Source organism: Henriciella aquimarina, assembly GCF_002088975.1.
GTDB lineage: Bacteria > Pseudomonadota > Alphaproteobacteria > Caulobacterales > Hyphomonadaceae > Henriciella > Henriciella aquimarina.
The window spans coordinates 1-107,282 of sequence record NZ_NCST01000085.1; the positions used below are offsets into that span (position 1 = coordinate 1).

At 64.3% G+C, this 107,282-nt stretch carries 116 protein-coding genes, 3 tRNA genes, 1 other RNA gene and 1 riboswitch; of the genes, 59 read left to right on the plus strand and 61 right to left on the minus strand.

The features are described from left to right. From B8784_RS13530 to rpsP, 3 genes are all read left to right on the plus strand, one after another. On the plus strand, window positions 1–564 hold a 564-nt coding region (locus tag B8784_RS13530), incomplete at its 5' end, for a hypothetical protein (RefSeq protein ID WP_233356145.1). Beyond that, entirely contained in the window at window positions 561–854 is a 294-nt protein-coding gene (locus B8784_RS13535) for a chorismate mutase (RefSeq protein ID WP_084398479.1), read from the plus strand. The genes B8784_RS13530 and B8784_RS13535, both read left to right, overlap by 4 nt. A 136-nt stretch (window positions 855–990) precedes the next feature. Next, the gene (gene rpsP, locus B8784_RS22115) at window positions 991–1,491 is read left to right on the plus strand and encodes a 30S ribosomal protein S16 (RefSeq protein ID WP_084398480.1); all 501 of its coding nucleotides are present in this window, start codon (window positions 991–993) and stop codon (window positions 1,489–1,491) included. A 621-nt stretch (window positions 1,492–2,112) separates the two neighbouring features. Here the strand turns inward: rpsP and lpdA are convergent. The 4 genes from lpdA to B8784_RS13560 all read right to left on the minus strand — a co-directional run bounded on the left by lpdA (window position 2,113) and on the right by B8784_RS13560 (window position 5,272). Next, the gene (lpdA, locus tag B8784_RS13545) at window positions 2,113–3,516 is read right to left on the minus strand and encodes a dihydrolipoyl dehydrogenase (protein WP_084398481.1); all 1,404 of its coding nucleotides are present in this window, start codon (window positions 3,514–3,516) and stop codon (window positions 2,113–2,115) included. Between the two features lie 84 nt (window positions 3,517–3,600). Then, entirely contained in the window at window positions 3,601–3,963 is a 363-nt protein-coding gene (locus B8784_RS13550; protein ID WP_084398482.1) for a hypothetical protein, read from the minus strand. 106 nt (window positions 3,964–4,069) lie between these two features. Beyond that, window positions 4,070–4,456 (minus strand): hypothetical protein, encoded by a 387-nt coding sequence (locus B8784_RS13555; RefSeq protein ID WP_084398483.1) that lies wholly within the window; start codon window positions 4,454–4,456, stop codon window positions 4,070–4,072. 180 nt (window positions 4,457–4,636) lie between these two features. Then, window positions 4,637–5,272 carry an Asp23/Gls24 family envelope stress response protein gene (locus B8784_RS13560; RefSeq protein WP_084398484.1) on the minus strand — a complete coding sequence of 212 codons (636 nt, stop codon included), beginning with the start codon at window positions 5,270–5,272 and terminating at the stop codon, window positions 4,637–4,639. 136 nt (window positions 5,273–5,408) lie between these two features. Between B8784_RS13560 and B8784_RS13565 the strand changes: the two genes are divergently transcribed. Beyond that, window positions 5,409–5,873, plus strand: a complete 465-nt coding sequence (locus B8784_RS13565; RefSeq protein ID WP_084398485.1) for a DUF3429 domain-containing protein — start codon at window positions 5,409–5,411, stop codon at window positions 5,871–5,873. 8 nt (window positions 5,874–5,881) lie between these two features. On the opposite strand, the gene B8784_RS13570 is transcribed toward B8784_RS13565, so the two are convergent. Beyond that, window positions 5,882–6,403, minus strand: a complete 522-nt coding sequence (locus B8784_RS13570) for a disulfide bond formation protein B (protein ID WP_084398486.1) — start codon at window positions 6,401–6,403, stop codon at window positions 5,882–5,884. Between the two features lie 90 nt (window positions 6,404–6,493). Beyond that, complete coding sequence (locus B8784_RS13575) at window positions 6,494–7,096, minus strand: exopolysaccharide biosynthesis protein (RefSeq protein WP_084398487.1); 603 nt, start codon at window positions 7,094–7,096, stop codon at window positions 6,494–6,496. 88 nt (window positions 7,097–7,184) lie between these two features. Between B8784_RS13575 and B8784_RS13580 the strand changes: the two genes are divergently transcribed. Continuing rightward, a tRNA-Leu gene (locus B8784_RS13580) sits at window positions 7,185–7,271 on the plus strand. A 146-nt stretch (window positions 7,272–7,417) separates the two neighbouring features. After that, complete coding sequence (locus B8784_RS13585) at window positions 7,418–8,125, plus strand: SDR family NAD(P)-dependent oxidoreductase (protein WP_084398488.1); 708 nt, start codon at window positions 7,418–7,420, stop codon at window positions 8,123–8,125. Here B8784_RS13585 and B8784_RS13590 read toward each other — a convergent pair. From B8784_RS13590 to B8784_RS13605, 4 genes are all read right to left on the minus strand, one after another. Then, the gene (locus B8784_RS13590; protein WP_084398489.1) at window positions 8,122–8,601 is read right to left on the minus strand and encodes a CC0125/CC1285 family lipoprotein; all 480 of its coding nucleotides are present in this window, start codon (window positions 8,599–8,601) and stop codon (window positions 8,122–8,124) included. The genes B8784_RS13585 and B8784_RS13590 overlap by 4 nt on opposite strands. A 290-nt stretch (window positions 8,602–8,891) precedes the next feature. Continuing rightward, a complete protein-coding gene (locus B8784_RS13595; RefSeq protein ID WP_084398490.1) occupies window positions 8,892–9,830 on the minus strand; it encodes a prephenate/arogenate dehydrogenase family protein in 939 nt (312 codons plus the stop codon). Then, window positions 9,831–10,913, minus strand: coding sequence for a histidinol-phosphate transaminase (gene hisC, locus B8784_RS13600; protein ID WP_084398607.1), 1,083 nt, complete (start codon window positions 10,911–10,913; stop codon window positions 9,831–9,833). It lies immediately after the preceding gene. Window positions 10,914–10,997: 84 nt separating this feature from the next. Continuing rightward, a complete protein-coding gene (locus tag B8784_RS13605; RefSeq protein WP_084398491.1) occupies window positions 10,998–11,819 on the minus strand; it encodes an alpha/beta fold hydrolase in 822 nt (273 codons plus the stop codon). A 132-nt stretch (window positions 11,820–11,951) separates the two neighbouring features. On the opposite strand from B8784_RS13605, the gene metX reads away from it, so the two are divergent. Continuing rightward, a complete protein-coding gene (gene metX / locus B8784_RS13610; RefSeq protein WP_084398492.1) occupies window positions 11,952–13,088 on the plus strand; it encodes a homoserine O-acetyltransferase MetX in 1,137 nt (378 codons plus the stop codon). Then, the gene (locus tag B8784_RS13615) at window positions 13,088–13,693 is read left to right on the plus strand and encodes a methionine biosynthesis protein MetW (protein WP_084398493.1); all 606 of its coding nucleotides are present in this window, start codon (window positions 13,088–13,090) and stop codon (window positions 13,691–13,693) included. Before metX ends, B8784_RS13615 begins: the two co-directional genes overlap by 1 nt. Window positions 13,694–13,757: 64 nt before the next feature. On the opposite strand, the gene B8784_RS13620 is transcribed toward B8784_RS13615, so the two are convergent. Beyond that, a complete protein-coding gene (locus tag B8784_RS13620; protein WP_084398494.1) occupies window positions 13,758–14,102 on the minus strand; it encodes a P-II family nitrogen regulator in 345 nt (114 codons plus the stop codon). Window positions 14,103–14,107: 5 nt separating this feature from the next. Next, complete coding sequence (locus B8784_RS13625; RefSeq protein WP_084398495.1) at window positions 14,108–14,941, minus strand: class I SAM-dependent methyltransferase; 834 nt, start codon at window positions 14,939–14,941, stop codon at window positions 14,108–14,110. 45 nt (window positions 14,942–14,986) lie between these two features. Between B8784_RS13625 and gloB the strand changes: the two genes are divergently transcribed. Together gloB and B8784_RS13635 are read left to right on the plus strand one after the other, a co-directional pair. Then, complete coding sequence (gene gloB / locus B8784_RS13630; protein WP_084398496.1) at window positions 14,987–15,748, plus strand: hydroxyacylglutathione hydrolase; 762 nt, start codon at window positions 14,987–14,989, stop codon at window positions 15,746–15,748. Between the two features lie 2 nt (window positions 15,749–15,750). Then, the gene (locus B8784_RS13635; protein ID WP_084398497.1) at window positions 15,751–16,191 is read left to right on the plus strand and encodes a cupin domain-containing protein; all 441 of its coding nucleotides are present in this window, start codon (window positions 15,751–15,753) and stop codon (window positions 16,189–16,191) included. Between the two features lie 5 nt (window positions 16,192–16,196). Here B8784_RS13635 and B8784_RS13640 read toward each other — a convergent pair whose 3' ends face one another. Both B8784_RS13640 and B8784_RS13645 read right to left on the minus strand, forming a co-directional pair. Then, entirely contained in the window at window positions 16,197–16,991 is a 795-nt protein-coding gene (locus tag B8784_RS13640) for an SDR family NAD(P)-dependent oxidoreductase (RefSeq protein WP_084398498.1), read from the minus strand. 103 nt (window positions 16,992–17,094) lie between these two features. Next, window positions 17,095–17,991 (minus strand): hydroxymethylglutaryl-CoA lyase, encoded by an 897-nt coding sequence (locus tag B8784_RS13645; RefSeq protein WP_084398499.1) that lies wholly within the window; start codon window positions 17,989–17,991, stop codon window positions 17,095–17,097. A 29-nt stretch (window positions 17,992–18,020) separates the two neighbouring features. Here B8784_RS13645 and B8784_RS13650 point away from each other — a divergent pair, with 29 nt between their 5' ends. The 3 genes from B8784_RS13650 to B8784_RS13660 are packed head-to-tail and all read left to right on the plus strand — an operon-like array spanning window position 18,021 to window position 20,618. Further along, window positions 18,021–19,214, plus strand: coding sequence for a CaiB/BaiF CoA transferase family protein (locus B8784_RS13650; RefSeq protein WP_084398500.1), 1,194 nt, complete (start codon window positions 18,021–18,023; stop codon window positions 19,212–19,214). After that, window positions 19,214–19,615 (plus strand): phosphoribosyl-AMP cyclohydrolase, encoded by a 402-nt coding sequence (hisI, locus tag B8784_RS13655; protein ID WP_084398501.1) that lies wholly within the window; start codon window positions 19,214–19,216, stop codon window positions 19,613–19,615. Before B8784_RS13650 ends, hisI begins: the two co-directional genes overlap by 1 nt. 31 nt (window positions 19,616–19,646) lie before the next feature. After that, window positions 19,647–20,618, plus strand: a complete 972-nt coding sequence (locus tag B8784_RS13660) for an N-acyl homoserine lactonase family protein (protein ID WP_084398502.1) — start codon at window positions 19,647–19,649, stop codon at window positions 20,616–20,618. A gap of 35 nt (window positions 20,619–20,653) precedes the next feature. Here B8784_RS13660 and B8784_RS13665 read toward each other — a convergent pair. After that, a tRNA-Arg gene (locus tag B8784_RS13665) sits at window positions 20,654–20,730 on the minus strand. A gap of 82 nt (window positions 20,731–20,812) precedes the next feature. Between B8784_RS13665 and B8784_RS13670 the strand changes: the two genes are divergently transcribed. Then, entirely contained in the window at window positions 20,813–21,562 is a 750-nt protein-coding gene (locus B8784_RS13670; RefSeq protein ID WP_158085684.1) for a thermonuclease family protein, read from the plus strand. Here B8784_RS13670 and phbB read toward each other — a convergent pair whose 3' ends face one another. Then, a complete protein-coding gene (gene phbB / locus B8784_RS13675) occupies window positions 21,563–22,288 on the minus strand; it encodes an acetoacetyl-CoA reductase (protein WP_084398504.1) in 726 nt (241 codons plus the stop codon). It abuts the gene before it with no gap. Between the two features lie 171 nt (window positions 22,289–22,459). Between phbB and phaR the strand changes: the two genes are divergently transcribed. Further along, complete coding sequence (gene phaR, locus B8784_RS13680) at window positions 22,460–23,095, plus strand: polyhydroxyalkanoate synthesis repressor PhaR (protein ID WP_084398505.1); 636 nt, start codon at window positions 22,460–22,462, stop codon at window positions 23,093–23,095. A 39-nt stretch (window positions 23,096–23,134) separates the two neighbouring features. Here the strand turns inward: phaR and B8784_RS13685 are convergent, their stop codons facing one another. Both B8784_RS13685 and acnA read right to left on the minus strand, forming a co-directional pair. Beyond that, the gene (locus B8784_RS13685; RefSeq protein ID WP_084398506.1) at window positions 23,135–23,785 is read right to left on the minus strand and encodes a DUF1223 domain-containing protein; all 651 of its coding nucleotides are present in this window, start codon (window positions 23,783–23,785) and stop codon (window positions 23,135–23,137) included. Window positions 23,786–23,887: 102 nt separating this feature from the next. Beyond that, window positions 23,888–26,662, minus strand: a complete 2,775-nt coding sequence (gene acnA / locus B8784_RS13690) for an aconitate hydratase AcnA (RefSeq protein WP_084398507.1) — start codon at window positions 26,660–26,662, stop codon at window positions 23,888–23,890. A 135-nt stretch (window positions 26,663–26,797) separates the two neighbouring features. Between acnA and ccmA the strand changes: the two genes are divergently transcribed. The 5 genes from ccmA to B8784_RS13710 are packed head-to-tail and all read left to right on the plus strand — an operon-like array spanning window position 26,798 to window position 29,463. Beyond that, the gene (ccmA, locus tag B8784_RS13695) at window positions 26,798–27,373 is read left to right on the plus strand and encodes a heme ABC exporter ATP-binding protein CcmA (protein WP_143435481.1); all 576 of its coding nucleotides are present in this window, start codon (window positions 26,798–26,800) and stop codon (window positions 27,371–27,373) included. Continuing rightward, window positions 27,370–28,032: a heme exporter protein CcmB gene (ccmB, locus tag B8784_RS13700; RefSeq protein ID WP_084398508.1), complete on the plus strand. Its 663-nt coding sequence runs from the start codon at window positions 27,370–27,372 to the stop codon at window positions 28,030–28,032. Before ccmA ends, ccmB begins: the two co-directional genes overlap by 4 nt. A 22-nt stretch (window positions 28,033–28,054) precedes the next feature. Then, a complete protein-coding gene (ccmC, locus tag B8784_RS13705) occupies window positions 28,055–28,786 on the plus strand; it encodes a heme ABC transporter permease CcmC (protein WP_084398509.1) in 732 nt (243 codons plus the stop codon). 6 nt (window positions 28,787–28,792) lie between these two features. Next, window positions 28,793–28,945, plus strand: a complete 153-nt coding sequence (locus tag B8784_RS21640; protein WP_158085685.1) for a hypothetical protein — start codon at window positions 28,793–28,795, stop codon at window positions 28,943–28,945. After that, window positions 28,942–29,463 carry a redoxin family protein gene (locus tag B8784_RS13710; RefSeq protein ID WP_084398510.1) on the plus strand — a complete coding sequence of 174 codons (522 nt, stop codon included), beginning with the start codon at window positions 28,942–28,944 and terminating at the stop codon, window positions 29,461–29,463. Before B8784_RS21640 ends, B8784_RS13710 begins: the two co-directional genes overlap by 4 nt. Window positions 29,464–29,469: 6 nt before the next feature. Here B8784_RS13710 and B8784_RS13715 read toward each other — a convergent pair whose 3' ends face one another. Next, complete coding sequence (locus tag B8784_RS13715) at window positions 29,470–30,081, minus strand: MarR family winged helix-turn-helix transcriptional regulator (RefSeq protein ID WP_084398609.1); 612 nt, start codon at window positions 30,079–30,081, stop codon at window positions 29,470–29,472. A gap of 114 nt (window positions 30,082–30,195) precedes the next feature. On the opposite strand from B8784_RS13715, the gene B8784_RS13720 reads away from it, so the two are divergent. After that, window positions 30,196–30,759, plus strand: coding sequence for an NUDIX hydrolase (locus B8784_RS13720; RefSeq protein WP_084398511.1), 564 nt, complete (start codon window positions 30,196–30,198; stop codon window positions 30,757–30,759). On the opposite strand, the gene B8784_RS13725 is transcribed toward B8784_RS13720, so the two are convergent. The 4 genes from B8784_RS13725 to ssrS all read right to left on the minus strand — a co-directional run bounded on the left by B8784_RS13725 (window position 30,722) and on the right by ssrS (window position 34,021). Next, window positions 30,722–31,444 (minus strand): inner membrane-spanning protein YciB, encoded by a 723-nt coding sequence (locus tag B8784_RS13725; protein WP_084398610.1) that lies wholly within the window; start codon window positions 31,442–31,444, stop codon window positions 30,722–30,724. The two genes, B8784_RS13720 and B8784_RS13725, sit on opposite strands and share 38 nt — an antisense overlap. A gap of 8 nt (window positions 31,445–31,452) precedes the next feature. Further along, the gene (locus tag B8784_RS13730; RefSeq protein ID WP_084398512.1) at window positions 31,453–32,907 is read right to left on the minus strand and encodes a lipopolysaccharide biosynthesis protein; all 1,455 of its coding nucleotides are present in this window, start codon (window positions 32,905–32,907) and stop codon (window positions 31,453–31,455) included. Between the two features lie 36 nt (window positions 32,908–32,943). Continuing rightward, window positions 32,944–33,804, minus strand: coding sequence for a DMT family transporter (locus tag B8784_RS13735; RefSeq protein WP_084398513.1), 861 nt, complete (start codon window positions 33,802–33,804; stop codon window positions 32,944–32,946). A 60-nt stretch (window positions 33,805–33,864) separates the two neighbouring features. Continuing rightward, a non-coding RNA gene (ssrS, locus tag B8784_RS22280) (6S RNA) lies at window positions 33,865–34,021 on the minus strand. Window positions 34,022–34,200: 179 nt separating this feature from the next. On the opposite strand from ssrS, the gene B8784_RS13740 reads away from it, so the two are divergent. Together B8784_RS13740 and B8784_RS13745 are read left to right on the plus strand one after the other, a co-directional pair. Next, complete coding sequence (locus B8784_RS13740; protein WP_084398514.1) at window positions 34,201–34,599, plus strand: DUF4168 domain-containing protein; 399 nt, start codon at window positions 34,201–34,203, stop codon at window positions 34,597–34,599. 187 nt (window positions 34,600–34,786) lie between these two features. Further along, on the plus strand, window positions 34,787–35,323 hold the full coding sequence (locus B8784_RS13745) for a hypothetical protein (RefSeq protein WP_143435482.1): 537 nt from the start codon (window positions 34,787–34,789) through the stop codon (window positions 35,321–35,323). Between the two features lie 65 nt (window positions 35,324–35,388). Here the strand turns inward: B8784_RS13745 and B8784_RS13750 are convergent, their stop codons facing one another. Further along, window positions 35,389–35,784 (minus strand): RcnB family protein, encoded by a 396-nt coding sequence (locus B8784_RS13750; protein ID WP_158085686.1) that lies wholly within the window; start codon window positions 35,782–35,784, stop codon window positions 35,389–35,391. Between the two features lie 188 nt (window positions 35,785–35,972). Between B8784_RS13750 and B8784_RS13755 the strand changes: the two genes are divergently transcribed. Then, window positions 35,973–36,215, plus strand: coding sequence for a YdcH family protein (locus B8784_RS13755; RefSeq protein ID WP_084398517.1), 243 nt, complete (start codon window positions 35,973–35,975; stop codon window positions 36,213–36,215). Window positions 36,216–36,228: 13 nt separating this feature from the next. Here the strand turns inward: B8784_RS13755 and B8784_RS13760 are convergent, their stop codons facing one another. Next, window positions 36,229–36,657, minus strand: a complete 429-nt coding sequence (locus tag B8784_RS13760) for a VOC family protein (RefSeq protein ID WP_084398518.1) — start codon at window positions 36,655–36,657, stop codon at window positions 36,229–36,231. Window positions 36,658–37,393: 736 nt separating this feature from the next. Here B8784_RS13760 and B8784_RS13765 point away from each other — a divergent pair. Continuing rightward, complete coding sequence (locus B8784_RS13765) at window positions 37,394–37,975, plus strand: hypothetical protein (RefSeq protein WP_143435484.1); 582 nt, start codon at window positions 37,394–37,396, stop codon at window positions 37,973–37,975. A 178-nt stretch (window positions 37,976–38,153) separates the two neighbouring features. Here B8784_RS13765 and B8784_RS13770 read toward each other — a convergent pair whose 3' ends face one another. The 6 genes from B8784_RS13770 to B8784_RS13795 form a co-directional block, all read right to left on the minus strand. Continuing rightward, window positions 38,154–38,375 (minus strand): SlyX family protein, encoded by a 222-nt coding sequence (locus tag B8784_RS13770; protein WP_084398520.1) that lies wholly within the window; start codon window positions 38,373–38,375, stop codon window positions 38,154–38,156. A gap of 77 nt (window positions 38,376–38,452) precedes the next feature. Next, the gene (locus tag B8784_RS13775; RefSeq protein ID WP_084398521.1) at window positions 38,453–38,962 is read right to left on the minus strand and encodes an REP-associated tyrosine transposase; all 510 of its coding nucleotides are present in this window, start codon (window positions 38,960–38,962) and stop codon (window positions 38,453–38,455) included. Between the two features lie 210 nt (window positions 38,963–39,172). Beyond that, complete coding sequence (locus tag B8784_RS13780) at window positions 39,173–39,892, minus strand: hypothetical protein (protein ID WP_143435486.1); 720 nt, start codon at window positions 39,890–39,892, stop codon at window positions 39,173–39,175. A 212-nt stretch (window positions 39,893–40,104) separates the two neighbouring features. After that, window positions 40,105–41,988: a phosphomethylpyrimidine synthase ThiC gene (thiC, locus tag B8784_RS13785; RefSeq protein ID WP_084398523.1), complete on the minus strand. Its 1,884-nt coding sequence runs from the start codon at window positions 41,986–41,988 to the stop codon at window positions 40,105–40,107. After that, window positions 41,985–42,716 carry a hypothetical protein gene (locus B8784_RS13790; RefSeq protein ID WP_199288585.1) on the minus strand — a complete coding sequence of 244 codons (732 nt, stop codon included), beginning with the start codon at window positions 42,714–42,716 and terminating at the stop codon, window positions 41,985–41,987. Before B8784_RS13790 ends, thiC begins: the two co-directional genes overlap by 4 nt. Then, a riboswitch (TPP riboswitch) is annotated at window positions 42,715–42,827 on the minus strand. (Overlaps the previous gene by 2 nt.) An 88-nt stretch (window positions 42,828–42,915) precedes the next feature. After that, the gene (locus B8784_RS13795; RefSeq protein WP_084398525.1) at window positions 42,916–43,431 is read right to left on the minus strand and encodes a pyridoxamine 5'-phosphate oxidase family protein; all 516 of its coding nucleotides are present in this window, start codon (window positions 43,429–43,431) and stop codon (window positions 42,916–42,918) included. Window positions 43,432–43,615: 184 nt separating this feature from the next. Here B8784_RS13795 and B8784_RS13805 point away from each other — a divergent pair, with 184 nt between their 5' ends. Next, a complete protein-coding gene (locus tag B8784_RS13805) occupies window positions 43,616–44,602 on the plus strand; it encodes an acyl-CoA thioester hydrolase/BAAT C-terminal domain-containing protein (protein ID WP_084398527.1) in 987 nt (328 codons plus the stop codon). A 34-nt stretch (window positions 44,603–44,636) separates the two neighbouring features. On the opposite strand, the gene B8784_RS13810 is transcribed toward B8784_RS13805, so the two are convergent. Continuing rightward, window positions 44,637–45,326 (minus strand): aspartate/glutamate racemase family protein, encoded by a 690-nt coding sequence (locus tag B8784_RS13810; protein WP_158085687.1) that lies wholly within the window; start codon window positions 45,324–45,326, stop codon window positions 44,637–44,639. Between the two features lie 116 nt (window positions 45,327–45,442). Here B8784_RS13810 and B8784_RS13815 point away from each other — a divergent pair, with 116 nt between their 5' ends. Continuing rightward, complete coding sequence (locus B8784_RS13815; protein ID WP_084398529.1) at window positions 45,443–46,204, plus strand: SDR family NAD(P)-dependent oxidoreductase; 762 nt, start codon at window positions 45,443–45,445, stop codon at window positions 46,202–46,204. A gap of 12 nt (window positions 46,205–46,216) precedes the next feature. On the opposite strand, the gene B8784_RS13820 is transcribed toward B8784_RS13815, so the two are convergent. The 3 genes from B8784_RS13820 to B8784_RS13830 form a co-directional block, all read right to left on the minus strand. Beyond that, window positions 46,217–46,975, minus strand: a complete 759-nt coding sequence (locus B8784_RS13820; RefSeq protein WP_084398530.1) for a dienelactone hydrolase family protein — start codon at window positions 46,973–46,975, stop codon at window positions 46,217–46,219. A gap of 73 nt (window positions 46,976–47,048) precedes the next feature. Continuing rightward, window positions 47,049–47,606, minus strand: a complete 558-nt coding sequence (locus B8784_RS13825; RefSeq protein ID WP_084398531.1) for a pseudouridine synthase — start codon at window positions 47,604–47,606, stop codon at window positions 47,049–47,051. A 115-nt stretch (window positions 47,607–47,721) separates the two neighbouring features. After that, window positions 47,722–48,186: a hypothetical protein gene (locus tag B8784_RS13830; protein ID WP_084398532.1), complete on the minus strand. Its 465-nt coding sequence runs from the start codon at window positions 48,184–48,186 to the stop codon at window positions 47,722–47,724. A 173-nt stretch (window positions 48,187–48,359) separates the two neighbouring features. On the opposite strand from B8784_RS13830, the gene B8784_RS13835 reads away from it, so the two are divergent. Beyond that, complete coding sequence (locus B8784_RS13835; RefSeq protein WP_084398533.1) at window positions 48,360–48,752, plus strand: MAPEG family protein; 393 nt, start codon at window positions 48,360–48,362, stop codon at window positions 48,750–48,752. A 21-nt stretch (window positions 48,753–48,773) separates the two neighbouring features. On the opposite strand, the gene B8784_RS13840 is transcribed toward B8784_RS13835, so the two are convergent. Then, on the minus strand, window positions 48,774–49,118 hold the full coding sequence (locus tag B8784_RS13840) for an ArsC/Spx/MgsR family protein (RefSeq protein ID WP_084398534.1): 345 nt from the start codon (window positions 49,116–49,118) through the stop codon (window positions 48,774–48,776). 163 nt (window positions 49,119–49,281) lie between these two features. Here B8784_RS13840 and B8784_RS13845 point away from each other — a divergent pair, with 163 nt between their 5' ends. Continuing rightward, window positions 49,282–49,494, plus strand: coding sequence for a hypothetical protein (locus tag B8784_RS13845; RefSeq protein ID WP_143435490.1), 213 nt, complete (start codon window positions 49,282–49,284; stop codon window positions 49,492–49,494). A 19-nt stretch (window positions 49,495–49,513) separates the two neighbouring features. Here B8784_RS13845 and B8784_RS13850 read toward each other — a convergent pair whose 3' ends face one another. The 4 genes from B8784_RS13850 to B8784_RS13865 all read right to left on the minus strand — a co-directional run bounded on the left by B8784_RS13850 (window position 49,514) and on the right by B8784_RS13865 (window position 53,588). After that, the gene (locus tag B8784_RS13850; protein WP_084398536.1) at window positions 49,514–49,756 is read right to left on the minus strand and encodes a DUF2164 domain-containing protein; all 243 of its coding nucleotides are present in this window, start codon (window positions 49,754–49,756) and stop codon (window positions 49,514–49,516) included. Continuing rightward, on the minus strand, window positions 49,753–50,523 hold the full coding sequence (locus tag B8784_RS13855; protein WP_233356148.1) for a phosphodiester glycosidase family protein: 771 nt from the start codon (window positions 50,521–50,523) through the stop codon (window positions 49,753–49,755). Before B8784_RS13855 ends, B8784_RS13850 begins: the two co-directional genes overlap by 4 nt. A gap of 122 nt (window positions 50,524–50,645) precedes the next feature. Next, entirely contained in the window at window positions 50,646–52,526 is a 1,881-nt protein-coding gene (locus B8784_RS13860; protein WP_084398538.1) for an ABC-F family ATP-binding cassette domain-containing protein, read from the minus strand. A 180-nt stretch (window positions 52,527–52,706) separates the two neighbouring features. Beyond that, window positions 52,707–53,588 carry an acyl-CoA thioesterase gene (locus tag B8784_RS13865; protein WP_084398539.1) on the minus strand — a complete coding sequence of 294 codons (882 nt, stop codon included), beginning with the start codon at window positions 53,586–53,588 and terminating at the stop codon, window positions 52,707–52,709. A 124-nt stretch (window positions 53,589–53,712) separates the two neighbouring features. Between B8784_RS13865 and B8784_RS13870 the strand changes: the two genes are divergently transcribed. Next, the gene (locus B8784_RS13870) at window positions 53,713–55,506 is read left to right on the plus strand and encodes a long-chain-acyl-CoA synthetase (RefSeq protein WP_084398540.1); all 1,794 of its coding nucleotides are present in this window, start codon (window positions 53,713–53,715) and stop codon (window positions 55,504–55,506) included. Window positions 55,507–55,663: 157 nt separating this feature from the next. Here the strand turns inward: B8784_RS13870 and B8784_RS13875 are convergent, their stop codons facing one another. Continuing rightward, a complete protein-coding gene (locus tag B8784_RS13875; protein ID WP_084398541.1) occupies window positions 55,664–58,189 on the minus strand; it encodes a ligase-associated DNA damage response DEXH box helicase in 2,526 nt (841 codons plus the stop codon). Window positions 58,190–58,243: 54 nt separating this feature from the next. Further along, the gene (locus B8784_RS13880) at window positions 58,244–59,719 is read right to left on the minus strand and encodes a serine hydrolase domain-containing protein (protein ID WP_084398611.1); all 1,476 of its coding nucleotides are present in this window, start codon (window positions 59,717–59,719) and stop codon (window positions 58,244–58,246) included. Between the two features lie 193 nt (window positions 59,720–59,912). On the opposite strand from B8784_RS13880, the gene B8784_RS13885 reads away from it, so the two are divergent. Beyond that, the gene (locus B8784_RS13885; RefSeq protein ID WP_143435492.1) at window positions 59,913–60,176 is read left to right on the plus strand and encodes a hypothetical protein; all 264 of its coding nucleotides are present in this window, start codon (window positions 59,913–59,915) and stop codon (window positions 60,174–60,176) included. A gap of 56 nt (window positions 60,177–60,232) precedes the next feature. On the opposite strand, the gene B8784_RS13890 is transcribed toward B8784_RS13885, so the two are convergent. Further along, window positions 60,233–61,303, minus strand: coding sequence for a sugar-transfer associated ATP-grasp domain-containing protein (locus B8784_RS13890; RefSeq protein WP_084398543.1), 1,071 nt, complete (start codon window positions 61,301–61,303; stop codon window positions 60,233–60,235). Between the two features lie 89 nt (window positions 61,304–61,392). Between B8784_RS13890 and B8784_RS13895 the strand changes: the two genes are divergently transcribed. The 3 genes from B8784_RS13895 to B8784_RS13905 are packed head-to-tail and all read left to right on the plus strand — an operon-like array spanning window position 61,393 to window position 64,865. Beyond that, a complete protein-coding gene (locus B8784_RS13895) occupies window positions 61,393–62,424 on the plus strand; it encodes a ligase-associated DNA damage response exonuclease (RefSeq protein ID WP_084398544.1) in 1,032 nt (343 codons plus the stop codon). Beyond that, on the plus strand, window positions 62,424–64,064 hold the full coding sequence (locus B8784_RS13900; protein ID WP_084398545.1) for a cisplatin damage response ATP-dependent DNA ligase: 1,641 nt from the start codon (window positions 62,424–62,426) through the stop codon (window positions 64,062–64,064). The genes B8784_RS13895 and B8784_RS13900 overlap by 1 nt, the downstream gene beginning before the upstream one ends. 48 nt (window positions 64,065–64,112) lie before the next feature. Next, complete coding sequence (locus B8784_RS13905; RefSeq protein WP_084398546.1) at window positions 64,113–64,865, plus strand: hypothetical protein; 753 nt, start codon at window positions 64,113–64,115, stop codon at window positions 64,863–64,865. A 3-nt stretch (window positions 64,866–64,868) separates the two neighbouring features. Here B8784_RS13905 and B8784_RS13910 read toward each other — a convergent pair whose 3' ends face one another. Continuing rightward, the gene (locus B8784_RS13910) at window positions 64,869–68,417 is read right to left on the minus strand and encodes a peptidoglycan-binding protein (protein WP_084398547.1); all 3,549 of its coding nucleotides are present in this window, start codon (window positions 68,415–68,417) and stop codon (window positions 64,869–64,871) included. Between the two features lie 235 nt (window positions 68,418–68,652). On the opposite strand from B8784_RS13910, the gene B8784_RS13915 reads away from it, so the two are divergent. The 7 genes from B8784_RS13915 (at window position 68,653) to B8784_RS13945 (ending at window position 77,305) form a co-directional block, all read left to right on the plus strand. Next, complete coding sequence (locus B8784_RS13915) at window positions 68,653–69,129, plus strand: MerR family transcriptional regulator (RefSeq protein WP_084398548.1); 477 nt, start codon at window positions 68,653–68,655, stop codon at window positions 69,127–69,129. A gap of 86 nt (window positions 69,130–69,215) precedes the next feature. Next, on the plus strand, window positions 69,216–70,997 hold the full coding sequence (locus B8784_RS13920; RefSeq protein ID WP_084398549.1) for an acyl-CoA dehydrogenase C-terminal domain-containing protein: 1,782 nt from the start codon (window positions 69,216–69,218) through the stop codon (window positions 70,995–70,997). Between the two features lie 160 nt (window positions 70,998–71,157). Beyond that, window positions 71,158–72,321, plus strand: coding sequence for an acyl-CoA dehydrogenase family protein (locus B8784_RS13925; RefSeq protein ID WP_143435494.1), 1,164 nt, complete (start codon window positions 71,158–71,160; stop codon window positions 72,319–72,321). Between the two features lie 32 nt (window positions 72,322–72,353). Then, window positions 72,354–73,559 (plus strand): acetyl-CoA C-acetyltransferase, encoded by a 1,206-nt coding sequence (locus B8784_RS13930; protein ID WP_084398551.1) that lies wholly within the window; start codon window positions 72,354–72,356, stop codon window positions 73,557–73,559. 190 nt (window positions 73,560–73,749) lie between these two features. Then, on the plus strand, window positions 73,750–75,981 hold the full coding sequence (locus B8784_RS13935; RefSeq protein WP_084398552.1) for a 3-hydroxyacyl-CoA dehydrogenase NAD-binding domain-containing protein: 2,232 nt from the start codon (window positions 73,750–73,752) through the stop codon (window positions 75,979–75,981). A gap of 214 nt (window positions 75,982–76,195) precedes the next feature. After that, complete coding sequence (locus B8784_RS13940; RefSeq protein WP_084398553.1) at window positions 76,196–76,828, plus strand: hypothetical protein; 633 nt, start codon at window positions 76,196–76,198, stop codon at window positions 76,826–76,828. A gap of 108 nt (window positions 76,829–76,936) precedes the next feature. After that, on the plus strand, window positions 76,937–77,305 hold the full coding sequence (locus B8784_RS13945) for a hypothetical protein (protein WP_084398554.1): 369 nt from the start codon (window positions 76,937–76,939) through the stop codon (window positions 77,303–77,305). A 75-nt stretch (window positions 77,306–77,380) separates the two neighbouring features. Here B8784_RS13945 and B8784_RS22085 read toward each other — a convergent pair whose 3' ends face one another. Next, window positions 77,381–78,019 (minus strand): OmpA family protein, encoded by a 639-nt coding sequence (locus B8784_RS22085; protein ID WP_084398555.1) that lies wholly within the window; start codon window positions 78,017–78,019, stop codon window positions 77,381–77,383. Window positions 78,020–78,321: 302 nt separating this feature from the next. Here B8784_RS22085 and truB point away from each other — a divergent pair, with 302 nt between their 5' ends. The 3 genes from truB (at window position 78,322) to B8784_RS13965 (ending at window position 81,375) form a co-directional block, all read left to right on the plus strand. Beyond that, on the plus strand, window positions 78,322–79,263 hold the full coding sequence (truB, locus tag B8784_RS13955; RefSeq protein ID WP_084398556.1) for a tRNA pseudouridine(55) synthase TruB: 942 nt from the start codon (window positions 78,322–78,324) through the stop codon (window positions 79,261–79,263). Window positions 79,264–79,382: 119 nt separating this feature from the next. Next, window positions 79,383–80,132, plus strand: coding sequence for a 2OG-Fe dioxygenase family protein (locus tag B8784_RS13960; RefSeq protein WP_084398557.1), 750 nt, complete (start codon window positions 79,383–79,385; stop codon window positions 80,130–80,132). A 145-nt stretch (window positions 80,133–80,277) separates the two neighbouring features. Next, the gene (locus B8784_RS13965) at window positions 80,278–81,375 is read left to right on the plus strand and encodes an alkene reductase (protein WP_084398558.1); all 1,098 of its coding nucleotides are present in this window, start codon (window positions 80,278–80,280) and stop codon (window positions 81,373–81,375) included. A 3-nt stretch (window positions 81,376–81,378) separates the two neighbouring features. Here the strand turns inward: B8784_RS13965 and B8784_RS13970 are convergent, their stop codons facing one another. Then, entirely contained in the window at window positions 81,379–82,086 is a 708-nt protein-coding gene (locus B8784_RS13970; protein WP_084398559.1) for a polyamine aminopropyltransferase, read from the minus strand. A gap of 276 nt (window positions 82,087–82,362) precedes the next feature. Between B8784_RS13970 and rpsO the strand changes: the two genes are divergently transcribed. The 4 genes from rpsO (at window position 82,363) to udk (ending at window position 86,784) form a co-directional block, all read left to right on the plus strand. Beyond that, on the plus strand, window positions 82,363–82,632 hold the full coding sequence (gene rpsO / locus B8784_RS13975) for a 30S ribosomal protein S15 (RefSeq protein ID WP_084398560.1): 270 nt from the start codon (window positions 82,363–82,365) through the stop codon (window positions 82,630–82,632). Window positions 82,633–82,707: 75 nt separating this feature from the next. Next, entirely contained in the window at window positions 82,708–84,834 is a 2,127-nt protein-coding gene (gene pnp, locus B8784_RS13980) for a polyribonucleotide nucleotidyltransferase (RefSeq protein ID WP_084398561.1), read from the plus strand. A gap of 283 nt (window positions 84,835–85,117) precedes the next feature. Continuing rightward, on the plus strand, window positions 85,118–85,948 hold the full coding sequence (locus B8784_RS13985) for a CAP domain-containing protein (RefSeq protein WP_158085688.1): 831 nt from the start codon (window positions 85,118–85,120) through the stop codon (window positions 85,946–85,948). 146 nt (window positions 85,949–86,094) lie between these two features. Next, window positions 86,095–86,784, plus strand: a complete 690-nt coding sequence (gene udk / locus B8784_RS13990) for a uridine kinase (protein ID WP_084398563.1) — start codon at window positions 86,095–86,097, stop codon at window positions 86,782–86,784. On the opposite strand, the gene B8784_RS13995 is transcribed toward udk, so the two are convergent. The 6 genes from B8784_RS13995 to B8784_RS14020 all read right to left on the minus strand — a co-directional run bounded on the left by B8784_RS13995 (window position 86,781) and on the right by B8784_RS14020 (window position 90,897). Further along, on the minus strand, window positions 86,781–87,437 hold the full coding sequence (locus B8784_RS13995) for an SDR family oxidoreductase (RefSeq protein ID WP_084398564.1): 657 nt from the start codon (window positions 87,435–87,437) through the stop codon (window positions 86,781–86,783). The genes udk and B8784_RS13995 overlap by 4 nt on opposite strands. Window positions 87,438–87,538: 101 nt before the next feature. Next, entirely contained in the window at window positions 87,539–87,793 is a 255-nt protein-coding gene (locus B8784_RS14000) for a YjhX family toxin (protein WP_084398565.1), read from the minus strand. Between the two features lie 231 nt (window positions 87,794–88,024). Further along, complete coding sequence (gene bla, locus B8784_RS14005) at window positions 88,025–88,768, minus strand: subclass B1 metallo-beta-lactamase (RefSeq protein WP_084398566.1); 744 nt, start codon at window positions 88,766–88,768, stop codon at window positions 88,025–88,027. Window positions 88,769–88,774: 6 nt separating this feature from the next. Next, window positions 88,775–89,590: an enoyl-ACP reductase FabI gene (locus B8784_RS14010; protein WP_084398567.1), complete on the minus strand. Its 816-nt coding sequence runs from the start codon at window positions 89,588–89,590 to the stop codon at window positions 88,775–88,777. A gap of 134 nt (window positions 89,591–89,724) precedes the next feature. Then, the gene (gene fabA, locus B8784_RS14015) at window positions 89,725–90,279 is read right to left on the minus strand and encodes a bifunctional 3-hydroxydecanoyl-ACP dehydratase/trans-2-decenoyl-ACP isomerase (protein WP_084398568.1); all 555 of its coding nucleotides are present in this window, start codon (window positions 90,277–90,279) and stop codon (window positions 89,725–89,727) included. Window positions 90,280–90,381: 102 nt separating this feature from the next. Continuing rightward, window positions 90,382–90,897: an SH3 domain-containing protein gene (locus B8784_RS14020; RefSeq protein ID WP_084398569.1), complete on the minus strand. Its 516-nt coding sequence runs from the start codon at window positions 90,895–90,897 to the stop codon at window positions 90,382–90,384. 113 nt (window positions 90,898–91,010) lie between these two features. Between B8784_RS14020 and B8784_RS14025 the strand changes: the two genes are divergently transcribed. Beyond that, window positions 91,011–91,997, plus strand: a complete 987-nt coding sequence (locus B8784_RS14025; RefSeq protein ID WP_084398570.1) for a 2-hydroxyacid dehydrogenase — start codon at window positions 91,011–91,013, stop codon at window positions 91,995–91,997. Window positions 91,998–92,064: 67 nt separating this feature from the next. Here B8784_RS14025 and B8784_RS14030 read toward each other — a convergent pair whose 3' ends face one another. Together B8784_RS14030 and B8784_RS14035 are read right to left on the minus strand one after the other, a co-directional pair. Next, window positions 92,065–92,310 (minus strand): DUF1150 family protein, encoded by a 246-nt coding sequence (locus B8784_RS14030; RefSeq protein WP_158085689.1) that lies wholly within the window; start codon window positions 92,308–92,310, stop codon window positions 92,065–92,067. 209 nt (window positions 92,311–92,519) lie between these two features. Then, window positions 92,520–93,194 carry an FAD-binding oxidoreductase gene (locus B8784_RS14035; protein ID WP_084398572.1) on the minus strand — a complete coding sequence of 225 codons (675 nt, stop codon included), beginning with the start codon at window positions 93,192–93,194 and terminating at the stop codon, window positions 92,520–92,522. A gap of 43 nt (window positions 93,195–93,237) precedes the next feature. Here B8784_RS14035 and B8784_RS21355 point away from each other — a divergent pair, with 43 nt between their 5' ends. Next, a complete protein-coding gene (locus B8784_RS21355) occupies window positions 93,238–93,567 on the plus strand; it encodes a hypothetical protein (protein ID WP_143435497.1) in 330 nt (109 codons plus the stop codon). On the opposite strand, the gene B8784_RS14040 is transcribed toward B8784_RS21355, so the two are convergent. Both B8784_RS14040 and B8784_RS14045 read right to left on the minus strand, forming a co-directional pair. Continuing rightward, window positions 93,538–93,613, minus strand: a tRNA-Ala gene (locus B8784_RS14040). The two genes, B8784_RS21355 and B8784_RS14040, sit on opposite strands and share 30 nt — an antisense overlap. Before the next feature lie 56 nt (window positions 93,614–93,669). Next, window positions 93,670–94,287 carry a TIGR02300 family protein gene (locus B8784_RS14045; protein WP_084398573.1) on the minus strand — a complete coding sequence of 206 codons (618 nt, stop codon included), beginning with the start codon at window positions 94,285–94,287 and terminating at the stop codon, window positions 93,670–93,672. 104 nt (window positions 94,288–94,391) lie between these two features. On the opposite strand from B8784_RS14045, the gene aroA reads away from it, so the two are divergent. Further along, a complete protein-coding gene (gene aroA, locus B8784_RS14050; protein ID WP_084398574.1) occupies window positions 94,392–95,714 on the plus strand; it encodes a 3-phosphoshikimate 1-carboxyvinyltransferase in 1,323 nt (440 codons plus the stop codon). A 58-nt stretch (window positions 95,715–95,772) separates the two neighbouring features. Beyond that, complete coding sequence (locus B8784_RS14055) at window positions 95,773–96,279, plus strand: macro domain-containing protein (protein ID WP_084398575.1); 507 nt, start codon at window positions 95,773–95,775, stop codon at window positions 96,277–96,279. Here B8784_RS14055 and B8784_RS14060 read toward each other — a convergent pair. Further along, window positions 96,276–97,343, minus strand: coding sequence for a PLP-dependent cysteine synthase family protein (locus tag B8784_RS14060; protein WP_084398576.1), 1,068 nt, complete (start codon window positions 97,341–97,343; stop codon window positions 96,276–96,278). The two genes, B8784_RS14055 and B8784_RS14060, sit on opposite strands and share 4 nt — an antisense overlap. A gap of 113 nt (window positions 97,344–97,456) precedes the next feature. Here B8784_RS14060 and cmk point away from each other — a divergent pair, with 113 nt between their 5' ends. The 4 genes from cmk to mscL all read left to right on the plus strand — a co-directional run bounded on the left by cmk (window position 97,457) and on the right by mscL (window position 101,083). Continuing rightward, window positions 97,457–98,089 carry a (d)CMP kinase gene (gene cmk / locus B8784_RS14065; RefSeq protein WP_084398577.1) on the plus strand — a complete coding sequence of 211 codons (633 nt, stop codon included), beginning with the start codon at window positions 97,457–97,459 and terminating at the stop codon, window positions 98,087–98,089. A gap of 137 nt (window positions 98,090–98,226) precedes the next feature. Further along, complete coding sequence (rpsA, locus tag B8784_RS14070) at window positions 98,227–100,161, plus strand: 30S ribosomal protein S1 (protein ID WP_233356150.1); 1,935 nt, start codon at window positions 98,227–98,229, stop codon at window positions 100,159–100,161. 104 nt (window positions 100,162–100,265) lie between these two features. Next, window positions 100,266–100,565 (plus strand): integration host factor subunit beta, encoded by a 300-nt coding sequence (locus B8784_RS14075; RefSeq protein ID WP_084398578.1) that lies wholly within the window; start codon window positions 100,266–100,268, stop codon window positions 100,563–100,565. A gap of 98 nt (window positions 100,566–100,663) precedes the next feature. Beyond that, window positions 100,664–101,083: a large conductance mechanosensitive channel protein MscL gene (gene mscL / locus B8784_RS14080; RefSeq protein WP_084398579.1), complete on the plus strand. Its 420-nt coding sequence runs from the start codon at window positions 100,664–100,666 to the stop codon at window positions 101,081–101,083. 114 nt (window positions 101,084–101,197) lie between these two features. Here the strand turns inward: mscL and B8784_RS14085 are convergent, their stop codons facing one another. The 4 genes from B8784_RS14085 to B8784_RS14100 are packed head-to-tail and all read right to left on the minus strand — an operon-like array spanning window position 101,198 to window position 104,587. Then, window positions 101,198–101,932 (minus strand): DUF3299 domain-containing protein, encoded by a 735-nt coding sequence (locus tag B8784_RS14085; RefSeq protein WP_084398580.1) that lies wholly within the window; start codon window positions 101,930–101,932, stop codon window positions 101,198–101,200. A 59-nt stretch (window positions 101,933–101,991) separates the two neighbouring features. Continuing rightward, entirely contained in the window at window positions 101,992–103,257 is a 1,266-nt protein-coding gene (locus B8784_RS14090; protein ID WP_084398581.1) for an ABC transporter permease, read from the minus strand. Beyond that, complete coding sequence (locus B8784_RS14095) at window positions 103,254–103,952, minus strand: ABC transporter ATP-binding protein (protein WP_233356151.1); 699 nt, start codon at window positions 103,950–103,952, stop codon at window positions 103,254–103,256. Before B8784_RS14095 ends, B8784_RS14090 begins: the two co-directional genes overlap by 4 nt. Window positions 103,953–103,957: 5 nt before the next feature. Next, window positions 103,958–104,587: a ZrgA family zinc uptake protein gene (locus B8784_RS14100; protein ID WP_143435499.1), complete on the minus strand. Its 630-nt coding sequence runs from the start codon at window positions 104,585–104,587 to the stop codon at window positions 103,958–103,960. Between the two features lie 163 nt (window positions 104,588–104,750). Here B8784_RS14100 and B8784_RS14105 point away from each other — a divergent pair, with 163 nt between their 5' ends. The 3 genes from B8784_RS14105 (at window position 104,751) to B8784_RS14115 (ending at window position 107,232) form a co-directional block, all read left to right on the plus strand. Next, complete coding sequence (locus tag B8784_RS14105) at window positions 104,751–105,614, plus strand: ZIP family metal transporter (RefSeq protein WP_084398583.1); 864 nt, start codon at window positions 104,751–104,753, stop codon at window positions 105,612–105,614. Then, entirely contained in the window at window positions 105,592–106,296 is a 705-nt protein-coding gene (locus tag B8784_RS14110; RefSeq protein WP_084398584.1) for a HupE/UreJ family protein, read from the plus strand. Before B8784_RS14105 ends, B8784_RS14110 begins: the two co-directional genes overlap by 23 nt. A 75-nt stretch (window positions 106,297–106,371) precedes the next feature. Continuing rightward, window positions 106,372–107,232, plus strand: coding sequence for a hypothetical protein (locus B8784_RS14115; protein ID WP_084398585.1), 861 nt, complete (start codon window positions 106,372–106,374; stop codon window positions 107,230–107,232). Window positions 107,233–107,282 lie beyond the last annotated feature (50 nt).

Below are 107,282 nucleotides of genomic sequence, written 5' to 3' on the forward strand. Positions count from 1 at the left end.
AGTATTGTTCTCCGCTCTGCTGTAGGAGTTCTCCTCCTCGCGATTTGGCAGACGCCTGTTGTGGCGGCTGCGCAAACAAACGAACTCATGTCGACCGATGCCGGCCTTTTTGAACTGCCGGCAACCGCAGAAGGCATCACGTGCCGCGATGTAGAGTTCTTGCTGGAGCCAGACGTCACATTGGTCAGACAGTGCGGCATCGCCTACTCGCCGATGCTGCTGGCGGTGGCTATCGAAGCAAAGTGTGTCGTTCGGGGTGATATCCCGCCAAACGGGATACCTGTTCCGCAAGCGTCAGCCTGCAACATAGCCTTCGATGATGATCCTGAACTCGAGGGACTAGATCTGCCTGAAGAGAGCAAAGAGAATACTACGCGGTGGTTTCGCAGTGCTGCGGAACTCTCCTTTGCTGGACATCGCTTCCACTTCACTGGGACACGTGCAGAAATTGGTCGGGCCAACACTCTGCTGCCCATCGAATTTCAAATTGGTGACGATGCGTCACAGATCGGGCAACCAGAGCTTGGATACACAAGAGACCTAGTCGGAGATCATTTCCAATGACCGCCCCCCTCTCCGATCTCGAACGCCTGCGCGCCAGCATCGACAATATGGATGCGATCCTGCTGCACACGCTGGCCGAACGCTTCAAGCTGACCCAGCAGGTCGGCCACCTGAAAGCGAAGCATGACATGCCGCCGGCCGACAAGGCGCGCGAGGCCCGCCAGATCGAACGGCTGAAACGCCTCTCCGAAGAAAGCGGGCTGGACCCGGCTTTCGCGGAGAAATTCCTCAATTTCATCGTGGCCGAAGTCATTCGCCACCACGAGAAAATCCGGGAGGGCCAGGAATGACCGTCCCGAAGAAGACGTGCCCGCATCTTGCCCCTCACAAGCAAGGCGCAGGCGCAGCAGCTGCCGGCTTCAGCCGGCAAACAGCTGCGAGCAAACGCTAAACGAAGACGCCATAAGACACTTAAGGAGATACACCATGGCTCTCAAAATCCGGCTCGCCCGCGGCGGGTCCAAGAAGCGGCCCTTCTACCGGGTCGTCGTCGCCGACGCCCGCGCCCCGCGTGACGGCCGTTACATCGAGAAGATCGGCACCTATGATCCGCGCCTGCCCAAGGACCGCGAAGACCGCGTGAAGATCGATGGCGCCAAGGCCGCCGACTGGATCGCCAAGGGCGCCATCCCGACCGATCGCGTCGCCCGCTTCCTGAGCAAGATCACGCTCGAAGGCGCTTCCGCTCCGGTCTATGCCTGGGAGCACGGCAACAACCCGCAAAAGGGTGAGCCGGGCACGAAGGCGAAAGAGCGCGTGCAGGAACGCGCCGACAAGGAAGCCGCCCGCAAGGAAGCCGAGGAAGAAGCCAAACAGGCTGCCGAAGAGGCCAAGAACGCTCCGGCTGAGGAAGAGGCTCCGGCCGAAGAGGCCGCTGCCGAGGAAGCTCCGGCTGAAGAGGCCGGCGAAGAGGAAAAGACCAGCTAAGGCGGTCTTTCAACGCGTTAGACTTAAGGCCGGACAGGACACTGTCCGGCTTTTTTTTGCGCCTGTTACGGGACTTGCGGAAATCCATCCGCCCCCTTCGCGCGCCAGCTATAACCCCAGTCCTCCCATCGCTCTGACAGGGCGGTCCGGACCGGCCGGATGGCGGTGGGGGTGCGGAGGTGACTTGGCTGCGGGCAGGGCGTAACGCCCCTGCCGTGCGGTGAGCATCGTGTGGGACGAAGGCGGACGCCAGCAGCCTGGCGTTGCAGACCGTTACCGAGATGGGCCGGGAAGGGACACCCGAACGGCCGACACCCTTCGCAGGGCGCGTCCTCAATGGGCGCTCATAGCCGTCTCGAAAGAGCGGCAGTCCATCAGCGTCCCTTCAGGACGCGCCCGGCCCTGTCTTTGCGGGGCGAGAGAGAGCGCCAGCGGGAGACCGCGTGGCGGATCTGGTGCTGCTTTCACGCCGCTCATCCCGGCGCAGGCCGGGATCCCGTGCCGCAGGCGGACCGCTTCAATCGCCTGAGACCCCGGCCTTCGCCGGGGTGATCGGGCAGCAGCCCTGAGCGCGATCCATCGCGCAGGCGAAGCCGGAGCGGGGATCAAAGCCAAGAAGGCTTACATCTGCATCGTCCAGCCTTCGACGCCCATGGCGGCCTGGCGGATGGCTTCCGACAGGGTCGGGTGGGCGTGGCAGGTGCGGGCGACATCTTCGGAGGCTGCGCCGAACTCCATGGCGACGCAGATCTCGTGGATCATCTCGCCGACCCCGACGCCGACCATGTGGGCGCCGAGAATGCGGTCGGTCTTGGCGTCGGCCAGCACCTTCACGAAGCCGAGCGTCTCGTGATTGGTGCGCGCGCGCGAATTGGCCTGGAAGGGGAACTTGCCCTTCTTGTACTCGATGCCGGCCTCTTTGAGTTGCTCTTCGGTCTTGCCGACCCAGGCGATCTCCGGATTGGTGTAGACGACCGACGGGACGAGATCATAGTCGACATGGCCCGCCTTGCCGGCGATCAGTTCGGCCACAGCCGCCCCGTCATCCTCGGCCTTGTGGGCCAGCATCGGGCCGGCAATGCAATCGCCGATCGCCCAGACACCGTCGGCAACCTTGAAGTGGTCCTGGGTCTCGATGACGCCGCGCTTGTCGGTCTTGCCGCCGACATTTTCCAGGCCGAGGCCTTCGGTATAGGGCCGGCGGCCAACGGCCACGATCACGGCATCGGCTTCGAGCACTTCCTCGTCGCCGCCCTTGGCCGGCTCCATGAAGAGCTTCAGCTTGGATTTGAGCTTTTCCACGCCGGTGACCTTCTGGCCGAGACGGAAGTCCAGCCCCTGCTTCTTGAAGATGCGCTGGGATTCCTTGGCGACCTCATTGTCGGCGCCCGGCATGATGCGGTCGAGATACTCGACCACGGTGACCTCTGCGCCGAGCCGCGACCAGACCGAGCCGAGCTCCAGGCCGATCACGCCGGCCCCGATCAGGATCAGCTTCTTCGGCACATCCTTCAGCGCGATGGCGCCGGTATTGGTGACGATACGCTCTTCGTCGATCTCGATGTTCGGCAGGGTGGACGGCTCGGAGCCCGTCGCGATCACGATGTTCCTGGCCTCGAGCGTCTGCGACTTGCCGTCGGCGCCATCGACCTCGACCTTGCCTTTTCCGGCAATCTTGCCGAAGCCCTTGATGTAGTCGACCTTGTTCTTCTTCATCAGGAATTCGACGCCCTGGGTGAGGCCTTTCACCGCCTCATCCTTCTGCTTCATCATCTGCTTGAGATCGAGGTCGACCTTTCCGGTCTTGATGCCGAGGTCTGCGAAATTGGTCTGCGCGGCCTCGAAGAGTTCGGAGGCATGCAGCAGCGCCTTGGACGGAATGCAGCCGACATTGAGGCAGGTGCCGCCGAGCGTGCCGCGCTTCTCGATGATGGCCGTCTTCAGGCCAAGCTGGCCGGCCCGGATTGCACAGTTATAGCCGCCGGGTCCGCCCCCGATAATGACGACGTCATAGGTGTCTGCCATGGAAATTCCGCCTCAGAAGGTCAGTGGTGTTTGATCGACCGCGAACCTAAGCATTGACGCTACGAAATCAATGCGCCTTGCGCCTCATTTCCTGTGGCAAAATACCAGCACGCCGGCGATCACGAGCAGGAAGGGCGCGAGGATCGCCTCGTCCGACCAGAGCGACGGGTCGGCCTGGGTGACCATCAGCGCCGTCATCGCCGCGAACAGGACAGCCCCGGCCGAGAACACCCAGGCATCGAGGCGCGCGGTCAGCACGGCCAGCAGCCCGCCCAGGATCATCAGCGAGGTCGCAATCAGCCGCAGGAAGGAGACCGGCGGATAGAACAGCTCCGTCATCAGGTCGCTGCCGAAAGAGATCTGGCGCATGATCGGATGGACCGTCTTCCAGAACATCCACCCGGAAACGGCAATCCCGACGAGCCCTGCCAGCCGCCTGATCAGCATGAGGTTGTCCTCCCGATACACCCCGGTCGTGCGGCTGTATCCAAGGCTGAATTGCAGGGCTTTTCAAGTGGGGCGCACCGGTCAGGCTGTGCGCGGCGGGCGCCCGCTACCAGGCGCCGGCCGTATCGGAGTGGACTTCATCGGAGAGGGCGTCTGTCATCCCCTCTTCCCTCTCGGCCTCTTCGCGGCGGAAGACGACGAGCGTCAGGAAGAGCACGGTCAAGATGGAAAGATAGATATAATCATCGCGCCAGACATCGATGTTATAGTTGCCGTGGAAAATCTCGAGCGTGACACAGGCAAACAGGAAGGTCGAAATCCCGGCGAGCCAGGCCCCGCCCTTGCGTTCCGTCAGGGCGGCGAGACCGGCCAGGAAGGCCGCCACGGCCGAGGTCGTGCGCATGACGATGGTCGGTTCGACCATGATGGACGGGATGGAGATATCGACGGTGGCGTGGATGAAGTGCGCCAGCCCGACACCCAGTTGCCACATGCACCAGGTCCCCAGGAGACCAAGGCAAAATCCGCAGAACTGCCGGAATCGCATGGGTCCTCCCTTTCCGGTTCTGGCCGTTTTCAAAACGCTTCAGGAGATAAGCTTACGCCCTCGGCCTCAACAGTTTGTGAAGAAGACCTGTCGGATTGCCACAATCTGGCCGAAACAGGCTCAACCTCAGCGTCCGCGACGGGCCCGCATGCGCCGGCCTTCGGCGGCGAAATGCGCGCGCTGGCGCGCGATAGCGGCCGGCATGGGCTGGCGCCGGCGGGGCTTGGCGGGAATGGGCTCAGCCCCGGATTTCGTCTCGCCCCGCGCCATGAGCGCTTCGAACTGCTCCTGGCTGAGAGTCACACTGCCCTCTCCGGTCTCGACTGCCTCCTCGACCGTCCGCGGCTTGCGATGGCGCAGAAGGACCACGGCGAGGCCCAGCATCAGGACGATCACACCGCCACCGGCGACCATGCCTTCCGGCCCGCTCGGATCGCGCCACCAGCCGGCTTCGAAATCGACGAGGTAGAAAACCGGGATCGAAGCGGCCATGCCCATGGCATACCAGAGGATCGATCCCTTCCCGCGCCGGGCAACGCAAACCGAAGCGGCATAGTAACAGAGCGAGGCGAGGAAATAGGGCGCGCCATAGGCAAAGCCGAGCTCGCGCCAGTTGATATTGTTGAAGCCAAGCGCCGGATCCGGATGGAAGAACAGGCTCAGAAACATCATGATGCTCGGCCAGCGGATAGCCGTCAGCGCGCCAAACGCGAACACGATGGCGACACCCGAAATAAGGAGAGCGATGAGACGGCGCTGCATACCATCCTACCTACGGCATTTACCATTTATGCCACATGAATGGTTGCGCCGGATTTTCAGATCATCGGAAAGGTTGTGTTCACGAATTCGCCATCCCGGCTTGGACAGGCGCGCGCCGTGACATATTTGCGGAAAGATGAGTGCTGCATCGACCTCCCTCCGGCGCACGGCGACCGGGCTCACCCTCGCGGGCGCCCTGCCCTTTATCGGCCTCGCCATCGCGATGGCCTTTCTGGAAGCACCCACCAATGCAACGGCTGGTTTCTGGCTGCAGGTCTACGCGGCCGTCATCCTGAGTTTTCTCGGCGGCATTCGCTGGGGCATGGCGCTGGCGCAATCGCAGACCCATCCGAGCGTGCTCGTCCTGTCGGTCCTGCCGGCGCTGGCGGGCTGGGTCATCGTCCCGGCCGCCACCCTGCTTTCGGCGAGCCAGCACGCGGAATGGTATCTGGCCTTTGCCGCCCTCTTCGCCCTGCAGCTTGTCTGGGACTGGTCCTCGCAGGCCGTGCCGGGCTGGTTCAAGCCGGTCCGTCTCACCGTCAGCCTGATCGTCATCGGAAGCCTTGCAGGCGCCTGGCTGATCCAGGTCTATCTTTTCTAGGCTGCGCCTCAGACGGCTTCCCTGGGCAGGGCAAAGGTCGCCGCCCGGAAGCTCAACAGCGCCAGGCCGAGCGAGACCAGCGCGTTCCAGCCGGCCATGGACAGGCCGAACAGGCTCCAGGGTGCATCCGTGCAGGAAGAGGTCGCCGTGCGCTCGTCAATGCTGCCGAGATCGAGGTTCATGACATCGACCGTCTCGACCGCGCACCCTGCCGGCGCCGGCCACCAGCCCCACTCGACCCCGGCATGAAAGGCCGCCACCACCGTCCCGGTCAGGAAGACAAGCGCCAGCATCACATTGAAGGCGACCAGAAAGCGCCGGTTCTGGCGGATATTCCAGAGCACCAGCCCGGTCGCCGCCATGGCGATCGCCGCCCAGTAGACCTCACGCTGGCGCAAACAGAGCGGACAAGGCAGGAGATAGGCGAAATGCTCAAAGGCATGCGCCGTCGCCAGCATTGCGCCAGATGCAAGCAGTGCAAGCAGCGGCCAGCGCCACGTCTCCAGAACCGGCGAAAGTGCGGCGGTCATTCGTCCCTCACCTTAATTACGAAGTGCCCTGCAGTGGACAATGACCGTGGCGCCAATATGGCGCAATGCGGCGATGGAGCGCGGAGGCGCTCAAACCCCCGTCAGGGTGCGGACCCCGAGGCTTACCAGAGCCAGGAGCGTAAGGATCCAGGCGGTTCCGATAATCGAACCGAGGATGACGAGCACACCGTCGCGCGCCATCAGGCCGAAGGCGACAATCGCGACCCCGACGCCCGGCACCGTATTGGTCGATGGCAGGGGCACGAGGATGGAGGCACAGAAGAAGACCAGGAAGAAGCCGATAATCCGCTCGCCGCGCGCGCCCATCAGGAAGGTGAAACGCGGGCGGGCAATCGCCTCCAGCCAGCCGAACCATTTGCGCCCGCCCTGCGCGGTGCGGGTCAGCCCCTTCTTGTTGATCATGCGCTCGCCGAACTTGTGCGGCAGCCAGGGCTCCTCGCGGCCTGCCACCATCTGCCCGGCCAGTACCATCATGGGCAGCGAGACGACCTGCGGCACGCCATAGAGGAACGGGATGCAGCACGGCAGCGCCAGGATGAAAAGCGCGGCCCCGAAGGCGCGCTCATCCAGCCGGTCGAAGATCTGGCGCAGCGAAAAGCCCTCCTCCGGCGCTTCGGCCGCCATCGCTTCGATCGACTGAAGAAAGGTCCGCGGGGCCGGGTCATGGGTCATGGGAAAGACGCCTATCCCGCTTTGAGCGACTGGTCGAGGTGATTGACGCACGAAGTGAGGTAAGGCACAGGCAATTGCCCGCAGATTGGCCCCGGTGGTGGAATTGGTAGACGCGACGGATTCAAAATCCGTTTCTGGCAACAGAGTGCCGGTTCGAGTCCGGCCCGGGGCACCATTTTTATCCGGTTTGCTTCGCAAAATTTTCGATCCAGTGAATCGAAAATAGGATAAAAATGCCCCGGCAGGGGCTCCGGATCCTCGGCGTTTTCTTTTCTCCTCTCCGCCCTAGCTCACCCGTCACAGCCATCACGGGAGACCACCATGTCCGCGGTCATCATCGGCGCCACAGGCGGGATCGGCCGGGCCCTCACGCTCGGCCTGAAGGAGAGAGGCTATGGCAAGCCCATCCACGCTTTGTCCCGCTCCGGCGGCGGGGACTGGCCGGCCGGCATAGCGCCCGGCCGCATCGACATTCTCGACGAAGAGAGCATCGCCGCGGCAGCCGGAACTGTCGGCGACCCGGACCTTGTCATTGTCGCAAGCGGCATTCTCTCCGATGGGGACCGGCTGCAGCCGGAGAAATCCTGGCGCCACCAGTCGATGCCCGCCTATGAGGAGGTTTTCCGGCTGAACACGTTCGGCCCCGGCCTGGTCGCGAAACACTTTCTGCCGAAGATGCCGCGCGAGGGCCGGGCCGTCTTCGCTGCCCTCTCGGCCCGGGTCGGCTCGATCGGCGACAACGGCTTTGGCGGCTGGCACGCCTACCGCGCCTCCAAGGCCGCGCTCAACATGCTGATCCGAAATTTCGCGATTGAATGGGGCCGCAAGAATGCAGACGCCATCTGCGTCGGCCTGCATCCGGGCACGGTCGATACCGCGCTCTCGGCGCCCTTCCAGGCGAATGTGCCGGACAAGCAGCTCTTCACCCCTGACCAGTCAGCGGGCTATCTGCTCGACGTACTGGACGGCCTGACGCCGGAAAGCTCCGGCCGGGTGTTTGACTGGAAAGGCGAGGAAATCCTGCCCTAGGCCGGCCCGGCCGTGTTCATCATGACGGCATTGGCGTCATAGACTTCCGCATCGTCGGGCTTAATCCCGGTGCCGGTAATGATTTCGAGGCTTTCGGTCGTCTTCTCCGAGCCACCGCCGAGCGGCAGGCCGATGCCGACACCGACGCCGACCCCGGAATAGCCGCTCCCGCTGGAGCCACCGACGGAGACAGACGAGCCGCCGCCACGCGAGCCTTCCATTTCAGTATAGCCATGCACGACGCGGAACCACTCGCCGCCATTGTCCAGCGTCACTTCAGCCGCCCGGCGCAGCGCATAGCGCCGCGCGGTCTGCGGGTCGAGCGCGGTATAGCTGACGCGGTAGCGGTTCGATTCGATCGGCTGGACGAGATAGCCCTGCGCCGAGGAAGAGGTGGCCGGACCGTAGGGCTTGGTGGTCGTGCAAGCAGCGACACCGAGCGTGAGCGCACCTGCGAGAAAGATGGATCTGATCATGTGGTCAATCCTGCCATGGAAGTCTGAAAGGGGCCAGCCTGTTGTGGACTCTACGAGATGAACGCACGGCAACGCCGGGGTTCCGGCGAGGTTCAGCTTCGGTGTCCTAGGATGAATCATACAGCGCGCCGGGCTTCCCCGATCCCGGCAAGAGGCGCTGTGCGGGTTCGCGCCGGCTTGCCACCCTGTCTACATCTGGCAGGCCCCGAGCGCATCCATACGGCAGAAAGCCTGTGGCGGAACGGTGACGCGAAGGGGACAGCGCCCGTTCCGCCCGCTTTCTCCCGCGCCTAGTCTTTCTTTCCGTTCCGGTTGCGCCCGAAATTGGTTTCAGCGGTGTCCTGACCGGCTTCGATGATCGCCTTGCGAATGCCGCGCGCGCGCGCGAATTCCTGCATCAGCGTATCGCCATCGCCCCAGCGGATCGCACGCTGCAGGGCAGCAAGGTCCTCGCTGAACCGGCCCAGCGTCTCCAGCACGGCCTCCTTGTTATGGAGGAAGACATCGCGCCACATGGTCGGGTCGGAGGCGGCGATGCGGGTGAAGTCCCGGAAGCCGCCGGCGGAATATTTCACCACCTCGCCCTCGCCGACGCTCTCCATGTCATAGGCCGTCGACACGATGTTGTAGGCGATCAGGTGCGGCAGGTGGGACGTAATCGCCAGCACCCGGTCGTGCCGGGCGGCATCCATGATCTCGACCCTCGAGCCGAGCGCTTCCCAGAAGCTAGCGAGCCGGTCGACCGCGCCTCTGTACGCCTCGTTTTCATCCGGCAGCGGGGTCAGGATATGCCAGGTATTCTGGAAGAGCGTGGCAAAGCCGGCGGCCGGGCCGGACTTTTCTGTCCCGGCAATCGGGTGACCCGGAATAAGGTGCACGCTCGCCGGGCAATGCGCCTTCATGGCATTGAGCGGGCTCTCCTTCACCGAGCCCACATCGGTCAGGATAGCGCCGGGCTTCAGATATGGCGCGATCGCAGCCGCCGTCTCCTCCACAGCGCCAACCGGCACGCAGAGGATCACGCAATCGGCATCGCGGCAGACGGCTTCGAGTGTGCCGGCGACCTCGCCGAGACCGAGACGGGACGCTTCCTCGCGCACATCCTCGCTCCGGTCATAGAGCACCAGCGATCGCGCGGCCCCCGTCTCGCGGGCGGCCCGCGCGATGGACGAGCCGATCAGGCCGGCGCCGATAATGGCGACCCGGTCGAAGAGGGGCGCCTCCACCATTCAGTCTGCCTTCGCGAATGCCTCGAAGGCCTCAAGCACTTCGTCATTCCCTTCCTTTGTGCCGATGGTCAGGCGCATGCATTTCGGCAGGCCGTAGGCGACCATATCGCGGATCACGATCCCGCGGGAGCGCAGGAAGGCGTCGGCATCCGCCGCACGCTTGCCGTCCTTGTCCTCGAACTCGATCAGCAGGAAGTTGCAGACGCTCGGATAGACCTTGTAGCCCATCGTCTCGAGCGCCGGCTTCATCCGGTCGAGTTCGGAATTGTTGTGATCGGCTGACCTGGTGACGAAGCTGTCGTCGCCAAGCGCGGCAATCGCGGCGGCCTGGGCCAGCGAATTGACGTTGAACGGTCCGCGCACGCGGTGGATCGCATCGATCACGCTTTCCGGCCCATAGGCCCAACCGACCCGAAGGCCGGCCAGCCCGTGAATCTTGGAGAAGGTGCGCGTGACGAGCACGTTCGGCTCCTCGCCCGCCATCTCCATGCCGGCGGCATAATCGTTCTGGCGGACATATTCGGCATAGGCCCCGTCCAGCACCAGCAGGATGTCGTCGCGCAGCCCCTTGTGCAGCCGCTTGACCTCATCGTACGGCACATAACTGCCCGTCGGATTGTTCGGATTGGCGAGGAAGACGATCTTCGTCTTGTCGGTCACGCACCCCAGGATGGCATCGACATCGGCGGTGAGGTTGGTCTCCGGCGCGCTGATGCATTTGGCGCCGGCCTGCTGGGCGACCAGCTTGTAGACCAGGAAGCCGTGCTGCGACTGGATGATCTCGTCGCCCGGCTGCAGATAGGCGCGGCCAAGCAGCTGGAAAATCTCGTCGGAGCCCGCGCCGCAGACGATCCGGTCCGGATCGATGCCATATTTCTTGCCGAGCGCCTGACGCAGCGCGAAGGCCGATCCGTCCGGATAGATCTCGACATGCTCGGCCGCCTTCAGCAGCGCCTCATGGGCTTCAGGGCTGGCCCCGAGCGGGTTCTCGTTCGAGGACAGCTTCCAGCCATGGTCGAGTTTTTGCCCGCCCTTGTAAGGCGTGATCTCAAGAATATTCGAAAGCGGCTTTGGCCCGGTCATACGCATTGGCTCCCTTCTTCGCCATCCTCGTGGTCAAAACGGATGGGAAAATCAAGCCGCCGGGTGCGGATGACCGGGGCAAATCTATGCTTTCAGGAATTCCGTTAGATCGGTGACGAGCTGTCCGGAATGCGTTGCCGTCAGGCCGTGCGGGGCGCCATCATACTCCTTGAGCGTCGCATTCTTCGCGCGCTTGACGGCCTGGCGCGCGGTCGCATCGATCGGCACCGTCTGGTCGCCTGTCCCGTGGATCACCAGAAGCGGAACGTCGATCCCGTCCACATCGGGCCTGAGGTCGGTCTTGCCGAAAGCATCGACACAGTCGAGCGTCGCCTTGGGAGACGCCATCATCGCCATCTGCCACGACCAGTCGATCACCTCGGGCGAAACACCGCCGCCCTCGGTGCCGACGCCATAGAAATCCTTGAAGAAACCGGCCAGGAATTGCTGGCGGTTCTGGCGCAGCTCCGCCTTGATGCCTTCGAAAACATCAATCGGCGCGCCGTCCGGATTGTCATCTGTCTGCAGCATGTAAGGCGCAATCGAGGCGATCAGCGCGGCCTGCTTCACGCCTTTGCCATTGTGCCGGGACATGTAGCGGCAGACCTCGCCGCCGGCCATGGAGAAACCGGCCAGCATCGCATCCTTCAGGCCGAGCTGGTCGATCACTGCGGCCAGGTCATCCGACATGGTGTCATAGTCATAACCGCTCCAGGGCTGTTCGGAACGGCCAAAGCCGCGCCGGTCATAGGAGATGACCCGGTAGCCGGCCTCTGCCAGCTTGACGGCCTGGTATTCCCAGCTGTCGGCATTGAGCGGCCAGCCATGGATAAGAATGACCGGGCGGCCTTCGCCCCAGTCCTTCACATAGATGTCGGTGTCGTTGGCGCCTTTGATATAGGGCATGTCCAGATCCTTCCTGCCTGATGGGTGTTCGATATGAAGGCAATGAAAATCAGGCAGTGACGTTCCTGACCGGGCGTCATACAAGCGTGACTTCTTGACTTCCGGGCTCAGTCCGGACACCTCAGGCGCTCTATGCCAGACACAGGCCGTATTCCTCTGAGCGAGGTACAATACCTGACGCTGCCGGACCCGCTGCCGCTCGACTGCGGCGAGCGGCTCGAAACCGTGCGCGTCGCCTATGAGACCTGGGGCGAACTCAATGCCGACAAGTCGAACGCCATCCTTGTCTGCCACGCCCTGACGGGCGACCAGTTTGCAGGTTCGGAAAACGTCGTGACGGGCCGACCGGCCTGGTGGCCGCGCATGATCGGGCCCGGCAAGCCAATCGACACCGACCGGTTCTACGTCATCGCCACCAATGTGCTCGGCGGCTGCATGGGCACAACGGGCCCGGCCTCGATCGGCCCGGACGGCAAGCCATGGGGCACGCACTTTCCGGTCATCACCATTTCCGATATGGTCCGCGCGCAGCGCGCCTTCATCGACGCGCTCGGCATCGACACGCTTTTCTCGGTGATGGGTGGCTCGATGGGCGGCATGCAGGCGCTCGAATGGGCGGTGCAAAGCCCGGAACGGGTCTTTACCGCCGTGCCGATTGCGACAGCGGCGCGCCATTCAGCCCAGAACATCGCCTTTTACGAGGTCGGCCGCCAGGCCATCATGGCGGATCCGGACTGGTGCGACGGGCATTATCTCGCCGAAGGCCGCCGGCCCGGCCGCGGACTCGCGATTGCCCGCATGGCCGCGCACATCACCTATGTCTCGGAATCGGCCCTGAAACGGAAATTCGACCGTGGCCTGCAGGACCGAGACCAGGCAAGCTTCAGCTTCGATGCCGACTTCCAGGTCGAATCCTATCTGCGCTATCAGGGCCATTCTTTCGTCGACCGCTTCGACGGCAATTCCTATCTCTATGTCACGCGCGCCATGGATTATTTCGACCTCGCCGGACGCTATGACGGCCGGCTGGCCGAAGCCTTCCGGGGCACGCCGGTGCGCTTCTGCCTCTTCTCCTTCTCATCGGACTGGCACTATCCACCGCAAGCCAGCCGCGAGATCACCCGCGCCCTGGCCGCGGCCGGTGCCGAGGTCAGCTATCTCGAGATCGAGTCCGACAAGGGCCACGACGCCTTCCTGCTGGAAGAGCCCATCTATGAAAAAGCCCTGGCCGGCTTCCTGTCCGCCAGCGCCGACAGGCGGGGCATCTGATGGCTGAGACCCAATCGATCCGGGCCGACCACCTGGCCATCGCGACCCGCGTGCCCGAAGGCGCGCGCGTCCTCGATGTCGGCTGCGGCAATGGCGACCTGCTCGCCCTGCTTCAGAGTGAGAAGCATGTGAATGCCCGTGGCCTCGAACTCTCGGCGGCCGATGCCGGCGTGGCGCTGGCGCGTGGCCTCTCCGTCATTCAGGGCGATGCTGACAGCGATCTCGGCGTCTTTCCGGACAATGGGTTCGATGTCGCCATCCTGTCCAAGGCGATCCAGCAGATGCGCCGGCCGGTTTTCGTGCTGCAGGAGCTGGCGCGCATCGCGCCGGAAATGATCGTGTCGTTCCGGAATTTCGGCCTGTGGCAGCGCCGCATCTCGCTGATGACCTCCGGGCGCATGCCCGGTCATCGCGCCTGGCATGACGAAGGCGCGCTTCACCCCTCAACGGCGCGCGACATGATCGAGCTGTCGACGGAGCTCGGGCTTGAGGTCGTGGCCATGGCGCCAATGCACCGCAACCGTGTGGGCGGCTTTCGTGACGCCGGCCTGTCGCGCCTGAACTGGGGCGCCGACGAAGTGATCCTGCATCTGCGCCGGACATAGAAAAGCCGGCTGGCCCCTGACCTCCAGCCGGCTTTATGCACTCTCAGAGAATAGAGAGACGTGCCTAGTTTGCGAGCGCTTGCTCGTCTTTTTCGCCCGTGCGGATACGGGTCACCGAATCCAGCCCGGACACAAAAATCTTGCCGTCACCGATGGTGCCGGTGTTTGCCGCGCCGATGATCGCTTCGGCGAGACGGTCCACGTCCCCACCAGCGCAAGCCACCTCGACTTTGACCTTGGGAAGCAGCCGGACTTCATACTCGGCGCCGCGATAGACCTCCGTCTTGCCTTGCTGGCGGCCGTAACCGCGCACTTCCGAGACGGTCAGGCCGGCAACGCCAGCCTCGCTCAGCGCGTCGATAACGGCATCAAGCCGGCTCGGCTTGAAGATGGCGGTAATAAGTTTCATGGCCCCTAAGCCTCCCAATCTGCAACAGTCTGATGAAAGCGCGCGGTTACTGAAGCGTCAACGCGTGATTTCCGGTGTTTTTCAACGCTTTTTACCTCTGCCTCTTTTCTAGGCAGTTGTGCCGCTCCTTTGCGCCCGCCGGCCAATTCCGTCACAGGCGCCGCGGCACCGCCGCCCGGACGAGCATATAGCCTTTTGACGGCTTCGACCATCACGACACCGCCGAACCCCGGAACGAAAAGCTCGCCGACCCGTTCCCAGCCTTCCGCACCACCGGCCAGCGGCCCCCATTGGATCGGCGGCACATGAACCGCCGTCGTGCTGGCGGTGACCTGAAAGAGATGGTCGTTGAGATAGGCGATAAGCTGGCGGCGGGTCCAGGGGCGACCATGGCCGAATGGCGTGTTCTCGAACAGCGACCAGAGCCCCTTTCGGTTCGCCACCGCAATCAGGACCCGCCCTTCCGGCGCCAGCACCCGCCACGCCTCGCGCAGCACCGCGCGCGGGCTGTCGGCCTCCTCGATGGCATGCAGCAGGATGATCCGCTCGAACGTGCCGTCGCCAAACGGCAGGCGGTCCTCATCGACCAAGCAGGTCGAGACCCCGCGATCGGTGGCCGCCCAGGCTGTCTCCGCGCCCAGATGCGGCGTTGTCGAGATGCAGGCTTTCGCCGTACCGGCATAGCCACTGAGCAGCGGGCGCGCATGGCCCATGCCGAGCACATTGAGGCCGGTACAGTCTCCCCAGAGATCGCCCATACGCTTCATCATGAGGAAGACGGCCGCCTCGCCGAGGCGGCTGGCATAGAAGGCATCGAGATCGCTTGCGGCCAGTCTCATCAAAAACCCTTGTTTCGTGCCACCCTGATAGCGTTAAATGGGGGCATGATCGACGTACACCAATTCCCATGTCTCAATGACAATTACGGATTCCTTGCGCATGACCGTGAGAGCGGCATGACGGTGGCCATCGATACCCCCGACGGGGACAAGTATCTCGAAGAGGCCGCGGCGCTTGGCTGGACGATCGATGCCATCTGGAACACTCACTGGCATCCCGACCATGCCGGGGGCAACCTCAAGATCAAGGATGAGACCGGCTGCCGGATCATCGGCCCGGCCGGCGAGGCGCAGAAAATCCCTGGCATCGACGAGCAACTGCGCGGCGGCGACACGGTCAAGCTGGGCCACTATACCGTCCATGTCATCGACGTGCCGGGCCATACGCTCGGCCATATCGCCTATCACATTCCCGAGGCGAAGCTGGCCTTTGTCGGCGACGCGCTGTTTGCGCTCGGCTGCGGCAAGGTGTTCGAGGGCGATCCGAAGATGATGTGGTCGAGCCTGGCGCGCCTGAAGCAGCTGCCGCCGGAGACGACCATCTACTGCGCGCATGAGTACACCGCCGCGAACGCAAAGTTCGCCCTCTCGGTCGATCCGGAGAATGCGGCGCTGACGGCCTATGCCGAGGAAGTAAAGCACAAGCGCCAGCAGGGCGACTGGACGGTGCCGACGCAGCTCTCGCGAGAGCTGGAGGCCAACCCCTTCCTGCGCGCCGATGATCCGGCCATGCAGGCAGCCATGGGCCATCCCGGCGACCCGGTCTCGACCTTTGCGGAGATCCGCCAGCGCAAGGACAATTTCTGACGATGCCGGCGCTTTCCGGCGATCTGGGCGCAAACGAGATTATCCGCCTGCTCGGGCTGCAGCCGCACCCGGAAGGTGGCCACTTCGCCGAAATGTACCGCAGCGCGAATGACGGCCGTGCCGCCTGCACGACGATCTATTACCTGCTGCAAGCCGATGAGCTCTCAGCCTGGCACCGCGTCGATGCCGACGAGGTCTGGGCCTGGCACGCCGGCGGGCCGCTTTCGCTGACCCTTTCGCCGCCCGACGGCAAGGGCGCGACCGCCAACACGCTCGGGCCCGACCTGCGTGCCGGCCAGCGCCCGCATCTCGTCGTGCCGAAAGACCACTGGCAGACCGCCGAAAGCCTCGGCGCCTGGACGCTGGTCAGCTGCTTCGTCGCCCCCGGCTTCGACTTTGCCGGCTTCGAACTGGCCCCCGACGGCTGGCGCCCAGAGGTCTAGCCAATTCACCCCGCCGTCAGGCCCCCATCGAGGACCAGTTCGGCGCCGGTCATGTAACTGCTTTCGTCAGACGCCAGGAACAGCATGCCGTTGACGATTTCCTGGATCGTGCCCGTGCGGCCGAACGGGACGCCTTCTGCCGTCATGCCGGCCAGCGTCGCGTCTCTCGGCATATTGTCCTGTTCGTTCTCGCTGGTGCCGATGAGCGTGTCCCAGATCGCCGTCGAGATAATGCCGGGATGGATGGAATTGACGCGAATGCCGTCCTGCGCCGCCGCGCATTCGAGCGCGGCAGACTTGGTAAAGCTGCGCACCGCGGCCTTGGTCGCGCAATAGCAGGAGAAGTTGGCCGTCGACCGGATGCCCGCCACCGACGAGACGTTGATGATATTACCTGTCCCCGCCGCCCGCATAAGCGGCAGGGCATGCTTCACGCCCAGGAAGACGCCGTCGACATTGACCGACATCATCTTGCGCCAGAGCGACAGCTCCATCTCATGGACAAGGCCGGTCATGCCGATCCCGGCATTATTGATGAGAACATCGAGCCTGCCATGCCGCTCGCGGATATCGGCCATGACGCCAATCCAGGCCTCTTCGGAGCTGACGTCATGCGCGATGAAATGGGCCTGGCCGCCCTTGCCCTCGATCTCGGACACGAGCGCCTGACCGGGCTCGGTTTCGATATCGGTCGCGACAAGGATGGCGCCTTCTTCCGCGAAACTCAGCGCGGCCTGCCGGCCGATCCCCTTGGCTGCGCCCGTGATGCAGACCACCCGGCCTTCAAACCGCTTCGCCATTGGCGTCCTCCTCTCTCCTCCCGCCCCTCACGGCGGATAGTCTGAGACGAGAAGAGCGAGGCGTTTCACCTCATGCAAGTCTGACGTGGGGGCATGGACACCCTCAGGCCGGGAACGGCCCCGCCTTGCTGAGACTGGAGCTCACTTCGTGGCCGAGCACGGTCTCCAGCCATTTCGCGGTCTCGATCAGTTTCGAGAGATCGAGGCCCGTGTCGAAGCCGGAGCGTTCCAGCATGTAGACCACGTCTTCGGTCGCGACATTCCCCGTGGCGGCCGGGGCGAACGGGCAACCGCCAATCCCGCCGCAGCTGGCATCGATGACGTCGATGCCTTCCTCGATGGCGGCGGTGACATTGGCCAGCGCCGCCCCGCGCGTGTCGTGGAAGTGCATGCGCAGATAAACGTCCGGCGCCTCGATCAGGACACGCTCGATAAGCGCACGCACCTGCCAGGGCGAGGCCACCCCGATCGTGTCGCCAAGCGCCAGTTCACCGACGCCGGCGCGCTGGGCGCGAGCCGCCAGATTGGCGACGACCGCCGGGTCCACCTCGCCGTCATACGGGTCCCCGAAGGCAACCGAGATGGTGGCCGACAGCGGAATGCCGGCCTCATGGATCAGCGGCGCACACTGGGCGAGCATGTCGGCGCTTTCCGACGGGCTCATACCCTGGTTGCGGCGCCCGAAGCCTTCGCCCGCGACAAGGACAAAATTGATCTCGTCGGCCTTCGCATCGATGGCCCGGCGCACGCCCTTTTCGTTCAGCGCCAGCGCGATGTGGCGCGTCGGGGTCGTGCGGTCGAGGCCCATGAACACCTCGGCACTGTCGGCCATTTTCGGCACAGCCTTGGGCGAGACGAAGCTGCCGGATTCCATGCGCTTCACGCCGCACGCTTCCAGCCGCGCGATGAATTCGAGCTTCTGCTCCGTCGTCAGATTGCCCGGATCGTTCTGCAGCCCGTCGCGCGGGCCGACCTCAACAATATCAATGCGTCTTGTCATGAGGTGTTTCTAATGCTGTTGGGTGTGAGATGACAGACCCAAAGCCACCCTTGGACGGGATTCGCGTGATCGAACTCGGCCAGCTCATCGCCGGGCCCTTTTGCGGCCAGCTGCTTGGAGACTTCGGCGCCGAAGTCATCAAGGTCGAGGCCCCCGACGCGCCTGACCCTGCCCGCGGCTGGGGCGCGGCCAAGGTCAACGGCCAGAGCCTGTTCTGGCCAATCATCGCGCGCAACAAGAAATCGGTGACGCTGAACCTGCGCACACCCGAAGGCCAAGCCCTGTTGAAAGAACTGGCTGCTACCGCGGATGTCCTGATCGAGAACTTCCGCCCCGGCACGCTGGAGCGCTGGAATATAGGCCCGGATGTGCTGCACGCGATCAATCCGCGCCTCGTCATCACCCGGATCTCCGGCTACGGCCAGACCGGCCCGGAAAGCCACAAGGCGGGCTATGCCAGCGTCGGCGAAGCGAAAGGCGGCCTGCGCCACCTGATCGGCGAGCCGGACCGGATGCCCGCCCGCGCCGGGGTGTCGCTGGGCGACACGATGACCGGCACCTTTGCCGCCCTCGGTACGATGATGGCGCTGTTTGCCCGCGAACGCTCCGGCAAGGGGCAGGTCGTCGATGCCGCGATCTACGAGACCGTCATGGCCTTCATGGAGAGCCTGATCCCCGAATATGCGCTGGCCGGCCATACGCGCGAGCGCAGCGGGCCGATCCTGCCCAAGGTCGCACCCTCCGGCGTCTATCCCTGCTCGGACGGCCTCGTCATCATCGGCGCCAATCAGGACACGCTGTTCCGGCGGCTGGCCAAAATGTGCGGGGCCGACTGGGCAGACGATCCGCGCTATGCCACCCATGATGCGCGCGGCGAGAACCAGCTGGAGCTGGACGAGAAGATCGCCGGCTGGACACGCCAGCACACTGTCGCTGATGTTCTCGCCCGGTGCGAAGAGAACGGCGTGCCCTGCGGGCCGGTGAACACCGCCAAGGACATGCTGGCCGATGCCCATATCGCCGCGCGGGAGGCGATCATCCGGGTCGCCCAGCCGCTGCTGGGGGACGTGCCGATGCAGGGCGTCTTCCCGAAACTGTCCGACACCCCCGGCCGGGTCTCTTCCGGCGGTCCGGCGCTGGGCGAGAACACAGGCGAAATCCTCGCCGCGATCGGCTATGACGAGGCCGCGCAAACGGACTTCAGACAGAAAGGCATCATCTGATGGCCCTTTACGAAACACCGCTTGGCGGCAAGCAGCAGGACGAAACGCTTCAGCTGCGGCCGAAATTCGATGCCAACGGCCTGATCGCCGCCATCGCCCAGGACGCGGTCACCGGCGAAGTGCTGATGCTGGCCTGGATGAATGCCGAGGCGCTGCAGCAGACCATCGAAACCGGCCGGGCGACCTACTGGTCACGCTCGCGCGGGGCGCTCTGGGTGAAGGGTGAAAGCTCCGGCCACACCCAGGAGGTCGCCGAGATTCTTGTCGATTGCGACCAGGATGCCATCCTCCTGAAAGTGCATCAGGAAGGCGCCGCCTGCCACACCAATCGCAAGAGCTGTTTCTACCGGCGTATCGACGCAGACGGGCAGACGCTTTCCTTCACCGCCGTGGCGGATTAGGAAGAAGTCTGGGAATCATGGGGTTGAATTGATGAAACGCACCGTACTTGCCACCGCCACCGCCAGCGCCGCACTTCTGGCCATCGCCGCCTGTTCCGGCCCGGCCGATGAGCCCGAAACGCCGGACACCGAGACCACGACCGAAACACCCGCGCCCGCCGATGAGGGCGCAGCCGCAGACGACACCGCCAGCACCGAGGCCGATACGGTCGATGCGGTGGAGCTGATCAAGCTCGATTGCGGCTCGATCTATGTCTCCGATCTCGATGTCTTTTCGTCTGCCGGTGACTATGCCGGCCAGACCGACACCTTCACCGACACGTGCTGGCTGGTGCGCCATCCGGACGGCAACCTCCTCTGGGATCTCGGCCTGCCGGGCAGCCTCGTCTCGCAGGGCGAGCAGACCACCAACATCTACACTGTCTCGCTCGAACAGACGATCAGCGACCAGCTCGCCGCCCGGGACATGGAGATAAGCGATCTCGACTATGTCGCGATCTCTCACAGCCATTTCGACCATACCGGCCAGGCCGACCAGCTTGATCCGGCCGCCACCACCTGGCTCGTGAACCAGAAGGAATATGACGTGATGTTCCCCGAGCCGGAGGCCGACGCCGAAACGCCGGATACCGAGGCCGAGGCGGGTACGGATTCCGGCACCCAGTTTCCCGGCTTCGAAGCGCTCGACCACCAGATCATCGGGGACGATTACGATGTCTTCGGCGATGGCAGCGTCGTCATCTTCATGACGCCGGGCCACACGCCCGGCCACTCCTCGCTGCTGGTCAACCTGCCGGAGACCGGCCCGGTCCTGCTGACCGGCGACTTGTGGCACCGCGACGAGAGCCGCGAGCTTGGACGCGTGCCGCAATTCAACTCGAGCGAGGAAGAAACCCGCGCCTCCATGGAGGCCTTCGAAGCCAAGGCCGACGCGCTTGGCGCCAAGGTCATCATCCAGCACGAGCCGGAAGACACCGAGGATCTTCCCGCGGTGATGCGCTAGCCTGTATAGGACGGGGTGAGCCGGAAGGCCCGGCATGGCGTCCCCGACAGGATTCGAACCTGTGACCTACAGATTAGGAATCTGTTGCTCTATCCTGCTGAGCTACGGGGACGTTTGGCCGGAAGGTGTGCGATACCCTTTTTTGAACGGACATTGAAGGGGCAAGTATGCGCATAACGGTCGGGATGATGGCCATGGCGCTTTTTCTGCTCGCCGCCTGCGCGCCCAGATCACCGCTCGACGCCATGCAGCCCGGCGAACGCGGGCGGGTCGTCAGGGTCATCGACGGCGACGCCCTTGTCCTAGATACGGGCCAGAGCGTTCGGCTGGTCGGGGTTGAGGCGCCCTCGCCAGGCGGGCGCTATGGTGACGCCGAGCCCCATGCCGAAGCCTCCGCGCGCATGCTGGAAGACCTTGTCATGGGCCGGGAGGTCCGCCTCTTCTATCCCGGCCTCACACGCGACCGCTATGATCGCGCCCTGGCGCATGTGAAGACGGCTGACGGGGCGGGACCGGCCTATTGGGTCAATCTCGAACTCGTCCGCCGCGGCGGTGTGCGCGTGCGGCTCTATCCCGATACAGATGCGGGCGGCGAGATCCTGATGAAAGCCGAGCGCGAGGCCCGCGCAAAGCGTCTCGGCTTGTGGCAGGAGCGCGCCTATGCCATCGGCCCCGCTACTGATGTCGGGGCGGCGTTTCGTGGCTTCACGATTGTCGAGGGCGTGTTTGGCGCCACAGCCTCGCCCCCACCGGCGGACGAGGCAGACGACATCCGCTGCACCCGGCAGATGCAGGGGGCCAGCCTGCTGATCGACATCGCCTTTTCCGCCCGCTCAGCCTGCGACATGCCCTCCGGCACGCCGGTCCGGCTGCGCGGCTGGACGAGTGACGGGCGGATGGAGCTTGTCCATCCGCTGCACGTCGAAACCCCAGAGCCTGGTTGATCAGCCGGTGATGTACTGCGCGCCGTTCACTGTCATCGTCGCGCCGTTGATGAAGGCGGCTTCCTCTGAGGCCAGATAGGCGCACATGGACGCGATCTCCTCGGCCTTGCCCAGCCGGCCGGTCGGGATGGTCGCGATGATCGTCTCCAGCACCTTTTCCGGCACCGCCCGCACCATGTCGGTGTCGATATAGCCGGGGGCGACGACATTCACCGTGATCCCCTTCTTGGCGCCTTCCTGGGCCAGCGCCTTGGTGAAACCGATCAGGCCCGCCTTTGCCGCCGAATAGTTGGCCTGGCCGAACTGGCCCTTCTGGCCGTTGATGGACGAGATATTGATGACCCGGCCGAAGCCACGCTCGCGCATGCCGGTCCAGACCGGATGCGTCACGTTGAATGCAGAGCTGAGGTCGGTATCGATAACCTGGGTCCACTGGTCCGGCGTCATCTTGTGGAACGGCGCGTCCCGCGTGATGCCGGCATTGTTCACGACCACATCGATCGGGCCGAGATCGGCCTCGATCTGTTTCAGGCCGGCGGCGGTCTCTTCATAATTCGAGACATCGAACTTGTAGGTCTTGATGCCCAGCTCTTCCTCACAGGCCTTAGCGGCCTCGGCATTGCCGCCATAATTGGCTGCGACCGCATAACCGTCCTTCTTGAACCGCTCGCTTATCGCCTTGCCGATTCCTCGAGTTCCCCCCGTCACGAGTACCACGCGTGCCATTTCTTCCTCCGTAATTACTACACTGCCGTAATTTTGCTGCGACTGCTCAACCCGATGTAATCATGATATGTGTATGAGAGAAAGGCGATTTTGAAAGTCGGCCTCCGGCGTGCCAATATTGGCTCAAAATCACAACAACCCCTCCATGAGAGGCGAAGGCAAGGGCACGAAATGACCAAGGCAAGCGGCACGGACGGACCGGTAATCATCAAGAAGTACGCCAACCGGCGGCTTTATGACACGTCCACTTCATCCTACGTCACACTCGATCACCTGGCAGATCTTGTGCGGCGCGAAGTCGATTTCGAAGTGCGTGACGCAAAGTCCGGCGAGGATCTGACGCGCGCCGTGCTGACCCAGATCATCTTCGAGCGCGAGACCAAGGGCGACGGGGCCCTGCCCTTGTCCTTCCTGCGCCAGCTGATCGGGTTTTATGGCGGCGGCGCCCAGAACATGCTGCCGGCCTGGCTCGATATGAGCATGAACAGCTTCGCCGAAAGCCAGGACCGCCTGAAGAAAGCGATGGGCGGGGCTCATCCGATGGCGCTGTTCGAGAAGCAGGCCCGCCGGAATATGGAGATGTTCGAACAGGCGATGAAAATGTTCACGCCGCCGACCATGTCTGGCGCAGCTGCCGGCGCTACCAGTTCCGCGGACGTCCATTCCAAGTCCGAAAAACCGCAGCGTCAGGACCCTGAGCCTGAAGCCGGCGGCGAGGCCGATGAACGCGACGCCGCGGTCGCTGCGCTCAAGACGCAGATGAAGATGATGCAGGAACAGCTCGAAAGCCTGTCCCAGAAAAAATAGACACCCCTGTGCCGGGCCGCCTCAGGGCGGCCTCATGCTTCAGGGCAGGAGCTCGGCGGCATAGACTTCGCCATGCCCGCGCCCCTGCACGACGACGGCGCAGCTCTGGCGGCATTCATAGGCAAAGCTGACACGCCCGCCCGTCCAGGTGCCGAGCTTGCGTGTTCGCGTCACCGGATTGACCATGTCAGTGACATTGTCCGCCCCGGCGAGATATTCGACGAGGTGCACCTCGGCTGGCGCCGGCGTATAGCCATCCAGGCTGAAATGCGTAGCGTCGCCGGGAACGATCTTCACCTGGCCTTCCGGCTTGGCGGCCACGCGATGCTTGATGTTGGATTCGACGGCCTTCTTCCGCGTCGCGGGACATTGCATCGCCCCGTCATAGACCGATTGCGGCGTATAGGGCGCGCGGATGCCGAAACGGTCCGCATAGGCGGCCTGGCGCTCGGTGGCCGCGGGGATCGCCATTGGATCGGGCGCGCCAAGATAGTCCCAATAGTCGACCGACCAGGTCAGCACGAGAACCTCGCTCTCATGCTCGGCCTCGACGGCCTTGAGCGTCTTGTGCGCCTTCGGGCAGGCATTGCAATTCTGCGAGGCGAACAGCTCGATCAGTACGGGCGGTTCGGCAACCGCCTGCAGGCCCGTGGCGGCAAGACTCGCGAGGAACACCAGGATGTATCTCATGGCGGGCTCAAATAGCGTCTGCGCTGTCCCAGTCAAAATCACTGTGCTGTGAGGAGCCCCGCCACAGCGCTCAGGCTGCGGCGGGGCGATGGATGTGCCGGCCTAGGCCGCAGCTTCCTTGGCGAGGTTGCGCAGCACATAATGCAGGATGCCGCCATTGCGGAAGTAATCGAGCTCGTTCTCGGTATCGATCCGCACCAGCGTCTTGGCGGTCACGGTAGAGCCATCCTTCTTCTTGATGACCACGTCGAGATCCTGACGCGGGCTGATCGAGCCGATGCCTTCGATCGTCACCTGCTCGGAGCCGTCGAGACCGAGCGCGCTCCAGGTCTGGCCGTCCTTGAACTGCAGGGGCAGCACGCCCATGCCGATCAGGTTGGAGCGGTGAATACGCTCGAAGCTCTCGGCGACCACGGCCTTGACGCCCAGCAGGATCGTGCCCTTGGCCGCCCAGTCACGCGAGGAGCCAGTGCCGTATTCCTTGCCGGCGAAGACGACCAGCGGAACACCGTCATCCTTGTACTTCATCGCCGCGTCATAGATCGCCATCTGATCGCCCGACGGGTGATGGATGGTCACGCCGCCTTCGACGCCTGGCACCATCTGGTTCTTGATGCGGATATTGGCGAAGGTGCCGCGCATCATGACTTCGTGGTTGCCACGGCGCGAGCCGTAGGAGTTGAAGTCGACAATATCGACGCCATGGTCCTGCAGGTACTTGCCTGCCGGGCTGGACGGCTTGATCGAACCGGCCGGCGAAATGTGGTCAGTCGTGATCGAGTCTGCGAAGAGACCCAGGATGCGGGCATCGTGGACATCCTCGGCCGGCTCCAGATCGACGCCCATGCCCTCGAAATAGGGCGGGTTCTGCACATAGGTGGACTCCGGCGGCCAGGAATAGGTCTTGGACCCGGTGACCGAGATGTTCTGCCAGTGCTCGTCACCCTTGAAGACGTCGCCATAGCGCGCATTGAACATCTCCGGGGTCACGGCTTCGCGCATCACGGCCGCTATTTCCTGCGAGCTCGGCCAGATGTCCTTGAGATAGACATCATTGCCGTCCTTGTCCTTGCCGAGCGGGTCGGTGGTCAGGTTGATGTGCAGCGAGCCGGCCAGCGCATAGGCGACGACCAGCGGCGGGGAAGCGAGATAGTTGGCGCGAACGTCCTGGCTGATCCGGCCTTCGAAGTTGCGGTTACCCGACAGCACCGAGCCGACGACAAGGTCGTTCTCGTTGACAGCCTTGGAAATGGCCGGCGGCAGCGGGCCGGAGTTACCGATACAGGTCGTGCAGCCATAGCCGACCAGGTTGAAGCCGAGGCCGTCCAGATCGTCCTGCAGGCCGGCGCGCTCGAGATAGTCGGTCACGACCTTCGAGCCCGGAGCGAGCGACGTCTTCACCCACGGCTTGCGGGTCAGGCCCTTTTCCAGCGCATTGCGCGCCAGCAGGCCAGCCGCCAGCATGACCGACGGGTTGGAGGTGTTCGTACACGAGGTGATCGCCGCGATGACAACCGAGCCATCGTGGATGTGGTAGTCGGTGCCTTCGACGGCATGCATCGAGACGCCATAGGATTCCGGATGGGTGTAGACGCTGGTTGCGCCTTCATCGACGAAACGGGCTTCGCCATTCGTGCTCGGCGTCGTGGCCGGATCCTTGGGGCCGCCGCGGATTTCAGCGAGCGCATCGCGGAAGGCATTGTCGGCTTCCGACAGAAGCACGCGGTCCTGCGGGCGCTTCGGGCCGGCCAGCGACGGGACGACGCTGGCGAGATCGAGCTCCAGGCTGGAGCTGTAGACCGGGTCCTTCTGCTCGGGACGCCAGTAGCCCTGCGCCTTGGCATAGGCTTCGACCAGCTTCACGCGGTCGGCGTCGCGGCCGGTGTCGTTGAGGTACTGGATCGTTTCCTCGTCGACCGGGAAGAAGCCGCAGGTCGCGCCATATTCCGGCGCCATGTTGGAGATCGTGGCCTGATCTTCCAGCGTCAGATTGGCGAGCCCTTCGCCATAGAATTCGACGAACTTGCCGACCACGCCATGCTTGCGCAGCATCTGGGTCACGGTCAGCACGAGGTCGGTCGCGGTGGCGCCTTCGGCGAGCTTGCCGGTCAGCTTGAAGCCGACGACTTCCGGGATCAGCATGGAGACCGGCTGGCCGAGCATGGCCGCTTCGGCCTCGATGCCGCCAACGCCCCAGCCGAGAACCGACAGGCCGTTGATCATGGTGGTGTGGGAGTCGGTGCCGACGCAGGTGTCGAAATAGGCGATCGTCTCGCCGTCTTCTTCCTTCGTCCAGACCGTCTGGCCGAGATATTCCAGGTTCACCTGGTGGCAGATGCCGGTGCCGGGCGGCACAACGCGGAAATTCTGGAAGGCCTTGGAGCCCCAGCGCAGGAACTCGTAACGCTCCTTGTTACGCTTGTACTCGATCTCGACATTCTTCTCGAAGCTGTCCTCGCCGGCGAAGAAATCGACCATCACGGAGTGGTCGATGACGAGGTCGACCGGGACAAGCGGGTTGATGGCCTCGGCCTCGGCGCCGAGCTTTTCGGATGCATCCCGCATGGCGGCCAGGTCAACCACCGCCGGAACGCCGGTAAAGTCCTGCATCAGGACGCGGGCCGGACGGTAGGCGATTTCGTGGCTGGTCGAGCCCTTGTTTTCGAGCCATTCCTTGAAGGCGATGATATCGTCCTTCGTAACGGTTTTGCCGTCCTCGTTGCGCAGCATGTTCTCCAGCAGCACCTTGAGTGAAGCCGGAAGCCGTGAGACATCGCCAAGACCGTTTTCCGCAGCAGCCGGAAGCGAGTAGTAGGTGTATGATTTGCCGTCCACTTCGAGAGTGCGGCGGGACTTGAAACTATCGAGGGATGGCATCGTTGGAATGACCTCTTCTTGTACTAGCAGGTTTCGCACGCGCCCGGGCGCGCCGCTTCGTTGCCCGCGTCATACAGGCCTAGCCCAAAGTGTGCAATCGCAGCATCCTGCGTCATTTCTCCTAGGGGCAACGCTTTGACGGATGGGTTGCTGATCGAGGCTGACGGTCTTGGGGCCGTGCGCGGCGAACGCATCCTCTTTTCAGGGCTGCATCTGAGCTTGCGTCCGGGCGAAGCGATTGTGCTGCGTGGCCCGAACGGCTCGGGCAAATCCACGCTGCTGCGCCTGCTCGCCGGGCTGACGGCCCCGGCTGTCGGCGAGGTGCAGCCGTCGGGCCCCCATCACTGGCTCGGCCACCGGGACGGCCTCAAGCCCTACGAAACCCCGCGCCAGCATCTGAGGCACTGGGCCCGCGCCTGGGGCAGCGAGGCCGACCCGGAAGCGGTTGCCACTGAGATGGGCCTCTCTCGGCCGATCGATGTGCCGGCCCGGCTGCTCTCTGCCGGCCAGCGGCGGCGCACGGCGCTCGCCCGCCTGCTTCTGGACGAGCGGCCGATCTGGCTGCTGGACGAACCGTTCACCGCGCTGGACACAAACGGGCGGGACCTGCTCACCAGCCTGTTCGTCGAGCATCGCCGGAAAGGCGGCGGCATCATTGCCGCGCTGCATGGCGACGCCCTCTCCGAGACAAGCCGGGAGGTGGTGCTGTGAGCTCTCCCGCCCCCATCCGCGCGGCCTTCCGTCAAGCCATCGCCGAAGCCTGGGCCGGCGGCGCCGGGGCCCTGCTCCCCATCGGTTTCTTTGCAGGCGCCGCGATGCTTGTGCCCTTCACCGTGGGCAGCGAAGCCGACCAGCTCGCTGCCATCGGCACCGGCGTGCTCTGGGTCGCGCTGGCGCTCGCCTCGCTCGTCTCCATGGAGCGGCTCTTCCAGGCCGACCTTGAGGACGGCACGCTGGAGCTCTGGGCGCAGGAGGATTGCCCGCTCTTCCTCGTCGCCGCCGCGAAAATCCTCGCCCACTGGACAGTGTCGGGCCTGCCGCTCGTCCTGCTGACCCCGCTGATCGGACTTACCCTCCAGCTGCCGGCCGAGCAGCTCCTGCCGGCCATGCTCGCCTACGGCCTGGGCGGGCTCGCCTTCTTCCTCTGGGGCGGTGTCGCCGGGGCACTGGCTGCAAGCGTGCCCCGCGGCGGCCTGCTGATCGCCCTTCTCGCCCTGCCCCTCTTCATTCCGACCGCCATTTTCGGCGCGCTGGCCGCCGAGCCGGGCACGGTCGGCCCCAACCTTCTCTTCCTGGCAGCCACCACGCTGTTTGCCTTGGCGATAGCACCTTTCGCCGCATCTGCGGCACTACGCTTGGCGGTAGACTAGCGCACGGCTATTGAGAGGCCCCATGATATCGATCTTCGCCAACCCTCACCGCTTCATGAAGCTGTCGCGCTGGCTCGCCCCCGCCTGCCTGGCGGTTGGCGTCGCCCTGATCGCGTGGAGCGTATGGCAAGCCCTCTGGATCGTCCCGCAGGACGACTATCAGGGCGGGGACATCATGCGCGCCCTGTTCATCCATGTCCCGTCGGCCTGGCTCGCCATGGGCAGCTATATGGGCCTCGCCCTGGCCAGCTTCGTCTGGTTCATCTGGCGCCATGAACTGGCCGACATGGCCGCGAAATCCGTCGCGCCGATCGGGGCGGGCTATACCGCGATGTGCCTCGCCACCGGCTCGATCTGGGGCAAGCCGACCTGGGGAACCTGGTGGCTCTGGGACGATGCGCGGATGATGTCGGTGCTGCTGATGTTCTTCCTCTTCCTGGGCTATATGGCGCTCCGTGCGGCCATGGACACGCGCCAGAAAGCCGCCCGCGCCGGCGCGATCCTCGCCATGGTGGGCGCGGTGAACGTTCCGCTGATCAAGTTCTCGGTCGACATCTGGGCCTCGATCCACCAGGGCCCGAGCGTTATGCGCATGGACGGGCCGTCCATGCCGGCGGTTTATCTCACCCCGCTTCTCATCGGCGCGCTCGGCCATCTGATCTTCTTTGCAAGCCTGACCATGACGCTGATGCGTGCCGAAGTCTGGCGCCGGCGCGGCGATGTCATCATGGCCCGCAAACTGGCAGGAGGCTGACCGGCGATGCTGCCCCAATTCGACGACAATGCCGCTTTCATCTGGGCGATCTTCGCGATCGGCCTGACCGTTCCGGCCCTGCTCGGGCTCTATGCCGGACTGAAAGCCCGCTTCGCCAAACGCCGGCTGGAGCGGTTGCAGGCGAGTGAGAAGCGATGAAACGCTGGCAGGCTCTTGCTCCGCTCGCCGCGCTTGTCGGGCTCTCCATTCTCGGCGGCATCCAGCTCTTCCGCCCGAGCGAAGAGAGCTTCGTGGCGAAGGCCGACCGCTCCGCGCCGGACCGCCAGTTTCCGCTGCTGGGCGATGACAGCCAGACGATCTCATTCGCTCCGCCGCCGGGCGAAGGCCCTGTCATGGTGAACCTGTTCGCCAGCTGGTGCGCGCCTTGCCGGGCCGAGCATGGCGACATTACCGCCCTTGCCGAGGCCCATCCCGGACAGGTCTACGGCCTTGCCTACAAGGACAACCCCGCCGCGACGCGGGGCTTCCTCCAGGAACTGGGCAACCCCTTCACCGCCATCGGCGTCGACCGCGACGGACAGGGCGGGCTCGACTTCGGCCTGACCGGCGTGCCCGAGACCTTCGTCATCAGCCCTGAAGGCAAGATCATCCTGCATGTGCGCGGCCCCCTGGACGAGGACCGGCGCAAAGAGGTCAGCAAGGCGCTGGAGGGCTAGAAAGCCCTACTTCTTCTTTTTCTTCTTTTTCTTTTTCTTGTCGGATTTCGACTTCGAGGCCTTGGCGTTCTTGTCCGTCTTGTCGGCCTTCGCCTTGGACTTTTTCGGCTTGTCCTTGGCCTTGGTGTCCTCGTCCGCGGTCTCTTCGACCTTTTCCTCGATGACCGGCTCGGCCTCTTCCGGGCCACCGATCGAGGCCAGCGAGGCGAGGAAGCCGACGCGACGATTGGCGCGGATCAGGCTCAGCACTTCCTTGTCGGCCGCTTCTACCCCCGGCAGGGCGGCTTCATAGGCCTTGCGGCCCTTGGCCATGAGGGAGACCGCCTTGGCGCGGCGGTCCTCTTTCGACTCGACGCGCTTGATATAGCCGGCCCGTTCCATGCGCCCGACCATGTCGGCCAGCGTGGAGCGGTCGATACCGGTCTTGTCGACGAGGCTCGCCTGGCTCTGACCTTCTTCCTTTGCGAGCGCCGCCAGGACGGCGAACTGGCGAAGGGTCAGCCCCTGCTCGGACAAGGCACTGGCGGACAGGTTGACGGCAGACTGCTGGGCCCTGTGCAGCAGGTGGCTGGGGGAGGCCGCAAGCTCAAATCCTGCGTTTTCTTGTTCGGCAGACATGGCGTCCTTATCCTCGCTTGTATTCGACATAGTCTCTCCAATTCCTTCCTATGTGGAAACAAACCGTGTGCGGATCAATGCAATTCCCCAATAAAGCGAGACGATAACAGCATCATGACACAGAGCTTCGAAGAAGATTTCGAGTATCGCATCCCGGCCGGAGACGACCGCGAAAGACTGGTCTGTAACACATGCGGGTTCATCGATTATGAAAACCCGCGAATTGTTGCCGGCTCCGTCGTTCTCCGTGACCGGAAGATCCTGCTTTGCCGCCGGGCCATCGAACCGCGCAAGGGGTTCTGGACCCTGCCGGCCGGATTCATGGAACACGGGGAATCCATCGAGGAAGCCGCCATGCGCGAAGCGCGCGAGGAAGCCTGCGCGACCATCGCCATCGAGCGCGTGCTTGCGATGTATACGGTCCACCGGATCGGTCAGGTCCAGATCATGTTCCGCGCGAGCCTGGAGTCGGATTTCCGTCCGGGCCCGGAAAGCGAGGAAACCCGCCTGTTTGACTGGAAGGACATTCCCTGGTCAGATCTCGCCTTCCCGACCGTGGTCTGGGCGCTGACCCAGTATGCCGAAAGCCGTCACCTTGAGGCCTTCCCGCCCTTCGGCAATCCGCCGGGGACGGAAAAGATCACCCGTCAGCCGCCGGTTCCTCCTCAAGGTGTTTGAGGGTGTAGGGCACATTTGCCGCCCCGAAGATGAAGGTGATGACCATGTTGCCAAGCTTCCAGTTCGCCCAGACATCCTCGGCATCCTTGGAGCCGAAGGTCATGCCGAGAAACTCATAGCTTCCTGCCGGCGCGATGGTCAGTCCGGCAAAGCGCAGCGGCGCCTCGAAGCCCGGTGCATAGGTGCGCCAGAGATATTCGTTCCAGAGCGCCATGGCGACGAAGAACAGCCCCCAGCGGATGGCAAGCTGCTTCCAGGCATGGTCCGGCAGAGAAAAGACCTGTTTGAACATCACCCGCCAGACATTCTGGCCGACCGCCATGCTGCCGAAGATAATCGAGGCGAGGAAGAGGTTCTGGATGGTCGGCTTGATGTAGATGAAGGACTTCTCCTGAAGCAGGATTCCCATCAGCCCGAACCCGCCGACAATCGTGGAGCTGATGATCAGGAAAGGCGGGATCGCCAGCCCCTTTACGAGCTTCTGCACGATGACGCCCACTGTCAGCACGATCAGCACACCGGTGGCCCAGTAGAGCGCGGTCTCCTTGTTGAGCCATTCGGTGTCGATGTTCACGAAGCGCAGCAGATTATAGATCAGGACGAAGCCGATCACCGGGACAAGGTCGCCCCAGATCTGGTTCGCCTTGTCGGCAGCGGTATCGAGGCCGGGTTTTTCGTCTGTCATGTGGTCCATTACGAAGCTTGTGCGGGACTGGATGTGCCGCGTCTGTCTTGCATGAATGACCGCGCGCCGCCAGCGTCGAGCAGCAATGCCACGGCCATATAGGTCACTCCGCCAGCGCAGGCCTTGGCGATGAGTTCCGGCCAGCTGCCGAAATCGGGGACCAGCGCGATCACTGGCCACATGGACAGGCTAGCGAGGATCACCCTGGCGAGATCGCCGACCGGCAGAGGCAGCGCCACATAACGCCGTCCTCTCAGCGCCAGGATGATAAGGCCGAGGCCATAGCTCACCACGGTCGCGATGACGGCGCCTGTCAGCCCGAAGCGCGGGATCAGGACAAGATTGGCGGCAATGTTCACCCCGGCCGGGATGAGCATCAGCAGGGCCCGTTCGCCGGTCTTCCGCGCGAGCTGGAAGGCTTCGGAATAATAGTGGATCAGCAGGCCGTTCATCAGCCCGGCAAAAGCGATCCACGGAATGATGCGGATAGCCCCGGCGCGAACCTCTTCGCCGATCAGGGCCTCGGCCAGCGGGCGCGCAACCAGCGCCAGCCCGGCGGCTGCCGGCAGCCCGATCAGGAGCATGGTCTTCACCAGCCCCCTCGCCTGCTCGCGCGCGGCATCCGGGCCTGCCGCCTCATAGGCTGCCATCACCAGCGGCGAGCCGGCCATCGCTGCCCAAGCACAGAGTAGCAGCACGGTCTTGTCGGCAACGCCATAACCGGCGGCATAGGCGCCGACCGACGCCTCGCCGAGGAACAGCGCAATCAGGAAGCGGTCGGCGGCCGACAGCAGAAGGTCAAGCCCGAGCGCGGCGGCAATCGGCAGGCCATAGGCCATATATTGCTTCCGGCGCCCGGCATCCGGCACACCGCCCTTCGCGCTTTTCATCAGCCAGGCCGCTTCCGGCAAGGCAAGAAGGGCCGCGGCAATGACAAGGCCGATAAAGGGCGCTGCTGCGCTGGCTTCGCCCAGCCAGGCAATCAGCGCCCCGAGAAGGAACCCGCCAAGCAGGCGTCCGGAAAAAACGGCTACATAGCGGCCCACCTGCTGGCGCGCCCGATGGGCTTCGAGCGTGGTCTGGAGCAGGGTGTTGAGCGGCAGCAGCAAGGCGATCCAGGGTAGCAGCGCGAGATAGTCCGGCAGGTGCGCCACCGCGAGTGACAGCGCGATCATGACGAGCGCGGCAATCCCAAGAGAGCGCAGCATCAGGGCCCGCACGGTGTGGAAATGATCCGCCATCTTCCCGGCCGCCTGCGCGCTCGCGGTAAAACGGTAGGCGGCGGCTTCGGCCGGGGCCAGCGTCACCGTATGGATCAGCGCCATGACCGCGAACATCAGCGCATACCGGCCATAGTCTTCCGCGCCCAGCAGGCGCGTGAAGACATACACCCCACCAAAAGACGCAATCGCGCTGGCAAGGTTGGCGGGCAGATAGCCGGCGAGATGACGCGTGAGCTTCATGGCCGCAGACCGTAGCAGCGATATCCGAAGGGAGGATTAAATGTCGGTTTCCAGCAGAAGGAGACCGGCGGCCAGAACGCTCGCCGCCACGATCCGGCGCTTGCCGAAGCCTTCCTTCAGGAAAACCGCGCCCAGGATCGCGCCAAAAACGACCGATGTCTCCCTTATCGCCGTCACGGTCGCGGCATGGGTGAGCGAGAAGGCCACGAGCGCGGAGCCATAGGAGAGGACGTTTGCCACCCCGCCAACCATGCCGCCGAGAAGCTGGGGCCGCAGCCGCACACTGAGCTGGCCGCGCCGGGTCCAGAGGCTCACGGCGGTAATCCCGATCCAGTCGAGCAGGAACAGCCAGACAATGAAGCTGAAACGCTGGTCTGCGATGCGCACGCCATAGGCGTCTGTCACAGAGTAGAGCCCGATCCCGGCGGATGTCATGACCGCCCAGAAAAGGGCTGCGCTATTGATCGTCCTCTGCCCGGTCTCGCTTCTCTCGGGCAGGGCGAAAACGATGAGCGCCAGGGTCGCCAGCGACAGCCCGATCCAGCCGAACAGGCCGGGAAACTCGTTCAGTGCCATCACGGCCACCAGCGCGGTCATCATCGGCGCGAGCCCGCGCATCACCGGAAAGACGAGCGAAAGGTCGCCCCGGTGCAGCGCGCGGATCATACAGAACTGGTAGACCCAGTGGGCCGCCGTCGCCACGCCCAGCGCCACCCAGAGCTCCCGGTCCGGCAGGGGCACGACGAAGGCGAAGGGCAACACGCAGAGCGATGAGGTGATCGAGAGCACCATGCGCGCGCTCAGCACGTCGCCGCCGCGTTTCACGGCAAAGTTCGCCGTCGCAACGGTGACGGCCGAGAACAGGCATAGCAGGACGGGCACAAGACTGTCGGACATGAGCGGATCTCCGCGTCCGCCAGCCGGGGCTCAAAGTCAAGCGATTGGGAGAAGGTGCGCACAAGGACCGCAGACGCCGTCTTGGCTCTCGTGTCCCGTCGACCTAGCAACTAGGTGGGTACCGGTTAGGATAGGCCACGGCCAGTCCCAGAGCCAGTTCCCTTGACGGAACGTAAGGTCGGCGGACAGCTGGCTTCCTCGAACGCCGCAGCCCTTGTGCAGCCCTTACAGATAGTGTGCGCACCGGCCTTTGGATAGAGGCGATTCAGCGCCCGCCCCGTCATGCCGGTCCATTACGATGCAGTCATAACCGGAACGCGATTGCAGATAGGGGGTTTCGCCAAAGCTGCAGGCCTGTTTGGCTGGCAGTGAGGTGACAACCGAAAGGAGACCCCTATGGCTCTTACCACTCTTCGTGCCCGCACCACGGCCCTTCTGGCTGCAGCGGCCCTCTCCACAGCTGGCGCAGCTGTTGCCCAGCAGGCAACTCAGTCGACCCAGGGCGATGCGAATGCGCAGGCCCAGGTTCAGATCGAGCCAGTGACAGAGGCCGAGATCAACAAGTTCGTCGCAGCGAACAATCAGGTGTCCACGATCGCGACCGAAGCCAATGCCGAACTGCAGGCGGCTGAGGACAAGGCGGCCGCCCAGGAAATCCAGGCGAGCGCCCAGGAGAAGATGATCGCCGCGATTCAGGAAGAAGGCCTGACCGCACAGCGCTTCACCGAAATCGTGCAGCTGGCGCAGGCCGACGAGGAACTGGCCAACAAGCTCCGCGCCAAGATGGAAGGCTAAGGGACTCCGTCCAGGCTCTTTTGTTTCTATCTCATCATGGCCCCGCCGGCACGCGCTGGCGGGGCCATTTTTATGCGCCGCTCCGGGCCCGCACCAGCCGACAGCCCCGCCCCTGCACCGAAAGCGGCTTGCCTTCGACACGGTCCGGTGAAAGCTTGGCGGTCCGATAGTCCGGCTTGCGAGAGACATGATGATGAACAGACTGATCCTTCCCCTGATGGCTGCAGCCCTCGCCCTGGCTGGATGTGGTAACACGGAAGACGCCGACCGGGGACAAATGCCGGACACCCCGCAAGATGCGCCGGCCGCTGAAAGCGCGGACGCTGGCACGCCGGACGCCGCGGCCAGCGATGCCCCGCGGGTTGAGACGCTCACCCCCGGCAATTACTGCTACTTCCGCGACGATGCGGACGTGACCGAAGCCCTCGAACTGACCGTGGCCGAGGATGGGCAGATGACCGGCGACAATTATGGCGTCATCCACCAGGAAGACGCCTCCTATTATGCAAGCTTCACCGTCGAGATGACGGGCGGCCAGCCCGGCGAGGATGGCCTGGTCGCGTTCGACACAGTGACCGAAGTCGACGGCGATACGCAGACCGGTGAGATGCGCTGGCATCTCTCTCCCGATCAGGCCGCCCCGGACGGACTGGAAACCCATCTTGAAAGCGCTGCGTGCGAGGGCCTCGACGCCCGCGTGCAGAGTGCGGCCGACACCAAATAGGCCGGCCAGAAAAAGGGCCCGGACAAGTCATCCGGGCCCAATCTCCACATCTTTCTTCCGGCGCTCTAATAGCGCCCGTTCGACATGAGCTGCGTGACGAGCTGGGTCGCCAGCTCCACCATCATGACGTCGCCGTCGACTTCGGCATAATAGTGGCCGCTCGGCGGAGCCTGCAGGCCATAGCGGTCATAGTCGCGAATGACGCGGTAATCGTCATAATAGCGCCCGTCATAACGGATCGCATCGCGCTGTCCGTCTTTATAGCCTTGCTCATAGGCGCGCTGCTCGCCACCGCGGTCGCGCCACTGGTCATAGCCGTCAGCTTTCCAGCCCGGCCCGCACCAGCCCTTCTTGGCATGGCCCGGCGGGCAGTGTGGCGGCTTGGCAAGGGCCGGGGCAGCACTTGCGGCAAAGGCGGCGGCCACCACGCCGAAAGCTGTGGTTCGGATGAGATGTTTCATGGGCATTCTGTCCTTTCTCATGCCTTCTGCATGCGGAGAAAACGGGCGCATGGGAGCGCCGGTTCCCACAACATGGCGTTATCTCGCATTCATGCGCCTGCCCCCGGGCCAACTACGTATTTGCCGCAATAGGCAGCGCCCTTCCTCTCCCCGACTATGCGCCGGTTACCGCAAGAGGAGCACAGCGCATGTCGCACACCCCGCATGAACTCGCCGAGGAATTCCCGGACGCCGTCGAACGGATGCAGGCGCTCAAGGAAGCCGATCCGCATTTTGCCCGACTGGCCGATCAGTATCATGAGGTGAACCGCGAGATTCACCGTATCGAGACCGATATCGAACCGGCGAGCGACGAGCATCAGACCGAGCTTCGCAAGAAGCGGCTCTACCTCAAGGACCAGATCGGCGCGATGCTGACCACCGAGGCCTGAGGCGCGCGCGCCGTTACTTCGCGAACAACCGGCCCATATCGGCAAAGGCCTTGATCTCGATGGCGTTGCCGGACGGGTCGGTGAAGAACATCGTCGCCTGCTCGCCGGGTTCGCCCTGGAAGCGGATATAGGGCTCGATCAGGAAATCGACCTGCCCGCCCAGGCGCTCGGCGAGCATCTGCCACTCGCCCATTTCGAGCACGATGCCGAAATGGCGGACCGGCACGCCTTTACCGTCCACCTGATTTGTCTGGTCCCCCCCACTGGCGCTCGGGCAGAGATCCGGCGCCAGATGCGCGACGATCTGGTGGCCGTAAAAGTCGAAATCCACCCATTCCTCGCTGGAGCGCCCCTCCGGACAGCCGAGCAGGCCGCCATAGAATTTGCGCGCCTCGCTGAGGTCGCGAACGGGAAAGGCAAGATGGAAGGGAACGGTCGGCATGGGGCTCTCGTCATGTTGCGGCTGACGCCCCTCCTACACCATCCGCCCGCCCCGGCGAAGGGCGAGGCTCCGGTTCGACCTCGCTGGCATTTTGACTTTGATCCCCGCTTCGCGATGGATCGGGCTCAGGGCTGCAGCCCTCTCCCTTCTCCCGATTGCGGGAGAAGGGCCGGGGATGAGGGCTGCACCGGTTCAGTCGAATCCTGACCTCTGAACAAGAACCAGCGTCGGTGCCCTCACCCCTAACCCCTCTCCCGAAGCCGGGAGAGGGGAATAGAACAGCTCCAGCACCAAAACCGCCACGCGGTCTCCCGCTGGCGTGATGCATCGCCCCGATGACAGGGCCGGGCGCGTCCTGAAGGGACGCTGGTGGAACTGCCAGCCTTTCGGCGTGGCTCTAAGCGCCCATTGAGGACGCGCCCTGCGAGAGGTCTTGGCCGTTCGGGTGTCCCGCTCCCGGCCCGCCTCGGAAAACATTTTCGTACGCCGAGCTGTCGGCGCAGCACTGATGAACCCACATGGCGCCCGCCGCCTGGCAGGGCCGTTAGCCCCTGCCCGCAGCCGCGGTCACTCCCGCACCTTCCCCGCATCCGGCCGGTCCGGACCGCCCTGTCACGCGATGGAAGACCGGAGAGTATGGCGCACGGCAGGCGGGGTGGGACAGGATTTTCGCGTCCCGGCCTTGCAGCCCGCCCCGGCCCGGTTATGAAAGATCGCTCCAAGGGGGAGACGCATCATGATCAGGACACTCATCGCCATGGCCGCCATGGTCCTCCTGGCGGCAGGCCTGTCCGGCCCATCCGCCGCACAGGGCGGGGCCTATGGAGACATCATCGCGGAGATGCAGGCCAAGGCCGATGCGTGCGCGGCCATCCAGCCCGCCAGCAAGCCGGCCTTGCGCTGCACCATGGCCTGCAAGGCGAGCATCCGGACGCTGGAAACCTCGGCCTCGCTGACAAGCGACCAGGTCGCTTCCATCCGCGACAAGTGCGACCGCTTCCATGCCAATTCGGGCCGCCGCCCGGTAAGCCAGCCGGCCCCCGCGACCGGCCCAAGCGTTGCGGCGCGCGCGGCAACGATGCCGGAGAAGGCCGCCTGGTGCCAGAGCGCCGAGGCGCGGATGGGCTGCCCGGTCGACCCGTCAGAGCCGAACTGGCGGAAGCGCGAGCAGATGTGCAACACCGCCAAAGCCTGCGGGCGCTGCGGCGATGACAGGCTGATCGCACGGCTGTCGTCCAATCCGGTCTCCCGGGATGTCATGACGCTCAATCGTTGCGAAGAAAACCATGGCGCGGTGAAAGCCTGGCTGGACGGGTAGGTGCGGCGAACCATCGACGTCTGATCTGCCCCCCATGGCCCTCGCCCTTCCCCTGCCTACGCAGGGGCAGGCTGCCACAAAGAGCAACCCCATCCTGAGCCTGTCGAAGGATGAAGCCGCCCATGGAATGCGCTCGTGCTACCGCGCATCGCAGGGCGATGCGTCTTCCTCCGCACCCTCAATAATGCGGCGGGGGACGGTCGACGGGGGTGGCCTGGCCGGCGGACTGTTCGGCGTCGGCGACGCGCTCGGCGAGGCGCTCGACCTGCCGCTCCAGCCGCTCGATCAGTTTCCACTGCGCCGTGATCGCCGCGTTGAGATCCTCAATCGTCTGGTCCTGATGGACCACACGCACTTCAAGCTCGTCGAGGCGGGAGGCGGTGCTGGATGTGTCTGACATGGCGGCAATGTAGGGCGGCGCTGAGCGCAGCGATACCCGCCATTTCCATGACGCTTTTGGCGGGATTGCATCCCGCCCTACGGTTCGGTGAGGAGGACAGGCGTTTCCGGTTTCCATTCCCGGTTCCAATTATCCTTGTAACGATGCCAGGACGAGTGCGGCCACGCCTCCGGCGATGTCACAAGCCCATGTTTTACCGGGTTCCAGTGGATATAATCCATGTGCGCGGCGAGATCCTTCTCGCCCCGGATAACATGTTCCCAATAGCGCGATTGCCAGATGAGCCGCTCACCTTTGCGGCCGGCGGATTTCAGGTGCGGTGGCAAGCGCCGCGTGAAACCGGCCTTGATCAGCCGCAACCGGTTTACAAAATCGCAGTCGCCGTCCGGTAAGGCCCAGAGCAGATGCATGTGATCGGGCAGGACGCAGATCGCGATTGTCCGGGCCGGATGCCGGGCCGTTACGTCACGATATGAGGCGCGCAAATTATCAATAAACCGGACGAGCGTATCGGCCCGCCGGTCATGAAGGCACAGCGTAAAGGCGTAAGTCCCACCCGGCACATAGAGACGACGATAGGTCGGCATGACCGGAACATATCACGAACATATACAATCGTGAAGGCCCGTAGGGCGGCGTTGAGGCCAAAGGCCGATACCCGCCAGAAGGTTTGGCGCGGTAGGGCGGTGATGGAGGCGTAGCCGCAATCCCGCCATTTATCATTTGCGGCACCGGATCATAGAAGCGGGATTTCATCCCGCCCTACGGCGAAACGGAGTTTCGCTTACTCGATTGATCTATTCGAATGCTTTGACAGCGTTCCTCTTGTCTCGGTCGGATAACGCGGAGCCCAAGTGCTCGATCTGACGTCGCATTCGGCCTTTCGATTTGAAGAAAAAGTAGAACGCGAGATTATGCACCACGAGTACTATAAGGGATTCTGCTGCGGCATAGCCTGCAAGTGTTGGATCATTTAATTCGTCTCGCCCCAGAACCACTGCACTAGCCAAGACAACGCCAACCAAACCCAAGCCCCACAGATATGGCATCACTAAGTAGAGCCTTAGCTGGGAAAACATTGAGTATACGATCAAAGACGCGGCAATATTTAGCGTTAAGCCGAACAAAAACAGCGCCAGCAGTTCTGACGGATAGTAGTATCGCGTGTCTACAGTACCGATCGCCGCATACGCTACACCGGCCAAAAAACCGCTGATCAGCCACGCTCCCACATAGCTAACTTGGGTCGGTCTCGGACGATCTGGCAGATAAACGGGTTCTGATCGCCAGCGCATCGCGATCAACCAATACGCCGACGAAACCAACATGCTTCCAACCCAGTACAATGGATAACCCCCATCTTCAGTCAGGAAGTTGAGGCTCCCAACCGCGAACAGAGAAAGAAATACCCATCTTCCAAGCCTGAAGTGACCAGAAACGAAAGCCGCCAAAAAGTATAGTACTGTCGGCAGAATGCAGATCATTGCCAACAGAGGAACCAGTTCCTCATCGTACATATGGTCAGTCGCTTGGCCTAACAGAGCACTGGCAAACAGAACATTCAGAACGGCGACTACGAGTAGCAACCGACCTTCAGGCTTTTTGAGAAAGTTCTGTAAGTTGTCTTCAGGTGTGAATCTGAAAACGTGTTCCTTTCGGACCAAACTATCCCCTCCAGCATACCGAACGCATCGTAACTTAGCTTAGGCGTTGGAAGATTTGACGCAATCTATGATTGCTCCGTCTCCACATAAAGCTTCCGCCCCATCGCTTCGTATTCTGCGCTCTTGGCGGCCATGCCCTCTTCCGCCTCTCTCGCCTGGCGTTCCAGATCCGCCTTTTCATTATCCGTCATGCCTGCCGCGTAATCCCGCACTTCCGCGGTGATCTTCATGGAGCAGAATTTCGGGCCGCACATGGAGCAGAAATGGGCGACCTTGTGGGCCTCTTTCGGCAGGGTCTGGTCGTGATAGTCGCGGGCCGTTTCGGGGTCGAGGGAGAGGTTGAACTGGTCCTCCCAGCGGAACTCGAAACGGGCGCGTGACAGCGCATCGTCGCGCACCTGCGCGGCAGGGTGGCCCTTGGCGAGGTCTGCGGCGTGGGCGGCGAGCTTGTAGGTGATGACGCCGACTTTGACATCGTCGCGGTCCGGCAGGCCGAGATGCTCCTTCGGCGTGACGTAGCAGAGCATGGCTGTGCCGTACCAGCCGATCATCGCCGCGCCGATGCCCGAGGTGATGTGGTCATAGCCGGGCGCGATGTCGGTGGTGAGCGGGCCCAGCGTGTAGAAGGGCGCCTCGCCGCATTCGCGCAGCTGCTTGTCCATATTCACCTTGATCTTGTGCATCGGGACGTGGCCCGGCCCCTCGATCATCACCTGGCAGCCCTTGGCGTGGGCGATCTTGGTGAGCTCGCCGAGCGTCTCCAGCTCCGCGAACTGGGCCGCGTCGTTTGCATCCGCGATGGAGCCGGGGCGCAGGCCGTCGCCGAGCGAGAAGGAGACGTCATAGGCGCGCATGATCTCGCAGATGTCCTCGAAATGGGTGTAGAGGAAACTCTCTGTGTGGTGGGCGAGCATCCATTTCGCCATGATCGAGCCGCCGCGCGAGACGATGCCGGTGACGCGCTTGGCGGTGAGGTGGATATAGGCGAGCCGCACGCCGGCATGGATGGTGAAATAGTCGACGCCCTGCTCGCACTGCTCGATCAGGGTGTCGCGATAGACCTCCCATGTCAGGTCCTCGGCGACGCCGTTCACCTTCTCCAGCGCCTGGTAGATCGGCACGGTGCCGATCGGGACGGGGCTGTTGCGGATGATCCATTCGCGCGTGTTGTGGATGTTGCGGCCGGTCGACAGGTCCATGACATTGTCGGCGCCCCAGCGCGTCGCCCAGACCATCTTGTCGACTTCCTCTTCCACCGACGAGGTGACGGCCGAGTTGCCGATATTGGCGTTGATCTTGACCAGGAAATTGCGCCCGATGATCTGCGGCTCAAGCTCCGGATGGTTGATATTGGCCGGGATGATGGCGCGGCCCTTGGCGATCTCGTCGCGCACGAATTCCGGCGTGATGAAGGCCGGGATCTCCGCGCCGAAGCTTTCGCCCTCGGCGATCTTCTCCTCGGCGTTTTCCAGCATTTCCTGACGGCCCAGATTCTCGCGCTCGGCGACGTAGATCATCTCCTTGGTGATGATGCCCGCGCGGGCGAACTCGTACTGGGTGACGGGCTTGCCGCCGGTCCCGCGCAGCGGCTGGTGGCGCGTCGGGAATTCGCGGGCGAGATGGTCGCCGCTGACGCCGCCATTGTCTTCGGGCCTGACGTCGCGGCCATCATATTGCTCGACGCCGCCGCGCTCCAGCACCCACTCGGTGCGGTGGCGCTCAAGGCCCTTTTCGACATCAATGGTAACCGACGGGTCGGAGTACGGCCCGGACGTGTCGTAGACCGGCACCGGCGCTTCATTGGCGGACGGGTGAAGATCGATCAGGCGGCGCGGGACGCTGAGGGTCGGGTCGGCCTTCGGATGGGTGTAGACCTTGCGGCTCGCCGGCAGCGGGCCGGTCGTGACGGTCGGGGTCGCGAAATCGGATTGAGGGGTCGGCTTGTTCATGAGGGGGCCTCCTGGCCTGAGGGGGTTGTCTTGAGCTCGATCCAGAGCTGGTCCGTCTGGGCGAGCAGACGGCCCGTTTCGGTATAGAGGGCGGTGGCGGCGCCGTGCTTGCGTCCGTCATGGAAGCGCGCCCAGCCGGCGACGATCAGGCGCTCGCCGGCCCTGGGGCGGTCATGGATGACGCCGCGGATACGCCCGAGCACCATCGGGTTCTCCTGAAAGCCGACGGCAAAGGCGCCGGGGCAGTCGAGCGCAGCCCAGAGGATTTCGGGGCGGACATAGCCGTCCTCTCCGGCAAATTCCGGGGCGGGCGTCCAGATATCGGCGACACCCTCGAAGCTGTCGGCGGCGCCGGTGAAGATACGCAGGCCATCGCCCTCGGCGCGTTCCGGGCCGCAGACGAAACAGTGCGGAAAGGCATGCTCCTCGACCGGCGGAAAACGCCCGCGCGCCGCGCTGGCCTCTTCCAGCGTGGGCGCCGGCATCGCCGCCTCCAGCGGGTCGGCCGGGACGGCCGCCGCGATGAGCGTGTCGCCCTCATAGGCCTCGAGACCGGTGGCGGTCTCCTCGATGCGGATCGGCCGGTCGAGCGGCGGCGGCACCCGCAGGCTGACCTCGACAGGGCCATCCAGCAGGCTGGCGAGCCGGCCGGCCACATAGCCGCCATTCGCCGTGCCCGGCGGGCCGTTAAATCGGGAGGGGAGTGTAATGTGGGCGGGATACGCCAAATCAAAACCTTTCCGTTCCTACGCCGGTCCGAGCCGGATCAGGTTCTAAGGGTGCCCGGGCGGCTTCAGCCCGGTCTCAGCGCTTGGCACAACGCGCCCCTCGGATGGAAAGTATCCTAACGAATCCAATAGGCGCTGCATAGGGCTATTGGCCGCGCGATCCCGTTTCGAGGGCAAAAGCGGCGCATAACCGGCCGTCTCAGCCGCCGCCCGTGGGGATGAGCCATTTGTGCTGCATGCTTTCGAGATTTTCGGCGATGTCGCTGTCGTCGAGCCTGACCATGTCGGTATGGCCGAAGCCCTTGCTGTAATCGAGCACGGACATGACGGTCGGGATAACGCGGAAAAACACCGCCTCGCCACGTTCGGCCAGCTCCATGCCGGAAACCTGCGGGAAGCGCTGGATCATCAGACGGGCGATCTCGCTGATCTCTCCCGGCGCCGTCATCTCGGCGGCATGGCCGGCGAGCGACAGGCCGCGAATGCCGGACCAATCCTCATAAGGCGGCGTCATCGTGATGGAGACACGATTGTCGCGCCGCATATTGCGGGCTTTCTGGCTGGTCGCCCCGACGCCGAAGAAGATTTCGAGCCCGTCATGAACGAAGGAGACGGTCGTCGCCTGCGGAAAGCCATCCTCGCGCAGTGTGGCGATGGCCATGTCCTTGCAGGCGGTCATGATCTCCACGGCCTTGGTTTCAAGAACGTCTTTCATTGGCGGGCTCCCGGCACGATCCTGAGATGACGGGGAGTCTGGACCGGGCCGGCCTGCCCGCCTTGATCGCTATCAAAATCCTGGCGGCGGCTATCCACAAGCGGCTCCGGTTGCAAGTGGACGCCGGTGCGGAGCTGTGCAAGGCGGGTCTGGGGCGCTGGTCCTGTTTGCTGTGGAGTTGCCCATGAACCCGTTTTCCCGGTCTGCCGCCATTATGGCCTGCCTGTCTGCCCTGGTGATCCTGCCAGCCTGCCAGTCCACACCCGGGACACTGGCGGGCGAGAGCCAGAGCGCCATCGCCGCGACACCGGATGAGATCATCGAGCTGCGGGAGCCGGACCTGATCGCGGATTATTATCCGGCGGCGACAGCGGCCGCGCCCGGCCCGGCCATCCTGATGGTTGGCGGTTCCGAAGGCGGGCTGAGCGACGGCGTGGCCCGCGACGCCGAGGCCCTGCGCCAAGAGGGCTTCAGCGTGCTGCAGATCTCGTTCTACCGGTTCGAGGGACAGGAGCAGAACCTCGAAATGGTGCCGCTGGAACGGTTCGACCGGGCGCTGGACTGGCTGCTGGCCCGCGGTGAGGTCGATGCAGACCGGGTCGGCATTTTCGGCACCTCGAAAGGCGCAGAAGCCGCCCTCATCACCGCGACCCGTCGCCCCGAAATCGACGCCGTGGTGGCGATTGTGCCGTCCAGCGTGTCGTGGACGGGGATCAACTGGGACTTTGACGGGCGCGTGCCGGAAGCCTCCTGGTCCCTGCGGGGGAAGCCCTATCCGGCCCTGCCCTATGGGGCCTTCGCCCCCAGGACCGGGCTCTATTCGCTCTATGCCAATGGGCTGGAGGCTGTCGGCGACCATGAAGCGGCCGTGATTGCGATCGAGAAGACGGATGCGCCGGTCCTGCTGATCTGCGGCGGCGCCGATGGCCTGTGGCCGAGCTGTCCGATGGCCGATGCGATTGAGGCGCGCGCCGAGGCTGAAGGCGGGCCGGAGGTGACAGTCCTCACCTATCCGGAGGCCGGGCATGGGGCCGGCGGCGTGCCGTCAGGGACGCTGGACCCGGAAACCGCCGAGGACCCGCTGGACTGGGGCGGCACACGCGCGGCAAACCGGGCGGCCCAGCAGGACAACTGGCCAAAGACGGTCGCCTTCCTGAAGACCACGCTTTAGGGGCGTTGGCGGCGCGTTGGCGGGGCTTGCGTGATCAGCCCGCGCCGTTCATCCAGGCGTCGATGGCGGCGGCATGGATATGCGTCGTCGAGAAGACGGGGATGTCGCAGTCGCCCTCGGCGAGGATCATGCAGAGCTCGGTGCAGCCGAGGATGACGCCATCGGCCTCATAGCCCGCGACGAGCGCCTTCATCTCTTCCCGCGAACTGTCCTTCACCTCGCCATTGACGAGCTCATCAAAGATGATGCGCCCGATTGTGTCGCGGTCGGCCTGGCCGGGCACGATGGGGTCGCCATCATAGCGCTTCAGCAGGGCCGGGCGGAAAAAGTCCCCGCTCATCACCCAGGGCGTCCCGAGCAGCAGCGGGCGCGTGACGCCCTTGGCCCGCAGCGCGGCGCTGAGGCTGGCGAGCATGTGGATCACCGGCAGGCCGGTCGCTTCTGCGACGGCGTCTGCCGCGACATGGGTGGTGCCGGAGGTGATGGCGATGGCCTCGGCTCCGCCGGCTTTCAGCGCTTCGGCCCCTTTGACGACTTCGGCCTTGAAGGCGTCCCAGGCCTCGTCATGGTAGTGACCGATCATCACGCCATAATCGAGCATGAAGAAAAGCGCGCGGACGGAATGCTGACCGCCCTGACGGGCACGGGCATGGCCGTTCAGCAGCTCGTAATAGATTTTCGTGGCTTCGGGGCTCACCCCGCCTATGAGACCGACAAGAGACATGCCTCGCGCTTTAGCGGCTGACGGCATGGATGGGAAGCGATTCGCGGGAACACCGGGGCCGTCCACCCATTTGCCATGCAGCACACAAGCTTCAGGCGACCGGGAAGGACACCCTCATGGCAAACCCCAAAACCGTCATCATCACTGGCGCCGGCTCCGGCATCGGCGCGGCAACGGCGAAGCGCTTTTCCGCCGATGGCTGGAATGTCGTCCTGAACGGGCGCACGCGCGACAAGCTGGAGAAGGTCGCCGCCGAACTGCCCGGTGAGCGCACGCTGGTGGTCGATGGCGACGTTTCCGAGCCCGGCGATGTCGCCCAGCTTGTCGACAAGACCGTGGACCGGTTCGGCGCGCTCGACTGCTTGGTCAACAATGCCGGCGTCGCGCAGGTCGGCCGGCCGGGCGAGCTGTCGCGCACGAATTGGGAGACGCTGATGGCGGTCAATGTCACCGGCATCTACAACACCACCACCGAAGCCCTGCCACACCTCAGGGCCTCGAAGGGCTCGATCGTGAACACGTCCTCGGTGTCCGGCCTCGGCGGCGATTGGAAGATGTTCGGCTACAATACCGCCAAGGGCGCGGTCTCCAACATGACGCGGGCCATGGCGCTCGACCTCGGGGCCGACGGGGTGCGCGTGAATGCGGTCGCGCCGAGCGTGACGCTGACCGGCATGGCCGAAGGCATCCACTCCGATCCGGAGAAGCTCGCCATGGTGAAGAACCGCATCCCGATGAAACGCCCGGCCGAACCGGAAGAAGTCGCGAATGTCATCGCCTTCCTGGCCGGGCCGGATGCCGGTTTCGTCAATGGTGTGATCCTGCCGGTCGATGGCGGGCTGACCGCATCCAACGGCCAGCCCAATTTCGACGGCTAGGCGTCTGCCGGATCAGGACGCCTCGCTATCGAGATACCGGTCGAGGAAGCCGAGAAAGGCGTCCCAGGACTTCTCGTCGGCAAGCGCCTGATAGCGCTCCGAGCCGAACACCGTCCAGGCGTGGGGGGCGCCGGAATAGACCTGCAGTTCATAGGTTGCGCCGACATCTTCCAGCCGGGTGACGAGGTCTGAGGCGACCGACATCGGGATGCCGCTATCGGCGCCGCCATGCATGATCAGGAAGGGCGCACCGGCGGCCTCATAGGTCTGGCCCTCGGGCGTATCGAGGCTGCCATGGAAAGTCGCATAGCCGGCAATGTCCTCACCTTCGCCGGAGCGGGCAAGCTCAAGTGTCGCGCCGCCGCCGAAGCAATAGCCCATCACCACCGCCTCGGTCTCGCCGGAAACCTCGCGCGCCTTGGCGATCCCGCCCAGGATGCGCGCACGCATCGCCTCGCGGTCATTGTAGAGCTTGCCGACCTCGGCCTTCTTCGCTTCGGTCGTGTCCGGGCGGTTGTCCTTGCCATAGAGGTCGACGGCGAAGGTGTCATAGCCCTCATCGGCGAGCATTTCGGCGCGCGTCGTCTCATAGCTGTCGAGGCCGTCCCAGTCATGGATGAGGATGACGAGGCCCTTGGAGTCGCGCGTCGCTTCGGCGAGATAGCCTTCATAGGTCTTGCCATCGACGTCATAGGTGACGGCCTCGCCGGCCTGGGCCGAAAGCGTCAGGGCGGCCGCTGCGGTGAGCGAGGTGATGAGGGGCAGGCGCATGGGAAAACTCCTTTGGTGCTGTGGGAACAGGCTTTCAAAAGGTTAACCTAGCGCGTGGGGCCTGCGTTCCAAATCACGATCCCGAAACCGGGACCTCGCGCCATTCCCCCGGGGCCAGGCCGGTGAGCGTCCAGTCGCCGATGGCAGCCCGGATCAGCCGGAGCGTCGGATGGCCGATGGCCGCCGTCATGCGCCGGACCTGGCGGTTCTTGCCTTCGCGAAGCCCGATCTCGAGCCAGCAATCGGGCACCGACTTGCGGTAGCGGATCGGCGGGTCGCGCTCCCAGAGGCCGGGCGGGGCCTCCATGCGCGCGATCCGGGCCGGGCGCGTGGGCCCGTCCTTGAGCGTGAGCCCGGTGCGGAAAGCCTCCAGCGCGGCCTCATCCGGTTCGCCTTCGACCTGTGCCCAATAGGTCTTTTCCAGCCTGTGCTTCGGGTCGGCGATGCGCGCCTGCAGCCGGCCGTCATCGGTCAGCAGCAGGAGCCCTTCGCTATCCTTGTCGAGGCGCCCGGCCGGATAGACGCCGGGCACGTCGATATAGTCCGACAGGGTCGGGCGTTTCGAGCCGGCCGTGCCCTTGTCGGTAAATTGCGAGAGGACGCCAAAGGGCTTGTTGAACGCGATGAGCATGGGCCCTTTCAGGCATGGCGAGGCCCGGAGAGCAAGAGCCGCGAGCCGCGTTGCCGGACAAAAAGAAACCCGCCGGAATGGCGGGCTTCCTCTATGCTTCGGACAGGTCCGATGCTTATGAGATATCGAAATTCTTCAGATATTCACTGAGCTCGATGTCGCCATCGGAGTCCATGTCATAGTCCGAAAACTGCTTGGTGGTGTTGCCTGACCGGTTCTGCCAGTTGGCCCATTCGGACTTGGTGATCAGGCCGTCATTTTCCTCGTCCATGGCGAGGAAGACCTGGCTGGCCTTCAGTGCCGAAACTTCGGAGTCCATTTCGGCCTTGGTCCAGTCCTTCTTGTCCATCATGTCCTTGTCTCCGGACATCATGTGCTTCTTGTCGGCCATCATGTCCTTGTGATCGGCCTTCATCTCCTTGTCGGCAGACATCATGTCCTTGTCGCCGGACATCATTTCCTTCTCAGCGGACTTCATGTCCTTTTCGCCGTCGCCGGACTTTTCCATGTGATGGTCGGCAAGCGCCGGGCTCACGGAAAAAGCAGCCGTTGCGGCAAGGGCAGTCATCATGCGTTTCATGGGATTTCCTCCATTTGTCAGCTATTGACCAACCAACGGAAAGCCGCGCCGCCATGTTCCAAAGTCGTGCTCAGGCCCCGGCGCGGAAGCCTGCGCAGAGCGGCGCCCGAGAGGCGATTGCCATCGCGCGGAAACTGTAACACTGTCTGCCCGAGACCAAGCAGGAGCCTGACATGACCGCCCTTGAAGCCGCCATCCTCTACACCGCGCTCTGCCTGATCCTGATGCTGGTGCTGAAGGTGAATGTCGGGCGCGTGCGCCAGGCCGAAGGCGTGATGTTCGGCGATGGCAGCAAGGAGCCGCTGCAGCGCGCCCAGCGCGTCCAGGGCAATGCCGCCGAAGACATTCCGATCACGCTGCTCGGCCTGATCGGGCTCGCCCTGCTCGGCGCACCGGTCTGGCTGGTTCACGCGCTGGGGGCGGCATTCTTCCTGGGCCGGGTGCTGCACGCCATCGGGCTCAGCGGCTCGAGCGGCGGCAGCTTCGGACGGATGTGGGGCACAGTGCTGAGCCTGCTCGTCATGCTGGTGACGCCGCTCGCCTGCCTCTGGTTCGTGATCTTCTAGGCCGCGACGGCGTCAGACGCTTCAGAAAACCGCCTGCACATCCTTCGTCCAGCCGGCATAAACGTCGGCGCCGGTCTCGATCACCGGGCGCTTGATCAGCGTCGGATTGGCGATCAGCAGCGCTTCGGCCTCGCCCTGCTCGACCTGCGACTTCTCATGCGTCGTGAGGTTGCGCCAGGTGGTCGAGCGCTTGTTGACCAGCGTGTCGGGGCCAAGCGCCTTCAGCCACATCGGAACTTTCGTCTCCAGGTCGGCCTCGGCGCGGATGTCGACCAGGGTGACGCAATGGCCATCCTTGTCGAGCGCATTCATCGCCTTCTTGCAGGTGTCGCAATTCTTCAGCCCGTAAAGGGTCAGGGTCGCCATGGCCTCGTCTCCGCTTTGATATCCAGGGTTTCGCCCGCCGATATTGGGCCATTCGCCCGCCCCGCCAAGACGCCATTTCGGAACCCCGCATAAAGTCGGGGGTTAACCAAGACACTGTGTCCGGCCGAACCCGGCTGGCTGGCAATCAAAGGGGATGAACCTCATGGGCAGATTCATACAAGGGCTGGTGGTCCTGTTCGCGGCCGTTTTCCTGATCCTGCTTCTCTTCTTCCGCATCACCGAAGGCTCGTTTGCCGAAGCCGGTGCGCGCATGGACCGTCTGATGGGCGTGGCTGCCGAAGAGACCGGCGAAGCCGCCAATGAGATGGCGCGCGAAACCGACGAAGCGATCCGCGACCTCAATGATGGCGACTAGGCTTTAGCCCAGCGGGGCATCAGGTCCGGTCCGGATCGACATAGACCTCGCCGCCCAGATCATCGAGCTTTGCCTGCAAATGGGCCCGCACGTCCTCGACCGCCTGGTTGTAGACGGTGGGCCCGAGCGTTTTCAGCATCAGGTCCAGCACCTCGCCCGCGCGGAAGTCGCTCAGATGCTCGTCGAATTCGTTCGAGAAAAGCTGCTGCAGATAGGCGATCAGCGCGTCGCGGCGCTCATCGCTGAGCTCGATTGATGTCATTCCACCACGCCGACGATCGGCCCCATGTCGAGGCCGGGCTCATCCCGGCCCATGGCCGGAGCATAGAGCCGCGAGACCTGACCGTCGAGGAAGAGCGCGTTCGGCATGTTGAGCTTGTCGCGGTAGAGGCTCGCAAAATCGTGGAACGTCACCGGCACATCGGAAATCGCGAACGCCACCGTCTCGCCATTGCGCGACACGCCGACGCCATTGCGGCGCTTGCGCGAGGTGCCCGACGGATTGATGGCGGGATGGATCTCGCCATCGATGACCAGCATCGGGCCTGACTGGGTCGCAAAGGCAGGGTCCAGCCCCTCATCGAGATAGGCCTGCGACTCGGTCACCCCGGCATGGTCTTCGTCCAGCCAGAAGACGCCGTTCGGCTTCATATGGAAATTGCCGGGCCCCTCATTCGTGTTGACGCTGGCCTGCTCGCCCGTCTCGTGACGTAGATAGCCGACCGGCCGGCGATCGTCGTGATACATCCCGCCATTCATGGCGAAGACGAGCGTCTTGCCCTCATCGGCCATGGCTTCGGCCAGCGTATCGAACTGCAGGTAGGGCTCGCCATCCTCGGCCGTGTAGAAAAGCCGGATATCGTCGCGCGCGGCATTGAACGTGCACACCGTGTACGGATTGGATTTGTGGGTCACCGGGCGGCAATGGTCGCCGGCCGTCGGGCCGCCGGCCACATTGCAGGCGCCCAGCAGGCTTGCTGCCAGACCGGCCACGACCCCTGCCAGTCCCCGCTTTTGTCCGTACCGCAAATCTGCCGCCTTTCGACGGGGCATCAGGCCCGTCCGATTGGTTAATCTAAGCCCCTGCCAGAATGGATGGAAGGGTTTGCACTGCCAATCAACTGCGCGAAAAACTGTCGCGTTCCCGGCGGTTAGGCGGACGCCTCGGCTTCATAGGCCTCCGTCGCCTCGAGCCAGGCCTGTTCGGCGGCCTCGAGCGCGCCTTTCAGCGTGTCGCGGCGCGCGCCGAGCGACTGGGCCTCGCCGGGATCGCGCTCATAGAGCGTCGGGTCGGCGAGCTTCTCGTCGAGCGTGGCAAGGTCGGTCTCGATCTTTGCCATCTCGCGTTCGGCGGCTGAAATGCGCTTGCGGATATCGGCGGTGGCGCGGCGGATCTCGGTGTCGGAGCGCTTCGGCTGGGCCGGAGGCGGCGGGGACGCTATGGGCGCACCGCCCCCCTCGCGGGACTTGTCGGCCGCCAGCACCAGCGCGCGATAGTCCGACAGGTCGCCGTCATAAGGCGCCGCGCGGCCTTCATTCACCAGCCAGAGACGTTCGGCGGTCGCTTCGGCGAGATAGACATCGTGGGTAATCAGCAGCACCGCGCCCTGATAGGCGTTCAGCGCATGGATCAGCGCCTCGCGCGAGTCGATGTCGAGGTGGCTCGTCGGTTCGTCGAGGATCAGGACATGGGGCTCGCGCAGCGCCATCAGGCCGAGCAGCAGGCGCACTTTTTCCCCGCCCGACAGCTTCTCGACATTCGTTTCCGCCTTGTCGCGGTTGAAGCCGATATTGGCGACGATGGAGCGCAGCTGGCCTTCATTGGAATTGGGGCGCATCTTGCGGACATGGTCGATGGCGTTCTGGCCGGCCGACAGCTCGTCGAGCTGGTCCTGGCTGAAATAGCCGATCTCGACCTTGGGCGCGGCGACACGGTTGCCTTCGAGCAGTTTCAGCCGCCCGGCAATGGCCTTCACCAGGGTCGACTTGCCCTGCCCGTTCGCGCCGACAATGGCGATGCGGTCATCATTGTCGACGCGCAGATTGACATCGCGCAACACGGGATGGCCCGGCTCATAACCGAGATCGGCGCCGTCCAGCACGAAGAGCGGCGAGGCAAGCTCCTCCGGGTCCGGGAAGTCGAAGGGATGGGTGCGCTCTTCCAGCGGAATGACAATCTCGCCCATCTTCTCGATCATCTTGATGCGCGACTGGGCCTGGCGGGCCTTGGTGGCCTTGGCGCGGAAGCGGTCGACGAAGCTCTGCAGGTGGGCGCGCTGCTTGTCCTGCTTGGTCTTCTGCGCCTGGGCGAGCGCCAGCTGTTCGGCGCGTTTCTTCTGCCAGGTGTCATAATCGCCCGGATTCACGCTCAGCTTCTGATGCTCCAGTGCGAGGATGTGCGTCACCGCATTGTTGAGCAGTTCCCGGTCGTGGCTGACGAGCAGCACCGTGTTCGGATAGCGCCGGAGATAGCTTTCCAGCCAGGCGGCGCCTTCGAGGTCGAGATAATTGGTCGGCTCGTCCAGCAGGAGCAGGTCCGGCTCGGCAAACAGCACACCGGCGAGCGCGGCGCGCATCCGCCAGCCGCCGGAAAATTCCTTGCAGGCCCGCCCGAGATCGGCCTGCGAAAAGCCGAGCCCCGTCAGGATGGAAGCCGCGCGCGCCTCGCCCGACCAGGCATCGGTCGCCGTCAGGCGTTCATGCACATCGGCAAGCTTCATCGGATCGGTTTCGGTCTCGGCCGCCTGCATCAGGGCCGCGCGCTCGGTGTCGGCGCTCAGCGTCTCGTCCAGCAGGGTGCGGTCGCTCGCCTCGACCTCCTGGGCGACCCAGCCCATCTTCGCGGCCTTGCCGATGCGGATGGCGCCGTCTGCATCTTCCTCGGCCTCGCGGATGAGGCGCAGCAGCGTCGACTTGCCGGTGCCGTTGCGCCCGATCAGGCCCACCTTCCAGCCAGCCGCCAGCGTCGCCGAGGCGCCGTCGAGCAGCAGCCGGCCCTGAATCCGGTAGGTGAGATTGTCGATCGTGAGCATGATGAGGCCTGCTAAGGGGTGAAGGGGGCGACTTCAAGTCCAGCCGTCATGGCGCGGAGACGGGAAAAGGAGAGGCCTCCCCACGGGTCATCCGTGGGACCCACCTCCCAACACTTCGCCACGCGCCCCTGTCGGGGGGATGGATCCCACGGACAAGCCGTGGGAGAGCATCGCAACCGGTCAGTCTTTCTTGCGCGGCCGCATCTTCCGCATCAGGCCTTCCTGGGCGACGGAGGCGACCAGCTTGCCTTCACGGGTGAAGATCGCGCCGCGATTGAAGCTGCGCCCGCTGCCGGCCTTCGGACTGTCCATGGAATAGAGCAGCCATTCGTCGGCATGGATCGGCTCATGGAACCAGATCGCATGGTCGAGGCTCGCCGTCATCAGCTCCGGATTGGTCCAGTGGAGCCCGTGCGGGCGCAGGCTGGAGCCGAGCAGGTTCATGTCGCTGACATAGGCGATCAGGCAGTGATGCATCGCCGGCGGCACATCCACCTCGCGCGTCGTCTTGAACCAGACCTGGTTCACGTCCGATTTCGGCTTCGGGTCGAACGGGTTCATCCCGCTGATTTCCTTGAGGATGAAGGGCTGCGGGCGGGTCCACTGCTCGCGCTGTTCTTCCGGCAGCTTGTCCTTGAAGGCCTCGATCAGTTCGGCGCGCGACTTCAATTCTTCCGGCTGCTTCACCTCCGGCATGTCGTGCTGGTGATCCCAGCTTTCCTCATGAATATGGAAGGAGGCCGACATGTTGAGGATCTGCTGGCCGTGCTGGATGGCGACGACCCGGCGGGTGGTGAAGCTGCCACCATCGCGCGAGCGGTCGACCTCGAAGACGATCGGAATCTTGGGGTCACCCGGACGGATGAAATAGGCATGCAGGGAATGGCAGAGCCGGCCCTCCTCGACGGTGCGGTAGGCAGCTGCCAGCGCCTGAGCGATGACCTGGCCCCCGAAGACGCGCGGGCGCCCGACTTCATGCTCGGGGGTAAAGCCCCGGAACAGGTCCACCTCGAGTCGCTCAAGCTCCAGGAGGTTTAACAGTTCACTAACAGCGTCGGTCATATTGGCTTTGCTTTCCCATCGGATCTTAACCACGCGCGCTTAGCATCATGGTCTGCAAGTGGAAACCGGCATGCGGTGACAGGGCTGTTCAAGAGGCCCGCCCGTCTGCCGCCGTCAAAAGGCGATGGTGATGGAATTGATCGATGCTGTGAAGCGGGAATGGACAGCCGTGAAGACGCTGTCGCGGGTCAAGCGCTGGGTGGACCCGGTTTCAGAGGAGCCGGATGTGCTGCTGCCGGACGATCTGGAGACCTGTATCGACCAGTATGGCGAGCGCACCGCCATCCGGTTCGAGGGCCGCAGCTGGACCTATGGCGACATCGACAAGCTGGCCAACCGGATCGCCTACTGGGCGCTAATGAAGGGCCTGCACCGCGGCGACACGGTCGCGCTGCTGATGGAAAACCGCCCGGAATATATCGCCGTCTGGTACGGCCTCTCCAAGGTCGGCGTCATCACGGCGCTGGTGAATACCAGCCTGACCGGCAAGAGCCTCGCCCACAGTGTCGAGATAGTGAACGCCCGCATGATCATCACCGGCAAGGAGCATGACGGCGCCGTCGCCTCGCTGCCGCCCAGGCTGCGCAAGGCACTGCCGGTGTGGAGCTTCGGGGGCAAGCGGGGCCGCGATTTCTCCCACACGCTCGCCTCGCATTCCGACACACGGCCGGCGCCCTCCTGCCGCTCGCGGATGAGCGCGCAGGCGACCTGTCTCTACATCTACACCTCCGGCACGACCGGCCTGCCCAAGGCCGCGCGCATGTCGCACGCCAAGGTGCGCACCATGCTTCGCACCTTCATCGCCCCCTGCAAGGCGAGCGCGAAGGACCGCACCTATATCACCCTGCCGCTCTATCACACGACCGGCGGGCTTTGCGCTGCGGGCGTCGCCCTGATGACGGGCGGCGAGATCATCCTGCGGCGGCGCTTTTCCGCCTCGGCCTTCTGGCAGGACTGCATCGAGCATCAGGCCACCATCATCGCCTATGTCGGCGAACTCTGCCGCTATCTGATGAACCAGCCCGAACAGGCCGCCGACCGCCAGCACAGCGTGCGTGTCGCCCTCGGCAACGGGCTCGGCCAGGATATCTGGAAGGGCTTCAAGACCCGCTTCGGCATCCGCCACATCGTTGAGTTTTACGGCTCGACCGAAGGCAATGTGAAATTCATGAATTATGACGGCACGCCCGGCGCCTGCGGACGGGTGCCGCCGGTCGCCCGCAAGCATTACCGCCATGTCGCTTTCGTCAGATACGATGTCGACACGCAGATGCCGGTGCGCGACGACAAGGGCCACTGCATCCGCGTCGCCACGAATGAAGTAGGCGAGGCGATCGGCCGGCTCGGCGATGACGAGATGAGCCGGTTTGAAGGCTATCAGGACCCGGCCGCCTCCGAACAGAAGATCCTGCGCGACGTGTTCGAACCGGGCGATGCCTGGTACCGCACCGGCGACCTGATGCGCATGGACAAGCATGGCTATGTCTATTTCGTCGACCGCATCGGCGACACCTTCCGCTGGAAGGGCGAGAATGTCTCGACCAGCGAGGTCGCAGAGGCCCTGTCGAAAGTGCCCGGCGTGGAGACCGCAAACGTCTATGGTGTGGCCGTGCCCGGCGCCGACGGAAAGGCCGGCATGGCCTCGGTCACCGTCAATGGCTATCTCGACTACAAGGACATGCTGGACCGGCTGGCCGCGCATCTGCCGAAACACGCCATCCCGGTCTTCATCCGCGAACAGCAGGAAGCCGCCACGACCGGCACCTTCAAATACCGCAAGACCGACCTCGCCAAGGAAGGCTTCACGCCGAAATCCGCCGAGGACCGCGTCTGGTATGCCGATCCGGAGACCGGCGAGTACAAGCTGCTGACGGAAGAGACGCTGAAGAAGATCGGAAACGGCGGCTTCCGCTTCTAGGCAGGCCAGTCTTTGCGCCTCCTGTCGAAGGATAAAGCTTTTGCCCCCTTCGACCGCTTCGCGGCCACTTCCCCCGCAGGCGGGGGAAGAAAACGCCAGGCCACAAGCTTTCCTCCCCCGTTCACGGGGGAGGTGCCGGCAGGCGGAGGGGGCCTGCCTAACGCCCCATCGCCTCCCGGACGATGTCGGATTCCGCTTCGCGGATGATCGCCTCTTCCGCGCTTTCGGAATTGACCGGCTCGCGGCCGACTTCCAGCATGACCGGCACGGCGAACGGGCTGATCTTCGCCAGCGCGCGATGGTCGATCTTGCCACGGATGCGCACCAGCATGTCGGATAGACGGCGAATGTCGAGCAGGCCGGTGGCCGCGTCCTGACGGGCGGCCTGCAGCAGGATATGGTCCGGCTCGTGGGAGCGCAGCACGTCATAGATGAGATCCGTTGAAAACGTGACCTGCCGGCCCGTCTTCTCCTTGCCGGGCAGGCGCCGGGCAATCATGCCGGAAATCTGCGCGCACTGGGCAAAGGTGCGCTTCATCAGCGGGCTCTCGTCGAGCCAGGCTTCGAGGTCGTCGCCCAGCATGTCCGGGTGGAAAAGCGCGTCCATGTCGATGCCGGACATGTCATCCATCGCCCAGACCGCCATGGCATATTCCGAGGCGACGAAGCCGAGCGGCTTGGCGCCAACGCGTTCCAGCCGCCGGGTCAGCAGCATGCCGAGCGTCTGGTGGGCGAGCCGCCCCTCGAAGGGATAGGTGACGAGATAATGCCGGTTGGCGCGCGGGAAGGTCTCGACCAGCAGATGGTCCGGCGGCGGGATCTCTGACTTCTCGCGCTGGATCTCGAACCATTCGCGCACCTGATCGGGCAGCCCGCTCCACTGGTCCGGATCGTGGATCATGTGGCGCACCCGGTCGGCGAGGAAGGTGGTCAGCGGGAACTTACCACCATTGTATGACGGGATAGCCGGCTTGTCGGCTTTCGCGCGGGTCACGAGGACGTCGAGTTCGGACACACCCAGAAAGCGAAGAATTTCGCCCGCAAAGAGAAATGTGTCGCCGGGCGTGAGCGTCGAGATGAAGTATTCCTCGATCTCGCCGAGCTTGCGGCCCGCGCGCATGGTGCGCTGCTCGCCGCGAACCTTGGAGACCGCCTGCCCGCCGGTCGGCTCGCCCGTCTTGCCAACAAAACTCGCCAGCCGGACATTCATCAGCTGCGCCTCGACGATGGCGCCGACATTCATGCGGTGCTGCTGGGCGTCGCGGGCGGTGCGCACGTGCCAGACACCGTCCCGGCCCCGTACGATGCGTTTGAAGCGGTCATAGGTCTTCAGCGCATAACCGCCCGTCGCCACAAGGTCGACGACGCGCTCATAGGTTTCCCAGTCGAGCGCCTCATAGGGCGCGGCGCGGCGGATCTCGTTGAAGAGCGGCTCAAGCTCGAAGCCCTCGCCGCAGGCCCGGCCCATGATGTGCTGGGCGAGCACGTCGAGCGCGCCCTCCCGCATTGGTTCGCCGTCGATCTCGCCGGCCTCGACGGCGGCCTCGGCGGCGCGGCACTCCAGCACCTCGAAGCGGTTGGTCGGCACGAGCAGCGCGCGGCTCGCCTCGTCCATGCGGTGATTGGCCCGGCCGATGCGCTGGATAAGACGCGCAGCCCCCTTCGGCGCGCCCATCTGGATGACGAGGTCGACCCCGCCCCAGTCGATGCCAAGGTCGAGCGTGGAGGTGCAGACCACGCCTTTCAGCACGCCCTTCGCCATGGCCGCCTCGACCTTGCGGCGCTGTTCGCGCGCGAGCGAGCCGTGGTGCAGTGCAATCGGCAGGGCGTCTTCGTTCACCCGCCACAGCTCCTGGAACAGCATTTCCGCCTGGCTGCGCGTATTGACGAAGACCAGCGCCATCTCGGCTGCCTTGATCGCCTCATAGACCTCCGGCACGGCAAAGCGCCCGGAATGGCCCGACCAGGGGATGCGTTCGCGCGAGACCATGATGCCGATGTCGGCACTGATGCCCCCCTCTGCGCGGATGAGCTTCGTCTCACGGCCCGCCCGCTTCGGCAGCCAGTCGGCGAGCTGGGCCGGGTCGCGCACGGTGGCCGACAGGCCGATGAAGCGGCAGGCCGGCGCCCATTCGGCAAGCGTCGCCAGGCCAAGTGACAAGAGGTCCCCGCGCTTGGAGGCGGCGATGGCGTGGATCTCGTCGATGATGACGCATTTCAGGTCGGAGAAGAAATCGGCGGCATGCTGCGAGGCAATGAAAAGGGCGAGCTGCTCCGGCGTCGTCAGCAATATGTCCGGCGGATTGGCGCGCTGGCGCTGGCGTTTCGAGGCGGGCGTGTCGCCGGTACGCGTCTCGATGCGGATGTCGAGCCCCATCTCAGCGACCGGCGTGTTGAGATTGCGCTCCACATCGGTCGCCAGCGCCTTCAGCGGCGAGATGTAGAGGGTGTGAAGCGCCGGTCGCCCGGAATTGGATTTCGGCTTCTGCTCAAGCTCGATCAGGCTGGCGAGAAAGCCGGCCAGTGTCTTGCCGCCGCCAGTGGGCGCGATGAGCAGCGCGCTGTCGCCGGCAAGCGCGGTTTCGGTGAGCGCCAGCTGGTGGGCGCGCGGCGTCCAGCCGCGTCCGGCGAACCAGTCGGCAAAGCGCTGCGACAGCAGGCTGGGGTGAGGCGCATCCGGCATGGCCCAAGAACATAGCGCGAATACGCCTCGCCTTCGATGGGCTTTTCAGCAGGCCTAGTCGTTATATTCCGCTTCGGCCTCGGAGGCGCGCATCTGCGCTTCCAGGCGGTCGGAATCGCCCTGGGCGACGGCGGCCAGCACATCGCGCGTGAAGGACACGATATCGAAACGCTCGCCCTCGGCCAGGTCATAGCCGCGGCGCACGATGACCAGCTTCATCGACGGGATGATCACCATGTACTGGCCGCGATTGCCGATGCCGGCAAACGTGTCCGACGGGATGCCCTGAAAGCGGTCGAGCAACCAGAAGGAGGCGCCATAGCCGAACGAACCCGGATCGCTGCGGTCCGGCTGGGCCGGGCCGGGCGTGGAGACGAAATCGACCCAGCCCTGTGGCAGGATGCGCTCACCGGCCCAATAGCCGTTCTGGACATAGAGCTGGCCGAGGCGGGCCATGTCGCGCGCCGTCATCCAGACCTGGCTTGAGGAGATGAAGTCGCCGCCCCAGTCGGTTTCCAGCGTGGTGTTGAGCGCGCCGATCTTGTGCAGCAGGCTCTCATACGGGAAGCGCCAGAAGCGCTGGTCGTCATCCATGGTCTCGCGCAGGCCGCGCATCGCCGCCAGCGTGTCGTAATTGGCATATTTGAAGCGCTCGCCGGGGCTGACTTCCAGCGGATTGACGATGGCGGTGTCGGTGACGCGCGCGCCGCCGAAATAGGTCCGGTCGGTACGGCTGCCGGTGACGCCGGAATCGAGCCCGCTCGCCATTTGCAGCGCGTTGCGCAGCGTGATCTCGCGGCGCGGATCGCCGCCGGCGGTCCAGTTCTCGACGAGGGCGGGATAGTCGAGATCCATCATGCCCTGTTCAAGCGCCGCGCCGATGATCGTCGCGGTGAGCGATTTCGCGACCGACCAGGTCCGCTGCGGCGTCGTCGCATCGAGGCCACGGGCATAGCGTTCGGCGACCAGCTGGCCGTCGCGCAGGATGACCACCGCGCTGGTGCGCGTGCCATTGCCATAGGTGCTGCCGTCAAAGGCATAGCTGACCGGCGTCTGCAGGCGCATCGTATAGGGCTGGGCATCGATCAGCTTCACATCCGAACCGAGGGCAGTGGAGACGTCGCTGGTCTGTTTGGGGAAGGTCCCGCCGAAGCGCGGCAGCCAGTCGGCCGCGCCCGGCTCGGCGCCGATCGGCAGGAGCGAGCAACCGAAGCCCTCGCGCCAGGCCGCAATCCGGGGCGGCTCACCGCGCTCATAGCGCACCGCGACGGTGCGGTTGCGGTCATTGATGCTCGGCTCGGAGGTATAGCGCATCGGCTCGCGATAGTCGGTATAGATGCCGTCCAGCTCGTTGAACTCGATCTCGTTGAGCGACTTGTTGGCCGTATAGGTGCCCGAGCAGGTGAAGAGCGCCTTGTAGCCGGCCGCCAGCGCCTTCTGCATGATTTCGGTGTCGCCGCCCTCCTGGGCTGAGGCCGCGGCAGGGGCGAGAAGGACAGTGGCAAGGGCGGAAAGCAAAAGGCGTCGCATGATGTGAGGCTCCATTCATATCGAGGACGTAATCTGAGTGTGGCGAGACTATGTCACATGCGGAAAAGGCAGAAACATGGCAGTTTGTCCTACAGGGCCAGGACCTGTCTTGCGCGCCCCCGGACTTGGGCCGTGACACCGAAATACAATCAGTGTACTCCTTTCCAAAACCAGAGGTGGAAAGGATCGCCGAATGAGACGTCTTGTTGGATCAGCCGTGATGTCTGTCCTGTTTTTCTGTGGCGCGGGCGCGGCCGCCCCTCAGCCCCCCGAGACCGAACCGGCCCCCGGCGCGGAAGAGGAGTCCGCATCTGATGGTCAAAGCCTGAAAAGCCTTCTTGAGGAGGGTTACGACCTGGTCGAAGTGGAGGAAAATTTTCTCTACTTGAAAAAGGACGCGTCCCTGTACCGGTGCCTGATCATGGATCTTCCGGTTATGTGCAGCAAACTCGCCTGAGCTGAAGCCAAGGCGACGTCAGGTCCGAAAGCACGGGCGTCTTGCAGGCAGGCCGGTCAGGCGGCTGTCAGAGCCTCACGCCAGTAGTCTTCCCAGCCGAGCCCGGCGAAACAGGGCCCCTGGGAGACTTCGTGCATTCTGAGCCCGTTATAGAAGCCGTTCCACTCGATCAGGCGCACGCGCGCCTCGCGGTCCACGCTGACATCCCAGCCGATGCAGCGGGCATTGTTGATGCGGGCGTGCAGGGTGCGCACCGCATCGCAGGCGTCCGCGAAGCCGGGATAGGTGTGCCCGGCAAAGGCAAAGTCATAATCGGGGTGCGCCGTCATCGGCAAGAAGCCGCTTGAATAGCCCGTCTCGCCGAAGGCGCCGGTGGCGATGTCCAGCGGGACGAGAATGTGGGTGGCCGACTGCACATGGTCTTCCGCCGCGCGCCCAAGCCGGAGCGTGGCGCCGCGAAGCGAGACCGCGCCATCATCCTGCTTGACGGTGGTCAGCCGCAGGGTCGCCACGCTGTTCGGGGTCAGGACTTCCAGCTCCGCATGCTGTTCGATGAAGGCCTGGACCACGCCATTGGGGAAGCCGGCGGCGAGCGCCTGCCGGAACCCGTCGCGGTCAAGCATCATCACATCGCGGCCCTGGATGGAGCTGTCGGCCTTGAAGACGATGCGGTCGGCCTGCGCGAAGGCGGTGTCCATGGCGCTTTCAGGCGGGACATAAGCCCCGCTCCGGTCGAAAAAGAGGCCGTTCACATGGGTCAGGATATCCGGCAGGAGGTCGGTCTGCAGCGACGCACACGAGGCTGATTTCAGCTCCGAGATCTTGCCATTCGCCCCGTTCAGGCGCGGGATCACCCAGTCGAAATAATAATCATCCGGCATCCAGCCTTCGCGGAAACCGCCATTCGCCGCCGAATAGGCCATCAGCCAGGACGCATAGCGCTCATGGCCCAGCACGTCGCGCGCATAGTCGCGGCACTGGCGGGCCGTCGCGCTGTCGAGCCCGTGGCCGGCCTGCGCCAGCGCGGCGAGAATGCCATTCGCCTGGTTGCGGTGGCCGAGCCGCCGGCGGCGCTCTTGCAGCGAGCGGATGGACCCGTCGAGTAGCTGTCTGATCTGTCCCGCCATGCGCGTCTCCTGATAGCGCGCGGGATCTCGCAAGATCCTTGCCAGTGAGAGGGGCGGCAGAGCGGCCCGCGCGCCCTATATGAAACCCCATGATCCGACCGGACCTGCTTCTCAAACCCACCCCCAAGGGCCTCTACTGCCCGCCCGGCGACTTCTATATCGATCCGGTGCGCGGGGCCGTCGACCGCGCTGTCGTCACCCACGGCCATGCCGACCATGCCCGCGCCGGCCACGAACACGTCCTCGCCACACCGGAAACGCTCGCCATCATGGCCGCGCGCTATGGCGAAGGCTTTGCCGGGTCGACGCAGGCGCTGGAATATGGCGAGGCGGTCGAGATAAACGGGGTCACGGTCTGGTTTTCCCCGGCCGGCCATGTGCTGGGCTCGGCCCAGGCAGTGGTCGAGTGGAAGGGGCTGCGCATGGTGTGTACCGGCGATTACAAGCGCCGCCGCGACCCGACCTGCCGCGCCTTCGAGCCGGTCGCCGACACGCATGTCTTCATCTCGGAGGCGACGTTCGGGCTTCCTGTCTTCAAGCATCCGGACACCGATGGCGAGATCGCCAAGCTGCTGGATAGTGTGCGCATGTTCCCCGAGCGCACCCACCTTGTCGGCGTCTATGCGCTCGGCAAGGCGCAGCGCGTCATCAAACTCTTACGCGAGGCGGGCTATCATGAGACGCTCTACATCCATGGCGCGCTGGAAAAGCTTTGCCAGCTTTACGAGGACCATGGCGTCGCGCTCGGCCCGCTGGAATCGGCCACGCTGGAGACGAGCGAACGCGGCGCGCAGGAGCGGTTTCGCGGCAAGATCATTCTCGGCCCGCCCTCGGCCTTTCACGACAAATGGGGCCGGCGCTTCCCCGACCCGCTGCCCTGCTTTGCCAGCGGCTGGATGGGCGTGCGCCAGCGGGCGAAACAGTCGGGCGTCGAGCTGCCGTTGATCATCTCCGACCATGCCGACTGGGACGAACTGACAGACACCGTGCGCGAGGTCGACCCGGAAGAGCTATGGATCACGCATGGCCGCGAGGATGCGCTGGTGCGCTGGGCAGAGCTGGAAGGCCGCAAGGCGCGCCCGCTCAGACTGGTCGGCTATGAGGAAGACAATTTCGAATAATGCAGGCCTTTTCCGACCTCCTCGAACGGCTGATCCTGACCCCGTCGCGCAATGGCAAGATTGCGCTTCTGGCCGGCTATTTCCGCAGCCAGCCGAGCCCCGCACGCGGCTGGGGCCTGGCGGTGCTGACCGGCGAGCTCGACATTCCCGGCGTGAAGGCCGGCACGATCCGCAAGCTCGCCGAGGACCGGGTCGACCCGGAACTGTTTCGCCTGTCCTATGACTATGTCGGCGACCTGGCAGAAACCGTCAGCCTGATCTGGCCCGGCCAGCGCGGCGCCAATCGTGTGCCGCCGATCGAGGATGTCGTCGAGACGCTGCTCGGCGCGACGCGGGCGCAAGGCGAGCGGCTGGTCGCCGGCTGGCTCGACATGCTGGAGCCGAAAGGCCGCTGGGCGCTGATCAAGATGGTGACCGGCGGGCTGCGCATCGGGGTGTCGGCACGGCTGACCAAGCTGGCACTGGCGGAAATGGGCGGGGTGGAGCCCGGCGAGATCGAGGAGATCTGGCATGGCCTGGAGCCTCCCTATGAAAGCCTGTTCGACTGGCTCGACGGCACCGCCGACAAGCCCGCGCCCGACATTGCCGCGCCCTTCCGGCCGGTCATGCTGGCGCATCCGCTTGTGACCAAGGACAAGCGCGACACACCGGACGCCATCGACCCGGCCATGATCGATCCCGACGTGTTCGCCGCGGAATGGAAGTATGACGGCATCCGCGTGCAGGCGGTCAGTGAAAACGGAACGCGGCGGATCTATACGCGCACCGGCGACGACATCTCCCACACCTTTCCCGATGTGCTGGCCGGCATGGATTTCGAGGCCGCGATTGACGGCGAGCTGCTGATCGGCGCGCCGAATGGCGAGGTCGCGCCCTTCAACGAGCTGCAGCAGCGCCTGAACCGCAAGACGGTGACGAAGAAGCAGATGGAAACCCGGCCCGCCTTCATCCGCGCCTATGACATCCTGGTCGAGGGCGAGGAAGACCTGCGCCCCCTGCCCTTCCGAGAGCGGCGCCAGCGGCTGGAAGCCTTTGTTGACCGGGTTGGCAGCGACCGGGTCGACCTTTCCCCGCTTGTGCCGGTGACGACGCTGGAGGCGCTGGAGGACCACCGCAACGCCCCGCCCGCGCCGGAGATTGAGGGGCTGATGCTGAAGCGCTGGGACAGCGTGTACGAGGCCGGGCGCCCGACGGGACCGTGGTGGAAATGGAAGCGCGACCCATTCCTGGTCGATGCCGTCCTGCTCTATGCCCAGCGCGGGCATGGCCGCCGCTCGAGCTTCTATTCCGACTTCACCTTCGGCGTCTGGCGCGACGGCGAGGAGGGCCTCGAGCTGACGCCTGTCGGCAAGGCCTATTTCGGCTTTACCGATGAGGAGCTGAAACTGCTCGACAAGTTCGTGCGCGAAAACACGATCGACCGCTTCGGCCCGGTGCGCGCAGTGACCGCGACCGAGGATCACGGCCTTGTGCTGGAGGTCGCCTTCGAGGGCCTCAACCGCAGCCCGCGCCACAAGTCGGGCCTCGCCATGCGCTTTCCGCGCATCAACCGCATCCGCTGGGACAAGCCCGCCGCCGAGGCCGACCGCATCGAGACGCTGCAGACACTGCTGCCGCCTGATCCGATCGCCAACCCTTGAGCGTATGTCTCTGGTAAACCAGCGATCGCCTTGGCAGAGAGGACTCCGATGAAAGCCCCCACCGCTCTCCCGCTTCTCCTGGTCGCGCTCCTGCAGGTGCTGGTGCCGCTGCTGCCGGTCATGGGGATCGGAAACTTTGTCGGCACGCAGTTTACGCGAGGCGATATTCCGCCGGAGCTGCCGCTTGGGCCCTTCTTCTCGATCTGGAGTGTGATCTTCGCGCTCTATTTCACCTTCGCCCTGTTTGCCCTCCTGAAGCCCAGCTATCTGGAAGCGCATCTCGGCGCGCCGCTGCTGGCGGCGGGCGCCGGCAATGTGGTCTGGATGCTGAGCGCGCAATTCCTCGCCAATGACTGGCTGAACTTTCTCCTGCTGATCCCCATCCTCGTCTTTTCATGGCAGGCCGCCCGGCGCCTGCACCGCATGGGCGGCTGGGACGGTACAGGCCGGCGGCTGGTCGCCGTGACGCTGACGGGGCTGCTCTCCGGCTGGCTGACGGCGGCGTTCTCGGTCTCGGTCCCCGAGGTCGTGCGAACGCTCTTTGGCCTCGCGCCGACGGATCAGGTCTGGCTCTCGTTGTGGTGCGCGCTCATCCCGGCGGGGCTGCTCGCCTGGGCCTTTGCCAGCCGGATCAGCCGCAGTCTCTGGTTTTTCGTGGCGCTGGGCTGGGGCCTCACAGGCGTGGCGCTGAACAACTGGCTGCGCACGGAGACGCACGGGCTCGCCATCATGACGGTCGTGTTCGGGCTTTACGTGATCTGGCGGCGGCTGCGCTATGGAGCGCGGCCAGCCTTCGAATAAGCCTTAGCCGGTCCGGGTGCGGGCCTCGACGGTCTCGTTCAGGCTGCGCACCAGCGCCGGGCTGATCGCCCCGGTCGGTTCAAGGCCCGTCTTGGCCTGATAGGCGCGGATCGCTTCCTGTGTGCCATTGCCCATGACGCCGTCGGCCGGACCCGGCTCATAGCCGAGCGCACCGAGAACCGTCTGAATGGCGGAGACCTGCGCCTGCGGATTGCGCTGCCAGGACGCGTCGTCGAAATCGCCATTGGCGCGCGGGTCGGCGGCGGCCTCCGTCCAGGCGGCGGCGCGGCGCTGGGCCTGCTGGGCCTCTTCCAGCGACAGGCTTTCGCGCAGCTCCTCGACCTTGTCGAGCGCGCCGTCATCGCCCTGTGCATGGGCGACTTCATACCAGTAGAGCGCTTCGGTCTGGCTCGGCGAGATGCCGAGGCCGAGCTGGTAGAGCACGGCGAGATTGTACTGGCTGTCGGTCAGGCCGTAATCGGCGGCCTTGCGGAACCAGTCGACAGCGGCGGCATAATTCTGCGAGCCGCCTTCGCCCTCGGCATAATAGACGGCAAGATCGTGCATCGCCTTGACGTTGCCGCCCTGTGCGGCGCGTTCGGTCCATTGGCGCGCCATGCTGAGGTCCTTCGGCACGCCAAGGCCCTTTTCGTGCAGCTTGGCGAGGCGGTATTGCGCGGCCGGTTCGCCGGCTTCGGCGGCCTTGCGGACAAGGCTCGGCCCGCTTGTATAATCGCCGGCATCGAGACGCTGCTCGCCCAACAGGAACTGGGCTGCCGGATTGCCGTCTGCGGCTGCGGAATCAAGCGTCGGCGTATCGGGAACGGTCGGCAGGCTGGCGAAATCCGTAGCGGCAGGCGCCGGGGCAGCCTCTGCTTCGGCCTCAGCCATGGTCTCCGGCGCGGCGGGCGGAGCCGCTTCTGTCGTTTCCGGCGCTTCGAAGAGGTCGGCTTCCATGGCGGCCTCGTCGGCGTCGCTCATCCCGGCCAGCTCGTCGGCCTGCAGCGGCGCGATCAGCGGGGCCTCAGCCTCCGGGGTCTCGACCGCTGCTGTCTCGACCGGCATGTCTTCAGGCGCTTCGACAGCGGCACTGGTCTGTTCGGCGCGGGCTGGCGTTTCCGATGAGCCGACGACAGGCTTGCCGGCATCGTCCTGCAGACCGCGCAGGGTGAAATAGGTCCCGGCTGCAGCCGTGGCGAGCGCGACGACGGAGACCGCGGCAACCAGCGGCAGCTTGCTCGAGCGCTTCTGCGGGTTCGCCCCGCCCAGGCTGCGCCCGTTCTGGGCCGACGTCGCGGCCATGGCGGCCTGGCGGGCACGCGAAAGATAGTCGGTCGCGTCTTCGTCTTCCTCGGGTTTGAGGGTGTCCTCGTCTTCGGCCTCGTCACTGGCTTCAGCGGCGTTGGTCTCTTCCTCATCGTCGGAGAACAGGGCGTCGGCTTCGCTGTCAGCCTCCTCGGGGCCGGTCTCGTCGGCCGCGGTGAAAGCGCCGGCCTCATCCTCGCCGAAGATGTCGCTGTCGCGGGCTTCGTCGCTACCATCGTCCCAGCCGGCGAGTTCCGATAGCGGATCCTCCTCCGGCTCGTCCATCAGGGCGAACTCATCATCAGCCGTGTCGGCGGCCTGTTCGGGCGCCTCTTCCGGGGTGTCGGTGTCGAGTTCGGAAATGTCCGGCAGGCCGGCTTCGAAATCGTCTTCCTCGAACGGGTCGTCGATCTCGGCGGTTTCGATGTCCTCGGGCTCTTCGATGTCGAGCTCGAATTCCTGCGCAAAGGCGTCCGCCTCGGCCTCGGGCTCATCGTCGCTCTGGGACGAGCTTGCTTCGGACTCGAGCGCATCGCCGAAATGGTCATAGGCCGGGGTCGCAAAGTCCTGCTCGAAATCCCGGTCGGTGTCGGCGTGCGGCGGGCTGGTGAAATCCTCCAGCGCTTCGAGCCGGGTGGCGAGCGAGGTGATCGCCTTCTGCACCGGCGACATGGCGCTGACCTGCTGGCGCTGCATCTCGTCGATCCGGTCGGACACGCCCGACAGCGCATCGGAGAGCTTCACGGCCTGCTGCTTGCGCGAGGCCTCCATGGAGTCCTTGAACTCGTTGAACGCCTTGTCCTGACGCGACTGCAGGCGCTGGGCGACGCTGGCGACCTGTTCGCCGACCTGCTCGATGGCGGCGGCACTGCGCTGTTCGCTTTCCTCGACACGGCTGTCGAACTGGTCGGCGAGCGATTTCATCTGATCGGTGATCTTGTCGATCACCTCGTCATTCTGGGCGCTGAACTGTTCGAGCCGGTCGCTGACCTCGCCAGAGAGCCGGGTCATGTCCTCGCGCACGGCGCTGACGGCGTCTTCGGGGTCGCGGGCCTCGACGTCGCGCAGGCGTTTGTCGAAGGCGGTGGAGATGCGCCCGACCTGGTCGGTCATGCTTTCCAGCGCGCGCGACGAGCGTTCCTCGCCGGCCGCCATGCGCTTCTGCAGCCCCTCGATGGAGGATTCCAGGGCCGCGACCTTTTCATCCGACGCCCCGCCGGTGGCAGCCTGCTCGATCTCGCGGGCCATGTCCTCGCGCGTGGTCTCGATGGAAGCGCGCAGCTCGGAGGCAAGCCCCTCGAAGCGTTTCTCGAACTGTTCGCGCAGCTCGGCGGCGGCTTCCGGAGAGGCCTGTTCGGCAATCGCGTCGATGCGCTTGTCGAGGCTCTCGAAGGTCTTTTCCAGCCCCGACAGCGCGGAATTGGTCGTCGCCTCGGCACGCTGCAGGCGCTCCTGCATGCGCGTCATGACGGATTCGATGGAGGTCAGCGCGCCGGCGACATCGCCTTCGACGGCGTCGATGCGCTCATTATAGCGGTCGAGCCGGCCGAGCCGGGCGGAGACGGTGTCCTCGATGCCGGAGAAGCGCTCGGCCATCTGGCGGTCGGTCTCGTCGGTGCGCGACTCGACATCCTTGATGCGCTCATGGAAACGGCGATTGGTCTCTTCCAGCCGGGCCTGGACATCCTCGCGCAGCGCGCCGGACTCCGCCTTCTGGCGGGCGCTTTCCTCGGTGATCTGCGAGGAGAGCCGGCCAAGCGCCTGTTCGAGCGATTTCAGCGTTTCGAGATTGCGCGCGCCGGTCTCGTCTTCCTCGAGCGCGCGGACCTTGTCCTGCAGCTGCTCATAAGTGCTGGTGAGATCGTCGATCAGCCCGTCGACATCCTGCGCGACCGTATCGGTTTTCTCATCGGTCTTGTTGAGCCGGGCGACGAGGCCGACAATGGACTGGTCGATCCCGGTCAGCGCCAGGGTGGAACGGGCCTCGACGGCTTCCAGCCGGGCGACCAGCTGGTCGAAACTGCCACGGCCGCCGCGGCGCGGTTCCTCCGGCTCTGTCTCGACGGCGCGGGGATAGCGCGGCGTGCGCATGTCGCGGGCCGCCATCATCTCGTCCTGGGTTTCTTCCAGCAGCATACGGTTAATATACTCGCCGATGGTGAGGCCTTCCTCACGGGCGGCTTCGCGCGCAGCTTCACGGGCTCTCTGGTCGATGCCCTTGACGCTCCATGGACCGTAATTTGTCATCCGCGCACTCCATCACTTCACGGCAGCCGCGACCGGGGATGGCGAGCCCCACGCCACTGAATCTTTTCATGAATGGTAAGCTTCGTCTTAAAGCCCGGTTAAAAAGGTAAACACGGGGCGCGGAATTCTTCAGTCTCTGGCAGGCTTCCATTTGCTGCCGGCTTTTTTTGCCTTCCTTTGACGCAAAGGGAAAGATGACGTTGACGTTCGCGTAAGGTTGAGTAATATCAAAATCATGCCAGATACAGCTTCCCTTTCCATCGCCGAGTCTCGCACCTACACGATCTCGGAACTCGCCCGCGAATTCGGTATCACGCCGCGCGCCCTCCGCTTTTATGAAGACAAGGACATGCTTCACCCGGCCCGGGACGGCATGACCCGCGTCTACTCGCATCGCGACCGCGCGCGAGTGACGATCATCGTCCGCATGAAGCGCCTCGGCCTGCCGCTCGCCGACATCCGCGAAATCCTCGACCTTTACGGCCTGGGCGACAATGAACGCGCCCAGAAGCGCAAGGCGCTCGAAAAATTCCGCAAGCAGGTGGAAGAGTTCGAGAACCAGCGCGAGGATATCGAAGTTGCCCTGACCGAACTGAAAAAGGGCATCGCATGGCTGGAAGAAGACCTCTCCAAGGTCGGCCCCTCCTCTGACCATGCAGAGAACGTGGCTGCCTATGAAGCGGTCGCCCGCAAGCAGCTCGACGACGCTTAACAGCGCACCTTGCGCCTGCAGGGCTGACAGTGTGGCGCTTCGCCTGCTAAGGCAGGCGCCGCAATATTTCATCCGAGGGGATTTCCATGCCGCGTTATGATGCGCCCGTGCGGGACATGCAGTTCATTTTTCACGATGTGCTGTCGCTGCAAAACTATTCGAATCTTGAAGGCTTCTCCGAAGCCACGCCCGACATTATCGACCAGATCCTCGAAGAGGGCGGCAAGTTCGCGAGCCAGGCGCTGTTCCCGCTCAACAAGGTGGGCGACGAACAGGGCTGCGTGCGCCATGACGATGCCTCGGTAAAAACGCCGGACGGCTTCCCCGACGCCTACAGGCAATTCTCCGAGAATGGCTGGTCGCTTCTGGCCAAGGACCCGGAAATGGGTGGCCAGGGCCTGCCCCAGATCCTGTCGACGGCGATCAGCGAGATGATGTCGTCGGCCAATATGGCCTTCGCCATGTATCCGGGCCTGACGTCTGGCGCCTATGAAGCGCTGATGGCCGGCGGCTCCGACGCGCAGAAGCAGAAATACGGGCCGAAAATGGCGTCCGGCGAATGGGCCGGCACCATGAACCTGACCGAGCCGCAATGCGGCACCGATCTCGGCCTGATCAAGACCAAGGCCGTCCCGCAGGAGGACGGCTCCTACAAGCTCACCGGCCAGAAGATCTGGATCTCCGGCGGCGAGCAGGACCTGACCGACAATATCATCCACCTTGTCCTGGCCCGCATCGAGGGCGCGCCGGAAGGCATCAAGGGCATCTCGCTCTTCGTCGTGCCGAAATACATGGTGGGCGAGGACGGCGCGCTGGGCGAACGCAATGCGGTCTCCTGTGGCGGCCTGGAAGAAAAGATGGGCATTCACGGCAACGCGACCTGCGTCATGAATTATGACGGCGCGACCGGCTGGCTCGTCGGCGAAGAGCACAAGGGCATGCGCACCATGTTCGTGATGATGAACGAGGCGCGTCTGGGTGTCGGCCTGCAGGGCCTCTCGCAAGCCGAGGTCGCCTATCAGAACGCCGCCGACTTTGCCCGCGAACGCCTGCAGAGCCGTTCGCTGACCGGCCCGAAAGCCCAGGACAAGCCGGCCGACCCGATCATCGTGCACCCGGATGTCCGGCGCATGCTGATGGACTGCAAGGCCTTCATCGAGGGCGCGCGCATGTTCACCTACTGGACCGCGCTGCATGGCGACCTGTTGCACAGATCGCCCGACGAGAAACTGAAGGAAAAGGCCGGCGACTATATGGCGCTGCTCACCCCCGTGGTGAAAGCCTATCTCACCGATCGCGGCCTGAAGGCCTGCAACGACGCCCTGCAGCTGCATGGCGGCACCGGCTTCACCAGCGAACAGGGCATCGAGCAATATGTCCGCGATGTGCGCATCACACTGATCTATGAGGGCACGAACGGCATCCAGGCGCTCGACCTGGTCGGACGCAAGCTGGCGGCGAATGGCGGGCGCGCAGTCTTCACTTTCTTTGCCGAGATCGACGATTTCATCGGCGCGAACGAGGACAATGAAGACCTCGCCGTCTTCATCGAAGGGCTGAAGGACGCCAAGGCGAAGCTGCAGGACGGCACGACCTGGCTGATGCAGAACGGCATGAGCGACTTCAACAATGCCGGCGCCGCCTCGACCGACTATCTCCACCTCTTCGGCCTGACGGCCCTCGCCTATATGTGGGCGCAGATGGCGAAGGTCGCGCTGGAGAAACGCGGCAGCGACCCCTTCTATGACGACAAACTCGTCACGGGACGCTATTATGTCAGCCGTATCCTGCCGGAAGCGGGCGCGCATCTCGCCAAGCTCAAGACCGGCGCCGAGCCGCTCATGGCGCTCGAGGCAGACCACTTCTAGGCGGGCTACCGCCGGCCTCCGGGCCGGCGGCCGCAAGGCGCTTAAAATGCTGCAACATGACGTTGCGTGAGGACTCGCGCCACAAGACGCCGAGCCTTATACATTGACGTGAACGTAAACGACAACCTGTCGAACACTCACGCCAAGGGAGATGGACCCGATGCAAAACGTCCTCGACGTACCACCGGCCAAATGGCGCCAGGATGAAGAAATTTCGATCTTTTCCGATGCCGTCGGCCAATTCTTCGAACGCGAATGCAAGCCGCATGTCGAGGACTGGCGCAAGCAGGGCTATGTGCCGCGCGAGATGTGGAAGAAGGCCGGGGAAGCCGGCCTCCTCTGCGCCTCCATGCCGGAAGAATATGGCGGCGCCGGCGGGGATTTCCGCCATGAGGCGGTGATCATCGAGCAGCAGCAATGGAAGGGCATCGACGGCTTCGGCATCACGCTGCACAACGGTATCATCGCGCCTTATATCGAGGCCTATGGCTCCGAAGAGCAGAAGAAGAAATGGCTGCCCAAGCTCGCCTCCGGCGACATGGTCGCCGCCATCGCCATGACCGAGCCGGGCACCGGCTCCGACCTGCAAGCGGTCAAGACGACCGCCAAGAAGGATGGCAATCACTATGTCATCAATGGCCAGAAGACCTTCATCTCCAACGGCCAGACCGCAAACCTGATCGTCGTCGTCACCAAGACCGATCCGAGCCAGGGCTCGAAAGGCATCTCGCTCATCGTGGTCGAGACCGACGAGGTCGAGGGTTTCGAGCGCGGCCGCAACCTGGAAAAGATCGGCCAGAAAGCCTCCGACACGTCCGAGCTTTTCTTCAACGATGTCCGCGTGCCCACCTCCAACCTGCTCGGGGCGGAAGAAGGCAAGGGCTTCGTCCAGCTGATGCAGAAACTGCCGCAGGAGCGTCACATCATCGGGCTACAAGGTGTGGCGATGATCGAGCGCGCCATCCATGAAACCGTCGAGTATGTGAAACAGCGCAAGGCGTTCGGCGGCACGATCTGGGACTTCCAGAACACGCAGTTCAAGCTCGCCGAGTGCAAGACCGAGGCGACGGTGGCGAAGGTCTTCGCCGACCACTGCACCGAGCTGCTCGTCCAGGGCAAGCTCGACGCGGCGACCGCTTCGATGTCGAAATACTGGATCTCCGATCTTCAGTGCAAGATCATCGACGAGTGCCTGCAGCTGCATGGCGGCTACGGCTATATGGACGAGTACCCGATCGGCCAGATGTATGCCGACGCCCGCGTCCAGCGCATCTATGGCGGCGCGAACGAAGTCATGAAGATGCTCATCGCCCGGACCATGTGAATTCGAATATCCCCCGAAAGGAGCCCCCGAAAATGACTGAAGCTTATGTTTATGACGCCGTGCGCACGCCGCGCGGCAAGGGCAAGGCGAGCGGCTCGCTGCACGAGATCACCTCGCTCTCGCTCGCCACACAGGCCCTGCAGGCCGTGCGCGAGCGCAACGAGCTGGACACCAACCATGTCGACGATGTCGTGCTCGGCTGCGTCTCGCCGGTGGGCGAACAGGGCGCCGACATTGCCCGCATCGCGGTGCTGAACGCCGAGTATGCCGAGACCACGGCCGGCGTGCAGGTCGACCGCTTCTGCGCCTCCGGCCTGGAAGCCTGCAACATGGCCGCGGCCAAGGTGATGACCGGCGAGGCTGACATGGCCATCGGCGGCGGCGTCGAGAGCATGTCGCGCGTGCCCATGGGCGCCTCGGGCGGGGCCTGGTCGGCCGACCCGCAGGTCGCGCTGAAGACCTATTTCGCCCCGCAGGGCATCGGGGCCGACACGATCGCCACCAAGTGGGGCTTCTCGCGCGACGATGTCGACGCTTTTGCCGTGGAATCCCAGAAGCGCGCCGCCACCGCCTGGAAGGAAGGCCGCTTCAAGAAGTCCATCGTTCCGGTGAAGGACCAGATGGGCGCGACCATTCTCGACCATGACGAACACATGCGCCCGGATGCCGACATGCAGTCGCTCGCGGGCCTCAACCCCTCCTTTGCGGGCATGGGCGGCATGGGCTTCGACGAGGTCATCAAGCAGCGCTATCCCGAGCTTGAGACCATCGACCACGTCCACCATGCCGGCAATTCGTCGGGCATCGTGGACGGCGCCTCGGCGGTCCTGTTCGGCTCGAAGGAAATGGGCGAGCGCATGGGCCTCAAGCCGCGTGCCCGCATCAAGTCCATGGCCTCCATCGGCTCCGAGCCCGGCATCATGCTGACCGGCCCGACGGCGGTGACGCGCAAGGCGCTGATGAAGGCCGGCATGGAAGTCGGCGATATCGACCTTTACGAGCTGAACGAGGCGTTCGCCTCGGTGCCGATGCTGATGATGCATCTGCTCGACATCCCGCACGACAAGATGAACGTGAATGGCGGCGCCATCGCCATGGGCCACCCGCTTGGCGCCACCGGCGGCATGCTGCTTGGCACCATGCTCGACGAGCTCGAGCGCTCCGACAAGGAGACCGCGCTGATCACACTCTGCGTCGGGGCCGGCATGGGCACCGCGACAATCATTGAACGGGTGTAAGAGAGTGCGAAAGTCCCGTGGATCCTTTCTGGCCCTCGGCCTTGGCTTCGGTCTCGCGATCGGCGCCGCCCTGGGGCAGGCCACAGGAAACTTTGCGACCGGGACATCCATGGGCGTGGCCCTTGGCATCGTTTTCGGTCTCGCACTCGGCGCGCGTAGCGCCCCCAGGAATTAACAGGATAGAAGCAAGATGAACCTCGAAACCTTCAAATTCGACATCGACGGCGATGGCATTGCGCACGCCGTCTTCGACGTGCCCGGCCGCAGCATGAACACGCTGACGGGCAAGGCTGTCGCCGATATCGTCGCCATCGCCAAGGAAGTGGCCGAGAACGACAAGATCAAGGGGCTGGTCGTCTCCTCCGGCAAGCCGAGCGGCTTCTGCGCCGGCGCCGACCTCGGCGAGATGGGCAACCGGGCCGGCTCGGCCGACGACAGCGCCAAGAGCGAGGACGAAAAGCTGAAGGAGCGCTTCGAAGGCGGCTTCACGCTGAACAAGACGCTCCGCGAGCTTGAGACCTGCGGCAAGCCGGTCGCCTGCGCGCTGAACGGCCTGGCCCTGGGCGGCGGCCTCGAAGTGGCGCTCGCCTGCCACTATCGCGTGGCCGCGAGCGACAATCCGAAACAGCAATTCGGCCTGCCGGAAGCCAAGATCGGCCTCCTGCCGGGTGCTGGCGGTACGCAGCGCCTGCCGCGCCTCGTTGGCGTTCAGGCCGCCCTGCCGCTGATCCTCCAGGGCAAGAGCTTCTCTGCCAAGGAAGGCAAGGAGATGGGCGTCATCAACGAGCTCGCGCCGGGCGCAGAGGTCGTCGACAAGGCCAAGGCCTGGGTGAAAGCCAATCCCGAAGCCAAGGCCCCGTGGGACGAGAAAGGCTTCAAGGTGCCCGGCGGTGTCGTGCACAAGAGCCCGGGCGCCGGCCAGGTCGCGACCATGTCCAACATGATGCTGGCGGCCAAGACCTATGGCAATTATCCCGCCCAGAAGAACATCCTCTCCTGCGTCTATGAAGGCCTCCAGGTGCCGATCGATGCGGGCCTTCGCATCGAGACGCGCTACTTCCTGAACACCCAGGCGCGGCCGGAAGCGAAAGCGATGATCCGCTCGCTCTTCCTGTCGACGCAGGCGCTTTCCAAGGGCGGCAACCGCCCCGAGGGCCATCCGAAGACGGAGTTCAAGAAGATCGCCGTCGTGGGCGCCGGCCTGATGGGCGCGGGCATTGCCTATGTCCAGGCCAAGGCCGGCATCCCGACCGTCCTTGTCGACGTGTCCAAGGAAAACGCCGAGAAGGGCAAGGACTATTCCCGCCGGATCGTCGAGAAGGACGTCTCGCGCGGCAAGTCCACCCAGGAGAAGGGCGACAAGCTGCTCGACCTGATCACGACGACCGACAATTATGACGACGTCAAAGGCGCCGACCTGGTGATCGAGGCCGTGTTCGAGAATGAAGAACTGAAGGCCAAGATCACCGAGCAGGCCGAAGCCGTTCTCGGCGAAGACGCCGTCTTCGGCACCAACACCTCCACCCTGCCGATCACCGGGCTGGCCAAGGCCTCGAAGCGTCCGGCGAACTTCATCGGCATCCACTTCTTCTCGCCGGTGGAGCGCATGGGCCTGGTCGAGATCATCTCCGGCAAGGAGACCTCGGAAGCCACGCTGGCCAAGGCGATCGACTATGTCCTCGCCATCCGCAAGACGCCGATCTCGGTCAATGACTCGCGCGGCTTCTACACCTCGCGCTGCTTCGGCACCTATACACGCGAAGGCATGGAAATGCTGGCCGAAGGCATCAAGCCGGCCATCATCGAGAATGTCGGGCGCCAGTCCGGCATGCCGATGGGCCCGCTGGAAGTGTCCGACTCCGTCGGGCTCGACACCGCGCTGAAGGTGACGCGGGCGACCGCCGAAGCCATGGGCGTCGACCTCCAGAAAGACGACCGCACGCAATTCCTGGCCTGGCTGGTCGACGATCAGGGCCGTGTCGGGCGCAAGGCCGGCAAGGGCTTCTACGACTATAACGAGAAGGGCAAGCCGGAACGCCTCTGGCCGGACCTCAACTCCCGCCTTGAAGTGAAGGTCGACGAGTGCCCGCCGGAGCTGAAGCAGCACCTGAAGAACCGCTTCCTGATCCGTCAGGCGATCGAGGTGGCCCGCTGCTTCGAGGAAGGCGTCATCACCGATGCGCGCGACGCCGATATCGGCTCGATCCTCGCCTGGGGCTTTGCGCCCTATACGGGCGGCTGCTGCTCCTATGTCGACCTGATCTGGGGCATCAAACCCTTCGTGGAAGAGGCCGAGAAACTCGCCGCGAAATATGGCGAGCGCTTTGAAGTGCCGCAGCTCCTCAAGGACATGGCGGCGAAGGGCGAAGGGTTCTATGACCGCTTCCCGCCCGCAGATGCCAAGCAGCCTGTCGCTGCCTAAAATCTGCAATATCCATTACAGAGCCGGGGATTTTCGTCCCCGGCTTTTTTGTATTTCATGTATAAACCGAAAATTGAAATAATATGTGATCGGACCTTGCCTTGGCCGGGGTCGGGTTTGGCATCACGGTGCCGTTGCAAATACAATAACCGGCTGGGCGCGGTGCATTTCATCACACTTTTTTGGCGACCAGCCCAACCGGAGGGCAAGACGCATGGCCAGACCTGCTGGCGTAAGAAATACCGATTATGAAGAAAAGCGGGCCGCCCTGGTCAATCGCCTGACAGACTATCTCCTGAGTGACGACATCCAGCTGCCCTCCTTCAGGCAGCTCGCCATCGCCGCGGAGACATCCCAACCCACGCTCAACCACTATTTCGGCGGCCGGACAGGGGCGATCATCGCCGTCATCGAGGAGCTTGCCAACCGCTCGACCGCCACACGCGACCGCCTCCGGCTGCCGGCCGAGACCGTCTCCGAAGCCGTCGACCAGTACACCACCATCGCCATCCAGCTCGGCAAGGACAATGCCTATCTCAACAGCCATGTCCTCTCGATCCGCGAAGGCATGACCGACCCGCGCATTTTCGAGGCGTACAATACCCTGCTGGTCGAGCCGGGTGTGGCGGCCATTGCCGAACGGCTCGTGCACTCCAAGGGCGGGCCGGCCAATTATGGCTCCGCCCTGACGGCCGCGCATATGCTGATGTCATCGTCGATGTTCATGGCCCTGCGCAAGAAGCTGCTCGGCACGGTGACGGTGGATATCCAGCGCGAGATCACCCTGATCGGCAACTGGCTGAAGCATGGCATGCTGAACGATCCGGATGGCGCGAATCTGGCCTGACGGGCGCGGGCGGCAAAGGCCTTCCGGCATTCTAGGTAGTCTCCCGTATCGCTCCCGGCGCGGCCATATTTCATATGGGCATCAGGACAGTAGACCGGAGTTTATCGAATGGCTTTCAAACGGATCGTGTTGAGACTGGCGCGCAACCCTGACTTTCCGAACGGGGATGCCGAGCGCGGTTACATACTGAAAGCGCCACTGACGGCCGGCGGGGAGCTGGACCTGGACGAATGGCGCGAGCACCGTCAGGAAGCCGTCGTCATCCGCTTCGATCCGGACCCGGACGAACGCGCCGATGGCTGGCTCACCCATCGCGGCAGCCACTGGTTTTTCCATTATGACGAAGACCATGAAGGCCCCGATGAGCCGACCTACCGGCTGGGCGATCACAAATTTGCCGTCGGCGAATACATCACCGTCTCGCATCATGACGGGGACGCTCTAACCTACAAGGTCACGGATGTCGTGGACGCCTGAACCGTAGGACCCGACAGCAAAAAGGCCGCAGCAATTTGCTGCGGCCTTTCTTCATGAGGGTTATGTCGGCCGGCCTTAGCTTTGCGTGACCGGCGACAGCAGGATCTCCACGCGGCGGTTGGCTGCGCGTCCGGCCTCTGTCTCGTTTGAGGCAACCGGCTGGGTCTCACCCATGCCAGTGGCACGGATCCGCATCGGCTGGACGCCTTGGCCTTGCAGGTAGTTCGCAACCGAATTCGCACGGCGCTCCGACAGGCGCATATTGTAGTCGTCCGGGCCATCCGAGGACGCGTGGCCGACAACGTCAACCGTCGTGCGCGGATACTCGACCAGGGTCGACGCGACATCATTCAGCGCCGGATAGAATTCCGGCTTCAGCTGCGCACTGTCGACCGAGAAGGTCACGCTTGACGGCATGGTCAGCGCGATCTGGTCGCCCTGGCGCTGCACCTGGATATCGGTGCCCTGCGTGCGGCGGCGAAGCTCGGCTTCCTGACGGTCCATATAGGTGCCGACGGCACCGCCAGCGAGCGCACCGAGGGCTGCGCCGATTGCGGCGTTCCGGCCATCGTCGCCACCGGCCAGCGTGCCGAGAGCGGCACCGGCCAGCGCGCCGCCGCCTGCGCCATAGGCCTGACGTTCGCTGAGGCCGCTCTGGCAGGCGGTCGTAAACATCATCGCTGCGGCAGCAACGCCGATCATCGTCTTTTTCATCTCGGGATCTCCTCGTTTTGTCTGTCCCGGGATTAGCGGGAACAGTGTTTGAACGTCGGCTGAACGGCTTCGTTCCAGACCATCCGGAGCCAACGGCCCTGACATATCACGTTTTATTTTGGGGTGCGCGGGCCCCAATTCTGACAATTGGGTCATGTTTCCGTCGCCCCGGGCCCCATGCGGCCGCTTGCCAGTTGACGCCCGCCTCCGGGCCGACTAGCTCCGGCGCCTGATCCCTTGGAACCGATTTCCAGCCCCTGCCCGGCGTTCGACCCGCCGGCCATGGCGAAACGGAGGAAGACGTGGCACGCAATCGCAAGAAAAAGGGCCTGCCGGTGCATGGTTGGCTGAATGTCGACAAGCCGGTGGACATCACCTCGACGCAGGTCGTCGGCATGCTGAAACGCCTGTTCAATGCCCAGAAGGTCGGCCATGGCGGCACGCTCGACCCACTGGCCGACGGCATCCTGCCCATCGCCTTCGGGGAAGCCACCAAGACCGTGCAGTGGGCGATGGATGCCGACAAGGAATATGTCTTCACCGTCGAATGGGGCCGCACCACCGATACTCTCGACGGCGAAGGCGAGGTCATCCGCACCTCCGAGACCCGGCCCGACCGGGCCGATATCGAAGCCGCCCTGGAGGGCTTCGAGGGCGAGATCGACCAGGTGCCGCCGAAATATTCCGCCATCAAGGTGGACGGCGAGCGCGCCTATGACCTTGCCCGCGACGGCGAGGAGTTCGAGATCCCGTCGCGCCGTGTCTTCGTCCATGAAGCGCGCCTGATCGAGATGCCCGACGAAGACCATGCGACCTTCCATGTCCGCTCGGGCAAGGGCTTCTATGTCCGCGCGCTGGCCCGCGACCTCGCCGGGACACTCGGCTGCGACGGGCATGTCTCGAAGCTGCGCCGCATCCGTGTCGGCGTCATGCATGAGGACGATGCGGTAAAACTCGCCGACCTTGAGGCCATGGAAGACCGCGAGGCCCGGCTCGCCACGCTGCTGCCGGTCGAGGAAGTGCTCGACGATGTGCCCGACGTGGAGATTTCCGACGAGGATGCCGCCGCGATCCGTCAGGGCCGCGAGGTCATGCTGATGCCGCATGTGGTCGAGCGCTGGCGCACCGAGAAAAATCCGGACCCGGACGACCGGCTCGCGCTTGCCATGGCCGGAGACACTGCCGTCGCCATGGGCGAGGTCCGCGCCGGACGCTTCCAGCCGGTGCGCGTTTTTCAGATGTAAGCGCGCGAAACTGCGCGGTCTGTATCCAACTGTCGCAAATCGTTATCGCTGCAGCGGCTGCACGGCTTGATCGCACCGGCGGCAGGGGCCATGTGCCCAAGCCTGCATGGAGGCGATAAATGCATAGCGGCCAGATCGCACACCCGGCCCCAGAGACCGAAGACCGGCTCGTCCACCAGCTCGAGAGAGATGGCTATGCCGTCCTGCCGGCGGCCGACTGCATCGCCCTGCTCGGCGGGCGTGAGCGTCTCGCCGACGCCATCCCGGCCTTCCGGCAAAGCTGGGACGACCTGCCGCTCGACCCCTATATGGCCGATGGCGGCCGCTACCGCCGGCGCCGCCATGCGGTGATGAGCGCCGCTGCGAATGGCGGGCCTGTCCGGCTAGAGCCCTATCGCCCACACTTTCAGACCCGGCACTACAATCCGGTGAATGGCGGCATCGAGCGCCATTTCGAGGAAATCCGCCGCGAGACGCTGGAGAACAGGGCTGGCGCCGGCCTGCTCGATCTCGGCGCGCGCGTCTTCAGCGCTGCGGCCCCGCAGACCGGCTGGGAGATCGAAGTCCACCAGTTCCGCATCGAGGCGGGCGCGGAGGGCGGCCAGCCGACGCCGGAAGGCATGCACCGCGACGGCGTCGACTTCGTCCTGATGAGCCTGATCGCGCGCGAGGGCGTCAGCGGCGGGGAAAGCCTGATCGAGGACAATGCCGGCCACCCGCTGACGCGCTTTACGCTGACCGCGCCGTTCGACACCGCGCTGGTCGACGACCGGCGGCTGCGCCACGGGGTCAGCTGCATCCTGCCGGCCGTCCCGCTGACGCGCGGCCACCGCGACATGCTGGTCGTCACCTTCCGGCGCACCGACTGAGACACCCCGCTGACGGCGATCCCGGCCATTCATGCGAGGCCCGGAGATCTGTTATGCATAACCTTTCTGATTGCGCGGCGTTTTGACCGGGCGGGCCCTCTCCCATCTCTGCCCTGCGAACAGACAGACAGAAGGACAAAAGGCTATGACCGAGAAACTCTTCACCCCCGTCGCCCTGGGCGACCTTACCCTTCCCAACCGCGTGGTCATGTCCCCGCTGACCCGTAACCGGGCCAGGCCGGACGGCGACGTGCCGCAGGAAATGAATGCCGAATACTACGCCCAGCGCGCTGGCGCCGGCCTCATCATCACAGAGGCGACGCAGATCTCGCCGGAGGGCAAGGGCTATGCCTGGACGCCGGGCATCTATAGCGAGGAACAGGTCGAGGGCTGGAAGCTTGTCACCGATGCCGTTCACCGCAAGGGCGGGCGCATCGCCGCCCAGATCTGGCATGTCGGGCGCATCTCCCACACCTCCCTGCAGCCGGACGGCCAGGCGCCCGTCGCCCCGTCGGCCATCGCGGCCAAATCCCGGACCTTTGACGGCGAGAGCTTCGTGGAGACCTCCACGCCGCGTGCGCTGGAGACCGACGAGATCCCGCGCCTGGTCGAGGATTTCCGAAAGGCCGCCGAGAACGCCAAGAAGGCCGGCTTCGACGCTGTCGAGATCCACGGCGCGAATGGCTATCTGATCGACCAGTTCCTGCGCGACAGCTCCAACAAGCGCACCGACCAGTATGGCGGCTCGGTGGAAAACCGCACGCGCCTGCTGAAAGAGGTGGTCGAGGCCGTGACCAGCGTCTGGGACCCGAAAAAGGTCGGCATCCGCTTCGGCCCGTACTCCAACGCCAATGACGTCTCCGACAGCGATCCGCTGGCGCTCTTCTCGCGCGCCTATGACATCGCCGAAGAGGCCGGACTCGGCTTTCTCGACATCATCGAGGGCCAGACCGGCGGGGAACGCGACGCGCCGGAAGACGGGCTTGCCGAACTGCGCAAGCATTTCAGCGGGCTTTATATCGCCAATAATGGCTATACCCGCGAGCTTGCCATCGAACGCGTCGAGGCGGGCAAGGCCGATGCCGTGGCTTTCGGCCGCCCCTACATTTCCAATCCGGATCTGGTCGAACGCCTGAAGCAGGATGCCCCGCTCAATGAGCTGGACAAGGAAAACCTCTATGGCGGCCGCGAAAAGGGCTATACCGACTATCCCACGCTGGAAGAGCAGAAGACCGGCGCCTGAGGCCTATTTCCGGGCGAGATAGACCGTCTGGGTAAACGGCTTGTCCTGGAGCGGGTTGTGGAAGGTGACCGGCTCGCTCCAGGCCTCTGAGAAGACGCTGGCGAGGCGCGCGATGAAGGCCGCGTCGGCGCCGGCGTCCGACCAGAGGCCCATCACGCCGCCGGGCTTCAAATGGCGGGCGAGCTTTTCCAGCCCCTCTTCAGAATAGAAACTGCCGCTGCGCTGATCGAGCAGCCAGTCCGGCGTGTGGTCGATATCGATGAGGATGGCATCCTTCGGCGCGCCGAAGCCTTCTTCCGATGCCGCCATGGCGAAGAAATCGCCCTCGCGCACGGTGCAGCGGCTGTCAGCGGCAAGCGGCGGATCGAGCGGGATGAGGCCCTTCTCGTGCCACTCGATGACGGGACCGAGCAACTCGACCACCTCCAGCGTGCCGACGCGCTTGTCGGCCAGCACGGCAGCAGCGGTATAGCCAAGGCCAAGCCCGCCGACGACCACGTCCCAGCCACGCTCGGTGGCCTCGCCCAGGGCCGCCAGCCCGCGCTCGGCGAGTGCGACTTCGGAGGCGGTGAACAGGCTCGACATCAGATGCTCGTCGCCGAGCATCACCTCCCACACATCGGTGTCGAGCGACAGGATGCGGCGGCGGCGCAAACTGATGGCCCCGATATCGGTGACCTGATAGTCCAGTTCCTCGAACAAGCGGCTCATGGCCCCTCCTGGTGTCTCGTCTGCGCAGGATGCGCGGAGCATGGCCTAAGCGCTCGGCTGGCCATGCGAAAGCCCTGCAGCCAAGATCGCACTGCGCCCCTTTCCTTTCGGGCCCAAATGTGCGATGTGCGCGCCCTTGAGGCGAGCGTCTTGGGCTCATCCGGCTGGACGACATCCCGGTCGATTGTCCCCATCGCCCTCCCCAAGGAACCACCCTTTAAAACAGGGTACAATCGAAACGGCCCGCAAAGGGCCAGAACCAAGAGAGTATTCACGATGTCGATCACGGCAGAAAAGAAGTCCGAACTGATCAAGAAATTCGCCCAGACAGACGGCGATACCGGGTCCCCGGAAGTCCAGGTTGCGATCCTTACGGAGCGCATCAACAACCTGACCGAGCACTTCCAGACCAACAAGAAAGACCACCATTCGCGCCGCGGCCTGCTCAACCTGGTCGCCACGCGCCGGAAACTCCTCGATTATCTGAGGGGCAAGAACGAGGGCCGCTACAAGGCTCTCATCGAAGAGCTGGGGATCCGCCGCTAGGGTCCTGGCCACCACCAAGCCCGCCGGACATAGGGTCCTGGCGGGCTTTACGTATGTACAGAGAAAGAACCGCTTATGTTTGACAAGCAAACCGTGTCGCTGGAATGGGCCGGCCGCACGTTGACGATCGAGACGGGCCGTGTCGCTCGTCAGGCTGACGGGGCCGTCCTCGTCACTTACGGGGACACCACCGTCCTCGCCACGGCGACCTATCGCAAGGAAGCCAAGCCTGGGCAGGACTTCTTCCCGCTCACGGTCAACTATCAGGAAAAATACTACGCATCGGGCCGTATCCCGGGTGGCTTCTTCAAGCGTGAAGGCCGTCCGACGGAAAAAGAGACGCTGACCTCGCGCCTTATCGACCGCCCGATCCGCCCGCTTTTCGTCGATGGCTTCAAGAATGAAGTCCAGGTCGTCCTGACGGCGATCTCCTATGACCTCGAAAACGATCCCGATATCATCGGCATGATCGGCGCCTCTGCTGCGCTCGTGCTGTCCGGCGCCCCCTTCATGGGGCCGATCGGCGCCGCCCGCGTCGGCTACAAGGATGGCGACTATCTCATCAACCCGACCGCCGACGACATGGAAGAGTCCGATCTTGACCTCGTTGTCGCCGGGACCGCTGACGCCGTCATGATGGTCGAGTCGGAAGCAAATGAGCTCGCCGAAGACGTCATGCTGGGCGCGGTCATGGCCGGCCACGAAGCCATGCAGCCGGTGATCGACGCGATCATCAAGCTGGCCGAGAAGGCCGCCAAGGAACCGTTCGAGTTCGAAGCCGAAGACCTTTCGGGCGAACTCAAGTCCATTCAGGACCTCGTCGGCTCCGACCTCTCGGCTGCCTATCAGATCACCGAGAAGCTCGCCCGCCAGGAAGCTGTCGGCGCGGCCCGCGAAAAGGCGGCCGAAGCCCTCGTCGCGACCGAGGAAAAGCCCGAAGGCATGGACGAGTCGGTCTTCAAGGCCGCCTTCAAGAAAGCCGAAGCCAAGGTTGTTCGCGGCGACATCATCAAGACCGGCAAGCGTATCGATGGCCGGTCGCTCGATCAGGTTCGCCCGATCGTCGCCGAAGCCGGCTTCCTGCCGCGCACGCATGGTTCCGCGCTCTTCACCCGCGGTGAAACGCAGGCCATCTGTGTGGCCACGCTCGGCACCTCCGACGATGAGCAGTTCATCGACGGGCTGGGCGGCACGCACAAAGAAAAGTTCATGCTGCACTACAACTTCCCGCCCTACTCGGTCGGTGAGACGGGCCGTATGGGCGGCGCCGGCCGCCGCGAGATCGGTCACGGCAAGCTGGCATGGCGTGCGCTGCGCGCGGTTCTGCCGAAAGCTGAGGACTTCCCGTACACGATCCGCCTCGTCTCCGAGATCACCGAGTCCAACGGCTCGTCCTCGATGGCGACGGTCTGTGGCTGTGCGCTGGCCATGATGGATGCCGGCGTGCCGATCTCGCGTCCGGTGTCCGGCATCGCGATGGGCCTCATCAAGGATGAAGACGGTGTTGCCGTTCTTTCCGATATCCTGGGTGACGAAGACCATCTCGGCGACATGGACTTCAAGGTCGCCGGCACCGAAACCGGTGTCACCTCGCTCCAGATGGACATCAAGATCGCAGGCATCACCAAAGACATCATGCAAACGGCTCTCGACCAGGCCAAGGGCGGCCGCGCCCACATCCTGGGCGAGATGAACAAGGCCCTTGCAGAGTCTCGCGGTGAGCTGTCGGCCAACGCGCCGCAGATGGAAATCGTCAACATCCCGGTCGACAAGATCCGCGACGTGATCGGCTCGGGCGGCAAGGTCATCCGTGACATCGTCGACACGACGGGCGCCAAGCTCAATGTGGAAGACGACGGCACGATCCAGATCTCGGCGCTCGACCGGGAATCCATCGACGCCGCCAAGAAGCGTATCCGCGAACTGACCGCCGAGCCGGAAGCCGGCGAGATCTATGAAGGCACGGTCGTGTCGATCAAGGATTTCGGCGCCTTCGTGAACTTCTTCGGCCCGAAGGACGGCCTGGTCCACGTGTCGCAAATGGCAGACGAGCGCATCGGCCACCCGAAAGACCTCGTCAAGGAAGGCGACAAGGTCTGGGTCAAGCTGATGGGCTTCGACGACCGCGGCAAGGTCCGCCTGTCGATGAAAGCCGTCGACCAGGAGACCGGCAAGGACAAGGAAGCCGAAGCGGCCGAATAGGCCTGCTCACTTCCATTGAAGACCACGGAAAGGGCCGCACGCGTTGCGGCCCTTTTTCTTTGCCCTGCGCCGGCTTCAAACCCGTCATTTCCGGCCCTGAAACTGTAATAAACCCGCCATCCGCATGCTGATCCGGCCCTTATTTTCATTACGCATCCGTAATGGAAAACGGCTGAAGCTGTAATTGTGACGGACTCATTCCGTATACGCACAAAATATTTGTTGCGCTGCAGCGCAAGAATTTCGTTGACACATAACTGTCATATTTCAAATGATGACAACCATGTTACACTTTTATGACAAAAAACGTGCCGCCTCCCTGCTGGCCCTTGCGGCAGCTGGTGGCGCTCTCGCCGCCCTTCCCGCCGCCGCTGGCGGCGCTTGCGACCTCTCCGATGGCTATGGCGAAACCCTGGTTTCTTATGTCGATGAGGTGGATGCCTGCCTCAGCCAGACCGACGCCTTTGCAAGCGACACCGAAGACGCCGTCTACGCGCTGACCAATGCCGCGCGCGAACAAGCCGGCGTCGCCCCGCTGCAGCGCCGCGACACGCTCGACAAGGCCGCCCGCGCCCACGCCCTCGACATGGCCGAACGCAACTATGCCGGCCATACCGACCTGGAAGGCCGCGGCCACACCTATCGCATGCGCGCCATCGACCGGCAGGTGCTGGCGAGTTCGACCGGCGCCAATGTCGTCATCCTCGACGCGGATGCCAACGCCGAAGCGGTCTATGACACGATCCGCTCGGATGCCGCCAACCGGGAAAACCTGACGCGCAGCGGCTTCACCGATACCGGCCTCGGCATCGCGCGCAGCGGCGACCGGCTTTACGTCGTGCAGATGCTCGCCACCGTGGACGGGGAGCTCGAAACTCCGCTCCCTTTGCAGATCTCGGACGCGACCAGCTTCAGCCCGCGGATTAATCAGGAGATGTTCCGTCCCGCCGGGTGGAATCTGACGGACGCTTCCGGCAACCGGCTCGCCGGTGGCAAGATGATGCGCATGCCGGCCAGCAGCCTGGAGAGCACCGATAGCGGCTATCTCGACGTGCTCGTCGAACTCGACACCGACACCTATGTGCTGAGGGGCCCGATCGTCAGCCCGCGCTGACCCGCAATTCTCCATCGTCCCACGCATGACAGGCGGGCGCTCCCGGACGGGGCGCCCGCCTGATCGTTGGGCTTTGACCATGAAGCGCAGTAAATGCCGCGCCGGGCGGGTTTCCTGCTCGCGCGGAAGCGTCTAGATCAGCCGGCATGGCCAGCGCAGCTTCTTCCTACCTCATCGCCATGTCCGGCGGCTCGGGCTCCGGCAAGTCGACCCTTGCCGAGGCCCTCATCGACTCCCTCGGGCCGGAAAAGGCCGTGATCTTCCATGAAGACGGCTACTACCATCCGATGCGCCATTACGGGCCCTGCGACACGCAGGAACAGCGCGACGCCATCATCGCCCAGGTCAATTATGACGACCCGGCCTCGAAGGACACCAACCATCTCGTCAATGACATCGCCGCGCTGAAGGCCGGCCACGCCATCGACCAGCCGGTCTATGACTATGACCGCCACGACCGCGCCGAGCGGACCCACCGCATCGAGCCGACGCCGGTCATCATCCTGGAAGGCATCCATGCCCTGTCCATCCCGGCCCTGCGCCCGCTGATCGATCTGTCCATCTATGTCGATACCCCCGACGATCTGCGGCTCGCCCGCCGGATCCGGCGCGATGTGGTCGAGCGCGGGCGCCATGTCGAAAGCGTCCTCAGCCAGTATCTCGATACGGTGCGCGCCTCGCATTACCGCCACACCCACCCGGCCAAGTTCGAGGCCGACCTCGTCATCGCCGATGAGGGGCTGCCAGCCTATGGCAATGTCACGCCCAGCGGCGCGGCCATCGAGCGGATGCTGGCGCCGGTGATGTCGCGCCTGCAGGCGGCGGGCGTGGTCTAGCCCCGCTTCAGTGCGGCGACCGCGTCTGAAACCGACGTCTCGCCATCGGTCAGCTCGAAAATCTCCTGGCGGATGTCCGGCGCGTCGATCAGGGCGGCGATGAAGGCAGCGACATTACCGCGTGCGACATTGCCATAAGGCAGGGCGCGACCGGCGCTGACTTTGCCGTCGCCATCCGCATGCTGCAGCGTGCCGGGGCGGATGATGACATAGTCGAGCCCGCTTGCCGCGAGCGCGGCATCGGCGCGCTTCTTCTCCTGCATATAATGCTCGAAGCCCTCGCTTGTCTCGCGCGTGCGCCCGGCTTCGGGGAAAGCCGAGACGAGATAGATGCGCTTCAGGCCCGTGCGCCGTGCCGCCTCGATCAGCTTCAGCGGACCGTCGCCATCGATGGCCGTCGTGCGGTCCCAGCCGCTGCCGGCCGCACCCGCGGAGAAGACCGCAACGTCTGAGCCTTTCAGCATCTGTTCCAGCTCGTCGACGCCGAGCTCCATGATGTCGCCCAGCGCCGGCAGGACGCCCGCCTCGCGCAGCGTGTCGGCCTGCTCCGGCTTGCGGTGCAGCCCGGTCACCGAATGGCCGCGTGCGATCAGCATGGGCACAAGCCGATGGCCGATGCCGCCGGTCGCGCCGATCAGGAAGATGTCGGACATGGGAAAGCTCCTTTAAGCCAGTCTACCCAGCCAAGATGGGAGCCCGTACCGTCCTCTGCCAGAGCCCCGGCCCCGTCTTTCACGAGGCCGGGGTGGCATGGCTAGCGGTTGTCATATTCCGCCCGCACCAGCTCCAGCCCTCGGCGCGTGATGCGGTATGGCCCGCCGCCCTTCGAGGCGATGGTCCGGCGGCGTTTGAGCTTGCGGAAGAGATATTCGTCGAGGCCCGGATAGCGCCAGCCGTCGCGGCTGAAGCAGTAAAGCTCGGCGAGTTTCTTTCCACGGCGAACGGTTTCGATATGCCCGCCCTGGGCGAGCAGGTGGAGGATGCGCTGTTCGGCGCGTGAGATATCCATTGTTGTCTGGTCCGGAGATAGACGCCGGATGAACCTGTCATCCCGGCGCACAAAAACGGTCTCGGCCACAAGGTGTGGCCGGGCGTCGCTTTTGTCGGCCTGCCTCGCCGGATCGGCGCTTGCGGCAGGCCCCCTACCGGGACTCTGACAGATGAAAAGTCATAAACACTCCGTTGGAGCGGTTATATTGGGAAGGTTCGGCCCAGCGTCAATACAGGGCCCGGAGACGGCCTAGTCCGCCCGCGTCTCGAAAAGGGCAGCGGTATGGCCTGGCAGCTCCGGCCCGCCGGGCGCGCCATGACTGGGCACGACCATGACCGCATCGGGATAGGCCGTCAGGAGGTTGGTCGCCGCCTGCGGCCAGTAAGCCATGTCGGCATCATTGGTGTTGCCGAGCGTGTCGCTTTCGGCCGGGCGCACCAGGCAGCCGCCGAAGAGGATGCGGCTTTGCGGGTCATAGACGGTGATGTTGTCGCGCGTGTGCCCACCGCCCGGATAAAGGACTTCCAGACCGTCCAGATCGGCCGTGTCGCCGGGGTCGGACAGCTCCAGCGAATGCTCGGCCGGGGTGAGGCCCACAGAGGGCGCCAGCCGGTTGGAGAGTGCATTGGCATAGGTCTCGATGCCGCGATCCCGCACGGCCTGCACCCCGCCCATCTTGTCGGAATGGGCATGGGTGAACACCGCCGCCTCGACCGGCTTGCCAAGCGTGGTTTGCACCCAGTCGAGGATCTCGGCGGTCTGGTCATCATTCCAGCCGGTATCGACCAGCACGCTATGGTCGCCGCGCACGACAATCAGGCCATGCGAGAGCACCGGGCCATAGCCCTCGACGGTCTCGTAGCTGGTATGCATCCAGACGCCGGGGGCGAGCTGTTCGAATTCGACGGCGCCCGGCGCGTCCGCGGCGGCCTCATGGCTGGCACAAGCTGAAAGCAGGAGAAAAGCCAGGCCCGCTGCAAGCCGCCACGGCATGGCGCGTCAGTCCTCCGGCAGGTCGGGTACGCCGACCACGTGGAAGCCGGCATCGACGTGCATGACTTCCCCGGCGATGGACTGGCCGAGATCGGACAGCAGGTAGAGCGCAGCGCCGGCGACGCCTTCCATCTTGGTGTCTTCCTTGAGCAGCGACCAGTCGCGCCCGGTGCCCATCAGCGACTTGCCGCCCCGGATGCCAGCGAGGGAGAGCGTGCGCATGGCGCCCGCCGAGATGGCGTTGACGCGGATGCCCTGCTGGCCGAGGTCGCGCGCGGCATAGCGCGTCGAGGCTTCGAGCGCGGCCTTGGCGACGCCCATGACGTTATAGGACGGAACGGTGCGTTCGGCACCGAGATAGGTCATGCAGATGATCGACCCGCCATCCGGCATCAGTTCGGCGCCGCGGCGGGCGGCGTCGATGAAGGAAAAAACCGAGATATCCATCGCGCGGCGGAAGCCTTCGCGCGTCGTGTTCTCGACCATGGAGCCCTGCAGCTCGTCCTTGCCGGCAAAGGCGATGGAGTGGACGAGGAAGTCGATCTTGCCCCACTTCTCCTTCACCGCGGCGAAGGCGGCATCCATGCTGGCATCGTCGGTGACGTCGGCGGGGACCATGAAGTCCATGCCGATGGACTCGACCAGCGGGCGCACCCGGCGTTCCAAGCTTTCGCCCTGATAGGTGAAGGCGATTTCCGCGCCCTGCGCGGCCAGCTGTTTCGAGATGCCCCAGGCAATCGAATTCTGGTTGGCAACGCCCATGACGATGCCGCGCTTGCCCTTCATCAGCTCGCCTGCCGGCATGTTCCAGTCGTCGGCCATGATCGCTCACTCCCTGATGGTGAATATGGTTTCTCAGCCTTTCGGGCTAGGCGTGCCCGCGCGCGCCGTCAACCACGCTTGGCGCCTGCAGCGACGGAAACGGCGGCGTTGATCTGTTGGCGGCGGAGCCTGCCTCAGCGGCCCGGAATGCCGGTCTCGCCTTCCAGCACGTTCTTCAGACCGACCTTCATGTCGAGCGCGGTGTAGACATGCTCGTCATCGACATAGACGCGGCCGTCCGCGATGCCGAGATTGAGCTTGCCGCGGCGCACGCGCTTCATGTCGATGACATAACGCACGAGCTTGTTGTCAGGCGTGATCTCGCCGGTGAACTTCACCTCGCCGACGCCGAGCGCGCGGCCCTTGCCGGGCGAGCCGGACCAGCCGAGCCAGTAGCCGACCGCCTGCCACATCGCATCGAGGCCGAGGCAACCGGGCATGACCGGGTCGCCGGGGAAGTGGCACTGGAAGAACCAGAGGTCGGGGGTGATGTCGAGTTCGCCGATGACGCTGCCCTTGCCGAATTCGCCGCCGTCCAGCGTGATCTCGGTGATCCGGTCCATCATCAGCATGGGCGGAACCGGCAACTGCGCATTGCCCGGGCCGAACAGCTGGCCGTGGCCTGAAACGAGGAGGTCTTCCTTGCTGTAGGAGGACTTTGGCGTGTGGTAATCGTGCGGTGAACTCATATCCAACCCTGACGTTAGATTCGTCGGAAAACTGGGCATGAGCCTGCCCGAAGCCGGATTGTCAAGCAAACAGGGCGGGCAGCTGCCTTGCAGGGACGACGGCTAAAGCCCGTCGGTGCGCGTTTCAACACCCCAGAGATCGGCCTGCTCGACCCAGCCCTTGAAGCGGTCAGCCTTGATGCGGCACCAGGCCTCCTCGCATTCGGTCAGCTCGGCGACGACGCCGGCCTGGACCGAGGCGATGCCGCGCGACAGCTCGTTCGGGCGCTTGCGCAGGACGGCTTTGGTGAGCAGCAGCGCATGGCGCGAATCACTCAGCATGCGGGTCTGTACCCAGGTCTCGTCGCCATCGGCATCGCGGATCTGCGACCAGCCGCGCGTCTCCTTGACGACCAGGACCGGCATGCCCTGACGCTCATAGCGCCAGACGATCTCATGATCCTTGGACGGACCGCGCCGGCCATGCACCGCCGAATAGCGCAGCGACTCGAAACGCGGCACCGGTTTGCCGGAGAACTGGCTGATGCGCACAGGCTCGGGATCGGCCTCTGCGGTTGCAAAGGCAGAGCCAGTCAGGATAAGGCAAGCCCATAAAAGCGAGCAGACAAGAAACTTCATGACGCCATGATGGCGCGAGCGGGTGAATCGCCGGTAAAGCGCACCTGCATCGTCTCGCGGATTGGCGATCCGGGAATGCTCTGCTATGCGAAATGGCAGGAAAGGAAACGTCAATGACCGCAGAGCGGCTGAAGGTGATCGTGACCCGGCGTCTGCCGGACCCTGTCGAAATCCGTCTGAAGGAACTGTTCGACACGGAACTGAATGAAACCGATGTCCCCTTCTCGGACGCACAGATGATCGACGCGGTGAAGCGCGCTGACGTCCTCGTGCCGACCGTGACGGACAGCATCGATGCGCGCCTGCTGGCCCAGGCCGGCCCGCAACTGCGCCACATCGCCCAGTTCGGGGCCGGGGTCGACAATCTCGATATCGAGAGCGCCGTCCAGCGCGGCATTACCGTCACCAACACGCCGGGCGTGCTGACCGACGACACCGCCGATGTGACCATGGCGCTGATCCTGGCTGTACCGCGCCGCCTGCATGAAGGCATCAAGCTGATGGAAGCCGGCAAGTTCGATGGCTGGGCACCGACCTGGATGCTCGGCCGGCGCCTCTCGGGCAAGCGCCTCGGCATTATCGGCATGGGCCGCATCGGCCAGGCCGTCGCCCGCCGCGCGCGCGCCTTCGGGCTGCAGATCCATTATCACAACCGCAAGCCGGTAAACCGCCAGATCAGCGACGAGCTGCAGGCGACCTACTGGGAAAGCCTCGACCAGATGCTGGCGCGCATGGACATCATCTCGGTCAACTGCCCGCACACCCCCGCAACCTTCCACCTGCTCAATGCCCGGCGCATCGAGCTGATCAAGCCCGAAGCCTTCATTGTGAACACCGCCCGCGGCGAGGTGATCGACGAAGCCGCGCTCGCCCGCGCGCTGAAGGCCGGCAAGATTGCCGGCGCCGGCCTCGACGTCTTCGAACGCGAGCCGATGGTGAACCCGGAGCTGGTCGGCCTGTCGAACGTCCTGCTGCTGCCGCATATGGGCTCGGCCACGATCGAGGGCCGTATCGAGATGGGCGAAAAGGTCATCATCAACATCAAGACCTTCGCCGACGGCCACAAGCCGCCGGACCGGGTCATCCCGGCCATTCTGTAGGCAAAGAAAAAGCCCGGCATCTCTGCCGGGCTTTTCGTTTCGAAAGCAGCGCTTCGCGTCGCAGTGTCTAGTGCACGCTGACGGGCTTCATTTCGTGAGCGCGGGCGGCTGCAAAGGCAGCGTCGCGGCCCTCGACAATCGCCAGCTGCTGACCTTCGCCGTTCGAGAGCACGAAGAGCGAGTCACGGTCTTCGACCGTCTGCAGCGCTTCATCGGGCAGGTCGGCGAGCTCGTTTTCCGCGATCCGGCGGATGTACACCAGATCCTTTGCCGAAAACAGCTTCACAGCTTGGGTTTCAAGGTCTGTCGTCATGGCATGCTCCTTCCTTTCAAAGACAGGACCACGACATCGTACCCGGCAGAAGCCCCAACTTGGCGGCAGCTCCTCTTTTGCCGCCGGGCATCGTGTCATGACTATATTTGGTGTCTGAACAGGCCCGGTTCAAGCCAGATCCATGGCAAGACCAAGGCATTTGGGGCCCTGGAAGAGCGGGGATGAATAGCTGTTCAGACTGGTGCCTGTCAGTCGAACTCCTCGGTAATGATATCGGATTCCGGCACGCCGATATCCAGAAGCGCCCCGGAAATATCGTCCAGCATCGCATCCGGCCCGCAGACATAGCACTTGCCCTTGCCGGGCGTGATGCGGGCGGCGAGCAGGTCGCGGTCGATCTGGCCGGTGTGCACGCTGGCATCCTTCTGGTCGGTCACCGTGAAGTATGTGCTGAGGCCCGGCATCTTCTCGAAGGCGTCACGCAGGATGATGTCATCCTCGGTCTTGTTGGAGAAGATCAGCTCGGACCCTTCCAGCGTGCCTTCGCGGGCGAGCCGCTGGCGCAGGATGGCGATGAAGGGCGTCACCCCGGCGCCGCCGGCGATGAACCAGCCCGGCCCCTGGTCGTGAATGGCGCCCCACGGCTCGTCGGCCAGCACCGTGTCGCCGGGCTTGAGATCGGCCAGGCGCTTGGTGAGCCCGTCATGCTCGACATAGGTCTTGATGGTGAATTCCAGAAAGCCTTCGTCAGGCAGGCTGGTCGGCGTGAAGGGGTGCTTGTCATCGCGCCAGCCATCGCGGTCGAGCCCGATATCGAAAGCCTGCCCCGGCGTGTAGGCAAGGCCCGACGGCTTGTCGAACCTGTAGCGGTTCACGTCATGGGTCACAGTCTCGATCGACTGAAGCGTCAGCGTATGGGGCATTTGTCTCTCCATTGATTACGGAGGGAGAAACGCGGGCTGCCGAATGGCTGTTCCGGCCGGCCGGGCCCGAACAGGCCTGATTTATTCTATGGCGGGTATTGAGAGGAGCAGCCCTGAGCCCGTTTCAGGTGAGCGGCAAACCCGCGAAACGGAAACAAAACCCAAAACAGCCCTGAGCGCGATCCATCGCGAAACGCGAGGAAGCGGGGATCTGAACAAAAAAAGTCCCCTGGCGGGGCATTTCATCCTGATTTTCGGGAAGCCCCTGCCGGGGCATTCATTTCCTGTTTTTGATTCACTGGATCAAAAATTTTGCGAAGCAAACCGGAAAACCGGAAATGAATGGTGGAGCCTAGCGGGATCGAACCGCTGACCTCCTGCATGCCATGCAGGCGCTCTCCCAGCTGAGCTAAGGCCCCAATTCACCGGAGACGCGTGAGTTATAGTCTCACGGCCTCCTGATCAAGTCCATTTATCAGGACTTCTTGTCGTCGTCCTCACCGTCGTCTTCTTCGCCGGTGTCATCGTCGTCATCATCGTCCTCGTCGTCGAGGTCGAGATCATCCTCGCCGAGGTCGATATCGTCTTCCTCGAGATCGAAATCCTCTTCCTCGTCATCGAGGTCGATGTCGTCTTCATCATCGTCGTCGTCATCGTCGAGGCCGTCCTCGTTGAAGCCCGCCGGCACCTTGCCCGGAGCGGCTTCTTCATCGTCCTCGTCGTCGCCGCCTTCAAGGACGACTTCATCGGCGTCGGAGCCGAGTTCGCGGGAGGTTTCGTCCTCCTCCTCGTCATCGTCCTCGGTATCGTCGCTGTCGTCCTCCTCATCGGAGTCATCGGCGTCAGCGGCGGCCGCCTTCTTCTTCTTGCGCTTGGTCTGCTCTTCCTCGAGGTCGTCTTCCTCGTCGTCCTTGGGAACCGAACTTTTCGCGCGCTTCGCCTTGAGCTTCGCGCTTGCCGAGCGGATTTCGTCGTCTTCCGGATCGAATTCCGTCTTGCATTTCGGGCAAACGGCTGGGCGCTTGTTCAGGTCGTAGAACTTGGCTTCGCAGCTTGGGCAAATCTGTTTTGTACCAAGATCGGGATCGGCCATCGGTGAAGGTCTCCGCACCTCGAATGAAATGATGGGGGGGCGCTTGCCAGAAAGGCGCGTCCCTGTCAAAGCGCTTTTCGCCCGCTTGTGCAGAGGAGATGTAATTGGTCTGGACCTCCCACCCTGTTGCCCGCTTTCAGGGCGCCATACGGGCGCCCGGCGACAAATCGTGTTCGCACCGTGCCCTGATGTTTGCCGGCATTGCCGAAGGCACCTCGGATATTTCCGGCCTGCTCGAAGGCGAGGATGTTCTCAACACCGCGAAAGCCATGGGCGCCATGGGCGCGACGCTGCAATCGAAAGGCGGCGGACGCTGGACCATCGAAGGTACCGGCAGGGCCGGACTGGCCTCGCCATCCGGCGATCTCGACTTCGGCAATTCCGGCACCGGCTCGCGGCTTATGATGGGTCTGATGGCCGGCTATCCGATCACGGCGCACCTTGTCGGCGATGAGAGCCTGTCGAAACGCCCGATGAACCGCGTGATCAAACCGCTGGAGCGGATGGGCGCGCGCTTCGAACATGACGGGCGGGGCATGCTGCCGCTGACCCTGCATGGCTCCGAGGCGCTGCAGGCCATCGACTTCGCGCCCGAACAGGCCTCCGCCCAGGTCAAATCCTGCGTGCTGCTCGCCGGGCTCAATGCCGAAGGCACCACGCAGGTGACGGAATCGCGCCCGACGCGCGACCATACCGAAAAGATGCTGCGCGGCTTCGGGGTCACCGTCTCCTCGCGGCCCGGACCGGGCACGCAGCAGGTCATCCGTATCGAGGGCGGCCAGCATCTGAGCGCCGTCGACACCGTCATTCCGGGCGACCCGTCCTCGGCGGCCTTCATGATTGCCGGGGCGCTGATCTCGCCTTCGGGCGGGGTCGTGGTCGAGGGCATCATGTCGAACGAGACGCGCGACGGCTTCTTCCAGGCCGCGAGCCTGATGGGCGCCGGGCTTGGCGCGGAAGAGATCAGGGACGCCGCCGGCGAGCGCCTCATCGACCTGCAGGCTGCCACCACCGGGCTGAAAGGCTGCGCCATTCCGGAAACGCTGGTCGCCTCCATGATCGACGAATTCCCTATCCTGGCCGTGCTCGCCGCCTTTGCCGAAGGCGAAACGGTCGTCTCCGGCGCCGAGGAGCTGCGCGTGAAGGAAAGCGACCGCATCGCCGCAGTCGTCGCCATGCTGCGGGTCAACGGCGTCGAGGTGGAAGAGCGCGCGGACGGTTTCGTCGTGCAGGGCTGTGGCGGCCCGCCGCCGGGCGGCGGCCTGGTCGAGACCCATCACGACCACCGCATCGCGATGAGCGCGCTCGTCATGGGCACGGCCAGCCAGAAGCCGGTGTCCATCGACGATCCGGGCATGATCGCCACCTCGTACCCAGACTTCATGGCCCATATGGCCGAGCTGGGCGCGGATATCCGCGAAGGCTGAGGCACTGTTCGCGGCCCCGCGCGTTGGCTGATGAACCAGACAAAGGGAGGCCCGCGCAATGAAAGGCACGATCCAGCTTTATGAAGGCGACCTGCTCGACGTGGCATGCGACGCCGTGGTCAACGCCGCCAACAGCTCTCTGATGGGCGGCGGCGGTGTCGATGGCGCGATCCACAGCGCGGCCGGGCCGGAGCTGAAGGAGGCCTGCCGCCCGCTCGCGCCCTGCCCGACCGGCGAGGTGCGCGTGACCGACGGGTTCGGCATCCGCGACCGGCTGATCTTCCATACGGTCGGCCCGGTCTGGCGCGGCGGCGACCAGGGCGAGGCCGAACTACTGAAGGCCTGCTATACGCACTGCCTCGATGAGCTCCTGCGCCGGGAGCTCTCCTCCATCGTCTTCCCGGCCATCTCGACGGGCGCTTATGGCTACCCGCTGAACGAAGCCGCCGGCGTGGCGGTGACCACCTGCCGGGACTATGCCGCCCGCGCCGACATCGAGATCACGCTGGCGGCCTTCGACGCGCAGAATGCGACCGCCATCAAGGGCGCGCTCCACCAGCCCTAGCCGGCAAGCTCTTCCAGCGTCTTGAGATAGGGCGCAAGGTCGAGCCCCTCGCGCGCCAGCCAGTCGGGGTTGTAATAGGTGTCGAGATAACGCTCCCCGCCGTCGCAGAGCAGGGTCGCGACACTGCCCGCCTCGCCCGCGTCGCGCATCTCGGCCATCAGCTGTAGCGCCGCCCAGACATTTGTGCCGGTCGAGCCGCCGCACTTGCGGCCCAGCACGCCTTCCAGCCAGTGGATCGTCGCCAGCGAGGCGGCATCGGGCACCTGCATCATGTGGTCGATCACGCGCGGCTGGAAAGAGGCCTCGACACGCGGGCGGCCAATCCCCTCGATGCGGGACTTTGTCTTGATGCGCAGGTCCGGGTCGCCGGTGCGATAGTGGTCATAGAAGACCGAGTTTTCCGGGTCGGCGACACAGAGCCGGGTCCTGGCCGCCAGGTCCCCGCGATAGCGGATATAGCGCCCGATGGTGGCCGACGTGCCGCCGGTGCCGGCGCTCATCACCACCCAGTCGGGCAGCGCATGCTCCTCCAGGGCAAGCTGGGCGAACAGGCTCTCGGCGATATTGTTGTTGCCGCGCCAGTCGGTCGCGCGTTCGGCATAGGTGAACTGGTCCATATAATGCCCGCCAAGCTCATCGGCGATGCGTTCGGCCTCGGCATAGATGTCCGGGGCTGGCACGGCGCGCGTCTCGGCGCCATAGAAACTGATCTGGTCGAGCTTCTTCTGCGCGGTCCCCTCCGGCACGACGGCGATGAAGCGCAGACCGAGCAGCTTGGCGAAATAGGCTTCCGAGACCGCCGTGGAGCCCGACGAGCTTTCGACGATGACCGTATCGGCCCCGATCCGCCCATTGCAGAGGCCATAGAGATAGAGCGAGCGGGCCAGCCGGTGCTTCAGGCTGCCGGACGGGTGGATCGACTCGTCCTTGAGATAGAGCGTCTGCTCGGGAAAGCCTTCGAGGTCGACGCGGATCAGGTGGGTGTCGGCCGAGCGGTTGAAATCCGCATTGATACGGCGCACCGCCTCGCAGCCCCATTGGCGATCTGCACAGAGGTCCTGCATGCCGGTCTCCCTTCGTCTTTTCTGCCCGTACCGAGGCGTTTGATGGCAGCGACTGTCATGGCTTGGCAAGGCGTAGTTGACGCTTTCAGACGGTTCGCGCATGTCTCCCCGCCATGATTATTGCCATCGATGGAACGCTTGCCTCGGGCAAGGGCACGATTGCCCGGCGTCTGGCCGCTCATTTCGGGCTGCCATACATGGATACGGGCCGGCTCTACCGCGCCACGGGTGTTGCCGCGCTCAACAAGGGCGTGGCGCTGGATGATGCCGCCGGCCTCGCAGACGTCGCCGCCCATCTCGATGTGAACGCCTTTGAAGAGTCCCGGCTGCGCACCGCCGAAGCCGGATCGGCCGCCTCGAAGGTGGCCGCGATCCCCGAGGTGCGCGCTGCCCTGCTGGAGCTGCAGCGCGCCTTTGCCCACCAGGCGACAGGCGCCCTGCTCGATGGCCGCGACATCGGCACCGTGGTCTGCCCCGACGCCGATGTGAAGCTCTGGATCGATGCCGATGTCGAGGTCCGCGCCGCGCGCCGCCACCGCGAGCTTCAGGCCGCCGGCGAGACCATCACGCTGGACGAACTGACGACCCAGCTGCGCGAGCGCGACCAGCGCGACAGCACCCGCAAGGATGCGCCGATGAAGATGGCGGCAGACGCGGTCTTGATCGACACCACTGATCTGACTATAGACGCGGCTGTGGAAAAGGCGCGGGCCGCTGTCGAGACAGTGCTGGCCCGTCAGGAGTAGCAGGTCCTGAAGCCCCGGCGGCTTCAAATCCAAAGACCTCGCCTCCGCCCATTTCCGAGAAAAGACTGACTGCGTGTACGCGCCGGCAATTCCGCTTGGGCGCCCTGAACCGCGTTGATCAGACCTTTGGAGAAAACATGTCTGCAACTGAAACCATGAATCCGAGCACCGACGATTTTGCCGCGATGTTCGAAGAAAGCACCGCGGCATCGACGCTGCAGGAGGGCCGTGTGGTCCCCGCGACCGTCATTGCCATCCACGGTGACCAACTCATCCTCGATGTCGGCCTGAAGGTCGAGGGCCGCGTGCCCACGAAGGAATTCCTCCTCGAGGACGAACAGCCCAAGGTCGGCGATATTGTCGAGGTCTTCCTCGACCGCATCGAGAACCTGATGGGCGAAGCCGTTCTCTCGCGCGACAAGGCGCGCCGCGAAGAGAGCTGGATCAAGCTGGAAGACAGCTACAATAAGGGCGAACCGGTCAAGGGCGCCATTTCCGGCCGCGTGAAGGGTGGCTTCACCGTCGATCTCGGCGGCGTCAACGCCTTCCTGCCGGGCTCGCAAGTCGACATCCGCCCGGTCCGCGACGTCGGCCCGCTCATGGGCGAAGTTCAGCCGTTCGCGATCCTGAAGCTCGACCGTGCCCGCGGCAACATCGTTGTCTCGCGCCGTGCGATCCTTGAAGAGAGCCGCGCCGAACAGCGTGCCGAAATCGTCGAAGCGATGAACGAAGGCGATGTCCGCGAGGGCGTCGTGAAGAACATCACCGATTACGGGGCCTTTGTGGACCTCGGCGGCATCGACGGCCTTCTGCACGTCACCGACATGAGCTGGAAGCGGATCAACCATCCGAGCCAGGTCGTCAACGTCGGCGACACGGTGAAAGTCCAGATCATCAAGATCAACACCGACACCCAGCGCATCTCGCTCGGCATGAAGCAACTCGAAGCCGATCCGTGGGAAGGCGTCGAGAGCAAGTACATGGTCGGCACGCGCCTTCCGGGCACCGTCACGAACATCACCGATTATGGTGCTTTCGTGGAGCTGGAAGATGGCGTCGAAGGCCTGATCCACGTCTCCGAAATGAGCTGGACGAAGAAGAATGTCCATCCGGGCAAGATCGTCTCCACGTCTCAGGAAGTCATGGTCGAGGTTCTCGATGTCGACGCCGAGAAGCGCCGCATCTCGCTCGGCCTGAAGCAGACCCAGGACAATCCGTGGTCGGCCTTCATGGCAGAGCACCCGCCCGGTACCGAAGTCGAAGGCGAAGTTCGTGGCATCACGGAATTCGGCCTGTTCATCGGTCTCGGCCCGGAACTCGACGGCATGGTCCACATCAACGACATTTCGTGGGATGTGCCGGGCGAGCAAGCGATCGCCAACTTCAACAAGGGTGACGTCGTCCGTGCCAAGGTGCTGGATGTGGATGTCGAGAAAGAGCGTATTTCGCTCGGCATCAAGCAACTGTCCGGCGACCCGATGTCCGACATGGATGTCCGCCGCGGCTCCACGGTGACCTGTACGGTCAGCGAAGTCACCTCCGGTGGCATCGAGGTCCAGTTCGGCGAACCGCCGATGACGGCCTTCATCCGCCGTTCGGATCTCTCGCGCGACCGCTCGGAGCAGCGTCCGGAACGCTTCTCCGTCGGCGACAAGCTCGACGCCAAGGTGACGCAGATCGACAAGGCGGCCCGCCGCGTGTCTGTCTCGATCAAGGCGCTCGAGATCTCCGAAGAGCAGGAAGCCGTGAAGCAGTACGGTTCGGCCGACAGCGGCGCCTCGCTGGGTGACATTCTCGGCGCAGCGCTCGCCAAGGGCGACGATGCCGGCGAAGCTGCAGAGGATGACGCTCCGACCGCGAAGGCCAAGAAGGCCTCCAGCAAGACGACGGAAACGGCTGACGAAGCCGAGACCAAGTCTGACGAGGTCGAGGCCGGCGAAGCCGATGAAGCCGAAGCCGAGGCGGATGCCGCCGACGCTGAAGAGAAGCCGAAGAAGGCTCCGGCCAAGAAGGCCACGGCCAAGAAATCGACCTCCAAGGCGAAGGCCAAGAAGGACGACGACGCCGAGTAAATCCTGTCTGAGCAGTGCTTCCACTGCAACATGACAAAAAAGCAAGACAGTGTTTGGGGCGGAACCACTGGTTTCCGCCCCAAATTTCGTTTACAAACAAAGTCATGCTCAGGTCAGAACTCATCGCAAAGCTCGCGGCCGAATACAGCCATCTCAAGCACGAGGATCTTGAGAAGATTGTGGCTGTTATTCTGGACGAAATTGCCGACGCCCTCGCGGAGGGAAACAGGGTCGAGCTTCGCGGCTTCGGCGCCTTCTCCGTACGCGAACGAAAACCGCGCGTCGGACGCAATCCTCGCACCGGCGAGAAGGTGCATGTGGAGGCGAAGACCGTGCCCTTCTTCCGGCCGGGCAAGGAGTTGCGCGCCCGCGTCAATGGCGGCACCGACCCGGAAGCCCGCTAGGCGCGACCCTCCCCTTCCATATTGACGATCTCGCGGAACACGCGAATGCTTCCCCTTGCGGTCAAATCCTGACCGGGCCCCTTTCAGGGAGGGAAGAAATGTTCAAGGAATTCAAAGAATTCGCGATGAAGGGAAACCTGGTCGACCTGGCCGTCGGTTTCATCCTCGGCGGGGCGTTTTCAACCATCGTCAAATCGCTCGTCAACGACATCATGATGCCCCCGCTCGGCCTGCTGCTCGGCGGCGTCGACTTTGCGGACCTGATCCTGCCGCTCGACGGCAACACCTATGGCTCGCTCGCCGCGGCCAATGAGGCCGGCGCCCCGGTGATCGCCTACGGCCTGTTCATCAACAATGTGATTTCCTTCGTCATCATGGCGCTCGCGCTCTTCTTCGTGGTGAAGGGCGTCAACAGCCTGAAGCGCAAACAGGACGAAGCCCCCGCCGAAGCGCCGGCGCCGCCGCGCCAGGAAGTTCTGCTGGAAGAGATCCGCAACCTGCTCGCCAAGCAGTCGTAATCTCTTAACCAATCTGCGCGACAAGCTCGCTCAGTAGAGTTAGTGGCGTTCTGAAGGGCGGTGCCTGACTGGCGGCGCCCTTCTTTATGCCGGGCGCCCGGCCCCGCCAAACCCTTAATATTCGTAGATTTCCCAGCCCGTCATCTCGATCGTATAGGCCGCATCGGCGAGATCGGAAGTCTGTTTCTGGACGCGCAGCGTGCCCTCGATCCAGACAGCCTGCGAAAGGTCCTTCAGCTGGATCGCGTCTTCGGTCTTCACAAAAACGGTCTGGTTCGGCGGCGGCGGCGGGGCGTGCAGGCAGGCGCCATAATAAGGCACGAGCAGGAATTCGTTGATCTCGGCATTCTTGCCGTATTCGAACGGCACGGTGTAGCCCGGCAGGCGGATCTTCATGCCATCGGCCGCCTGGCCCATGATCTCGTCGACGGTATTGAAGGTGCCAATCTGGACGGCCGTGTCGGCGCTTGAGCCTTCGCTGATACCCTTGGAATAAGCCCTGGCCATCTGCTGCTGATAAAGCTCGGCAAAGCGCTCTTCCTCGCCTTCCGGCATCAGCTCTTCCCAGCCGATCTCGGTGACGCCGCGCGCGGCCAGTTCCTCGGACTTCGCTTTTTCGGCGGCCGCCTGTTCGGCGACAGAGCGGTCATCGCCGCTTGTATCCGGCTCCGGCACGCGGTCACCGACCTGCGGGCCATCCGTATTTTCGGCCGGCGCCGGGGCCTTGGTCGGCTGGGCGCTGTTGTCCGTTTCGGCGGCCGCATCGCTGGCCGGGGGCGTCTCGCCCTGGCTGCAGGCGGACAGGGCAAGCCCGGCAAGGGCGCTGGCGGCAAGAAGACGTAGGATCATGGCACTCTTTCTAGAACTGTCCTGGCAAGGGTTCCACACTCAACAACATATCCGGGCCCTCAGAGCTTCACTGTCAGCCCGTCGGCGAGCGAGCGGCGCAAAGCCGTCACCGCCGGGATAAGGCCGATGAGGAGGGCCGCCGCCGTCACGCCCAGCACAGTCCACAGGTCGACCGGCGACAAGCCAAGCCCCTGCAACTGCACGCCATAGCGCTCGGCCAGCACAGGGCCGAGACCGAGCAGCCCTGCCTGCACGACGAGCACACCGAGCACCGCCCCGGCGAGCCCGAGCAGGCCGGCCTCGGCCACCATCAGGAACAGGATATGGCCGGGCCGCGCCCCGGTCGCGCGCAGGATCGACATTTCGCGGCGGCGTTCGTTCAGGCTTGTGAGGATGCTGGTCAGAACCGAGACGAGGCCGACCGCGATCACGAAGACCGAGACAGCGATCAGGGCGCGCTCGACCACGCCGGTCACCTGCCAGAGCTCGGCCAGCGCCTGGCCGGGAATGATCGCCATAAGTGGCTCGCCGGCGCGGGTGTTCAGCGCGCGCTGGGTCGACAGGATGGTGCCGCGCCGCTCCAGCCCGACAAAGATCGCCGTGATCGATTTCGGCGTCAGGTCGAAATCGCGGATCATCTCTTCGGTGATCGTGTCGGCATAGGGGTTCTTCGTGCCGGTTTCCCAGCCGACATGGATCGCCGTCATGCCTTCAAGCGGGATATGGATGGTCTGGTCCACCGGCGTGCCGGTCGGCGCGAGCACGCCGGAGATGATGAAGGGCCGGTTCTCATGATCGCTGAGCCCGCCCGCGCCGAGCCCATGGGTCAGCACCAGTTCCGTACCGACACCATAGCCGAGCTTGCGGGCGACCTCCGATCCGATCACCGCATCGAAGACATCGTCGAACCGCTCGCCTTCGGCCAGTTTCAGCGCCTTGCCATCGCCATAGCGGTAACGCTCGAAATAGGTCTCGTCGGTGCCCATGACGCGGTAGCCGCGATGATTGTCGCCGAGCGAGACCGGGATGGTCCAGGCGATATCATCGCGATTGACGACCTCCTGATAGGTCTCCCAGCTGATCTCGGCGGTCGCATTGCCGAGCCGGAAGACCGAATAGAGCAGCAGGTTGATCTGCCCGGTCGGCGCGCCGACGATGAGATCGGTGCCGGAAATCGTGTTGTCGAACCCGGCGCGCGCCCCGTGACGGGCCTTGTCGACGCCGAGGAAGAGCGCGACCGACAGCGCGACGGCGAGCACGGTCAGGAGCGCCGAGCCCTTGCGGTTCATCAGGCTGCGCCAGGCGAGACCGAGAATACCCGTCATGCCACCGCCCTCGTCCGGTTGATCTCGGAGAGGTCGACACTGCGGTCGAAATGCGAAGCGAGCGAGGCGTCATGGCTCACAAAGAGCAGCGCTGCGCCGGAGCGGGCGGCCTCTTCATTCAAGAGTTCGATGAACCGGTCGCGCGCATCGGCATCGAGTGCGGAGGTCGGCTCGTCGGCAATCACAATCTTCGGCCCCCCGATCAGGGCGCGGGCGACGGCCACACGCTGCTGCTGGCCAACCGAAAGCTCGGTGACGGGCCGGGCGAGCAGTTTTTCATCCGTCAGCCCCAGCCTGGCGAGCAGGCGCCTGGCCTCCGCCACTGGTCCGCCCTCGACGGCCTCGCGGCGCGCTTTCGAAAAGCGGCAGGGCAGCGTCACATTCTGCACCACGGAGAGATAGGGCACGAGGTTGAACATCTGGAAGATCACGCCCAGCCGGTCGGCGCGCAGCGCGTCGCGCTTCGAGCCCGAGAGCCCCGACATGTCCTCGCCCAGCACTTCGACACGACCGGCCTGCGGCTCGAGCACGCCGGCGATCAGCCCAAGCAGGGTCGACTTGCCCGACCCGCTCGGCCCGCGCAGGAAGAGGCGTTCGCGCACGGCCAGATCGAAGGCCGGAATCTCGAGCAGGGGCGGACCCTCGCCCCAGGCAAAGCGAAGGTCCCTGATCCGGATGGCCGGTTCGGTGCTCACGGGGCTCAGCGAACCTCCAGCATCGGCTTGGCGGCGGTCAGTTCGCCGGCGGCCTGCGTCGTATCGGAGAGGAAGACCGCCTCGATCACCTTCAGATCGGGATAGGTGTCCAGCATCAGGAACTCGATCTGCTCGATCCGGGCGGGCTTTTCGCAGGTAAAGACATGTTCGGCTTCCAGTCCTCCATGGCCGTGCGCGAAGTGCGTGCCCGATGTCGTCATCAGCGGCAGGCATTCGGCCGCGGCGTTCACGCTGACCATGTCGCCAGGGATGAAGAAGGCATCCTTGAGCGCGTCGATGGCGGCCTGTTGCTCGTCATTCTCGGGGGCGTGCTCGAAGCCGACCAGCGAGACGAGCGGCGCCTCGAAGGTGATGGTCAGCGTATCGTCATCGACGGCGGCGGCGAGGCTTGCGCGGCCATGTTCATGGGCTTCCAGCCTCTGCGTCCCGGCCGTCTCACCAGTGTCTGCCGCCGGGCTCTCTGCGGCCTCTTCCGGCGCTTCGGCCTGTGGCGACACCGCCCCGGAGGGCCCGGTCACATCCTTGGTCACGGCCTCCTCGCCACGGTCGCACCCGGCCAGGACCGGCATCAGGCCGAGGGCCGCTACAGCGATGAAGGCTCGGGACAGTCGCATGATCACCTCTTACCCTTCCTGAAAGGGGGTTGCAGCCAGACCGGAAAAAGCAGTCGCAAAACGCGTTTTGAGATACTATAACATTCAGCGCGGAGCAATTGCACGTTCCAATCCCTCACAGCTGCATAACAGGCGGCATTCGACTGACAAGGTGCACCAGACAATGTGGGACTCTGTACAGGCACCGCTCTTCTTCGGCCTGATCGCGGCCTTCATGACGACGGTCGGCCTGATCATCGTGGCGCAGAAGGCGTTGTGGAGCGAGCGCAATGCCACCCTGTTCGGCCTGGTCGCCGCGGGCATGCTGGCGACGCTGACCTTCCTGCACATCCTGCCGGAAGCCTTTTCCATGTCGCACATGGCGCCGGCCTGGCTCGCCATGGGCTTTTTCGGCGGGCTGTTGATGAACAATCTCATCCGGGCGCTCAACCCGTCCCGCCAGGGCGACCTCAAGCCCACCGAGGCGCTCACGCCGGTACTGGCGATTGCCGTGCACTCCTTCATGGACGGGGTGATCTATGCGGTGACCTTTGCAGCCAGCTTCGTCTCCGGCGTCTATGCCGCCTTCGGCCTGATCCTGCACGAGATCCCCGAGGGCGTTATCGCTTTCGCAATCCTGCGCCGTTATGGCGTCAGCAATGCCAATGCCTTCTGGTTCGCCTTCCTGGCCGCAGCCGCGACAACGCCACTCGGTGTGCTCGTCTCCGGACCGTTCATGTACGGGCTGGACGTGGAAACGACCGGCGCGCTTTTCGCCATGTCGGCCGGCCTTCTCATCTTTGTCGCCACAGGCCCGCTCATGGCTCCGCTCAGCGAGATGAAGCCGGCCCGCGGTCTCGTCGCAATCGGCGCAGGCGCCTGTATCGCGCTCGCGCTGATCTTCGCGCCCGGGCATGGGCACGCGCCCGGCAGCGGCCAACACGATCATGCACATGATGAGGAGGACGCGCAGGAATCAGATACACTGCCTATGATCGGTCCGGATCATTCAGGTGGGGGATCACATGATGAAACAGTTCATACCTGACACGCCGGGGCCCTGGCTCCGCTTCTGTCTGGGCGCGCTTCTGGCCGCAGCCCTGTTCGTGCCGTCGGCGCTGGCTGCCCCGGATGTGACGATCGAGCTCGCCGGCCCGCAGAGCTTTGGCGGCTTTCTGTCTGCCGGTGTGGGCTACATCATGCCGGGCGGGCACCCGCAGATCCTGTTCCTGCTCGCCATCTTCCTAACCTCGCCGCGCACCGGCCCGCTGGCAACCCAGGTCATCGCCTTCATTCTCGGCCACTCTCTGACGCTGTGGCTGACCGGGCTCGGCGTGATCGCCCCGCCCGCCAGCATCGTCGCATGGCTGGTGCCGGCCACCATCATGCTGGCCGCGCTTGAGAACCTGCTCTTCGGGCGGGTGACAAAGATGAAGCCGGGCCTGGTCTTCGCCTATGGCCTGATCCACGGCCTCTCCTTCGGCCTCGTCTTCCTGGGCCTGGCCTCTGCACAGCCCGGGAATGCCTCGGCCCTGTTCGGCTTCAATCTCGGCCTGGAAATCGCCCACCTTGCCATTATCGGCCTGGCGCTCGCGGCCTCGCTCTATTTCCGCGGCGTGCTGAAACAGGCCTCGCGGATGGACCTCTACCGCCCGATGATTGTGGTGCCCGTCTCGCTCGCCATCTTCGTGACGGGACTCATCTGGACGGTGCAGGCCTTCAACGCTTAGGCTAGCCCGCGCGCCAACCGGCATCGCACTTGCACGCTGGCGTGGTTATCAAAAGGTAACCAGCTGGAGTGATCCATGCGAAAGCGGCTTCTTCGCTATCTCGGCGCCCTGATCGTCTCGACGGTCGCGACCTATTCCGGCCTGGCCCGTCAGGCCGTCGCCGAGACCGCACCCGCCTGCGGCCTGAGCGATGTCTCCGCCTGGCAGGTCGCCATGGAAGACCCGCAAGAAGAAGCCACCCCGGCCTATGTGCTAAGGACCACCGAAGACTTCATCGCCCGCTGCCCGCAGCGCCCGGAAATCCCGGAGGCTCACCGCATTGCCGGCCTCGCCGCCGCCTGGGCGGAAGAGACAGGGACGGCCGCCAGCCATTTCGAGGCGGCCGGCGACATGCGCGACACCGAAGCCCTGCTGATGCATGCCGCGGTGCGCTTCGCGCTTGGCGAACCGGAGCGGGCCACGGCCCTGCGCGACGACGCCATCACGCTCTGGACGGCCCGCATCGCACGCCGTGGCCTGGCCGATATCGAGACAGAGCGCCTGCCCCATGGCGAGATCATCAAGGTCAGCTTCGACCGGACCGACCCGGAAACGCAGCTTTCCCATCTCTGGATTGCACGGCCCGACGGCCCCGGCTGGCCGGCCGCGCTGGCCGTCAGCTCAAGGCGACAGCTCAACGCCTTCCACCAGCTGCGCGCGGGCGAAGACGCCCCGGCGCTGCGCCATGTCCGGCTCTATCGCTGCGAGACCCGCCGCCTTCTGGCCCGCAGCACGGAACGCCTGAGCGACCGCGAAATCGATGCCGCCGCCCGGCTTGGCCTGTCGGCCTATCTCGCCGATCCGGATATTCCCGGCACCGGCGCCCTGCGGCCCTGCGTGTTCGACGGCGATATCCTGCCGGCCATCCACCCGGCGCGGGCCGTGCCGACGCAATAGACCGGCCCCATCTCCACAGGAAAACCTGCCGGACCCGCTGGAGCCTCGCC

What these genes read in the sequence shown, in the direction of transcription:
- B8784_RS13620 (WP_084398494.1), bottom strand. Translation starts at nt 14,102, where the DNA reads ATGAAACTTATTACCGCCATCTTCAAGCCGAGCCGGCTTGATGCCGTT.
- B8784_RS13730 (WP_084398512.1), bottom strand. Translation starts at nt 32,907, where the DNA reads ATGAAGCTCACGCGTCATCTCGCCGGCTATCTGCCCGCCAACCTTGCC.
- B8784_RS13535 (WP_084398479.1), top strand. Translation starts at nt 561, where the DNA reads ATGACCGCCCCCCTCTCCGATCTCGAACGCCTGCGCGCCAGCATCGAC.
- B8784_RS13875 (WP_084398541.1), bottom strand. Translation starts at nt 58,189, where the DNA reads ATGCCGGATGCGCCTCACCCCAGCCTGCTGTCGCAGCGCTTTGCCGAC.
- B8784_RS13635 (WP_084398497.1), top strand. Translation starts at nt 15,751, where the DNA reads ATGCCGGCGCTTTCCGGCGATCTGGGCGCAAACGAGATTATCCGCCTG.
- udk (WP_084398563.1), top strand. Translation starts at nt 86,095, where the DNA reads ATGGCCAGCGCAGCTTCTTCCTACCTCATCGCCATGTCCGGCGGCTCG.
- B8784_RS14025 (WP_084398570.1), top strand. Translation starts at nt 91,011, where the DNA reads ATGACCGCAGAGCGGCTGAAGGTGATCGTGACCCGGCGTCTGCCGGAC.
- hisC (WP_084398607.1), bottom strand. Translation starts at nt 10,913, where the DNA reads ATGACCGGGCCAAAGCCGCTTTCGAATATTCTTGAGATCACGCCTTAC.
- B8784_RS13550 (WP_084398482.1), bottom strand. Translation starts at nt 3,963, where the DNA reads ATGCTGATCAGGCGGCTGGCAGGGCTCGTCGGGATTGCCGTTTCCGGG.
- B8784_RS13685 (WP_084398506.1), bottom strand. Translation starts at nt 23,785, where the DNA reads ATGAGATACATCCTGGTGTTCCTCGCGAGTCTTGCCGCCACGGGCCTG.
- B8784_RS13985 (WP_158085688.1), top strand. Translation starts at nt 85,118, where the DNA reads ATGTTACACTTTTATGACAAAAAACGTGCCGCCTCCCTGCTGGCCCTT.
- B8784_RS13885 (WP_143435492.1), top strand. Translation starts at nt 59,913, where the DNA reads ATGAGACGTCTTGTTGGATCAGCCGTGATGTCTGTCCTGTTTTTCTGT.
- B8784_RS13595 (WP_084398490.1), bottom strand. Translation starts at nt 9,830, where the DNA reads ATGGTGGAGGCGCCCCTCTTCGACCGGGTCGCCATTATCGGCGCCGGC.
- B8784_RS14090 (WP_084398581.1), bottom strand. Translation starts at nt 103,257, where the DNA reads ATGACGGGTATTCTCGGTCTCGCCTGGCGCAGCCTGATGAACCGCAAG.
- B8784_RS13805 (WP_084398527.1), top strand. Translation starts at nt 43,616, where the DNA reads ATGAACCCGTTTTCCCGGTCTGCCGCCATTATGGCCTGCCTGTCTGCC.
- B8784_RS13615 (WP_084398493.1), top strand. Translation starts at nt 13,088, where the DNA reads ATGGCTGAGACCCAATCGATCCGGGCCGACCACCTGGCCATCGCGACC.
- gloB (WP_084398496.1), top strand. Translation starts at nt 14,987, where the DNA reads ATGATCGACGTACACCAATTCCCATGTCTCAATGACAATTACGGATTC.
- B8784_RS22085 (WP_084398555.1), bottom strand. Translation starts at nt 78,019, where the DNA reads ATGAAAAAGACGATGATCGGCGTTGCTGCCGCAGCGATGATGTTTACG.
- metX (WP_084398492.1), top strand. Translation starts at nt 11,952, where the DNA reads ATGCCAGACACAGGCCGTATTCCTCTGAGCGAGGTACAATACCTGACG.
- B8784_RS13850 (WP_084398536.1), bottom strand. Translation starts at nt 49,756, where the DNA reads ATGACATCAATCGAGCTCAGCGATGAGCGCCGCGACGCGCTGATCGCC.
- B8784_RS13765 (WP_143435484.1), top strand. Translation starts at nt 37,394, where the DNA reads ATGATCAGGACACTCATCGCCATGGCCGCCATGGTCCTCCTGGCGGCA.
- rpsP (WP_084398480.1), top strand. Translation starts at nt 991, where the DNA reads ATGGCTCTCAAAATCCGGCTCGCCCGCGGCGGGTCCAAGAAGCGGCCC.
- B8784_RS13815 (WP_084398529.1), top strand. Translation starts at nt 45,443, where the DNA reads ATGGCAAACCCCAAAACCGTCATCATCACTGGCGCCGGCTCCGGCATC.
- B8784_RS13835 (WP_084398533.1), top strand. Translation starts at nt 48,360, where the DNA reads ATGACCGCCCTTGAAGCCGCCATCCTCTACACCGCGCTCTGCCTGATC.
- ccmC (WP_084398509.1), top strand. Translation starts at nt 28,055, where the DNA reads ATGATATCGATCTTCGCCAACCCTCACCGCTTCATGAAGCTGTCGCGC.
- B8784_RS14085 (WP_084398580.1), bottom strand. Translation starts at nt 101,932, where the DNA reads ATGATCCTACGTCTTCTTGCCGCCAGCGCCCTTGCCGGGCTTGCCCTG.
- B8784_RS13825 (WP_084398531.1), bottom strand. Translation starts at nt 47,606, where the DNA reads ATGCTCATCGCGTTCAACAAGCCCTTTGGCGTCCTCTCGCAATTTACC.
- B8784_RS13960 (WP_084398557.1), top strand. Translation starts at nt 79,383, where the DNA reads ATGCATAGCGGCCAGATCGCACACCCGGCCCCAGAGACCGAAGACCGG.
- B8784_RS13720 (WP_084398511.1), top strand. Translation starts at nt 30,196, where the DNA reads ATGACACAGAGCTTCGAAGAAGATTTCGAGTATCGCATCCCGGCCGGA.
- B8784_RS14010 (WP_084398567.1), bottom strand. Translation starts at nt 89,590, where the DNA reads ATGGCCGACGACTGGAACATGCCGGCAGGCGAGCTGATGAAGGGCAAG.
- B8784_RS13930 (WP_084398551.1), top strand. Translation starts at nt 72,354, where the DNA reads ATGACTGAAGCTTATGTTTATGACGCCGTGCGCACGCCGCGCGGCAAG.
- B8784_RS13770 (WP_084398520.1), bottom strand. Translation starts at nt 38,375, where the DNA reads ATGTCAGACACATCCAGCACCGCCTCCCGCCTCGACGAGCTTGAAGTG.
- B8784_RS13755 (WP_084398517.1), top strand. Translation starts at nt 35,973, where the DNA reads ATGTCGCACACCCCGCATGAACTCGCCGAGGAATTCCCGGACGCCGTC.
- B8784_RS13560 (WP_084398484.1), bottom strand. Translation starts at nt 5,272, where the DNA reads ATGCAGCGCCGTCTCATCGCTCTCCTTATTTCGGGTGTCGCCATCGTG.
- phaR (WP_084398505.1), top strand. Translation starts at nt 22,460, where the DNA reads ATGACCAAGGCAAGCGGCACGGACGGACCGGTAATCATCAAGAAGTAC.
- B8784_RS14110 (WP_084398584.1), top strand. Translation starts at nt 105,592, where the DNA reads ATGATGAAACAGTTCATACCTGACACGCCGGGGCCCTGGCTCCGCTTC.
- B8784_RS14055 (WP_084398575.1), top strand. Translation starts at nt 95,773, where the DNA reads ATGAAAGGCACGATCCAGCTTTATGAAGGCGACCTGCTCGACGTGGCA.
- B8784_RS14075 (WP_084398578.1), top strand. Translation starts at nt 100,266, where the DNA reads ATGCTCAGGTCAGAACTCATCGCAAAGCTCGCGGCCGAATACAGCCAT.
- B8784_RS13555 (WP_084398483.1), bottom strand. Translation starts at nt 4,456, where the DNA reads ATGTGGCAACTGGGTGTCGGGCTGGCGCACTTCATCCACGCCACCGTC.
- B8784_RS13940 (WP_084398553.1), top strand. Translation starts at nt 76,196, where the DNA reads ATGGCCAGACCTGCTGGCGTAAGAAATACCGATTATGAAGAAAAGCGG.
- B8784_RS13925 (WP_143435494.1), top strand. Translation starts at nt 71,158, where the DNA reads ATGCAAAACGTCCTCGACGTACCACCGGCCAAATGGCGCCAGGATGAA.
- lpdA (WP_084398481.1), bottom strand. Translation starts at nt 3,516, where the DNA reads ATGGCAGACACCTATGACGTCGTCATTATCGGGGGCGGACCCGGCGGC.
- B8784_RS13760 (WP_084398518.1), bottom strand. Translation starts at nt 36,657, where the DNA reads ATGCCGACCGTTCCCTTCCATCTTGCCTTTCCCGTTCGCGACCTCAGC.
- B8784_RS13640 (WP_084398498.1), bottom strand. Translation starts at nt 16,991, where the DNA reads ATGGCGAAGCGGTTTGAAGGCCGGGTGGTCTGCATCACGGGCGCAGCC.
- B8784_RS13605 (WP_084398491.1), bottom strand. Translation starts at nt 11,819, where the DNA reads ATGCCCTATATCAAAGGCGCCAACGACACCGACATCTATGTGAAGGAC.
- B8784_RS13905 (WP_084398546.1), top strand. Translation starts at nt 64,113, where the DNA reads ATGAAAGCCCCCACCGCTCTCCCGCTTCTCCTGGTCGCGCTCCTGCAG.
- B8784_RS13900 (WP_084398545.1), top strand. Translation starts at nt 62,424, where the DNA reads ATGCAGGCCTTTTCCGACCTCCTCGAACGGCTGATCCTGACCCCGTCG.
- B8784_RS21640 (WP_158085685.1), top strand. Translation starts at nt 28,793, where the DNA reads ATGCTGCCCCAATTCGACGACAATGCCGCTTTCATCTGGGCGATCTTC.
- B8784_RS13590 (WP_084398489.1), bottom strand. Translation starts at nt 8,601, where the DNA reads ATGATCAGATCCATCTTTCTCGCAGGTGCGCTCACGCTCGGTGTCGCT.
- B8784_RS13725 (WP_084398610.1), bottom strand. Translation starts at nt 31,444, where the DNA reads ATGACAGACGAAAAACCCGGCCTCGATACCGCTGCCGACAAGGCGAAC.
- bla (WP_084398566.1), bottom strand. Translation starts at nt 88,768, where the DNA reads ATGCCGTGGCGGCTTGCAGCGGGCCTGGCTTTTCTCCTGCTTTCAGCT.
- B8784_RS13780 (WP_143435486.1), bottom strand. Translation starts at nt 39,892, where the DNA reads ATGTACGATGAGGAACTGGTTCCTCTGTTGGCAATGATCTGCATTCTG.
- B8784_RS13750 (WP_158085686.1), bottom strand. Translation starts at nt 35,784, where the DNA reads ATGAAACATCTCATCCGAACCACAGCTTTCGGCGTGGTGGCCGCCGCC.
- B8784_RS14030 (WP_158085689.1), bottom strand. Translation starts at nt 92,310, where the DNA reads ATGACGACAGACCTTGAAACCCAAGCTGTGAAGCTGTTTTCGGCAAAG.
- B8784_RS13650 (WP_084398500.1), top strand. Translation starts at nt 18,021, where the DNA reads ATGACAGACCCAAAGCCACCCTTGGACGGGATTCGCGTGATCGAACTC.
- B8784_RS13920 (WP_084398549.1), top strand. Translation starts at nt 69,216, where the DNA reads ATGCCGCGTTATGATGCGCCCGTGCGGGACATGCAGTTCATTTTTCAC.
- B8784_RS13895 (WP_084398544.1), top strand. Translation starts at nt 61,393, where the DNA reads ATGATCCGACCGGACCTGCTTCTCAAACCCACCCCCAAGGGCCTCTAC.
- B8784_RS13915 (WP_084398548.1), top strand. Translation starts at nt 68,653, where the DNA reads ATGCCAGATACAGCTTCCCTTTCCATCGCCGAGTCTCGCACCTACACG.
- B8784_RS14000 (WP_084398565.1), bottom strand. Translation starts at nt 87,793, where the DNA reads ATGGATATCTCACGCGCCGAACAGCGCATCCTCCACCTGCTCGCCCAG.
- rpsA (WP_233356150.1), top strand. Translation starts at nt 98,227, where the DNA reads ATGTCTGCAACTGAAACCATGAATCCGAGCACCGACGATTTTGCCGCG.
- B8784_RS13865 (WP_084398539.1), bottom strand. Translation starts at nt 53,588, where the DNA reads ATGACCGACGCTGTTAGTGAACTGTTAAACCTCCTGGAGCTTGAGCGA.
- B8784_RS14100 (WP_143435499.1), bottom strand. Translation starts at nt 104,587, where the DNA reads ATGCGACTGTCCCGAGCCTTCATCGCTGTAGCGGCCCTCGGCCTGATG.
- B8784_RS14060 (WP_084398576.1), bottom strand. Translation starts at nt 97,343, where the DNA reads ATGCAGGACCTCTGTGCAGATCGCCAATGGGGCTGCGAGGCGGTGCGC.
- thiC (WP_084398523.1), bottom strand. Translation starts at nt 41,988, where the DNA reads ATGAACAAGCCGACCCCTCAATCCGATTTCGCGACCCCGACCGTCACG.
- B8784_RS13645 (WP_084398499.1), bottom strand. Translation starts at nt 17,991, where the DNA reads ATGACAAGACGCATTGATATTGTTGAGGTCGGCCCGCGCGACGGGCTG.
- B8784_RS14045 (WP_084398573.1), bottom strand. Translation starts at nt 94,287, where the DNA reads ATGGCCGATCCCGATCTTGGTACAAAACAGATTTGCCCAAGCTGCGAA.
- B8784_RS13965 (WP_084398558.1), top strand. Translation starts at nt 80,278, where the DNA reads ATGACCGAGAAACTCTTCACCCCCGTCGCCCTGGGCGACCTTACCCTT.
- B8784_RS14020 (WP_084398569.1), bottom strand. Translation starts at nt 90,897, where the DNA reads ATGAAGTTTCTTGTCTGCTCGCTTTTATGGGCTTGCCTTATCCTGACT.
- fabA (WP_084398568.1), bottom strand. Translation starts at nt 90,279, where the DNA reads ATGAGTTCACCGCACGATTACCACACGCCAAAGTCCTCCTACAGCAAG.
- pnp (WP_084398561.1), top strand. Translation starts at nt 82,708, where the DNA reads ATGTTTGACAAGCAAACCGTGTCGCTGGAATGGGCCGGCCGCACGTTG.
- B8784_RS14105 (WP_084398583.1), top strand. Translation starts at nt 104,751, where the DNA reads ATGTGGGACTCTGTACAGGCACCGCTCTTCTTCGGCCTGATCGCGGCC.
- B8784_RS14115 (WP_084398585.1), top strand. Translation starts at nt 106,372, where the DNA reads ATGCGAAAGCGGCTTCTTCGCTATCTCGGCGCCCTGATCGTCTCGACG.
- B8784_RS13830 (WP_084398532.1), bottom strand. Translation starts at nt 48,186, where the DNA reads ATGAAACGCATGATGACTGCCCTTGCCGCAACGGCTGCTTTTTCCGTG.
- cmk (WP_084398577.1), top strand. Translation starts at nt 97,457, where the DNA reads ATGATTATTGCCATCGATGGAACGCTTGCCTCGGGCAAGGGCACGATT.
- B8784_RS13840 (WP_084398534.1), bottom strand. Translation starts at nt 49,118, where the DNA reads ATGGCGACCCTGACCCTTTACGGGCTGAAGAATTGCGACACCTGCAAG.
- B8784_RS13710 (WP_084398510.1), top strand. Translation starts at nt 28,942, where the DNA reads ATGAAACGCTGGCAGGCTCTTGCTCCGCTCGCCGCGCTTGTCGGGCTC.
- B8784_RS13880 (WP_084398611.1), bottom strand. Translation starts at nt 59,719, where the DNA reads ATGCGACGCCTTTTGCTTTCCGCCCTTGCCACTGTCCTTCTCGCCCCT.
- B8784_RS13795 (WP_084398525.1), bottom strand. Translation starts at nt 43,431, where the DNA reads ATGAAAGACGTTCTTGAAACCAAGGCCGTGGAGATCATGACCGCCTGC.
- B8784_RS13570 (WP_084398486.1), bottom strand. Translation starts at nt 6,403, where the DNA reads ATGACCGCCGCACTTTCGCCGGTTCTGGAGACGTGGCGCTGGCCGCTG.
- B8784_RS13585 (WP_084398488.1), top strand. Translation starts at nt 7,418, where the DNA reads ATGTCCGCGGTCATCATCGGCGCCACAGGCGGGATCGGCCGGGCCCTC.
- B8784_RS13565 (WP_084398485.1), top strand. Translation starts at nt 5,409, where the DNA reads ATGAGTGCTGCATCGACCTCCCTCCGGCGCACGGCGACCGGGCTCACC.
- B8784_RS14035 (WP_084398572.1), bottom strand. Translation starts at nt 93,194, where the DNA reads ATGCCCCATACGCTGACGCTTCAGTCGATCGAGACTGTGACCCATGAC.
- B8784_RS13670 (WP_158085684.1), top strand. Translation starts at nt 20,813, where the DNA reads ATGGCGCTTTTTCTGCTCGCCGCCTGCGCGCCCAGATCACCGCTCGAC.
- B8784_RS13945 (WP_084398554.1), top strand. Translation starts at nt 76,937, where the DNA reads ATGGCTTTCAAACGGATCGTGTTGAGACTGGCGCGCAACCCTGACTTT.
- B8784_RS13890 (WP_084398543.1), bottom strand. Translation starts at nt 61,303, where the DNA reads ATGGCGGGACAGATCAGACAGCTACTCGACGGGTCCATCCGCTCGCTG.
- B8784_RS13860 (WP_084398538.1), bottom strand. Translation starts at nt 52,526, where the DNA reads ATGCTCACGATCGACAATCTCACCTACCGGATTCAGGGCCGGCTGCTG.
- B8784_RS13870 (WP_084398540.1), top strand. Translation starts at nt 53,713, where the DNA reads ATGGTGATGGAATTGATCGATGCTGTGAAGCGGGAATGGACAGCCGTG.
- B8784_RS13845 (WP_143435490.1), top strand. Translation starts at nt 49,282, where the DNA reads ATGGGCAGATTCATACAAGGGCTGGTGGTCCTGTTCGCGGCCGTTTTC.
- B8784_RS13625 (WP_084398495.1), bottom strand. Translation starts at nt 14,941, where the DNA reads ATGAGACTGGCCGCAAGCGATCTCGATGCCTTCTATGCCAGCCGCCTC.
- B8784_RS13575 (WP_084398487.1), bottom strand. Translation starts at nt 7,096, where the DNA reads ATGACCCATGACCCGGCCCCGCGGACCTTTCTTCAGTCGATCGAAGCG.
- B8784_RS13740 (WP_084398514.1), top strand. Translation starts at nt 34,201, where the DNA reads ATGGCTCTTACCACTCTTCGTGCCCGCACCACGGCCCTTCTGGCTGCA.
- mscL (WP_084398579.1), top strand. Translation starts at nt 100,664, where the DNA reads ATGTTCAAGGAATTCAAAGAATTCGCGATGAAGGGAAACCTGGTCGAC.
- B8784_RS13745 (WP_143435482.1), top strand. Translation starts at nt 34,787, where the DNA reads ATGATGATGAACAGACTGATCCTTCCCCTGATGGCTGCAGCCCTCGCC.
- B8784_RS13910 (WP_084398547.1), bottom strand. Translation starts at nt 68,417, where the DNA reads ATGACAAATTACGGTCCATGGAGCGTCAAGGGCATCGACCAGAGAGCC.
- B8784_RS13935 (WP_084398552.1), top strand. Translation starts at nt 73,750, where the DNA reads ATGAACCTCGAAACCTTCAAATTCGACATCGACGGCGATGGCATTGCG.
- B8784_RS13775 (WP_084398521.1), bottom strand. Translation starts at nt 38,962, where the DNA reads ATGCCGACCTATCGTCGTCTCTATGTGCCGGGTGGGACTTACGCCTTT.
- B8784_RS13735 (WP_084398513.1), bottom strand. Translation starts at nt 33,804, where the DNA reads ATGTCCGACAGTCTTGTGCCCGTCCTGCTATGCCTGTTCTCGGCCGTC.
- B8784_RS13810 (WP_158085687.1), bottom strand. Translation starts at nt 45,326, where the DNA reads ATGTCTCTTGTCGGTCTCATAGGCGGGGTGAGCCCCGAAGCCACGAAA.
- hisI (WP_084398501.1), top strand. Translation starts at nt 19,214, where the DNA reads ATGGCCCTTTACGAAACACCGCTTGGCGGCAAGCAGCAGGACGAAACG.
- B8784_RS21355 (WP_143435497.1), top strand. Translation starts at nt 93,238, where the DNA reads ATGGCTGTTCCGGCCGGCCGGGCCCGAACAGGCCTGATTTATTCTATG.
- acnA (WP_084398507.1), bottom strand. Translation starts at nt 26,662, where the DNA reads ATGCCATCCCTCGATAGTTTCAAGTCCCGCCGCACTCTCGAAGTGGAC.
- B8784_RS13715 (WP_084398609.1), bottom strand. Translation starts at nt 30,081, where the DNA reads ATGTCTGCCGAACAAGAAAACGCAGGATTTGAGCTTGCGGCCTCCCCC.
- B8784_RS13970 (WP_084398559.1), bottom strand. Translation starts at nt 82,086, where the DNA reads ATGAGCCGCTTGTTCGAGGAACTGGACTATCAGGTCACCGATATCGGG.
- B8784_RS13660 (WP_084398502.1), top strand. Translation starts at nt 19,647, where the DNA reads ATGAAACGCACCGTACTTGCCACCGCCACCGCCAGCGCCGCACTTCTG.
- phbB (WP_084398504.1), bottom strand. Translation starts at nt 22,288, where the DNA reads ATGGCACGCGTGGTACTCGTGACGGGGGGAACTCGAGGAATCGGCAAG.
- rpsO (WP_084398560.1), top strand. Translation starts at nt 82,363, where the DNA reads ATGTCGATCACGGCAGAAAAGAAGTCCGAACTGATCAAGAAATTCGCC.
- B8784_RS13995 (WP_084398564.1), bottom strand. Translation starts at nt 87,437, where the DNA reads ATGTCCGACATCTTCCTGATCGGCGCGACCGGCGGCATCGGCCATCGG.
- B8784_RS13820 (WP_084398530.1), bottom strand. Translation starts at nt 46,975, where the DNA reads ATGCGCCTGCCCCTCATCACCTCGCTCACCGCAGCGGCCGCCCTGACG.